This window comes from Bacteroidia bacterium (assembly GCA_033391075.1).
Classification (GTDB): Bacteria; Bacteroidota; Bacteroidia; order J057; family J057; genus JAWPMV01.
On sequence record JAWPMV010000001.1, the window covers coordinates 2,997,162 to 3,112,504 of the forward strand.

Below are 115,343 nucleotides of genomic sequence, written 5' to 3' on the forward strand. Positions count from 1 at the left end.
AATTTCCGGAACAATTATGAATTGGCAGTGGATGCTTTTGGGACGATATGGCAATCGGATAATGATGATGATGGGAATCAGGGAACCCGGATCAATTATGTGATGGAGTATGGGAATTATGGTTTCAAAAATGAAATCACAGGTGCTGCCTGGCGAGCCTTTCGGACCGGCATGAATGAAGAAATCCCCCTCAAACATTGGCACCTCAATGACCCCGGAGTAGTTCCTAATTTACTCCAAACAGGTGCAGGCTCTCCCACAGGAATAATTTTATATGAAGGCGATCTTTTGCCTGAAGCTTATCATAACAGCATGATCCATTGTGATGCGGGCCCCAATGTACTCCGGGCATATCCTACTCAAAAAAGTGGAGCTGGATACAGTGCTAAGGTCCAAAATCTCATGAAAGGAATTAGAGATCAATGGTTCAGGCCTTCGGATGTTTGTGTAGCACCAGATGGATCACTTTTTATTGCCGATTGGTATGATCCAGGCGTGGGAGGTCATCAGATGGGTGATACGGCTAAAGGTCGGATTTATCGATTAGCTCCTCGTGATCATAAGTATAAAACAAAAAAGTATGATTTCACTTCCATTGATGGAGCTATTGAGGCCTTAAAGAATCCCAATTTACATATCAGGTCCAGGGGCTGGAGAAAACTTCACAAAGAAGGAGCTGCTGCGGAAGCAAGTCTTCGAAAATTATGGACAAGTAAGGATCCGGTTTTACGAGCAAGGGCCCTATGGCTGCTTAGTAAAATCGAAGGGAAAGAAGCCGCCTATGTAGAGGAAGCCATTCAGGACCAAAATTCGGATATCCGGATAACTGGCATACGCGCAGCTCGTCAAAATGGGATCGCTCTCTTCCCTATTTTAGAAAAACTGGCCAATGATCCGAGTCCGCAGGTCAGAAGGGAAGTCCTCATAGCGATGCGTTTTATGAAAGGAAGCGCAGCAGCTGAGCTTTGGGCGGATTTGGCCTTGCAAGCAGAGTCAAATGATCGCTGGTACCTGGAAGCATTGGGAATTGGGAGTGATCTGGATGCAGAGCAAAGGTTCGCAGCCTGGCAAAGCAAAGTTGGAGATCAATGGAATCAGGGAGCTGGGAAAAATATTGTCTGGCGAACGAGAGCTCAGGCAGCTCAGCCTTTATTGGCACGCTTGATTCTCAATAGTGGTAGCTATCGGGAAGCGGAGCGATATTTTCGGGCTTTTGATTTTCATAAAGGAGAACAAAAAAATGAAGTATTGCTAAGCTTACTCAAATCCAAACATAAAGATGAGGATCAACTTGATTACCTGGCTATTTCAAGTATGGATCCCGCATTCATCAAAAGTAAAGGGAAGGCCAGAAGGAATCTCAATCGTATTCTCAAAAAAGAATACGATACAGAGAATTATCTGAATATGGTTCGCAAACTGAATTTGAAAAATGAAGGAAAGAGGGTTTACCAAATGGCGCTTACACATGTGGGTAGCGATTTGGGAAATCAAGCGACTTTCTTATTAAAGAAGTTTGAAATGTTAGGCCTATTCCAGGCAGATCTTTCGGCAAAAAAAGGAGCCGAGAAATTAGCCGTACTTAAAGCGCTGGGCCAAGCGCATGATAAACAGGCAGATGATATTCTCAAACGGGTTGCAAGCCAGAAAAATGAACATCAGCAAATTCGTATAGAAGCCTTGAATCAGCTGGGAAATAGTTGGCTAGGTCAAAAGGATCTATATGAGTTGGTCAAGGGTAGTAAGCTTCCGGAAGATCTAAGGCAAGCAGGGGCCAATAGGCTCTTGTCTGTAGGAAGAAAATCCTATCGGGACTTTGCATCCGACTTTCTCAAAATAGACGAGAAAAATGCCAATCTTTCCCCCATCGCCGAATTGGTAGAAAAAGAAGGAAATTCCTCCAATGGAAAGGAAGTTTATGCTACATATTGTGCGACTTGTCATGTTATTAATGGAGAAGGCATAGATTTTGGGCCCAATCTTTCAGAAATTGGAGATAAATTACCCAAAGGTGCTCTCTATTCCTCGATCATGAATCCGAGTGCAGGCATCAGTTTTGGATATGAAGGCTACCTGATTAGCAAAAAAGATGGCAATCAACTTTTGGGATACAAGGCAAGCGAAACAAAAAAAGAAATTATGTTACGCATGGCAGGAGGCAACAACCAATTGATTGAGAAAAAAGACATAAAAAGCATAGAATTGATGAGTGAATCTCTGATGACGCCTTTTCTTCATGTCAATATGAAAGAGGAAGAACTTGTAGACCTTATCGAATATCTTGCGTCTTTAAAGAAACAAGACATGATTACTTTGCGTTAAACAAAAGAATATAGGATATTAATTGAAAACACGTTTACATGAATAGATTTGAGTTATTGTACCAGGAGCTCAACAAGCTCCACCCGCTAAAGATTCGCTTCAAAGACGAATCTCCCTTTATGCAAGTGCTCAATCTATTCGTTATGGGCTTCTGCCCTACCTTCCTTTCTGAATATACCACCGTCATCGGAAATACCATTTATTTTCCAAATCGGCATTACATAGATGCCAAACCTGAAAGCGCTATGAGAACTCTGGCGCATGAGATGGTACATGTGATGGATATGTCGAAATGGAGTCCTTTTGTTTTCAATTTATCTTATCTCTTCCCACAAATTTTGGCCATAGGCGTTTTCAGCTTTCCCTGGTTGGGATGGTGGGCCCTTCTATTCCTATTGTTTCTGCTTCCTATCCCGGCTCCTTTCAGGGCCCATTTCGAAGCCAGAGCTTATGCAATAGACGTATTAACTTCAAATCCTGAATACACCAAGGAAACCCTATACCATAGTGCCAATCATTTCTCAAGTTGGAATTACTATAAGATGTATCCGTATCCAGAAGATGCACGAGAAAAAATCACACACTGGGTCAAAGAGGCTGAAAGCGGATCGGATGATATCTTACTCAAAATCTTATTGAATTATGAGATGATTAGTGAAGCCTGATCCTCTCTTTTCCTTTTTCTCTATCTCAATTCTTCTTATGAAAACTACTGCTTTAAGCCTTTTACTATGGGCCTTTCTTTTCCATTTGGGATGGGCACAAGATGATATTCTTATCAAAGATGTACAGATCGTTCATGCCGAAAAAGGCAAAGTAGAAGGGCCTGTTTCCATTCATATTTCCAATGGGATTATCCAGAAAATCGGCAAGGTAAATGAAAATACCCTACCGAAATCCACAGAAATTCTAGAGGCAAAAGGAAAATACCTCATGCATGGCATGATAGATGCCCATGTCCACTTTTTTCAATCTGGAGGGATTTACACTCGACCCGATGCCCTGGATCTCAGGAAACTAGTGCCTTATGAAGAGGAACAAAACTGGTTGAGAGAACATGCGGATGATCTGATGAAAAGATATACAGCAGCAGGAATTACCCATTTATGTGATGTGGGAGGCCCTATGCAAAACTACAAAACCAGGGATCAGGCCGATGCGCTGGAAAATGCCCCTAAATTATTTGTTACCGGCCCGCTGATTTCTACTTATCAACCGGATGCATTTAAGCTTGATGATCCCCCTATTGTCAAGATAAATACGCCTGAGGAAGCGCGGGCATTGGTTCAAAAACAACTTCCATTCAAACCTGATTTTATCAAGATCTGGTACATCGTTGGCAGAGGCCAAACGGCCGAATCCAATTTACCCATTATAGAAGCTACCATAGATGAGAGCCATAAAAATGGAATAAAAGTAGCCGTTCATGCCACCCAGCTTAATACCGCAAAATTAGCCGTAAAAGCAGGGGCAGATATATTGGTTCATAGTGTAGATGATAAAGAGGTCGATGAAGAATTTATCCAATTGCTGTTGGAAAACAAGGTCAGCTACATCCCTACCCTGATTGTCAGCAATAATTACAATAAGGCTTTCTCCAAATCCTATCCTTTTACTGAAGAAGATTTTCAATATGCCAACCCTCATACTATAGGAGATATACAGGATCTTCAACATATAGCCGAAGCAGATTTGCCTTCTTATATACAGCGACTCCGAAAAATGGATTATGTGCCCAGAAAAGATGAAGCATTGATGGGGAGAAATCTTAAGAAATTGTGGGACGCAGGAGTCAATGTAGTAGTAGGGACTGATGCAGGTAATATCGGCACCTTACATGCTTCCAGTTACTTTGAAGAATTGCGAGCCATGAAAAGAGCCGGCCTCAGCAATGCAGAAATCCTTCAAGCTGCAACCGTCAATGGAGGGAAGATGATGGGGGACGAAAAGCAAGGCATCATTGCAAAAGCCCATTCAGCGAATCTTGTTTTGCTTTCTGGCAATCCTTTAGAGGATTTAAGCATCTTATCATCAGCTGAAAAAGTGATAGTAAGAGGGAAAAGCTATGTTCCCAATGAACTTCTGGACAATGGCCCGGAAGCATTGGCACAGAGACAGTTAAATGCTTACAATGCAAGAGACATTGAAGCCTTTTTGGCCTGTTATCATCCGGATGTAAAAGTATATTCCTATCCGGATAAGTTGATGTATCAAGGCATAGATAAGATGCGTCCAGGCTATAGTGGGATGTTTGAGAATACTCCTGAACTCCATTGTGAACTCGTCAATAGAATCGTGATGGGTAATGTGGTAATAGATCAGGAAAATGTAACAGGTTTCCCAAATGGTCAAGTCATAAAAGCCGCTGCTATTTATACAGTGGTAGATGGCTTAATTACTGAAGTGCGCTTCGTACGCTAAGTTAGGGAATAGGTACAGCTAGCGTATCTGGACAATTTTCCAGTGCCGCTTCAATATCCTTGAAGGCGAGCTCTTCACCTTCATTTCCCCAGGCATTTTTGATGTAGTTGATGATATTTCGAATTTCAACTTCCTTGATATCTGCATGCCCATACATAGGCCTATTATAAGTTCTCCCATTTACCCTAACTTCTCCCTCCATCCCGTATCGGATCAGGCAAGCCAAATCAGCCTTATGTTCATTTACATAATCTGCTTGTGCCAAGGGAGGAATCACTCCTCTTAGGCCACTACCATCTACCATATGACAGGAGGCGCAGTGTTTTGCATACAGGGCTTTACCTGCACCATATTTTTCTCCAGAGGTATATCGGTAAATCAGCAGACCAGCCAATATGATTAGGGGCCAAATAAGCCAAAGGATCGTCTTCATATCAGGCTCCTTTTGGGGCTCCGGCTTTCAGGGATTTGATGTCTTTGATCAGCTTATCAACTTCTGCTTCATCTGTTCCTTCATAAAATCCCCGAACTCTTCTCTCCTGATCAAGTAGCACAAACTTACCACTATGAAAAATCCCTCCTATGATACTCTCATCAGGACCTGCAGCAATCATATAGCTTTTACAAACTTCAAACACATAGTCATGATCCGGGCTGCTTAGCATCTTCCATTTACTCGAGGAAACCCCCAAGCCTTCAGAAAAAGCTTTAAGGGCTTCAACTGTATCTCTTTTGGGATCAAGGGTATGGGAAAGTATCACAATCTCATTGTCCTGCTCATATTCCTCATAAACTCGGAGCATTTGTTGATTCATTTTGGGACAGATATCGGGACATGAGGTAAAAAAGAAATCAACTACATGAATCTTTCCCTCAACTAAGGATTCCGTAATTTCTGCACCTTCCTGATCCAAAAATGAAAAAGGAGGAACTACATAATGTTCTCCTTCTTCTGCCATCCCCAGAAAAGGCAATTCTCTGGGTTCTGACTCAGACTCTGAGCAGGAAAAAAGGAGCAAAAAGAAAGCACAAACAATTGAAATATTTCTCATTATTCTTTATTAGTATTTAGGAGATCTTTAGCAGCAGCAACCGCATCGGCTACTTCTTTACCCATGCTCTGCATTTTCTCCATTTCTTCTTTCAGATAAGCCATCGCTTCTTCTTCCGTTTTGTCCAAAGGCGCCTTAAAATCTGCCATCCATACATTCATAGCTTCATCCGCTGATTCTAATTGGCTGATGGTTTCCGCATATGTTTTGAGCTTTAGGCTATCTACCTCCTCCGGCATTTCAAGACGCATATTTTCCATCGAAGCCAACTCATCTTTGATGGTCTTTTTAAGTCCGTAAATTTCCCCCCATACTACCATATCCTGATGATGAATTTCCATCATCTCCTGAAAATATAGTTCAGATTCTTTGGTGGTATTACAGCTAATCAGGAGGGCTAGCAGAAAGAAAGTTGGTAAGGAAAGCTGAGCGTAAAACTTCATATTCTTTTGTTGAAATATGAGGCAAATTTACACAACTCCTCCCTGAGAAAATAATTTTGAGGGCTAAAGAAAGTTTGAATTTTCTCCTGATCCTGGACAAATCAAGCTTTTGAAATCACTCTGTTTCAGTGGTAGGTCTACTACAGTTATATAGTATTTCGCCTAATGCTTAGTAGCTCTATATCTACTAGTATCTAGGAAAATAGAAAACAATCACTACTTAATAGCAATAATACATTTGCAATAAAAGCTGTCTTTTTTATGATTTTTTAAAATAAATAAAGATTTTTTCAAGAATCTATAATGCTGAAAATTAAGCACTTGCATTCATTTGAAAAAAAATCTTCAAACCTATGCTTGGAATTCTCCGTAAATCAGCACTACCTTTGAAGCATCAATTACGGATTGTAATTGATTTATACAGAAGAGGCGAGAGAACAGGCTCGATGACCCTCTGGCAACCTTCCTTAGGAGACGGTGCCAATTCCTGCCCGAAAGGGACATATGAATTAATTATAGAAAAATGAAAAACCTATCTCCATCCGTATCCCTCTCCGAGTCTTCACGACTTCCTTATTTACCCACACATTTTGCTATTGACTTCAAGCTAAACAACTGTTGTTGTTGCTGTTGTTGCTAAACCTAATCTGCATGTATTAGGTCATCCTGTAAACAAGGGCTTTTTGTCCCTTAGGCTGATCATAACATATGCGCATTAGGTTGCTTGTGCTTTCATTGATTTTAAACATTGATACAGTCATTCTTTGCAAAAAATTTTCTCATGAATTCCACTATTATCGAACAACTCAACGCTGAAACAGAAGGTCTCTCCGCCTCGGAAAGCCTCAGATGGATTGCCCAGGTCTATGGCAATGAGGCCAGCTTCTCTCTGGGCTTTGGATTAGAAGGGATGGTGATCGCCGATCTGATCTTCAGCCAGGACCTGGATATTCGGGTGTTTACGCTGGATACGGGAAGGCTCTTTGTGGAAACTTATGAGTTGTTCAATAAAGTTTATGCGCGATATCAAAAGAAAATTGAAGTTTTCTTCCCGGAAAGGGATGATGTCGAGAAATTGGTCAGCAGTAAAGGACCCTTCAGTTTTTATGAATCGGTAGAAAATCGCAAAGAATGTTGTGGAATCAGAAAACTCAGGCCCCTGGAAAGAGCCTTGAAAGGAAGCAAAATCTGGATAACCGGACTGCGATCCAGCCAATCTGAATTCAGAAGCGGACTCTCCCGGTTCTACTGGGATGAAAAACGACAGTTGATCAAATTCAATCCTTTGTTTGAATGGAGCCGTGAAGAAGTATGGGCCTATATCCGCAAAAACAGAGTTCCCTATAATGCATTACATGATCGCGGCTACCAAAGTGTTGGCTGTGCTCCCTGTACTCGTGCCACAGAAGCAGGAGAAGATGAAAGAGCTGGAAGATGGTGGTGGGAAGACTCTCACAAAGAATGTGGACTTCATGAAATCGATGTCCCATCTCCCAAAGAAAAGCAGAAAACTCTTTGCCATAAATGTTAATCCCAATCCAAACTATACTTAAGCGAAAACATGTCTGAGCATAAATTTGAAACCAAATCCATAAGAACCCAAATCGACCGATCTTGTCATGGGGAACATTCAGCTCCCTTATACTTAACCTCCAGTTTTGTGTTCAAAGACGCAGAACAAATGCGTGCAAGATTTGCCAATGAAGAAGAAGGGAATATTTATAGTCGTTTCTCAAACCCCAATACTTCTGAGCTGATCGATAAAATTTGTACCCTGGAAGGTGCTGAAGATGGTTTTGCCACAGCTACAGGTATGTCTGCTGTTTTCACCAGTCTGGCAGGCTTGCTGGATTCTGGAGATCATATTCTTGCCAGCCGGTCCCTTTTTGGTTCGACGCATTCGGTTTTAGGAAAATTGCTGCCCAGATGGGGAATCAGCCATACCTATGCACCTGTTTTCGATACAGATTCCTGGGATGAACTGGTTCTTCCCAATACCAAAATTCTATTTGTAGAAACTCCTTCAAATCCAGCGGTTGATCTCCTTGATTTGGAATGGCTGGGGAAATTTGCTCACAGACATGGATTGATTTTGATTGTAGACAATTGTTTTGCGACCCCTTATCTCCAACAACCGCTGAAATATGGAGCTGACTTGGTGCTACATTCCGCTACCAAATACATAGATGGTCAGGGTCGGGTACTTGGTGGAATTATCGCCGGTAAAGGCGACCTACTGGAGCAGATTCGTCTTTTTGCCAGACACAGTGGACCTGCTTTGTCCCCTTTCAATGCCTGGGTACTATCCAAGAGTTTGGAAACCCTGGCTATCCGAATGGATCGTCATTGCTCCAATGCATTGAAATTGGCTACTTACCTGGAAGAACATCCGGAAATAGAATATGTAAAATATCCCTTTCTCCCTTCTCACCCGCAATATGAAATCGCACGCAAGCAAATGAAAGCAGGCGGCGGTATTGTGAGCTGTGTGGTAAAAGGGGGAGTTGAAAGAGGAAGAAAATTTCTCGACTCACTTCAGTTGGCATCTCTGACTGCAAATCTCGGGGATAGCCGAACCATTGCAACACACCCCGCTTCTACAACTCATGCGAAAGTCAGCGAAGAAGATCGCCTGGCTGTCGGTATCGTGCCCGGTTTGATACGAATATCTGTCGGATTAGAGCACATCGATGATATCACCGCAGATATCAATCAGGCCCTGGAGCGATCCAGGCTTTTACAAAGAGCTTAACATAAAATAATCAGCAAACATGCAGAGTTTCAGAACGGAAATCGAAAACCCAGTTGTAGAAAAAGACATCATTGAGCTGGAAAGAAAGATCCGCCAATTTCAGGAAGGAAAGGTAGATGAAGAAAGATTCAGAAGTCTTCGGTTGGCAAGAGGAGTTTATGGCCAGCGTCAGCCTGGCGTTCAAATGATTCGAATCAAAATACCATATGGTAGATTGACAGCTCAGAAACTTCGTAGAATCGCTGAGGTGGCAGATACTTACTCAACAGGCAAACTTCATATCACCACTCGGCAGGACATCCAGATTCACTATGTAAAACTGGAAGACAGTCCACAGCTCTGGGCAGAACTGGAAAAGGATGAGGTAACCCTGAGAGAGGCTTGTGGAAATACCGTAAGAAATGTTACTGCTTCTGAATTGGCAGGCATAGATCCTGAGGAGCCCTTTGATGTAAGTCCTCATGCAGATGCTTTCTTCAAATACTTCCTAAGAAATCCTATTTGTCAGGAAATGGGTAGAAAATTCAAAGTATCCTTTTCTTCTTCTGATCAGGATGTAGCATTTTCTTTTATGCATGATCTGGGCTTTATCCCAAAAATAAAGGATGGACAAAGAGGCTTCAAAGTGATGATCGGCGGAGGACTAGGAGCCCAACCCATACATGCAAAAGTTGCCAGTGAATTTCTCCCGGAGGATCAGATCATTCCTTTTGCGGAATCTATTCTCAGAATCTTTGATCGCTATGGAGAACGCGCGAAACGATTCAAAGCCCGTTTCAAATTTCTACTCAATAAAATAGGCTTGGAAGAACTTTTTCGCTTGGTAGAAGAAGAGAAAGCTGCGCTAGCCTACCAGCGATATCCTATAGCTGCCGAAGACTTCCCTTTGCCGGTACTTCCGGTTTACAAAAAAAGAGAAGCAGTAAACATAGAAGATAGAGAGGCTTATGAGGCCTGGTTTAAAAGCAATGTATTTGAGCAAAAGCAAGCTGGATTTTACGGAGTCAAAGTCAAAGTTCATTTGGGCGACTTTAGTACAGATACAGCCAGAGAATTAGCTCAAATCATCGAAGAGCTTGCAGGAGATGATTTCCGACTGAGTATCAATCAGGGAATTGTCCTGCGCTTTGTACGGGAAGAAGACCTTCCTCTTCTTTACAGCCGACTGGAGACATTGAATTTTGTTGAGCCAGGATATGATAGTTCTGCAGATATAACTGCCTGTCCGGGAACGGATACCTGTAATCTGGGCATTTCAAGTAGTACAGGAGTCAGTAAGGTGTTAGAGTCTTTGATCCTTGAGAAATACCATTCACTGATTTACAATACTGACCTCAAAATCAAAATCAGTGGTTGTATGAATGCTTGTGGTCAGCACAGCATTGCAGCTATAGGTTTTCATGGGAGTACCCTAAAGGTCAAAGACAAAGTTGCTCCAGCTATGCAGGTTTTATTGGGCGGAGGAATTATTGGAAATGGAGATGCTGCTTTCGCCCAAAAGGTCATCAAACTCCCTTCGAAAAGAATCCCTACAGCCCTATCCTATGTCATCGAAGACTATGAGGACCATAAAGAAGCTGATGAAAAATTTTATCAGTATTTCCAACGCCAGGGTAAGAAATATTTCTATCAATTGCTCAAACCTCTTGCACAAACACAAAGTCTGACACAGGAAGATTTTCTGGACTGGGGACATGAGGAAAGTTTTGTAGCAGAAATAGGAGTAGGAGAATGTGCAGGTGTTGTAATCGATCTTGTAGCCACTTTGTTTTTTGAAAGTGAGGAGAAACTGGATCGGGCAAAAGAAAATCTTCTGGAAGGTCAATATGCAAATGCCATTTACTATGCTTATGCAGCGGGAGTAAATGCTGCAAAAGCTACTTTGGTACAGCATGAAATCCCTACTAATACGCTGGCAAAAATCATCGATGATTTTGATGAGCAAATTCTCGCCAGTGGGAAAATCAATTTCAAACAAAGTTTCCGCAGTTTTATTTATCAGGCGAAAAAAGTGGAGCCCACTCAGGAGTTCGCCGCCAATTTTGTCCTGGAAGTACAGGATTTCCTCCACCTAGTCCAGGAATTTAGCCTAGCAAAACATGAATAAGCAAAAGATACATCCAAAAGTAAGCCTGGTTGGCGCAGGTCCCGGTGATCCAGAATTGATCAGCCTCAAAGGATTAAAAGCCATACAGCAAGCAGACGTAATACTCTATGATGCCCTGGTACATCCCGACCACTTATTAGCAGCAAAAAAAGAAGCCAAACTCATATTTGTTGGCAAAAGGGCAGGATCGCATCGCTATTCGCAAAGCGCAATAAATCAGATGCTTGTAGAATGTGCCCTGCATGAGGGTCATGTGGTCAGGCTCAAAGGAGGAGATCCCTTTGTTTTTGGCAGAGGCCATGAAGAATTGGAATATGTCAAGTCTTTTGAAATTGAAACGGAACTGATTCCTGGAATTTCATCCGTCAACTCGGTACCTGCTTTGCAGGAAATTCCTCTAACCAAAAGAGGTATAAATGAAAGTTTTTGGGTCATCACTGCTACGACTTCAAAAGGAGAAGTTTCTAAAGACCTTTATCAAGCAGTAAGAACCGATGCGACTATCGTTGTATTGATGGGCTTGAGAAAGCTTCGGGAAATTCAACAGATATTCACCTATGCAGGTAAAGGGCATCTACCTATTGCTGTCATTCAATCTGGTTCATTGCCAGAAGAAAAGATAGCGCTGGGGAGTATTGAAGATATTGATGAAGCCGTAAGAAGAGAGCAAATCTCAGGTCCTGCTATCATGGTCATAGGAGAAGTCGTGGCTTTGCATCCCAGCCTTCCTCAACAATTGGTTACTGAATATGGCAAAACCGAATGGCGAGTCTGGGCCTGATAAAAAAAATATTTGTCTTTACTAATAAAAGGTGAAAGTTTTCACGGTCCCGATCTTCCTGGAAGGTCGGGATTTTACTTTGTTTTGATTTGAGGATCATAATCCTCACCAAAATCAAATCCCGGCGAAGCAGATGCTCAGCCGGGATATACTATATATACTAAAGATGTAGTCAGATGTGATTAGCTCCTCTTTCTTCCCATCATTCCCATATTGCCCATAGCACGGGCCATTTTACCTCCACGAGACATGGCATTCATTTTCTTCATGGCTTTTTTCATTTGATCAAATTGCTTGATCAATTCATTGACCTCACGAATGGGTCTGCCACTTCCTTTAGCTATACGCTTTCTTCGCGAGCCATTCAGAACTTTAGGAACTTCTCTTTCTTCTGTTGTCATAGAATAAATGATGGCTTCAACATGTTTAAAGGCATCATCTTCTATTTCCATATTTTTGGTGAGTTTCCCCATCCCGGGAATCATTCCTACCAGATCTTTCAGATTACCCATCTTCTTGATGGTCTGAATCTGAGAGAGGAAGTCATTAAAGTCTAATTCATTGCGGCGAATTTTGCGTTGCAACCTTTCCGCCTCTTTCTGGTCAAACTGTTCCTGTGCCCTTTCTACCAAAGAGACAACGTCTCCCATACCAAGGATACGAGAAGCCATCCTGTCGGGATAGAAAAGATCCAGATCCTCCAGCTTTTCTCCCATACTGATAAACTTGATGGGCTTCTCTACTACCGAACGAATAGAAATAGCAGCACCTCCACGGGTATCACCATCTAATTTCGTCAGCACTACTCCATCAAAGTCAAGTCTATCATTGAAGGCCTTGGCTGTATTAACGGCATCCTGCCCGGTCATGGCATCTACTACGAAGAGAATTTCATGAGGATTGATTGAACTTCTGATGTTCTCAATCTCATTCATCATCTCCTCATCTACCGCCAGACGACCTGCAGTATCCACGATTACGATATCCTTTCCATTTGCTTTGGCATGCTTGATCGCATTCTCAGCAATTTTTACAGGATTCTTATTTTCTTCTTCTTTATAAACGTCAACTCCAATTCCTTCTCCCAAAACACCCAACTGATCAATGGCCGCAGGGCGATACACATCACCAGCAACCAGCAATGGATTTTTCCCTTTACCTTTTAAATGAAGGGCCAGTTTACCGGAGAAGGTAGTTTTACCAGATCCCTGCAGACCCGCAATCAAAATTACCGTGGGAGGGTTTTTGGAGATACGGATTCCTTCCTGTTCTCCACCCATCAATTTTGACAGCTCATCATTGACGATTTTAATCATCAATTGGCCGGGGGAGACATCAATCAGAATATTTTGCCCGAGGGCTTCTTCCTTTACTTTTTTGGTAAAGGTTTTTGCTACTTTATAGTTAACGTCCGCATCGATCAGTGCTCTCCTGATCTCTTTCAGCGTCTCCGCAACATTTATCTCAGTGATCTTACCCTGACCTTTCAGCTTCTTAAAGGCCTGTTCTATATTCGAGGAGAGATTTTCAAACATACTATTCGCTTCTATTCAAACTTTTGCAAAATAAACAATTTCCGCTGCCATCTACAATGAATTTATGACAGAGGTCTTTCCTTTTTTGCATGAAAAGGAATCAGTTAGGTGAATTTTGCCTAAATGGGAAAGTTTTTTGAGGGAAAATGCCCTGACTTATAACACAATCATCGGAAAACCGTGACAGTTCCCTCTCGGGCATAATCCTGTTGATTTTCTCCTTTACCGGTAATTACATACACATATACTCCCTCAGGGACAGGTTTTCCTTTATACATCCCATCCCATTCAAAATCAGGACTATCAGATTCATACACAAGGGCTCCCCAGCGACTGAATATTTTCACATTCAGACTCGCTATTCCTATATAGCCAATTTTAAAGTACCCATTCATATCATCTCCATTGGGAGAAAAGGCACTGGGTACATGAAGGGTTACGTTGTCAAAGGTGAAAGTCAGAAAAGTAGTATCTGCACATCCCTGTCGGGAATATGCAATCAGTCGGGCTGTATATTCACCTGCACTTGGGAAGGTAACAATGGGATTGGGATCTGTTGACCGACCGGCAATTCCAAAGAACCACTCATAAGCAACTGCTCCTGTCGAAGTATTGATAAAGCGCACCTGACTCGGAGCAAAGACCCCAAAACTATCCACTTCAAAAGCGGCTTCCGGAAAGTCAAAGCCGGGTTCTATGGTAACCGTATCAGGAATCCCAACACAGCCCCCTACAATGGCCGTGGCGATATAGGATGCGGGATTATTGGGATCAACAAAGATAATAGGAGTAGTTTCTCCTGTACTCCAGATATAGCTTTCTCCACCAAAGGCTGTAAGTTGAACAACCGAATCCTGACAATCATTTACGCCACTAATTTCTGTAACAGGAATAGGAACTACTTCTATAAATAGTGAATCCGAATTCACACAGCCATTGACATCAGTACCTACAACTGTGTATTGTGTATTAGCAGGAGGACTAGCCAAAGGGCTAGCACTATTGGGATCATCAAGGCTTCCGGCAGGGGTCCAGAAATAGGTCTGGGCTCCGCTCGCGGATAAAAGGAAAGCATCTCCATCGCAAATGGTCGTATCATTTCCTGCTTCTACTATTGGAAGGGGATTGACGGTAACGGAAACGGCCTCTATACTTTGACAACCGATGGTATCAGTTACTGTTAGGGTAAAGACAGCCGATCCGGTTGTGAAGCCTCTTGCATTTGGAATTGTTGGGTCAATTAGTAATTGGGCAGGGTCCCATAAGTAAGTCCCTGCACCACTGCCATTCAATTGAAGTGAATCGCCGATACAAAGTGATTGATCTGGCCCGGCATCTATAGCAGGTAAAGGAAGCAGCTCCACCAGTACATCTTTGGTACTGATACATCCATCAGCACTGGTAGCTGTAACGGTATAGGTTGTTGTGGCGAAGGGTCTGGCAGTAGGACTGGCGATAGTTGGATTATCCAGGGTTCCATTATTGGGTGCCCAGGAAAAACTTACTCCATTGCTGGATTGAAGCACGATAGAACTCCCATCACATACAAAGGTATCTTGCAAGGTAAACACCTCAAAGACTTCCATTCGTACAGTATCATTCTGCTGGCATCCCAGAGCATTGGTCGCGGTGACCACAAACATAGTGGTGGTATCCAGATTGCTTACCAAGGGATTCGCAATATTGGGATCAGATAAAATAGCATTAGGGAATGCTGCCCAGGTATAGGAAATTCCATTGCTAGATACGGCATTTAATCTTACCGAGCCTCCTCTACAAAGCAAGGAGTCCGATCGGGCAAATACCTGTAGGGAAGTATCTACATCCACCAGCACAGTATCTTCCGCCTGACAACCCCGATTATCTGTTAGGGTGAGAATAAATTCTGTAGGATCAGTAGCAACTCCATTCGGGTTTCTTAAAGTTGGAGCAGAAAGTAAAGCATTGGCCGGAGACCATTGATAAGAAGCTCCGGGAGTTACGGCATTTAAACTAAATGCATCATCCCTACAAACGATCTGATCAGGACCGGCATCTACTGAAGGTGGGGGAAATACCTCAATCAATGCAAAAGCTGTATCAGCGATATTACAACTGGAGGAGTCTGTGATGATCAGCATCACATTATACAAACCCGCACTATCATAGGTATGGACAGGTTCAAATATATTTGCAGTTGCTCCATTGTCATCAAAATCCCAGAAGTAATCGGGATTTCCACCTGTTTGCGCCCTTTGACTTTGGTTATCGAAATTCACCGTTAAAGGAGCACAGCCCTGGGTATTAATGATCACTTGTCCCAATTGATCTCGGGGCACAAAATCAGCTTCTACTCCTGCCAGGTCAAATGCAACTTTAAAAACAGCGAGATTACAATTCGGACTATTGTTATTGGTACTATGCACATTATTGGGTCGGGCCGGGAAGGCATTTGTTCCTCCACAACTGGCACAAACCGCCTGATATACCACTCCTTCTTTATCAAATCTACTTGTCCCTCCATCAACATGGTCTCCATTATTGGAGTTTCCCCCAAAATAGGTTCCAAATAATATATTTTGCACATCCCGGTCCAATACGATGGTATAAAAATCACTCCCATCCGTCCCGGCTTGAAGCGCATCTCCGGTAACACTCATATTCATGGTATTCCCACCATTTGGTGAACCCGTACTGGAATTGGTACTTCCGCCCCAGCCTGTGAGATAAATATTTTCACATCTGTCAACCAGAAAAGCCGTAGGCGAGATATTGGGAAATTGGGTATTCTGAGAACCAACTGTAGTCGCGTAAACAGTATTGGTTAAATCATTTTCAATTTTTTGAATGAACTGTTTTGAATTTGCATTCTGGAAAACGGCTCCAGCAACTGGATTTACGATCGTCCAGCTTCCCTGGGTTTGGCCGGCTACATAGACATCCCCGTCCTTATCCAAATCCATCAAATACACCTGATCATAAAAACCCGTCCCCAGATACGTACAGGCTAGTATATTTCTTCCATCAGGAGATATTTTTGTAATAAATCCATCTGTGGCTCCACTATAATTGGGTTGAATAACTCCTGTGCTTGTCGGCAAATCAGTACTACTGGTTCCCCCAGCGATAAGGACATTGCCAGCGGGATCAAATTTTATCGTATGTGCAGCATCTTCTCCACTACCTCCGAAATAAGAGGCCCAGCTAATCGTATTCAGATTAGGGGTAAGCTTGATCACCACTCCATCCTGTCCGGCTCCTTTCACCAATTGAAATCCATTTTGAACAGGGAAATTTCCGGAACTGGTTGGCGCTGTGATAAAGACATTATTCGCTGCATCGATGACTACTTCTCCCCTTGCATCATCTCCATAGTTATATTTTGTATTGGTATAGATGCCAACGAGGGTTGAACCATTTACTCCATCATCCAATGAACCTCCTAAAAAGGTAGAACCCAATAAAAAGGTCCCATCTGCGCTCATCTTGGTAACAAAAATATCGAAGCCTCCATTAAAGGTATTATCCGCTCCATTTTGCGTAGGGAAATTATTGGAATTGGTACGGCCCATGATGATGAGCTGCCCATCCAGGTCACTGATCAAACTGTGAGGTTGATCGTCATTTACCCCACCCAGAAAAGTCGAATAAATCAAGGTAGTTCCGGTAGGATTAAATTTGGCGATTGTAACATCACTCGTCCCTCCATTGAAAGTCCGGTCATATGCACCTGTAGTAGTTGGATAACCCGAGCCTACCACACTGCCAAATTGAATTCCCCCCCCATAGGCATTTCCTGCCGTATCATAGGTGGCAGTAAATCCCCAATTATCAGAAAAGGAACCAGTATAGGTTGAAAATATCAAGGTAGGATCAATCACAAGAGGATAAGCAGGATCATATCCTTGTGGCAATTCGAAACTCAGAATTTTCTTCTTTAGTTTGAATTGAACCGGAACCTCTTTTTTTCTGCCATTTATCAATTGGTAAGCGACGGGCGGCAGTTCTGTGAGTATTCGGACATCTGTTTCAAGAATCAGGGAACCTTCCTTAAGTTTAATATTATCAACTCCCTCATAATTGATTTGAATCTGCCGAGGATCTACACCTGCATCCAGGATAAGATCATACTTCAGAGCATCTCCCCATCCATATAGCCTCAGATCCACGCCAGGATACAAATCTTCATAATTCACCTGCCCATACAGCCCTACCCTTCCTCGCCATTTCGAAGGATCATTTCCGATATAATAGTTGTGATATTCAGGATATTCGAGATAACTATTGACAGTTGGAGATTGTGCAGCATTCAGGAACTTCATTTTAAAAACATGTCCCTGTTCGCGGTCCTCCTCTTCTTTTTCATCGTTTACTCCATGTTCATGAGAAGGTAAATTGTAGAGATGGTAGGCCAATTCATTTGGGCCCAGGTAAATATCTCCTCCATTAAGTTTTACTTTATACTGGATTTGAGTGTCCCACTGGCCCTCGTTTTTGATGAAGCGGATATCACTTTGGTTGAAGCCGGGCTCAGGGATAAAGGCGAGTGTTTCCTCATCGGCGCTTAACCATGAGTAGCCCCAAAATGCTCCTAGCAGTACGAGAATAGGTAAAAAGATGTAGATTTTCCTCATTATTGCTACGTCAGTGTTTGTTCAGGTTTCTGGATGTGCGTCTTCAAGCAGTACCAAGGTAGTAAATTTAAGCTGTTTATATAGTACAGAAACGTTTCCCTGAGGCGAATTGTCTCATGAGAATCTTATAAATTTATCATCCTTACACACAGCTTTTCTAATTCAGCAAATATTCCGATTTTTGTGCAATGAGACACCATACTGAAACAGAGGAAAATTACCTAAAGTGTATTTTGCGATTTACCCTGATGGGCGAGACACCGGTTTCGACCAATACCATCGCCAACTATCTGGGTATAAGTCCTGCTTCAGTAACTGATATGCTCAAAAAGCTCAGCAACAAAAAGGAACCCAGTCCCCTCGTAAATTATACACGCTATGAAGGAGTTTCCCTAACGGAAAACGGTAAGAAGATCGCCCTTAGTATTCTTCGCAAGCATAGGTTGTGGGAAGTTTTCCTGGTTAACAAGCTAAATTTCTCCTGGGACAATGTTCATGATGTGGCTGAACAGCTCGAACATATTCAGTCCCAAGAACTTATCAGCAGGCTCGATAAATTTCTGGATTACCCCAAATTTGATCCTCATGGTGATCCCATTCCTTCAGAAGATGGTACACTCATTCCTTTGGATACACCTTTGCTTTCAGATATAGCAGAAGGGGAAACAGTAGTCATAGCGAGTGTAAAAATCAGTGATCCGGATTTTCTCAGATACCTGGAAAGACAAGGCCTACTGATCAATAAAAGAATTACGGTTAAAGAACGTTTAAAATTTGATGACTCCCTCGAGATCATCGTGGATCAGAAAAACATCATGATTAGCGGAACAGTAAGCGAAAACTTACGCGTACTTAGAGAATCGGAATAAATTCATGAACTTGCTGATCTGAATAACGTAAGCAATTGTTTGAGAGATAGCGAAGAATAGGCAACATGGCAGAGAAAGGAAGAAACGAAACGGTCATTCGAAACAGAAAAGCAAAATTTGAATATCACCTGGAGGAGATATTCACAGCAGGCATGGTTTTGAAAGGGACCGAAGTAAAGTCCTTGCGAGCAGGGAAAGCCAGTTTGCAGGAAGCTTATTGTTTTATTGAGAAAGATGAGGTCTACATCAGAAAAATGACCATCAACGAATACGACAAAGGCAGCTACAATAATCACGAACCCGGCCGGGTCCGCAAATTACTCCTTCATAAAAAAGAGATCAAGAAAATACGCAAAGGCCTGGATCAAAAAGGCTTTGCCCTCGTTCCCGTTAAAGTCTATTTCAACGACCGTAATTTTGCCAAGATGGACATAGCTCTTGGGAAAGGTAAAAAGGTCGCAGATAAGCGTCAGACCATGAAGGAGCGCGATACCAAGCGGGAGATGGATCGACAGATGAAGGGGTTTTGATAAGCTCAACCTATTGCCATTCTAAAACTTTTATTATTCGACCTTTTCTCAGGTAGCTAGAATCAAGCTCATTTATTTCCACGAGTTCAGAAGTTGTATTGCCAAATTTAATGGCAATAGAAGCAAGTGTATCGTCTCCTCTTACCCTGTAAAGACGAACCACTCTACTGGCATTATATTCTTTCTCTTGGGTTCTTCTATTATATCCTCTATTCCTATCCCTACTATCAAATTCTGATCGTCTAACTTCATTATCATACGACCTCCTATAAGCATCTCTTCGATCGTAGTAAGTATCCCCCCTGCTTCTACCCCGATTGAAATTCCTTTGAACTCTTTCTCTTTTTAGCGTCTGCCTTCTCTTGTAATCTCCCAGTCTGGCATTCAATCGGAGAATTGCATCTTGTGTTTCTGGTCTCAAGCTGTAAAAAATGTCCTCCTCGGAGTAATAATCGTAATCTCTTGGGTAATAATCATCATCCCAGGAATCTTCTTCTCTTCGAGGCCGATCATCTTGAGGTCTGGACTCTCCTGTTCTAGTAGGTGCGTATTTCCCGGGGCGGGTTGAGCTATATTGGCTACTTCTTCCGTAATCTGCTTTATTCCTGTTAGCAGTTGTTTGGATTGGCCTTGATGAATCAACTCTTACTCCAGCTCGACTTTTTCTAATAATGAGAGTATCACCAGCTTGTATCTCATTTCGATTTTTGATCCCATTTAGAGTCATCAAACTTTTTTCTGTAACATTAAATTCGTAGGCTATTTTCCTAAGCCAGTCACCACGCCGAACTACATAAATTTGATCTGCAAGCGTCTCATCTTGAACTCTGTTGTCTACAGGCTTATATGTTTCCCTTTTAGGTGAAGTATTCTGGGCAAACCCTGGCTGTGAAGTAAAAACCAGCAATAGGATGGAAAAAGATATTTTAAAAAAATTATTTGAAGCGATAGTAAATAAATACTCAAGATATCCCTTCTTTCCTATTTCATAAAAAGAAAATAAATGATCTGAATAATATGAGTTACTAATATCCTTCAATGCTAAAAGCTATATTAAATTCCAATAAACTTTCTTTTTAAAATGTTTCTAATTGAACCCATATTGTTAGGTGGGTGCTCTAAATTTTTAAGTAATTCATCAGCTTTCCAAATTATTAATTCATCCCCTTTATCTTCCCGTATCCCTTTTGAAATAAAATAATCTCCCTTATAAGAAAATCTCCCTTCAAGGAGTCTATTATGTATTCTTTTTGACTCTTTAAAGGTGTATTGATCCGTATTTTTATCTTCTAGTTTCTTTTCAAATAAAATGATTTGATTATCATTAAAGGCAACCATTAAAAAATCGTCTTGGGGCGAAAGCTCCGCATAGAGTACTTTACTATGGGTCGCTAATTGTAAATCTACTGAAGGCTTAGGTGGTGAAAAGTCATAATAAAAAAGTGTCAGCGAGTCTTCAGTAATTGAGATTAATTTCTGTTCTCCTGTACCGCCTGTGAATTTGGTATTTATTAAAGTATAATTAGTGAATATATCGTCAATTTCAGGAACCAATGTTTTGTAATAGCCACTCGATAATATGAAATCCCCCTTTGGGGAATTAATAATAATTAACTCACCGTTTTCAGAGATACTTGAGTTTTCAAGTGGAGCTTTCAAAGAGGGTTTGTAATAATTTCGAAGCTCATACTCAAAATTACTATCAATGCTCCAAACTAGGGCTGTGGAATCATTGAAAGTAGAAACGACTTTAGGTTCCTTACCTGAAACAGGTATGAAGTTAACCGATGTTATCGAAGAGTTATGTTCAAATTCCTTTGTTGATTTATAATCAGTTAAACTCTGTAAGATAGCTTTTTTCCCCTTAGTAGCAATTAATAAATATTTGCCATTTTCAGAGAATTTAACTTCATGAATTTTATCATGAATATTGATAATAATTTCCTTCTGTTTTTCAAAATCATAGATCAATAAGGAATCATTCTCGTTGAATAACGCAATTTTAGAATTATCCTCAGACATTTGGGCTACCTGCGGTTTTATTGAAAGGAGAATAGAATCTTCTCTTTTTCCGTTCACACTCCACCTTAAAAATTTCCCAGTTTCATCTATAGTATAAAATGATTCTCCTGAGCGGTAAAAGCCAAAGGAGATTAAATAGCCTTCAAGCCGAATATATTTTACCAAAGGATAGGAGTAAATTTCTGACAATACCTTAGAGGCTACCTCTTTTGGCAAACCCTGGTACCCTAAGTCTAAGGAAGAATCTGCGAAAGAATATGCTTCATCCAGGCGACCTTCACTTAAAGAATTCCTTGCCTGGTAAGCTAAACTTAAAGCAAGATTATTTTTATCGCTATTCTCAGCAGCCTTCCAATTATAAATTGAAACCAGAGAAAGGACCGTAAATACTACAGTTGTGATCGCAAGGCCTATTAAAATTCTTTTTCGCTTTTTCTGACTTTTGAGGGTCTCATTGCGCACTTTTCTATCCATCTCCAGCACAAACGATCGCTCATTTTCCGAAATATCTACAATACCCAAATAAGGCAAGATAAAGTTGTTAAGTTCTTCGGCGGAAAGTGGAATAGCATTATTCTGATAATCAAGGAATCTTTGTTCAATCCGACTCTCAGCCTCCCTACGCATGCGCTGCAGAGCCGAAGAAGAATTATACACTTCTTCAGCCAGGATGTCATGTGTCAGTTCAATCTTCTTCATCTCAAGAAACTTCCTTTATGATTCTCGCTCTTTTTAACTCTTCAATGCAATATTCAATGTTCTCTTTACTCACAGCATAAGAATTCGTGATCCGGTTTATGACTACATCGGCCTCCATCCTCCTCTTGGTCTGGTCTTGCGTAATAAGTTCAAACAAAATTTCCTGTGGTACGCCTTTATCCTTTACCCCTTTCTTTTCCAGGTCTCTTTCCAAGTCTGTCAATTGCTGATTAAGGAAATCAGATAAAATCCCTCGCAAACTCCCTACGCTCGTTAATAAGTCTTCATTAATCATTCTTTCTTCTCCAAGTTTGACCGATTCTTTATACAATCTATCCAGGTATATTTGCAAATAACTAAGTTCAATGAGTCCGCTTGACTCAGAAAGGTTATCGATCATTTTTTTCAGGGTATTATCTCCGTCTTCTATTTCAATCCCATACTCCTGACAACTTTTCTCAATTACCACTTTTACCTGCTCTCGGCTCATGGCTTCAACCCGCATTCGATTTTCAAATAAAGCAGGAACCAGGTCTTCATAAGTTGAAAGCCTAGCAATGTATTCCTCCCGCATACTGATGATCATCCTCACCTGGAGGTCCGATTCAAGAATTTCTTTCAACAGCCGAAAGAATTCAAGCCTTTCTTGCTCTTTCCCCAGAATGAATAATTCTTCAAATTGATCAAATATGAGATAAACAGGTTTGAAATGATCTTTGTATAAGATTCTCAGTTTGTCAATAATCGGAAAAACTACCTCATCACCTTCCTCATTTATACTGAGGTTGGGAATTGCAGAGAGGGAGTTTTCCTGAATTTGTTCACTGATACTTTCAATTATATCATCATCTTTCCGGATAAAAAGAGGCAACCAGTCCGAGGGCTCGAATTTATTTTCCAATCCGCACCTGATCAAACTTGTTTTCCCTATTCCTGAGAATCCATATACTAAAACCAAGGGCGAGGAAAGAACTAGTTGATACAGTTGACTGATCTCCTTATCTCTGCCAAAGAATACATTTTTATCATCTTTGGTGTAGGCATCCAGGAATTTAAATGGACTTTGAATCTGATTCATCCTTAACTCAAATTAAAGTCTGCCTGAAAAGTATCTACCTGACGTTGAACCAAATGGAAGTAATCCTCATTGTCTTCCGTATCTTCCGTATTAGTATGAATTTGGTCATCTTTATCTTCAATCACTTTGAAGAAACTGCTCTTCACTCGATGAAAAATTACTTGTTCGTCCAGTTTTGAAGAGAGGAAGAAAATCTCTGAATCACTCTTTGCCGAGAAGGCATTTTTGTCGATTACAAAGGGAGAAAGACTGAGGTAATCTTCCAAATCCGTATTTCCTTTTCTCAATAAAATAACTGAATTATTGTCTGTGGGGAACGAAGAATCGAGCGGTTTATCTTTTACCGAAATGCTGTCCTTTAAGGTGAGTTTTAATAAAGCATATTTGTGCTTATACACTTCATTTTCGTAGCGAGGTTTGTGCAAAAAGACATCCCTTATACCGTAAAGGTCGTAATTCACCAAAAAGCTAACAGCACTCAAATAATCACTCAAAGCTTTCTCTGCCTTAGCACATTCTTCTTCATGGAGTTTAGTTTCTTGCAGGCGAAAGACCTGGAATTTCAAATTCTCGAGACATTGGCAAGCTTCTTTGAAGCTAGTCTTTTGAAATTCTTGCTGAAAATCCTGGTACTCATGAAGAAATACCTTTGCTCCATTATTTTTTAAATCATTATAAACCCCAATCGACTCCTCTGTATAGTTGAAACTGAGGGTATCCCTTAAAGGGCTCTTATGCCAATCGCTTATCGTAAGCTTGGAATCTATGTATTGATTGTGCTTTTCCTCCCATAATTGAGAGAGCAAGAAAAAATAAACAAGTTTTGAGCTTATATGGTAGGTACTGGATATTTGGAGAAGTCTTTTCCTGTTTAGTTTTTTAAGATCACTAGAAACCAATTTTTGAAATTGAACCGCAATGGGATAAGGAAGTTTCTCTATAATGGTATTTAAGTAATCAGTAGGATCAAGATCCTTTAAATCCGCATTGATGGAAGGATCGTATTTCTGCATGCTCTCCAGAATCCGACCAAATTGAGTATTAGGCCCTCTGGCGACTCTATTCTCTGATACGGAAATGGGTTTCGGGGCATACTGAGGCAACTTCCACCTGAGTACATCTTCGTAATCTGGATGAATATATAAGCCCCAGGGCAGGGATTCTTCTTTCTGGACTTCTTTTAATTTGCTGAGGTCTATCTTTCTATAAATCTTTGCTTCTTCCTTATATTTAGATTTTAACAAAGATTCTGCTCTCTTAAAAGATTGGGCCAAACTATTGTTTTGGGACAAAGCATAGTAAAAGGTTTTGGCAAAGCGAACGGCTTTATCATCCTGTATACTTTGCGAAGTCGCAATTACGGCCTTAACTCCGAGAGCTAAAAGTTTTTCAACTTGTCCTTTGGTTGAACAACCATTAAGAAACACCAAATTCAATTCATCTTTTCTTGAGGCAATCAAGCTTGCGATTCCCTCAGCATCAGCCTGGCCATCATCTAACACTAAATGATCATTGTCAGCATGTCCGGCATAATGAAATATATACAAAGGTTGAGTTCCCAAACTATCAATCTGATAAATCAGATCTTCGGTACTCGCATTCTCCTTAATATTAAGTTCTATAGCCTCTTTTTGGTGAAGAGGCTTTAATATTCTATCTAAACTTCTGCTTTCTTCTTTAAGAAGATTTAAAAAGGCAGATTCATCATTGGCAAATGCCAAAAATATAACAGGACGCATCAGAACAAGATTATTGATGACTTGTCTGCTTATTTTGTAGGAGTACTGTTAAGATAGTTAATTGAGATGAATATTACCAAATGAAAAAGTACAAGAATTGGCTTTTCCCAAACGAGAAAAGCCAATGAGTTTATTTTTCAGAATTTTTACTTTTCCCAGATCAACACCTTCAAAATCTTCCCTCTCCTCAAGAATCGGGAATCCAGTTCATTCAGATCGTAAAGCTCAGCGGGTGTATTGCCAAATTTACGAGCGATGGAATGGAGGGTATCTTCTCCTTTTACCCGATACCAGCGAACTACGCGCTCAGGATATGCTCTCTGCTTAAGTCTGGCATTTCGCTCTGAATCATTTCCTCCACGACTTGCGCCATCCCTATAGGCATATTCTGTCCGATTCAAACGAGCATGAAGCTGTCTTCTTGCTTTCAACTGCTGCTCTTTATATTCTCCGATTCTCATATCCAGACGAACGATGGCATTTTGTGTATCCTCATCCAGATCATAGAAGATTTCTTTTTCACTGGGAAGTTCCCTCGCTCTTGTTCTTCTGTTGTATTCACGTTCTGAATAGCGGCTTTGGCCATAAGAAGAGGAATTATTCCTAATATAGAAGGGATCATCCGAAGAAAGTTGATCATAGTCGGCTTCTTCATTTTCTGAATAGCCCGAAGCATTGCCATACTTTCGATTCATTTTGTTAATTGAACTGAATTTAAATCCCTTTCGCCCAGATTTTTTATTGCGTTTGCTCCAGTTGATATTCGCTTTTCCCTTTGGCCCGGAATTGATCCAGCTATTGGGAGAAGAAGAAGGTGAATCAAGATTGGGTACTTCAATCACATCTCCTTCATACAAACTGCGAGTGTCCATATCATTATAGTCCAGAATTTGATCTGCATAGTCGGTAACGGAAACATATCCCGCTCGCCCTTGTTCCTGCAAATATTTACGGGCTATGATGTAGATATTATCTCCTTGCTGAACTTCATAACTGAAGCTTTCTGGTATACTGGATTCTCCCATTCTGATGAGGGAACATCCTTGAAGGAAGATTCCAAATAAAATGGCAACGATAATAATGAGTTTCTGCGGGGTTTCTTTAACAAATTTAGCTTTCATACAGTATTTGGTTGGGTTGTGTACATAAAATGGGTAATGAGCTGCGCTATAACTTCTACATAGATCGAATATGAAATCGTGCTCAATCCTCTTGATACCAGAAAGGAATCAGTAGGACAAGCTATGTGTCTTAATTCTTGTAGGAAAAGCTGTTAGGATATTAGCTGAATTGAGTCTTAGGTAGGTTTCGCCTGTAGACTGTGGGAATTATCCCGCGAAACTACTCAAAAAGCTATTGCTTGAAGGTCTTGCGTTTTCATAGTGTTGGTTTGGATTTAATATGTTAAACCGAATTTTTGACAAATAGGTTACAAATTGTTTTTATTTAGATTGGGTCTAACCAGTGATTGATCAACTCACTGACCTCTTTTGCCCGTTGTTTTACCATATAGTGGTTTCCTCCCTTCACAATCCTTGGTCCTTTTATGTTTTTTATGGGAAAGACTTTATCCTTATTTCCATGAATATGAATGAAAGGCAATTTCGGTTCTTCTCCTTCCCATTCACAAATTGTCTTAATCGCCCACATCCGATAATTGTCATCAAACTGAAGAAACATATCCTTGATAAGGGCAATATCCTCTTTGTCCTCTATCCCAAATAAAGGAGCGAATTTTGCGAAGAATTCCACACGCCAATTCCCTTTACTTAAATAATAAAGAGGAATATGCCGCATTAGCTCCATTTGAAGAGGTTTTTCTTCAGAGGATTTCATGGTCGAAAGTAAAACCAGCTGTTTGACCGGTCTGATACGCGCAATTTCCTGAGCCATCACTCCCCCAAAAGATAATCCCAGTAAAATACAATCCTCTCCATGTTCAATCTTCTCAGCCAAGCGACGAGCATAGCTACTGGCGGAGTCATGAGGACGAGGCTCAATCCAATTTAAATAGACCATTTTTGCATCGAGCTCCAGATCATAAAATATTCTTTCGTCAACACCCAGGCCCGGAATTGCGTAAATAGTCTTGTTTGGCATAGATTTTTTTCTTTGCTTTTAGGTATATTGTTGATAATCAAATCAAAATGTCCCAAATCATCACCTTCATCGCTATTGCAGCCGTTATAGTCATTGGACTTACAATTGCTGCTATTTATATTCGAAAATACCATTTAAAGGAAAAAATTCATCAGATGCTTTCTGATAATTTTGGTATGCGGGGAAGTTTTATCAATGAGAAAAAGTTTCAATTAAGGGGTTGGGCGGGTGATTACAAATTGAGCATTAAAAGTATCCGGATTCCCGAAAGTGATGTCAATCAGGAAGAAGGCAATGCCATAAAGTTTGCCCTTCCTATGGTAAATCCCATGCGAAAGTGTTTACGGATTGTAAAAGAAGATGCTCAGCACCCGGAAATAGCGAATTATATCCCCGTGGATAAAATGCTGGTCGTCAAGCATGATTTGGGAGACTGGCTAAAGATAAATACCAATGATCTTGTATTCAGTAGCCTGGTTCTTTCTGAAAATGCCAGAATAAGTGTACATAATGCATTGAAAAACCTTCCACATGGAGCGATCATGTATATCCAGGATGAAGAACTGGCCTGCATCATTCCCACTCTGCTTAAAAAGGAATCACAACTTGAAGGATTTTATAAAATTGCAGATGCTTTGAAGGACATGAAAGATGAGCTGAATTAAGCCCAAATAGTCTCTTCCCTTCCTATTTCCCAGCGCAAATGTTTACCTTTGTGTAAGGATCCTTTTTCGAAAGCGACCTATCTATCCATATTGATCCAATTCAAGGTGGATATATAAAAGGTAATTGATTATTGAATGAAAAAACTGGCCCTCAAATTCGTCCTGCTTTCTTCCCTTATGATGGCGGGTTGCTCCATCGACCTGAAAACCAAAGACATCGTTAATGAAGAATTGAAAAGTCAATCGGTTACGGTGATTGACAATTATTTCAACTTCACCTATGTAGAGAATCATGCCATCGCTTTCGGCATGTTGCAGAATCTTGACAAAAGCATTCGCATGCCCCTGATATTTGCTTTGCCTATTTTAGCAACTCTTCTCTGTTTTTATTTCGTTTGGAAAATCCGGCATACGAAATTCAGCTTACTTCTGCCCTTTTTCCTCATTTTGGGAGGCGCCTATGGCAATATTCTGGATAGGGCCATGAATGGTTATGTTACCGATTTTCTTCACCTCCACTACTTCCATGACTACAATTTTTACGTTTTCAATGTAGCAGATGTATTGGTGAATGCAGGCTTCATCCTGCTTTTACTCCAGTATAAGTCATTCAACAAACTACTTGATGAGACTTTCCCCAAAAAGGAAAAGCCTCAAATTGAAACCTAAAATTATGAAAACTACACGCTACACCTTATGTTGCCTGATATTCCTTCAGGCCCTTAGCCTCTTTGCCCAACAAAATGGAGATCCTGATTTTCAGCCCAAAATTTCTCATCCCAGCTATTCCCAAAATAAAGGCCCTCAGGTCCTGATAGATGAAGGACACAATAACTTTCATACCCTGGAAGGCAGATATCAATCCTTTGCAAAGCTAGTAGCTGCTGATGGCTACCAAATGGGAGCCCTCAAGGGACAGATTAGTAAAGATAAATTAGCAGAATGCCGTATTCTCGTGATTTCAAATGCACTTCATAAAAGTGATGTAGGGAATTGGGTTATCCCAAATCCCTCTGCTTTCACAGAAGAGGAAATAGAAACCTTGAATGTATGGGTGAAGGAAGGCGGATCTCTTTTTCTCATCGCTGATCACATGCCTTTCCCGGGAGCCAGTGGTGCCTTAGCAGCATCCTTTGGTTTCAAATTTCGCAACGGCTTTGCCCTAGAAATTGAGAGAAGCGGAGGCAGCTTGTTTACGAGACAGGCAAATAAACTTTCTTCCAATCTTCTCAGCAATGGCAGAAATAAAGCCGAAACAGTAGATTCCATTTATTCCTTTACCGGACAAGGATTTAAAATTCCAGGAAGTGCACAATCAGTTCTTTCCCTAGGCGCCGACTTTCAATCTTTGGAGCCGGATACCGCCTGGAGATTTACCCAAACAACTCCGAGAATTTCAATGGAAGATCATCATCAATTAGCATATATGGAGTATGGAAAAGGCCGATTGGTGGTTTCCGGAGAAGCAGCTATGTTTTCAGCTCAGCTAGCAGGTCAGCAGAAAAGAAAAATGGGGATGAATGCCCCTTATGCAAAGGATAATTATAAATTGCTTCTCAACATCATTCGCTGGCTGGATCATCAACTCAATTAGCGATTTAGATCGAAAGCAATATGAAATACCCAACTACTAGCCTATTTATCCTCTTTCTATGTATCTCTCAGCTCCTTAGCGCTCAGACTACTACTGATTATATTCTGTTAGCGGATAGGGTTTTTGATGGAAAGGAAATGCATGAGAACTGGGGGATTTGGGTGAAAGGGAATAAGATTCATCAAATTGGTCCTCAAAAAGATCTGGCTTCCAAACAAGGAATCCGGACTATAGAACTAAGAGGGAAAACCTTATTACCGGGATTGATTGAGGGACATTCTCATTTGCTTCTCCATCCCTATGATGAAGTGAGCTGGAATGATCAGGTCCTAAAGGAAAGCCATGCAGAAAGGGCCATACGTGCAGGAGTACATGCGGAGAAAACCTTGTTAGCTGGATTTACCACAGTCAGAGACCTGGGGTCCGAAGGCGCAGGATATACAGATGTAGGGGTAAAAGAAAGCATAGAAAAAGGCATTATACCTGGTCCGCGCATGCTGGTAGCAGGGCCTGCGATTGTTGCAACAGGCAGCTATGGCCCTAAAGGTTTTGCCGATCATGTACATATTCCTTTAGGAGCTGAAGAGGCTGATGGGCACGATGATTTGATCAAGGTAGTCAGACGGCAAATTGGAGGAGGAGCCGATTTCATCAAAGTTTATGCTGATTATCGCTGGGGCCCGAATAAAGAAGCTCGGCCAACCTTCAGCATAGAAGAATTAAAACTCATTGTTGAAACGGCTGCTAGTTCGGGGAGAGTTGTTGTCGCACATGCAGCTAGCCCCGAAGCCATGAAGCGAGCAATCCTTGCCGGGGTAAAGACCATCGAACATGGAGATGGAGGGACAAAAGAAGTCTTTGATTTGATGAAAGAGAAAGGTGTGGCTTTATGTCCCACCCTTGCCGCTGGAGATGCCATCACACAGTATAAAGGCTGGAAAAAAGGAATCGATCCAGAACCAGAAAGGATTCAACAAAAAAGAAAGAGTTTCGCACTTGCTCTTCAAGCCGGCGTACTAATATCGGCTGGAGGGGATGTAGGCGTCTTTAGCCATGGAGATAATGTGAGAGAATTGGAAATGATGGTTGAATATGGAATGGAAGAAAAAGAAGTTCTCATCTCTGCAACTAGCCTCAATGCAGATCTTTTTGATTTAGGAGGTCAGTTAGGAAAACTCCAGGAAGGTTTCCTGGCAGATATCATTGCTGTCGAGGGAAATCCATTAGAAAACATCAGCCAGTTGAGAAACGTTCATTTGGTCATGAAGAATGGAGAATTGATTCTACTCAAAGAATAGCTTATTTCTTTACATAAATCCGGCTACTGACCATTCCCAGGTGGAAATTTTCTTGCTTTTTCAGTCGATAATTGGCCATTTGGAAAGCCTGATCAAAATCAGGGAGTGTATGTGCATCAATGCCACAAAGTATTCTGAAGAATCGATACATGATATAGATGAGGCCTTTTGCATACATACTTTTCAGGCCCTTTTCTTTGGGAACATAGAAATCGACAAAAAACCATGTCCCCTCTTTACTCAAAACCTGATCGATCAGAGACATACTAGCAAATAGCCTCACGGGACCAAATAGGTCCAAAAAGAAAGGGGTAAGCACCGCATCGTAGGTATCACCCTCAGGAATCATTTGTTCATTCCCATGAATGAAGTTCACCTTCAGCTTTCCACGCTTTTTTTTAGCCAGAGCAAGCATTTTTTCCGAGGCTTCCACATACACCAACTCTAGTTCTGGCCTTCTCTTTTCGATTTCTTCCAATATCCAACCCGTTCCTCCTCCTAAAATGAGCAGTTTAGCCTTTGAAGGTAATTCACCCAGAAAATGAGTTTGTGCTTTTTTCAGGCTTTTCCCAAAAACCAGTTTCACCAGAAAATCATAAATGAAAGCCAGTCTATCGAAGCGCTGATCTTTTTTACTGAGCATAAAGCAAATTAGACGGCATAAAAAAAGGAAATTCCAGGGAAAAGGAAAACAGCATCTGCCCAGGCACGATAGGCTTCCGTTTTGCCAAATCGTCTTTCATCTACAAAGACCCAAACCAGAACAAATAACATGAGCAGGAAAATGGATTCTGCCATAAGAACGAGAGGACTACTTTCTTTCGACAGGATCATAGCGCAGAAAACCAAAACCAGGATAGATAAAAAATAGAGCAAAGCTTTGGTGGTTTTCTTCCCGATGGCAAGAACAAATGAAGTATGCCCATCCAATTGGTCTGTTTCCATTTCATACATGGAGAATGTCAGCAGATTGATCAGGGCGAGCAAGAAGAATTGAAGAAAGAATAAATTTTCAGGGAGTTCCAATTCCATTCCTGCCAATACCCAGGGAGCTCCCCAGACTCCAGCAGCATATATCAAAGCGACCCCCAGTTCTTTCAAAAAAAGAGGCGAAATTCTTTCTCCCACCCATTTAACAAGCAAAAAGTGAACCCCTGTAAATGCTCCCATAAAGGCTGCGAAATAAAGCATGGAAACAGGAACGAGAAAGGGGAAAAGAAATACGCATAATGCCCCGGCAAGCAAAAAAGCAAAAGCAATAGATCGAAAATAGGTATAGTGAAATAAATGACGAGGCGTATGCGCCTGATCTTTGAGGCGATAGGCATCTAATAAATGATCAGCCGTATAAATAACCCATACACTGATAGGTAAAGCGATCCAGAATATTGTGGGTACTTTCACCTCAAGCAGCAGGACTACCATATAAGCAGAACAGAGAGCCCCAAGCACTACATCTAAACTCAACAGGCGGAAGGTATGAAAGAACTTATTCATCTTCTCCTAATAAGGTGCAGGCATCTTCTTCCGGAATTTTGGCAAGGAGCTCTTGGATAGATTGTCCGCTTTCCGCATCTATCCAATTTTCTTCCAGTTCAGCCAGAGGACTAAGTACAAATGCTCGCTGAGTATAAAAAGGATGAGGTAAAATCAGCTTTTCAGAATGATGTTTCTCATGATGAAAGCTAATGATATCGAGGTCTATCAATCGAGGTCCCCATTTGAAGAGACGTTTTCGCCCCATCTCCTTTTCTACTTCCAGACAGATCTCCAACAGCCTTTCAGCATTTTCCTCAAAGCTTACCTCAATAACCGAATTCAAAAAACTATTCTGATCTCGAATTCCCCAGGCAGCCGACTTATAGAAGGAAGATTTCCGCAGGATTTTCACCTCTTTCTCCTCCAAAAGCTCATATGCTTGCAGGATATTCTTTTTCTTATCACCCAAATTGGTTCCAACTCCCAGAAAAATCATTCGTCTTTTAATCTATCAGGCTAAATTCAACTACTACCTGAGCCTCAAAATCAGTACAATTTAGCTATATTTACAGCCTGAGTGTAATAAATTGTAAAGATTAACGACCTATAGATCGTTAAGACACACAGAATAGAATTAAACACCCTTATGAATTTTTCCAAGACTTATTTGGCCTCACTATTAGCCATCGTTACAGGAGTGGTGATTATCATTCCCGTTATGTTCATTGCGGCGATAGGATGGTTTGCTTCTCTGGCATCCTCGCAAGAGGTCGTACCTGTTAAAAACAATTCCGTGCTCAAGATTTCCTTGAGTTCTCAGATGGTAGAAAATGCCAGTCCTGATCCTATGAATTTTGATCTTGAAAAGCTTCTCCCTGTTCCCGGAGCAGGATTGGCAAGCAAGATCGGTTTGTTTCAGGTAGTTCAGAATATTGAGAAGGCGAAAGAAGATGACCGTATCAACGGTATTTATCTAACCCTCGATCCCTTCAATTCTATTGGTTGGGCAAGTCTTTCCACCATACGGGAAGCCTTAGTAGATTTCAAATCTTCCGGTAAGTTTATTTATTCTTATGCCGAGATTTATACAGAGCCTACCTATTACCTGGCCAGTGTTTCAGATGGCGTTTACATGCCCCATATCGGAGGAATGGAATTTAACGGACTCTCTGCCGTTCCGATGTTCTACAAAGGTCTTTTTGATAAGACAGGCATAAAACCAAAAATCTTTAAGGTAGGAACCTTTAAATCTGCAGTTGAGCCTTATTTTCGTAAAAGCATGAGCCCGGAGAGTAAACTTCAAACCAATGAATACCTCTCTGACTTCTGGGAAATTTTCCGCAAAGAAGTAGCAGAAGCCCGTTCACTTAGTCCTGAAAAAATTGATGAATTGGCAACCAATCTCATCATGCCTGATGGAAATAAAGCGACGGAAGCCGGTTTAATGGATGGAGCGCTGTTCGAAGATGAAGTTCTGGCTCTGCTCAAAGAGAAGAATGGCCAGTCTGAAGATGAAAAACTTTCGACTATCAGCATGAAGAAATACATGCAGGTTCCTTCCGGACAATCGCTCAAGAAAAATAAAATTGCCATTGTATTTGCAGAAGGTATAATCGTCTCTGGAAAAAGCAGCGATGGAAATGTAGGTTCAGAAACAATTGTAAAAGAACTTCGCAAGGCAAGAAATGACGAGAATGTTAAAGCTATCGTTCTTCGTGTAAATAGCCCGGGTGGAAGTGCACTCGCTTCAGAAATGATGGCCAGAGAAGTAAAGCTTTGCTCTGAGAAAAAACCAACCATCATTTCCATGGGTAATCTTGCTGCCTCAGGCGGATATTATATATCCGCTTATGGAGATAAGATTTTTGCACAGGAAAATACCATTACAGGTTCTATTGGGATCTTTGGGGTATTGTATGATGGCAATCAGGCATTGAATGAAAAACTGGGCCTTACCTTTGATGAGGTAAGCACACATGCAAATGCAAATGTGGGTGATCCAAGACTTCCCTGGACCAAGACAGGTGAAGATTTCATGCAGAGAAATATCGAAAAAGGATACGGTAACTTTATCAGTGTTGTAAAAGAGGGAAGAGGATTTGCGGATTCTTTGGCAGTAGATAAAATTGCACAAGGAAGAGTATGGTCAGGGAAAGATGCGATTGAAATCAACCTGGTTGACGAAATCGGCAATCTCTATGATGCCATTGAGTATGCTTCTGAGCAAGCAGGCGTTACGGATGAGTATAGACTCCAATTGCTTCCGGTTTCCAAAAGTCCGTTTGAAGAAATCATGGGAGAATTAGGAGCCGTACAAGCTCAGCAATTGGCCCAGGAGTTGGATGTGGATGAGGAACTGAAAATGCTGAAACAGATCAAGAAAATTATTCCGGAGAGTGGCACCTATGCCCTCATGCCGATGAGTATAGAAATTCGCTAAGAATAACATTAAAACCCTAAAGCCAGCTTCCATTTGGGAGCTGGCTTTTTTTATTGCAACATTTTTCCAGCGATTTCTTTCAACATTTTTGCTGCAAGGGCAGCAGTGATATCAGACACATCCCGAAAGGGATTATATTCCACAATATCTGCCCCAATCAAATCCAGATCCAGGTTATGAAAGGCATTGATAAATTCACGCGGACTCATTCCCCCTGCTTCCTGATGAGAAACTCCCGGCACAAAAGCAGGGTCAAATACATCCAGGTCCAGAGATAAATAAACCGGGCCCTCCAGGCGAATGTCCTGCATACGATCCAGGTCTCGCATAGTGATTATATCTACCCCGAATTTATCTGCCTGCTCCTGATGATGCTTGGAGACATTTCGAATACCCACCTGAATCAGTTTTTTTGCCAGTCCTTTTTCCATAATCCTGGCAAATGGGCAGGCATGGGAAAATCGATCTCCTTCAAAGATGTCATATAGATCGGTATGGGCATCAAAGTGGAGTATGCTAAAGGGAGCGTGAAACTCTGCCATCGCCTCTACAAGCGGAAAACTAATCGAATGATCTCCTCCTAAGAAGATGGGTTTAGCTTCGGGATCTATTTTGTTTTTAATTCTGGGAAGAAGCTCTGGATAATCTCCTACTTCAATATCGCCGGAATCCAACCAATCAGCTTTTTCTTTGAGATCAATCCCATTTTCACTGATAAAATTTGAAGACCCATCATTCAGGATTTCTCTGATTTTAGCGGGAGCCTGAGCGGGACCACGCATAAATGATGACTTGGCATCGTAAGCGATTCCCAACAATTGGATTTTGCTTTTATTCATTGTAGTAGTACGATAAGTTTTTGCAAGCCTAAACTTAGCCCATTTTTTTTGTAATATTGTTCAAAGATCTGTAAAAAATTAAGCTATGCGCTATTTGACTATTACCCTACTATTTCTCCTGCTAACTGCCTTTATTGGTATCCAACAGACAGAGCAGATTGAAGAGATTGTAAAGGAAGACTTACCCTATTTGGTAAACCTGTATAAAAAGATTCATCAGAATCCGGAGATTTCATTAAAAGAGAAAGAAACTTCCAAAGCCCTGGCAGGTGAACTTCGCCAATTGGGTTTTGAAGTGACCGAGAACTTTGGGGGCTATGGGATTGTAGCTATCCTGAAAAACGGTGAGGGCCCACAAGTTCTCTATAGAACTGACATGGATGCCCTACCTATGCCTGAGAAAACCGAACTGGGATATGCCAGCAGTAAAGTCATCCAGTACAATGGAGAACAAACCGGTACTATGCATTCCTGCGGTCATGATATGCACATGGCCACCTGGGTAGGAACGGCTAGAGCAATGGCAAAAATGAAAGATCAATGGAGCGGAACCTTGATGTTCATTGGTCAACCTGCAGAAGAAATTGGTGCAGGAGCCAAAATGATGCTCGATGAGGGACTTTATGAAAAATTTGGAGTACCTGACTATGGATTGGGTTTACATTCAAGTCCGACCATTCCTGCAGGCCAGGTAGGCATGGCAGAAGGCTTTACCATGGCAAATACAGAAAGCGTAGATATCAAGATCAAAGGAGTTGGAGCACATGGAGCTTCTCCTCATATGTCTATTGATCCGGTAGTGATAGCCAGCATGATCGTTATGGAACTCCAAACCATTGTGAGTAGAAACCTAAAACCTACAGAGTCTGCTGTAGTTACGGTGGGAGCGATCAAAGGGGGAATCAAGCACAATATCATTCCTGATGAAGTTACCCTTAAACTTACGGTAAGAACTTATACCGAAGAGGTTCGACAAATGGTTCACAAACGAATCCGGGAAATTTCTAAAGGCATTGCCATTTCTGCAGGTTTGCCCGAGGATAAAATGCCTGAAGTAGTCATACCTGAAGTATTTACTCCTGCAAATTATAACAATCCTGAATTGGTGGCTAAGGTTAAAGCTTCTGCAATTGCTCAAATTGGAGAAGAAAATGTCTTGTATGCCGAACCTCAAATGGTAGGGGAAGATTTTTCTCGCTATGGCACCACAGAACATAAAGTTCCGACGGTATTATACTGGTTGGGAACAGTACCCGATCATCGAATGGAATCTGGAGATATGCCCGGACTTCATTCTCCATACTATTATCCGGAACCTGAAAGGTCAATACAGACAGGAGTAGCGGTGAGCAGTAAAACTATGATGGATTTGCTGAAAAAATAAAGGATTTAAAATTAAAAAAGGCGAATAGAGATGATCTATTCCCCTTTTTTATGCGTGATCGCTGATAAGCAATCTGGATTTAATTTTAGACATGCAGGATCCTGACAATCCACAAGGCCATTCTTATTGTCATCAAATCCATTTTTACAATTTTCAGTTTTATCTACAGGTCTTATCGCAAAAAAAGTAGCCAATACAAAGAAAATCAGAACCGCAGAGCGACGTCTTACTCGGGCCTTGAGTTCTTCATAGTTCTTCTGGTGGATAAGTTGGGAAATCATAATAATTCCGATAATCTAATTATCCAATAAATATATGTACAAACTGATTGTAGGCCTATTGAAAAGATCTCCAATTCTTACCCAGAGTTCCTTAGTGTTTACGAGCTATACCGATACTCAAGGTATAAATTTTTAAATCCGTTTCCTGGAGTAAAAGGGCTTGCATAGCAGCTTCGAAGGTAGCTCCTGTAGTCAATACATCATCAATCAGCAGAATCGGACCGTTAAGATCCTTTCCCGCTCGAAAAGCATCCTTTACATTTTCCCATCGTCTGTTGCCTCCCATTCGTGTTTGGCTGCGGGTATACCTTACACGTTTTAGAAAGTTTTTCTCGACAGCTTTCTCCAGAATTTCCCCTAAACCGATCGCTAATTCTTCTGCCTGATTGTATCCTCTCTGTACTTTTTTACGAGGGTGTAAAGGTATCGGAACTATCGCCTTAATTTCCTCGATCCAGCTTTCCTCTTTCAACCTGTGAGCATAGTAAGCTCCCAAGAATCTACCCAGCTGAGGGGATGACTTATACTTCAAGGCTTCAATGAGTGACTGGAGTTTGCCTTTTTTGTCGAAATAAAAAAGAGCCATCGCTCCTTCTAGTTTCACCCGGCCTCCCAATCGGTAATAAAATTCGTTATCCTGTGGATGTAGGTGGAAATTTGTTTCCGGAATCTGGGAAAGACAGGAGAAACAAACATGCTTTTCTTGAGATATGAGTTCTCTTTCACAGGCATAGCATCTGTGAGAATATATCAATCGAAAAAAAGATTTCAGGATTCCAGTTTGGCTCATAACAGAGATTTTCAGATTTTTAAGGGGATTTCTATTTATTTAGACACCACCTTCTCCCAGGATATCAACAACACAACTCAATAACCTGCTAAACCATCCATGAGCAGCCTAAAAAAAGTCCTCAAATTCCTCGGGATATTCATCCTTCTTTTGGTCGTTTCGCTATTTGTAGCTCCCTTCTTTTTGAAGGATAAAATAAAGAGCTTAATCAGTGAGCAGGTAAATCAACAAATCAAGGGAGAGTTTTATTTCTCAGACATTGATCTCTCATTTTTTAGAAGCTTTCCTGATGCAAGTGTGAGCATTCAGGATTTCTATCTGAAAGGAATAGAGGTTTTTGAAACAGATACACTTGCCCAGGGAAAAGAAATAAGTCTAAGCCTGGGATTGTTTTCGGTGATTTCAGGCGAATCTATTAACATCAAAAAAGTGAGCGTAAATGAAGGGAGGGTATTCGTGCATGTACTTGAAGATGGACAAGCAAATTACGACATAGCCAAAGACTCGGAAGAAGTAGCGGAGGAGAGTTCAGCTGAAATAAAAATCAGTTTGGCGGCCTACGAACTCAATAATTCAGATATCATTTATCACGATGAAAGCCTTCCGATGAAAATGAGTATCCTGAATATGGAGCATAAAGGTAGCGGAGATTTTACCCTAAGTGAATTTGAATTGGATACGCATACAGAAGCCCCGGCTTTCAATCTTATTTATGATGGAATTTCTTATGTGAGAAAAGGAAAGATTGAAGCTGATGCGAAACTGATGATTGGAATTGAGCCTATTGTCAAAGTAGCTTTTCTGGAAAACAAGATTAACCTGAATGAACTGACCCTTGAGCTAGATGGATACCTTTCTCTTCCAAATGAAGAAGATATAGAAATGGACCTTAGCTATGCGAGCCCGAAAACAAACTTCGCTTCCCTCCTATCTTTGATCCCAGGGATTTATAAAGAAGGATTTGAAGACATACACACCGAAGGAGAATTGGCTTTTTTTGGACATGCTAAAGGGATCTATAATGAGCAGCAATTGCCAGCTTTTGGAGTCACTCTGGAGGTAGATAAAGGCTTGTTCAAATATCCAGACCTGCCTAAACCGGTTAGCGGGATCCAAATTGACATGAAGGTCGAAAACCCGGATGGAATCCTGGACAATACCCGAATAGATATCAAGGAATTTCATGCCGATCTTGGAAATAATCCTATTGATGCCAAAGGAGTGATTGAGGGAATAGAAAAAGTCAGGATGGATGCTGCAGTCAAAGCCAATTTAAATCTGGCTGAAATATCCCAGGTGTATCCAATAGAAGGAACAGAATTGGCCGGAGCTTTTTCCATAGATGCAACTGCCAAAGGAACATATGATGAAAGTCGCTCACTCTTCCCCAGAGTAGATGCTCAAATGAATTTAGAGGACGGTTATGTAAAAAACGTAGAATACAATACAGAGCTAAAAAACATGGGCTTCCACGCAAAGATGCTCGATGCGAGTGGAGATATGAAAGAAGCAAGTTTGGACGTTCCTGATTTTCATTTTGAGCTTGGTGGAGAGTCTCTGGATGGAAGTCTGCAGGTAGAAAATTTTGAATCTCCCTTATATAAGCTGACGGCAAATGGAAGCCTCGACCTGGCCAAGGTCATGGAAATTTATCCGATTGACAGTATGAGTCTTGCGGGAAGAATTTTGATCGAATCCTTTTCTACCGAAGGCAGTTATGCAGATATAGAAGCTGAAAATTATACCAATCTCCCCACAAGTGGCAAAGTTCAAATAGAAAATCTTGCCTATTCAGATCTCTATTATGTTCAGCCAGGAATTACTATTAGCAGAGGAAAGGCAAATTTCACGCCTGATAAAATTGAATTCAGTGAAGCGCAGGGAACACTCGGCAAAAGCGATTACAAAGCGAATGGATATTTCAGCAATTATCTGGCCTATGTCCTCATGGATAACGAGCCCCTCAAAGGGGAAATGAAAGTAGTATCTAATACTTTTGATACCAATGAATGGATGATGGCAGAAGAAGTGGCAAATGCTGAGGGAGAGGAAGCTCCTCTGGAAGTCGTCGCAGTGCCTCCAGAATTTGATGTTTTCTTTGAGGCAGATGTAGAAAACCTCATCTATGACGATATCAACATCAAGGATTTCTCAGGTACTGTACATGTGGCTGACCAGGCAGTTGCGATGCAGGATATCAATTTCGATATGTTGGGCGGCAGGATTAAAATGAGTGGTTTATATAATACTGCTGATATAAATCGCCCTACCTACAATTTCTACATGGACCTCAAACAGTTGAATATCCAAGAGGCTTTTCAAAAGCTGAGTATGGTTGAGGCTTTTGCTCCTGCGGCTCAATTTGTGGAAGGTCTTGCCAATATGGAAGTTGGGATTTCCGGTAGATTAAAGGAAGATATGACTCCTGTTCTGGAAAATGTGAGTGGTCTTGGTTTAATGGAAATTATTCAAGGCAGATTGACCAAGTCCAACTTGATCAATAAGGTTCAGGAAAAGACAAAGATCAATGCCTTAAATGGAGGCAAAATCGACCTCAAAAATATCATCGCCCAGTTTGAAATAAAGGATGGATTTATAGAAGTAAAGCCCTTCGATTTCAACCTCAAAGGAATTACCTTCACCCTGGGAGGGAAACAGAATATTACGGGTGCGCTGGATTATAGTCTGGACATAGATGCTCCAGCAGGGAGTCTTGGAAATGCAGCCTATTCAGCATTATCCGGCTTAACGGGAGGTTCCCTGAAAACCAGTGAAAGAGTTCAGGTTAACCTAAGCGTCGGTGGAACATTTCAAGAACCCATTGTCTCAGGAGGAAGCGGTGGTACGGTAGACCAACTCAAAGATCAGGCAGCTGATCTTGCGACCGATAAATTGAAAGATAAACTGGGAGTTGGAGAAGACACACCAGATCTTAATAAAGACAGTTTAAAGCAAGAAGCTGACAAACTCGCTGAGCAAGCTAAAGATAGCGCGAAGCAAGTAGTGGAAAATGCCAGGGAGCAAGCCAAGGATTCCTTAAGCAGTGTGATAGACAAAAGCAAAGACCAGGCCCAGCAGAAAGCGGAAGAAGAGCTTAAAAAAGCGGTAGGAGATGATGCAGCCGAGGCCCTGGAAAAATTAAAAAACAAAGTGAAGCTTCCTTTCGGTAGAAAGAAGAAAAAAGATACCGTTAAAAATGGGAATTGAGGGCTTACTTTCGAAAATCCAGGTAAGACATGGCCTGATCATATTGACGTAACCAGTCAGGATTGCCAGAGATCCGACGTCGGAAGGCCCGACTTCTATCCTTAAGCGTAGCTGTAGATTTTTCTGCCATCAAATTCATCACAAATAGCATACGATCTTCATTTTCCATATGCTTTTGCCATTTATCCAGCTCGCCGTATAGACGATCCAGGGCAGCATCATTCTCAGTTGTAAACTCTACAATATGAGCAACTGCTTCTGCATCTCCTGGTTTCGCGCTTGCTTCATCCAGTAATTTTGCCATAACACGAGAGAACTCAATATATTTCTGGGAAGGTTTTTTAAAGGGATCATCTGCCAATACATCCAATTCCGTACGGGTTTCCGGACTTAGTGCCCCACTCTTGGGATTTTTACAGGCTTGCAAAAGAAGGCCCAGCAATAAAACAGATGTCAGAATTCGAAGGTAGTGTAACATTGTTCTCTTCGCTATGATGTATTTCTGTAAGCAAGATACACAATCGCTTGCTTATATAGTCCAGTATTAGGATATTTTCGCTCTAATTAACATTTGTACATATGATAAAGAACAGCTTTATACTTCTATCCATTTTCCTGCTATTCAATTTCTCAGTTTACGGACAGAAAAAGAAAAAAGTTAAAGTTCCGAAAAAGGACTTCCTCATCACCATGACAACAAGCAAAGGGAATATTTATCTGCTTTTGTATGATGAAACCCCAAAGCACAAAGAAAATTTCTTAAAGCTGACCAATGAGGGCTTTTACAATAGCACCGCTTTTCATCGGGTCATCAAGAATTTCATGATACAGGGAGGCGATCCAAATAGTAAGGATCCTAATAAAAAGAATATGTATGGCCAGGGCGGCCCTGGATATACGGTAGATGCCGAATTTGTCGACAAATTTAAGCACAAGAAGGGAGCTCTCGCGGCTGCACGTCAGGGAGATCGTACCAATCCTACCAAAGCCTCAAGTGGTAGCCAGTTTTACATTGTGCACAATCCATCCAGGTGCAAGCACCTAAACGGAAGTTATACAGTTTATGGAGAGGTAATCAAGGGAATGGATGTGGTAGACAAGATCGCCAATGTGCCAGTGAGTCGGAGGGGAAATATCCCTGCGGATCGCATTACCATTGAAGTAACGGCCAAGGAGATGAAACGCAAAAAGATTACAAAGTTGTATGGATATAAGTATCCTAAGGTAAAATAAAGCTTAACAATTAGTCGTGTTGAGCTTTGGACCAGGCCGGGTTTGAGCGTGAGAAATCATGTATTTATTTCCTCTAAGAAAAGAATACATGCTTTCTCCGCCCGCAGTCCATCGCCAGGAAAAAGCGTTGAGATGAATATTGGGAAAAAAATATCCTAACCTGCCTGTTCCAGCAATTCGGCAGCATTTTTCAATGCGGAAGGAGTAGGTTCAGCACCACTCAGCATTTGTGCAAGTTCAATGACTCTTTCTTCATGCTGAAGTTCTTGCACATTAGAGGAAGTATTTTCTCCAATGATTTCTTTTTGAATGCGGAAATGACTTTTGCCTTTAGAAGCAATTTGAGGCAAATGGGTAATGCTGAGTATTTGAAATCGGCGGGCTAGCTTTTGCATCACATTGCCAACCTTTAAAGCAATCTCACCACTAATTCCGGCATCAATCTCATCAAAGATCAAAACCGGGAAGTCGGCCCTTTCGGCAAGGGCAGCTTTTATTGCAAGCATCACACGAGAAATCTCTCCTCCTGAAGCTATCTGAGAAAGTGCGCCTTCCGGCATACCCGGATTGGTACGGATCATGAACTGAACTTTATTAAAGCCTCTCGGCCCTGCTTTAAGTTTCTCACCCTCCAACTCTATACGGGAATTTTCACCCAAAGCTCTATCTACCTGAATACGGAAAAATGCTTGTTTAAATCCAACTTCCCCCAGCATTTGATCCACTTCCGAAGACAATTCTTTTCCAGCTTTCAGGCGTTTGGATTCCAGTTCCAGACCCAGCTTAAGGAGATTAGCTATGAGTTTTTCATAGGCCTCCTTTTTCAGTTTGATATTTTCCTCCAGAGAATCAAATTCTTCAACTTTCCCCTGTACCTCTTCATAAATCCTCATCAAATCCTCTCCGGAAACTGCATTGAATTTAAGTTTGAGGCCGTGGTAAATACCCAGTCTTTCTTCTATAAATGCCAATCTTTCCGGGTCAGAGCTAACCGTTTCCAGTATTTGGCTAAAGGAATAGGCCGCATCCTTAAGCGCTTCTCGAACAGATTCCAGACGTTCAACTTCTTCTGCCAAACTTTTATTAACTCCAGAAACCTTTTTCAAAGGTTCAAGCACTGTACTCAACTGAATATAAAGTGAATCATCCTGATTGTAGATGGACTCATTCGCTCCACTCAGCGCATCTCTGACTTCTTCAGAGTTTTGCAAGAGGTTTAATTCCTGGGTCAATCGATCCTCTTCATCCGCTTCAATATTCGCAGCAGAAAGTTCTTCTAATTGATAGGTAAAAAACTCTAGTTGTTGCTTGGCCGTCCTTTCTTTTTCTTCTAACTCTTTTATTTCTGTCAACAAAGTTTCGGATGCCCTCCATTCCTGTTCAAATTTTTGAACTAAGGTTTCACAAGCAGCAAAAGCATCCAGCAATTCCAATTGCTTATCGTGAGAAAGCAAGTGATGATTTTCGTGCTGGCTATGCATATCCAACAGGATATTACTGACCTGACGTAAAACCTGCAATGAAACCGGAGTGTCGTTGATGAAAGAACGGGACTTGCCACTTGGGTTGATTTCCCTTCGAATCAAAATTTCGGACTCATTTATATCAAGGTCCTCATGGGCCATGTCAAAATCATCATAGCCTTTGAGTTGCTCAAACATACTTTGAGGTAATTCGGCAAAGCGGGCCTCCACGATACATTTTTTCCCTGAATCAAAAACAAGGGTACTGTCTGCACGTTTTCCGGTAATAAGTCCCAATGCCCCAATTAGCATGGACTTACCGGCGCCCGTTTCTCCAGTGATCACACTTAAGCCCTGATCAAAAGCAACATTTACTTCTGAAAAGAGGGCATAATTACGGATAAATAGATGCTTGAGCATGTTGGTTGAAAGTGTCCAATAGTTGAACAAAGGTAGAAGAAAATTTCGGATTTCTACATCTTCCCAGGCGAAAATGCAAAAATTTTTAGCTTTTAACATAAAATTAGCAAAGCAATAAGAATTCTAATCCGTGATTTGCCTCTTCAACAATTTTTCTAACTTTGCGCCGAACATTTAGAATAATCATTAAACCCTCAATCTAGCATGTCAAAATCATATGACGTAATTGTTATAGGCAGTGGCCCGGGAGGCTATGTTGCTGCTATCCGTGCAGCCCAACTAGGACTGAAATCTGCGGTAGTAGAGCGTGAATCTATAGGAGGGATCTGTCTTAACTGGGGATGTATCCCGACCAAGGCTCTTTTGAAAAGTGCTGAAGTCCTGGATTACATGACTCATGCCAGTGATTACGGTCTTAAGGCCAATAATGTGGGATTTGATTTCCCAGCTGTTATTCAAAGAAGTAGAGGTACTGCTGACACAATGAGTAAGGGAGTAAACTTCCTCCTGAGAAAAAATAAGGTTGATGTCCTGATGGGGCATGGCAAAGTTAATCCTGATAGAAGCGTTTCTGTAAAAGATGCAGATGGAAAATCGGAGACTTATACTGCCAAGCATGTTATCCTTGCGACTGGAGCCAGAGCACGTAGCCTTCCCAGTATGCCTATCGATAATGAGAAGATCATCGGCTATCGCAAAGCTATGACCCTGGAAAAACTGCCTAAGAAAATGGTTGTTGCCGGATCAGGAGCTATTGGGATGGAATTTGCCTACTTCTACCATACGTTGGGCACTGAAGTAACCATCGTTGAGTATATGGACAAAATCCTGCCCAGAGAGGATGAGGATGTTTCCAAGATGATGGCCCGTATCTATAAAAAGAAGGGCATGAAAATCATGACTTCTACCGAAGTAACAGGAGTAGATACCTCAGGCAAAGGAATCAAAGCTACTATCAAAACTAAAAAAGGAGAAGAAGTCCTTGAAGCAGATGTTTTATTATCCGCTGTAGGAGTTGTGGCAAATGTAGAAGAAATTGGACTAGGTAATCTCGGAATCCAAATGGAAAGAGGCCTGGTAGTGGTAGATGAATTTTACCGCACCAATGTTGAAGGTATTTATGCGATCGGAGATATGATTCCCGGACCTGCCCTGGCGCACGTTGCTTCTCACGAAGCGCTACGTTGTGTTGAGAAAATTGCAGGCAAGGATGTAACTCCAATCGACTATGGAAATATTCCTTCTTGTACCTACTGTCAGCCAGAGGTTGCATCCGTAGGAATGACCGAAGCTCAGGCTAAAGAAGCAGGATATGAGTTAAAAGTGGGTAAATTCCCATTCTCTGCTTCGGGAAAAGCTACAGCAGCCGGCAAAAAAGATGGCTTTGTAAAAGTGATCTTTGATGCTAAATACGGTGAATTCCTGGGAGCCCATATGCTGGGAGCTGGAGTAACGGATTTGATAGCTGAAGTCGTGGTGGCGAGAGATCTTGAGACGACTGGTCATGAGATCATCACAGCTGTACATCCTCACCCAACTATGTCAGAGGCTGTAATGGAAGCAGCTGCAGCTGCCTATGGAGAAGTCGTTCATCTTTAATTGAGAAGAGTATAGAAACAAAAAATCCCGCTGAAATTCAGCGGGATTTTTTTTTGAGCGAGAGACGAGATTCGAACTCGCGACCCCGACCTTGGCAAGGTCGTGCTCTACCAACTGAGCTACTCTCGCTTAAGGGTTGACAAAAGAATGCAATTCTTCGCTTATCTCCAAGAATTTTCTCAAAAAATTTAGGCTTTTCTTATTCCTTCGAATCAAACAAGAGGCTTTTAAAATAACCTTTGTTGATTAGGTAGTTCAAAACCCAGTATCCAAAGTAGGTTACGAGGAAAAGGACTTTAAGATTCAGGATGAATGCGAGGAGAGATCCTGTAGCAGCAATGAGATAAATACCAATAAATGGATAGAGGTATTTTTGGGATTTATTGGAAAAAAGGAGACAATCTACAATTTGACCCAGGCAGTAGATACCAAAACTTGCAATAAGGATGGGCCAACTTAGGGTAATGAATGCAGTGAAGGTAGATATCGCTAGTGCAAGTGAAAGCACCAGGCTCAATCTGAACCTCTGATCCATTATTCGTGGCAACATGACGATGCTGGTAGCACCAGCATTTAAGAAAATGAGAGAAGCAAGCAAGTAAAAGGCTATAAGGGCCATCAGTTTAGCAGGTATTTGTTTTTCCCCCTCTAAATCAGGCAGCTGTAAACTACCTGACATTTCTCATTATCACCTAAAACTACCTTTATATTAGGAATTAAACATTCACAGTATTGTAGTCTTACTTACTATAACGGAGAAACTTTTGATTTAGTAGCCTTTTAACCTCATTACTATGCTGAATGTTTTAAAATTGGTGGCTTGGGGTCTGTTTCTCCCCTTGCTAATGCTCCCACACGCACTATTTAGCCAAGCCTGTTGTTCTGGAGGAGTACCCATTTCCAGTAATCTGGGATTAGGAGCTTCTACTGCCGGGACCTTTCAATTTCAGCTTACTTATGACCATAATACGCTGAAAGACCTCCTCGCATCCAGTGAACGCCTGGATGACGATAGAAGAACCCGTAATACACGTTCTCTTATTTTAGAGACAAGCTATGATATCAATCAGGCGTTTTCCGTAAGCGCCCTCTTTTCGCTTGTCCGGCAGGAGCGAATCATTCTTACTCAGGCCAATACCGAAGATATTACCATAAATAATGGCGTAGGAGATGGAATCGTTCTCTTACGCTATAATTTCTTACATGGAGAAAAGCATCCCGATATTGATTTTATGCTCGGAGCTGGACCCAAATTTCCTTTTGGGCAAGCCAATTTCACAGATGAGCGAGGAATTACCCTGCCCGCAGATCTTCAGCCCGGTACAGGTGCCTGGGATGCAATCATATGGACGAATTTTAATCGCAGAGGCTTGATGCGGGATAATCTTTCTTTTAACGTAAGTGCTACTTATCGCTTAACAGGAACTAATCCGGACTACAATGGGAGTCTCGCCTATAAGTTTGGTAATGAATTTCAAATTCAATGGGGGGTACAGGACAGGTTTCTCATCGGAAGCCTGATCATTGATCCTATTATCGCTTTTCAATATAGAACTGTAGGGGTAGATCAAATAGATGGAAACAGATTTGAAAATACAGGAGGTCACTGGCTAAACTTCAGGCCCGGCCTCAACTTCAATTTAGGACAAAATTCAGCCCTCAGACTCACGGGAGCTTTACCGATATACAGATACCTCCAGGGAACACAATTAAGCACCAGTTACCGCTTCGCTATCACCTTTTATCAAAGTTTAGGCCTGCAGAAAAAAAATGATTCCCCCTTCAAAGGCCTGGCAAAGTGAAACCTACTAACCCATAATCAATGAACATTATTAAAAACACTGGCTTTTTCTTTCTACTACTGATCCCTTTACTCTTTTCTTGCGAGGAAGGAGAATCAGAATGGTTGGTACCCAGAGATGAAGTATTTGATGGCGGACCGGGTAAAGATGGAATTCCTGCGATTGATGAACCTGCATTTCTGGATGTTTCTGATGTAAATTTCCTGGACGATACAGATTTGATAGTAGGATTTAAATCCGGAAATGAAATCAAAGGCTATCCCCATGATATCCTCGACTGGCATGAAATCGTAAATGACAAAACCAATAATATCGCCTATTCTGTTGTCTACTGTCCGCTTACCGGATCTGCTACAGGCTGGGACAGAGTTATAAATGGAAAGGAAACTACCTTCGGAGTCTCAGGCTTACTTTACAATACCAATATCATTCCCTACGACAGAGAAACAGATAGCAATTGGTCCCAAATGGAGCTCAAATGTGTAAATGGCAAACTCTCCGGAAGTGATCCGGGCAATTATTTATTGATAGAAACTAGCTGGAAAAGCTGGAAGGAACTTTTCCCGAATTCCCAGGTCCTTTCTGCCAATACCGGCTTTAACAGACGCTACGGACAATATCCTTATGGAAGCTATCGAACGGATAATGACCTCTTCTTTTTCCCCATCAGCAATCGTGATGATCGCCTTCCTGCCAAGGACCGGGTTTATGGAATCGTGGTCAATGATAAATCCAAAGCCTTCCCTTTTACAAACTTTTTCTCGGGTTTAAGTGTTGTAGAAGATGAGGTCGGGGGTCTTCCTGTAGTAGTTGTCGGAGATGCAGAGAGAAATTTTGTGGTTGGTTTTGAGAGAATGACAGCAGATGGAAGCCTCTTAAATTTCAGTGCCCTCAATGGAGAAGGGACCAATGTCATGACTGACAATGAAGGTAATACCTGGGATCTTTTTGGGTATGCGACCAGTGGTCCACGTGCAGGAGAAAGACTACCAATCGTCAGAGGCTTTATTGCCTATTGGTTTGCCTGGGGAACCTTCTTCCCCGATATCGAAATAAGAAATTAGAATGTTTACTTGAATTAAAGGCCAGTCACCCGCTAGGGGCTGGTCTTTTCTTTATGAAAGGGCTTTTAAGGCAGAGATTGCAGCTCTGGGATCATCTGCTTTGAAAACATAAGAACCAGCGACCAATACATCTGCTCCTGCCGCCAATAATGCGGGCGCTGTTTTCAGGTCAACCCCACCATCTATTTCAATGAGGGTATTCGTTCCTGCCTTTTGAATCATTGATTTCAGTTCAGCGACTTTATGAGGGATATATTTGATAAATTTTTGTCCCCCAAAACCGGGATTTACAGACATCAACAATACCAGATCTGCAAGATGAAGTACATGCTTCACCGTATCTACTGGCGTAGCAGGATTTAAGGCAACTCCACTTTTCATCCCTGCATCACGAATCGCTTGCAAAGTTCTGTCCAAATGAACTGTTGCTTCCTGATGAACGGTCAGGACAGCAGCACCAGCTTCCTGGAAAGCGTCTATATACTTTTCTGGCTCTACTATCATCAAATGAACATCCACCGGCTTATTCATATGTGCTTTTGCAGCTTTGAGAATAGGAAAGCCAAAAGAAATATTGGGAACAAATCGACCATCCATCACATCAAAGTGTAGCCAATCTGCTTCTGAATCATTTACGATATCAAAAGCATCCTTGAGATTAGAAAAATCAGCTGCAAGTAAGGAAGGTGCTATTAGTTTTTTCATTCAGTAATATTCATTGGGAATTAAAATAGGTGGGATCCCAGAACATTCGTCGAGTAGCAGGAAGCAGAAAGTATATGAGAGCCGCAAAACACAGAATGCTTAGCCCTCCATTTATAATAATCGATTCTATATAAGAAAACTGACCTTGAGGAACTGAATCCAGGGTATTGCTAACAATGCGGAAGTCCATGCGGGTTTTGAGGTAGTAAACCATGAAGCCAAAGAAACCACTTAAAAAACCCAGAAGAAGTACACAGATGCTCCAGCCAAATTTTGTAAACAATCGAGCTGAAATACCTAGAATCAACATAGCCAATGGAAGATTTATGGCGGACAAATCGGCCCGAAATTTATCTTCACCTCCAAAGAGACTTACCAATTGCACATCACAATATGCCCAATCAAAAATCTTGCAGGAAAGGCCTAGAGGAAACAGGACTATTCCAATGCCCAACAAGATTGAAGAAGCAAATTCTATGAACAACACATCTGACTTAAAAATATCCGCTTTTTGCTCTTCCATATAAGGAATCAACCGTATGGGCTGGGTTTTTCGTTCAATTTTATAGCTACTTGGCTTTGAGAGAACAAAAAAAGGAAAAATCCCCTTATCAGACAAAACAAATAATTATCCAGCTGGATTGGCATTTTCCTTGTTTTTATTTGGATTAATTCTAAACTGTACCTAACATTACATCGATTTTCGGGTTATATGAGCATGGATCCTATAAATATCTTCATAGCAGACGCAGCATTCCTTGTGAGAGAGGGTATAAAGGCGGTGATACGGGATAAAGACTATATGAAGGTAGTTGGAGAAGCCGTCCATTCCGACGAATTAAAAAAGAAGCTTAAAGAAACCGCTTCAGATCTTGTTATCATCGATTATGAAGCCTCGGATTCTTTTGATGTAGATGACATCAAACATGTCATCCACCAAAATCCAGATACCAATGTACTTGTGATCTCTACTGATTATGAAAAAGATCGGGTTCTCAAGGCAATCAATTATGGGGCGAAAGGCTTTTTGTTGAAAGAATGTGATCAAACAGAAATATTGGGGGCCATTCATGCCGTTTCCAAGAATGATAAATTTTTCTGTGGGAAAGTTCTGGATATCATTTTGGAAAGAAATACTCCCAGCTTCAGCAAAAGCATAGATGACAATTGCGACCCTACCCTACTTACGCATCGGGAAATTGAGATCGTGAAATTGATGGCAGAAGGATGTCCGGCTCAGGAAATTGCTGACAAACTTTATCTAAGCATCCATACGATCTATACCCACCGCAAAAATATCATGCGCAAATTAGGAGTAACAACTGCAGCTGAAGTCATTCTCTACGCGATCAATACTTCCCTGATCGAAGCCAATTAGGCTAACTCCCGAATTATTTTTTGAGTTTTTTCCAGGTCTTCCTCATGAAAATCGAGGTGAGTAACCATGCGTATATAACTTTTCCCAAAAGAAGAGGCCAATAAACCATTATCCTTTAGATTTGTCAGGACTTCGTTTCTTCCGTAACCTTCTTCTACCTCAAAAATGACAATATTGGTCTCAGCAGGCAAACTGGCTTTTACCCAATCCTGCTCCAATAAAGTAGTTTCTATGCTTTTGGCTCTTCGGTGATCTTCAGAGAGTCTTTCTATATGATTATCCAGGGCATACAATCCTGCAGCTGCGATATAACCCGCCTGCCGCATTCCTCCTCCCAGGCGTTTCCGCACCCGATCCGCTTGTTTGATATCTTCCTTGCTTCCCACAAGTACCGAGCCTACAGGGGCTCCCAGGCCTTTGGATAGACAAACAGAAATAGTATCAAAGTATTTTCCATAATCAGAGGCCTTATCTCCACTTGCTACAAGTGCATTAAACACGCGTGCACCATCCAGATGAAGCCGCAAAGCATATTTTTTACACACTTCAGAGATGGCCGCTATATCTTCCAACTGGTAATAGCATCCTCCTCCTTTATTACAGGTATTTTCTAGTGAAACCAGGCTGGTACGTGGATAGTGAACATTGTCTTCATTGACACTTTCTTCAACCTGTTCGGCTGTCAGGCGCATACGATCTCCCACCAAAAGTCGGGCGCTTACCATAGAAGTTGCAGCCATACCTCCCCCTTCATACAAATAGATATGAGAATGCTGATCACAAATCACCTCATCTTGTGGTTGGGTAGAAATTTTGATTGCAATTTGATTGCACATGGTACCGGAAGGACAAAATAAAGCAGCTTCTTTCCCAAAGAGTTCAGCCAATCTTTCCTGGAGCAAATTTACCGTCGGGTCTTCTCCATAAACATCATCTCCAACAGGAGCTTTTTGCATACTTTCCAACATCTGGGCCGTTGGACGCGTCACTGTATCAGAGCGTAGATCAATCATGAAAAGCAAAAATGAAAATTTCGAAAGGTGAAGGTAAGTAATAATTCATATTTGCCTAAATATCAATTATATTAATATCATGAAGGATCCATTCAAAAAGCTCGGTGATGTCGTGCAGGGGAAAAGAGAGATAATCCGGGGGAAACGCCTCACGAAAAAGAGAGGAAATTTAACCGGAGTTTGTGCGGGAATCGCTGATTATCTGGAAGTTGACCCCGTGCTGGTTCGGGTAGGCTTTATTGCTGCCTCATTCTTTTCCTTTGGAGCAAGTATTGTTGCATACCTGGGGCTTTCCGTTTTTCTCCCCAAGGATGAAGCGGAGAAGTGGGGGCCTAATCACTACACCTACGATGAGCATGAAAAATTTGTCGAGGAACAGTTCCTCGAAGAAAAACAGGTGATTAAAACTTCTGACCCTTTGGCTGGTACCGCATTGGAAGTTTGCCCAAATTGCGATACAGTTGCTAAACCAAATTCAAAATTTTGCCATAAATGCGGAACGATGCTCTAACAGAGAAAATACAGCTAAAAGGACTTTATTCTACAGAATACGAGCACCCCTTTGATCGCCAATCGCTTGACAAACTGGAAAATACCCGTGGACTGGAAATGCTCACGAACAGGGTGCTTGATTACGGTTTAGAAAAATACCTCCATATTAAACATACCGGAGATAATATCCGGGTTGAAAAGGAGACCATTCCAGAGATTTATGATATCCTCATCGAAGCCTGTCGAATTCTTGATATGAGAGATGTGCCGGAATTGTATATCAATCTGGAAGACAAAATTAAATCATTCACAAGTGGCGAAAAGCAAAGGATCATTGTCCTGAGTAGTGGAGCCATCGATCTTCTCAATTCTGAGGAGCTTCTTTTTCTTCTGGGTAGAGAATTGGGCCACATTCGAAGCAATCATGTGCTCTATCGCATGATGGCTGATTCTCTGACGATCCTTTCTCAATTGATCAGTGATGTTACCCTGGGTCTTGGAAATCTGGTTACCATGCCGCTAAAAGTGGCCCTTATGCACTGGTACCGTATGTCAGAGTTTACTGCAGACAGAGCAGGTCTTCTCTGCTGCCAGGATGTAGATGTGGCGGCACAGGCATTGATCAAAATGGCAGGACTACCCCTAAAGTATCATGGCCGGGTAAAAACGGAGCACCTTCGGAAACAGTCTCATGATTTCGACAAACTGGAAGCCGGGAATTTTGATAAACTGATCCGCTTTGTTGCCAGCTATGAGAATTCACATCCTTTCACCATTATCCGAGCCTCACAGCTTTTTACCTGGATCGAAAGTGGGTCCTATATGAATATTCTGAATGCTCATGGCCAAAAACGATTGCCAGTAGATGGTATATGCCCGAATTGTACAGCATCCTATACTACAGAGGATGCATTCTGTACCCAATGTGGACAAAAGTTAACTTCCGAGGGAACGAAAGAAAACCCGGAGAAAGTTGATCCCCTCAGCGAATAAGATACGAGGATTGACTTTACTGAAGATGATGCCCGGTCGCAAGCTTACTTCGACTGATTTCATCGTCAAATCCTTTCTACGGTCAGATAAAAAGATAAATTCTAAATCCGCGAGATAACGCTTGATGGTTGTCTGTAAAAATACGTCTCGACCTTTGGCGTTAAAGCCTTTCAATCCACATTGTGTATCAGTAATGGAAATCCGCATGAAGGTCCTTGCCAGGAATCGAAGAAATTTTGAAACCTGAATGCGAAGCCAGGGCAAATGGGAATAATAAGAGCGGTCCTTTATCCCTATGGCTATATCTGTTTCCTTCTCTTTCAGCAATTGAAATATTTTGAGGAAACTTGGGGTTCGGTAAGGAAAATCTATATCTGTAAAAATGCAAATAGCTGCCTTTGACTTTGAAACACCCGAGCGCAAGGCAGCCCCTTTCCCCTGGTTAATTTTTATATCCAGAAATTCGAAAAAGGGTATGCTATTTCGCAATTTTTCTATGTCCTCAGGCAGTAAAGCTTTTGAGGAGCCGTCATTAACCAAAATGAGGTGAATCCTCTCCTCTGGCAGTTCTTCTACAATTTCTTCATAGCCCTCAATCACACGTTCGGCCCATTCCTCAGCAGGATTGTAACAGGGGAGAACTATATCAAGACTTGCGTTCAAATTAGCAGGATTGATTGGCTAGGGTTTGGGAGGCGAAAGGTAGTAATTGTTATACATCAGTTTCGCCTCAGCATTCTCAAGGGGCAAATATACATCAATTGTTTCATCTCGTATCATGATTGAGCCTGCAATCGGAGAATTACCCTGTAAGTAAATTACCGCTTTATTGCCCGGAGATTTGAGCTTGAATCTATAATCTCGTCTTAGCCAATTTTTGTATACATTCATTTCGAAAAGCATCCCTTCATCCAGGTGAAAGATTTGCTTGTCATCTTTGTCAAATTCCTTGAAGTTAAAAGCAGGGAAACCCGCTTGCGCTTCTTCTATCTTAGCCCACACAGAGACTTCCATCCAATTAGTATCCGGGATATGATTTTCAAATAAGATCAGAGGATCTCGTTTAGGGCCGACCCGTTCATGTTTGCCCAAATCAGCGAAATCTCCTTTTCCAAAATCTTCAAAAAAGAACCAGGAACTATCGCTTAGGTAAAATTGATCCTGACGAAAGAGGCTGTCTTTTTCAGCTTCGAAACGAGAGAGAACTTCGGGTCCTTTACTAGCCAAATCCTTCAGTTCCAATTTATGTAATGAGTAATTGCCTCCATCATGAAGCAGACTTGCCTTGGCCAATAATTGTTGTTCCGGCCAACTGATAGGAACATTCTCATGTTTCAATACCAAAATGGGCCGTTGATCTGGCATATCCTTGATGATTTCCTTCTCTACGTAGTCGGAAGAAAATAGCTGGACCAGTTTAGAAGAATTGGCCATAGAGGTACGGGACATACTCCCACAAGCCATAGGCAAACCTGTATGATAAGCCAATCGATATATTTGTTCTGTAATGCCAAAGGTTGTCCATTTAGGCACAAATTTCTCCGAACCAATATTGAATACGGGAACGGGCAAAGCAGCTTGAAAGTCCTCAACCTTCATTCCTGCCTCTTCTATCCAGGCTTTATAATCCGGGGCATCGTGTATAAAAGCATTTCTACCTCTATTGCTTTTTACGATATCCGCATGAATATCCGCATGAATTCCCGCATCCCAGAGCCAGAATACCAATCCAAGAAAAAGAATCCATGCTCCTATATTGCCCAGAGACTTCATTTTAAGCCTGCGATAAATCAAATAGAGGTATACAGCCGCATACATGGTAAAAACCGTGTAAAAGGCCCAGGCAAAGCGTCCAAGGGATCGAAACTGTTTCAAAGGTGGGACCAAATCTACCCAAAATGGATGTCCCCATTTTATGGGCATGGCCATAGCAAAAATCAACAGCCATACAGAGGCCCAAAGTGCGATCCTCATTTCCCCAGGCAAAGCAAAACGGGTGATTCTCTTCCATCTTTTTCGCCAGCCATAAGCAATCATACGTGCCAGGGTAAGGAAGAAAACGGCTGTAGCTGTGAGTCCCACATATGAGAAAGCTTCCATGCTGGGATTCTTTCCGTGAAAGAAGCGATTATAGGCTTCATATAGAGGCCCTTGAACCGGCATGAATACCGTATGCCAATGCGCTTGATAGGATAAAATTCCAAATGGATTGGAAGGCCTGTCTTCTATGGGATCAGTGATCCACAAAAAGCTTTGGATAATCAGTACAGGGATCAGCAGAAAGAGAGTAGCTCGTGCAAAGCTTAGTCGCGCATCTTTTTTCTTTTGTCTCCATCTTTTTAATCCATACAGCCCCATATAAAGAAAAGAGAAAAGGGCGCCTATCAAGAGGTAATAGGCATGAACAAGGCCAGAAGCACTAAGGTAAATCAGAATCAAAGCCGTATAGAGCCATTTCCTCGAATCCTTTTGAGTCAGCTTGATGAGGAGCAACCACAAAATGGGAACGAAGCAGGTATAGGCCAATGCATAATGCCCGGCAAACCGATGGATCTGTGGACTTAGGAGAGCCAATAAGATAGATAATGGAATAGCATACACATGAGGCAACTGAAAATGCCGGGCTATCCGATGCAGGACCAACATTGAAATCAGAATGCTCAGGAAAATCATCCCATTGAGTATCCCAACGGTTTTATCTGCTATGGGAAAAATAGTATCGTCCCACCAATTGAGTATCCAGGAAATAATGGGCTGATTATCTGTAAACAACACATGCTCTCCATAGGGATAATTCATCCCGCTAAAGTGAACCCCATGATCATATTTGATAAACCAGGCAGGAGTAAAGTAATTTTTGAGGGCATCCAGGCTCCCTCCCAGAAGGAAGTTATTCGGGTTCCAAAAGGCATCAACGAAAATCCTGTCCAGGACATAAATTCCCAGTATCAGGAGGATAATCGTAGGTAAGTATTTTTTGATCCTTTCGGCCACGTTCATAAAATAAGCTCAAAGGTACATCACAGCTATTTAGGGGAAAAATTATGGATGAAAAATATGTACATTCGCAAAAAAGTAAATTTAACACACATGACTATTCACAAGTTAAACAACCAGAAAATCTCAGTATTTATCCTTGCTCTTTTTCTTTTTGCAACAAGCTGTAAAGGATCAAAAAAAGTAGCTGATGTTCCAGCAAAAGAAGAAAGCGGCATACTTCTCCAGGTAAATATGGAGAAAGGCCAGTCTTTCCGGTATAAGCAGGACATCAAACAGCAGATCAGCCAAAGTATCATGGGAATGGAAAATGAAATGTCCCAGAACATTGGTTTTGGTTTTGAAATGAGCGTGGTAGACGTAATAGATGGAAGACCCAAAGTAAAGGTAAGCTATCTTTCAGCTTCTTATATGATGGACAATCCCATGATGCAGGTAGATTTTGATTCAGAAAAAAGCATGGAAAATGTTCCGGATGCAGCTTTGGGTGCCGCAGCCCTGATAGGATTAAATTTCTATGGCTATGTAAATAAAGAAGGTAATTTGGAAAATATGGAGGGCCTGGAAGCATTTCAGGAAGGTCTGATTGAAAACATGCGTAAGCTAAATCCAAATGTAAATGAAATGATGGTAGCTGCCATGAAGGAGCAGTATTCAGCAGAGAAAATGCAAGAAAGCTTTTCAGGCCTAAGTGCATTCTATCCCAAGACCCGTGTTAATGTAGGAGATAGCTGGAACCAGAAGATGTCTATCAAGACTACCTTCGAAATGGATCTGGATACCGATTATACTTTAAATAAGGTGGAAGATGGAAAAGCCTATTTAGGAGTAAATTCTCGCCTGACAACCAATCCCGATACTCCTTTGGAAGTGCAGGGAATGCTATTGTCTTATGCAATGGAAGGCGACCAAACAGGAGAAACCATTGTTGATTTGAAAACAGGCATGGCCATCAGTTCGACCATCAATCAGGACATAAATGGAATCATGACCATGGAAGGTGGGCAAATTCCTGAACCAACTGAAGTACCTATGGGGATCAAGTCTATAACGACTATTACCTTGATTAAATAAGGGTTAAGCGAACGAGAACTCAATCAAGCTAATTGAGTTAAGAGAAGTTCAAGTGCAAGTGTCAAATTCAAGCACAGGCATTCGCCTTAATTGAATTTGTACTTGATACTTGCAATTGAACTTTATTTCAGCGCTGAGTGCTAACGGAAGAATTTCTCCACTTTATGAATGACCGTTGGCAGCGTAAATACCACTACCCTGTCTCCTGCATGTATTTGCGTATGCCCATTTGCGATAAAGCCCTGAGCATCCCGGATTACACCCGCAATAATGGCATCCTTTGGAAAATTCAAGTCCTTGACCGGATATTTGGTGATTCGGCAGCCTTCATGGACAATAAACTCCAGAATTTCCGATTCCACATGATGCAAGCTGGTTAAAGCCTCCACTTGCCCTCCCCGAACATGTCGGAAGATGTTATTAATGGTGATCATCTTCTTATTGATCAGGGTATCTATGCCTATGTTCTGGGAAAGGCTGATGTAATCAATGTTTTCCACCAAAGCTATCGTCCGTTTCACGCCATGGTTTTTAGCTACGAGGCAGGAGATGATGTTGGTCTCTGAGTTTCCGGTCAGGGCAATAAATGCATCCATTTCCCCTATTCCCTCTTCCTCCAAAAATTCCACATTGTTCCCATCTCCACAGATCACCATGGTTTCAGAAAGCTCATCTGCAAGGTCAAAGCATTTCCGCTTATCTCCATCAATGAGTTTGATCTTATATTTATTCTGGGTCCATTTAGCAAATTCTCGCCCAATAAGGCTTCCACCAAGGATCATGATGTCTTTGATCTCAAGTTTCGTCTTACCCGACAATTCTTCCAGGCGAGTGATGCAGGCGGGCGAACTGATGAAGTACACATGATCCCCTGCCTTAAATAAATTGGCTCCACGAGGGATAATGGTTTCGTTTCCTCTTTGGATAGCCACAACCGTAAACTTAAAATCCGGATATTGTTTAGCAGCTTTAATGAGATTCAATCCTACGAGAGAAGCATTTTCTTCCAGCACTACTCCAGTCAAGGCCAACTTCCCATCTCCAAATTCAAATGCGTCTGTCAAATTCGCTCTTTCGATCAGGCGCATGATCTCCTGTGCAGCCAGGTATTCGGGAAAAACCATGGAGTCGATTCCCAGGGTTCTCAAATCCAGGGCTTCTTTTTCGATTTGAAACTCAGGATTGAAAATTCGGGCGATGGTTCTTTTGGCTCCGAGATGTTTTCCAATAATTGCCGTAGTGATATTGGTTTCTTCTGAAGAAGTCGCTGCTATCAATAGATCAGCTTCTTCTATACCTGCTTCCTGAAGCAAATTGATAGAAATGGAATTTCCCTTTATAACTCCCACATCAATATGGGATTCTGCATAGGTCAATCTTTCCTCTGCTCTATCTATAAGAATGATATCGTGGTCTTCATGGGAGAGCATTTTTGCCACATGGAAACCGACTTCTCCGGCTCCGGCTATGATGATTCGCATATTATCAATAAATAAGAAGCCAAATTTAATCAATCAGGAGATATTTTTCAGCGGACTAAATTGGAAAATAAGAACCTTACATAAGTCGAAATTTTTTTATTTCCCATTCAAACCTCGCTTTTGACGGATCGCGCAAGCAATTCAGTGTTTAGTCAGCGATTCCTCCATATACCCTCCTACATCCTTACAAGGGACTTTTTTGGCAAGATTTCCTTTACGTACTTTACATTGTAACAGCGAGGAAATATAGGGTTATAAGAATGCTTATGAAAAATCAAACACCAGTTGTAGCAGGTCCTTGCAGCACAATCAGTATGCGCCAACGGAGCAAGTACCCTACAATAAAAACAATAGCTGAGCGGCCCAAAAACAAACAAACCGAGCCTGTGTTCGAAGTCATTTTTAGCCATCCCAGGAGACTATTTTTACTCCCGGCTGAAAATCAGGAATCAGGCTCATGAAATAACCAGAGATTATAAGCACTTTCTTTGAATCATGTGTTGTCAAAGTAGCACCTCGGTGCTACTTTTTTTTTAATTAATGAAGAGCATTTCTCTGTATTTAGGCAAAGGCCAGATCTTATCTCCGACTCTCCCTTCTAATTCATCCACTTTATTTCTAATCTCGTCAAAAATGGGCAAAATTTGCTCTGTATAGCCTATAGCTATTTCCTTAACATACCCCCGTCGTTCTATGCGATTTCGGGTAACTCGCAGGCTCTCCAGCGAACTAAAGAGTTCTCCAATTTTTTCCCCAATCAAAACTGACAAATCCTCCTGTACAGAAAGTGCCTTTCTACCGAGGCCACTTTCCTGTCCCATCCGCAAACTTTGCAATAAATCTTTTTGGTATTCGAGGGCAGCAGGAATGATAGATGTCTGTCCCAGTTCCTGGATAATATCCGCTTCTATCCGGATTTTATTCAAATATTCTCCCAACAATACTTCATAGCGAGCTTCAAGTTCGTCAGGAGAAAGAACTCCGGTTCTATTGAAAAGTTCCTGGGAGTTATCTTTCAGAAAGCCTTCAAGGCTATAGGGGGTCTTCCCTAATTTAACCAGGCCTCTTTTTTCCGATTCTGTAATCCAACTTAGGCTATACCCATCTCCATCAAACAATATGTGATGACAAGATTGCATGTATTCTTTAAGTATGTCCAAAATTGCCAGGTCCAGATTTCTTCCTCTCCGCAGTTTAGCGTCAACCCTTTCTTTAAATTCAATTAATTGGTCAGCAACTGCCGTATTGAGCAGGGTCATGGTCTGGCTGCAATTAGCCGAGGCTCCTACGGCCCGAAACTCAAACTTATTGCCTGTAAAGGCGAAAGGAGATGTTCGGTTGGTATCGGTATTGGCAATTAGCAATTCAGGAATTTCACTGATTCCCAGACGGAGCAACTCATTGATGGGCTCATGCTTCCGCTTTCGCGGAGGATTTTCCAAATCCGAAAGAATCTTGGCCAAACGCTTCCCGGTAAAAATGGAAAGGATAGGCGGAGGCGCTTCATGGACGCCCAGCCGTCGATCATTTCCTATGGAAACAATACTTGCTCCCAAAAGCTCTGCATGGTCGTGAAAAGCCTTGATCACGCTAACGAAAATCGCCAGAAAAAGCAGGTTTTCCTGAGGATCACTTCCCGGAGCAAGGAGATTCCTCCCTGTATTGGTTTGCAAGGACCAATTGCTGTGTTTTCCAGACCCATTTATGCCGGCAAAAGGTTTTTCATGCATGAGGGCTGCCATATTATGCTTCTTAGCGGTCCTATCTATGAGATCTGCCATCATCAATGAATGATCAATAGCGATGTTTAAATTCTCATGCCAGGGTGCACATTCAAATTGACTGGGGGCTACTTCATTATGCCGGGTCTTTAAGGGGATTCCCAAACGATGGCATTCCAGTTCCAATTCATTCATGAAGGCAAAAGCCCGTTCTGGAATGGAACCAAAATAATGATCATCTAATTGTTGGCCTCGAGCGGAAGCTGCCCCAAATACTGTTCTTCCACTCAACATCAGGTCGGGTCGCAGATGATAAAAGCTACGGTCTATCAGAAAGTACTCCTGTTCAATTCCCAGGGTAGGATAAACACGGCTAACCTCTTTATCAAAATAATTACAGACGGCTGTTGCTGCCTTATCTAATAAGGCCATGGATTTCAACAAGGGAAGTTTATAATCCAGGGCTTTACCTGTATAGGAAATGAATATGGTTGGGATACAAAGGGTTCTCCCATAGGTGGTTTCAAAAATGAAGACCGGAGAACTACAATCCCAGGCGGTATATCCTCTTGCCTCAAAGGTACTTCTGAGCCCTCCGCTTGGAAAAGAAGAAGCATCGGGGTCCTGTTGGGCCAATTCTTCACCCGAAAATTTATCTATGGGTTCTCCTTCAGTCAACTCCAAAAAAGAATCGTGTTTTTCAGCAGTTCTTCCTGTCAGGGGTTGAAACCAGTGCGTATAGTGCGTCGCTCCTTTATCCAGCGCCCAGGATTTCACCGCATTAGCAACTGAGGCTGCTATATTTCTATCCAGAAACTCTCCACTTTGCATACAAGATTGCAGCCGCACAAAGATGTCATTAGAAAGATACTCTTTCATCTTTCTTTGATTGAAGACATTCTCCGCAAAGATCTCACTGGGCCTGGGAGTAGGCACAAGTGGCTTTCTCCTTGCTCGTTGCTGGATTTGTTCTATCGCCTTAAACCTGGGATTCATAGGGCTAAAGAAATGAAAATAAAGGTAAAGATAAAAGCGTGGAAAAGGCTGGGCCTTATCCACGCTTCATTAAATCTTTTATTCTTCATCAACCCCCACTTCCGGCATCTATAACTTCCACCCATTGCCCTTTGACGCGAGCATTGATGGTTTTGTCATACATAGCCTCACAATTCGCTCCGGGAAGGTAATATTTCCCCAGATAACTGGCATTGAGATTGACTTTGAATGTCGCTGACTTATTTTTTGAAAGATCAAAGAAGGTATACACACGATCATCCCTGATGTCTACATATTCTGCTTTGGCAGCATCCTGACTTTGTGTACCATCCATTCGGCTATTGTGAATTTCCCATCCCGAAGGGAAGATTTGAGACAATGCCAATTCCTGATAGAATCTTCCACTAGGATTACTCACGCTTACTTCCGCTACAAAATCTGTCCCTTGTTCCAGGCGAGAAGGATTGATGGTTTTTCCATTCAGGTCTTTATAACTAACAGATATGTTGAGTTTGTTGCTGGCACTGGTTTCTTCTCCTATGCGCGGGATTCCATCCAGAATCAAGCGAGCGTACATAAAGGATTTCGTCTCATTTTTGAATTCGACATTACCTTTTTTGACCTCTGCCATTTCAAGCTGCCAAACAGGTGCATTATAGTCTACTTCGGTCCATGCTCCTCCATTGATCCGGTAGGAGAAATTAAGCTTGGCAGAATTATTCTTCTTGCCTATGTATTCTGTAATTCCAACTAAACTATAGGCAATCGTCTGGGTACTCATCCACCTTTCTTTATCACTCAATGCATCTGAAAGTTTCTTCAATAATGGTTTCGCATACTCCCTTTCATCCATAATGCTCAAGACTTGCAACATAATCCCATAATCCCGGGTGGCACTTCCGTAGGAGTATCCAAGTTCGCGATAGTCTGAGATATCCATAGGCAGGGACCTGACCATTTTCCGGGCGACATCCCTTTGCCCTGCCAGATAATAAGCTCCAGCCAAATGCCATTTAGACATTTCTTTGAGGTTTTTGAGCTTGCGCATACGGTTCATCGCTCCTAATTCGGGCTTACCGGCATAAGCGAGCAAGAACAAGCGATAGGATTGGTTCATTTGTTGCCATCTGCTATCGCCCTTCCATCCTTTTGCCATATCCTTCTGAAATCCAATCCAGTCTTCAATCATACCAGAGGGCAAGGTATAGCCAGCTTGTTTAGCTTCGAGCAAGAAATTCCCTGCATAATTGGTTCCCCACTGATTATAGTAATAGGAACCCGGCCAGTAAGAAAGACTACCATCGCTATTTTGGAAACGAGTCAATCGCTGGATACCTGCACGGATATTCTTATCGATTTCTTCCTTTTTCTTCTCATCCAATTTCATCAGTCGGGCCAAATGAAGCTGAGGGAAGACACTTGAAGTTGTTTGCTCTACGCATCCGTAAGGATATCGAATCAGGTATTTCAATCTTCTTCCCAAATCCAGGGGAGGAATAGAACTCACTTCCAGGTATCCATTATTGGTCCCGCGCATGCCCACCGGACTGTAATCTTGCTTCCAATTGCCTTTTGCATCCATAAACTGTGCATATACATTGGTTACGCGCTGGTTGGGATTGCGAACTTCTATATCTGTTTCATAAACAGCAATTTGAGAACCTGAACGGGCAGTGATTTTGATATGATCCATCCCTAACGATCCCAACACACCCAAATCAAAGACGGTCATTTTTTCGCCTTGCTCATTGAAGGTTAATTGTTGGGTATCTTTTCCATTTACCAAGACTCTTTTTCCGGTTTCAACTTTGATGTTTACATTTTTGATGTTGTCTTCCATCGCAAAAACCGTAACGGGTAAGGACAGGTTTTCTCCTGGTCCCAATACTCGTGGTAAAGTACCCAAAACCATAAGAGGTTTCTTGACTGGTGTAGCTTTTTCAGTTGAACCGTAAGAACCTTTATCCGGATCAGCAGCAACAACCATAGTTCTCACTGAACCAATATAATTGGGCATTTCAATGCTGTGGGTCTTAGTTTCACCGGCCTTCAATTCAAAAGGCCCGAGAAATTTGACGACCGGGCGGAAGCGATCCTGTTTCTTGGCTCCATCAACCTCTTCACCAGCACCTCCACCAATACTCAAGAGACTCTTTATGGCTCCTCCATAAGCACCCAAAACATGATCGTATACATCCCAGGTTTTCACATCCAGGGCTACTCTTTTATAGAAATTACTCCAGGGATCGGGCGTTTGGAAACGGGTAAGATCCAGAAGTCCTTCGTCTACGACAGCTACAGTATAAGTCATCGCTTGTTGACTTTTTTCACTTACGCGTACTGCAAAAGTCGAATTGGGTTCCAGGCTATTAGGCATGGAAATAACAGGCGAAAGATGCGTTGCGGGGTCCTCTACTTTGATAGGAATCACGCCATACATCCGAATTGGTAAATCATTGGCGGTTTGAGCATGAGGTTGAATCAAAGTAACATTGGCGTAGGCATTGGGAGCCATTTCAGCAGTAGTAGGGAAACTAAATTTCGTAGTCCCTTTTACCGCATCTACCCAATAAGCAGCTACCACTTTTGTCCCATTTTCTATACTCACCAGTGCACGTCCGGCTTCACCACTTGGTATACTCAAAGTTACCTCCTGCCCAACAGCATATTTTTCTTTGTCAGCAGTAAAGTTCAGCATTTGGGCTCCTCCTTCATCTCCCGGTCTTGATCTTCCTGCCCAGGACGGCCAGTCTACATAAACAATCTTTCCTGTGATATGCCCTTTCCCATCTTCAACTCGAATAAGATATCTTCCCCATTTATTTTTATCGACTTTGAAGGTCCAATTGGCTTTGCCATTTATGGTCGTAAGATTGGTTGTTTTAACCTCTTCTCCATTAACTTTCCCTCTATAGTTCAAGAGATTTTCCCGTGATCGTTCAAACCACCATCTCCAATTGAGTTTATAGATGGTCAATTTTACCGAGCTACTTACAGGTCTTCCATCGGCATCTACGGTAGCTATTTCGATATTGTGATTTTCATCTGTCACTAAAGCACCTCTCCATCCTCTTCCCGGAGGTGTTCTAAGCCCTACATACTGAGCATAAGGCGAATAGGGAACTGAAAAGCGATCTACACTAAAAGCGCCTCCTGGCTCAAAGACCTTGATTTTGAATTTTGCATTCAATTTACCCGGAGCAACCAGATTATTCTGAATCTTTATAGGCACCCTTGCTTGTCCCTGATCATTTAGCGGACCATCAAAAAGGGTTACTTCTTCAGAATTCAATTTTCTCAGAGGATCATCAAAAGTAAAATTGGGATATTTATCAAATTTTGTTGTAGCTGGGCTTAAACTTACCCGAACATCAGATTTCAGGCTTTTCGCTATGGCTCCATGCAGCCAGCGAGCACTAAGATTACCATATTGCCCCGATTTGCCTTCGAGATAAGCCTTGTCAAAATCCAGGGCGATTTTGAGTCGATTGGGCATGATGGTCTCCACTTTTACGGTCTTTTGGAAACGGGCACCTCCGACATTCACTTTGGCCAGGTAATTACCAGTAGGAGCATCAGCTGCTGTACTGGTATGGAAAGTATAAAAGCCATTAAGGCCTTGTTTCCTGCTGATCTTTTTGATCCGGGTTCCTCTGGAATCATAGAGTTCGAAGTTGACTGGATGATCATCCGGAAGGCTATTGCTTTTATCTTCTAAAATGAAATTCAGGAAAATCGGATCACCAGGTCTCCATACGCCTCTTTCCCCATAAATAAATCCTTTAACCCCTTCATAATATTTTTGCCCCTGCGTATCGAAGCGGCTCATAGAAAGAGACTGTCCATCATCCATGCGGAGATAGCCTCTTTGCTCACCTTTCTTTGCAACTAATAAATAAGGATGTTCGGAGTGCTTTACCTCTACCATTCCCTTATTATCGGTGGTAGCTGTATGGATGAGGCGCTGTTGGAAATTGTAGATTTCCAATTTCACGCCAGAAATAGGATCAGTAGTCTGGAGATCTGTAACTACATATAAAGAGCCTTCACTTCCTTTCTTGGCAATCAAACCCAGATCAGAAGCCAGTACATTCCTTTTTATGATGCGGCGATTGGTGTAAAAGGATACATTACAGGGGTTGTCTCTTTCTCCATAATCATAATAGTAATCGTAGTCATCGTAATAATAATATCCATTACTATTGCCTGTGGTCCAGGTTTTATCCAGGGCCAGCATGTTTTTCTCTGAATCTCCGTTTTCCTGTTCGCTACAAGAGTAAAAGGTATAGGATTTCCTGAATCCTAAAGCGACTTCATAGATAGCTCCCGGATCTGTATCAATCAAATCACTTAAATCCAGGGAATGGCGGTTCCAGGTATTCAGGTCCAGTTCTGCGTTTTTATCCAGACGAATGCTTTTTTCCAGAACTTTCTCTCCCACTCTCTTCAACTCCCGACTTTCATTCAGATTGCTGACCTGCAAAAACTGAGGAATATTATCCTCTTGAATTTTTATAACTCGTACATCAATTGCCTTGAGGCCTACTGCTTCAAAAATAAAAGGAAGCCGTTCAGATTTAGGCAGGATTACCCCTTTCCCAATAAGTCTCAATTCAGGTTTGGTCTCCGTGAATATGACTTTACTCTCGTATTCCTGATCCAATGCATCTCCCAGAGCATTCTTGATTCCGGGATTTATTTTGAGGTCAACAGAACCTTTTACATTGCTTTTAGGGAATACTTTAATCCGATTCTCTTCTATGCTAAAGTTTAGGTTAGTTTTCCCCATCTGAATCAGACCGGATAAATCCTGCTTAGGGGCGATATTATCGGAGAACTCCAATACGACATATTGCTCCGGCTTGACATAGCTATAGGTATGCATATGGCGAAACTTCCCGACTGCGGGAATTTCTATTTGTTTTTCGCCTTTCTTTTCAATGCCCAGTTTTTTACCACTCCAAAGTAGATTCAGAAAGTAGTTTTCTTTCTTTCTGGGAACAGAGTCGATCACAAAGCTGTGTTCATTATTATCCGCATCATGTTCCCATTTGATTTTAACTCCATTTTTCTCCTCCGTTCTTAATAGTTCTTCCACCAGGTCCGCTTCGGCGAAATCAACAGTTCTGATTACGCCACTTAATTCCTGATAAGCGGTTTTGCCGGATTTATAGCTTCGCGCACGGGTCAGTTCGAGTTCTATCCCTTGCTTCATACTTGCAAACTGAAATTCCAGTTCGGGCAAAGCTTTCTGCATATCAGCATGAATCTCATGAAGATTTACTTTGGCCATATAAAGCTGACCGGAAGGCAGTTTTTCATCGGGTTTGAATTCGAGGGTACGAGCATTTTTCCATCTATAGGTACCCTTGATCTCCGGATAAAATTCCAAGAGATCATTTTCTTGCCAAAATTCGGGATCTTCATTCTTACCAAAGTCTTTTGTGAACTGAATCTGGATATTACTGCTACGGCTGATTTCTCCGGCAGTAAACCCCTGAACATAGGTTTCCAGTTCTTCATTAAATCCATGGAATTCCGGTTGGCTGTGCTTTCCAGCGAAAATTAGTCCTGCGATCATCAAGGCCAGGGCTCCCCCGGCGATTAGATAAGTGTGAAAAGTGCGTTTCATAATACGGAGTTTAAATCATGCTGTGCATTGCTGTTTTTCAAATTAGCGATTATATATGGCAGACAAAATACCACTTGATAAATTGGCATTTTGACTGTGTGAGAATTCGCCTTGACTTGTTGAGAATTCGTAGTATTCTTTGAATATGCGTGTTGTCCTATAAAAAAGTCAATGATTTACAGCAACATTTGGGCTACCAAATAATCTGCGACCACGATGGCCAAACAACTGTAAACTACTGCTTTGGTACTAGACTTTCCTACCTCTAAAGCTCCACCCGTAGTATAAAATCCCTGATAAGCAGAAACTGAGGTAATCAGGAGTCCAAAGGTAAAGGCTTTTACATACATCACAATTACCTGATAAGGATCATAAAATTCCTGCATCCCTCTAGTAAACTCTATCTGCGTTACCGAACGGGTAATTTCTCCTGCCAGCATCCCTCCCATATGTGCTAAAAAAGCTGAAACTGTAACGAGCACTGGCAGCGCCAATAAGCCCGCGATGATTTTGGGGAGGATGAGGTATGCACTTGAATTCACCCCCATCACTTCTAAAGCATCTATTTGCTCGGTAACCCGCATTGTCCCTATTTCAGACGCAATTTTTGATCCAATTCGACCGGCCAGAATGAAACTTAGAACCGTCGGAGACAATTCCAATAAAGAAGTGGAAGATACAATGGAACCGATAATATAGGGCTGAACAAAACTCGATACCAGCTGATAGGCGATCTGGTGGGTAGATACTGCTCCAATAAAACTGGAAATAATAATCACGATAAACAAACTCCCTCCAATGAAGGTAGCCAATTCTGTGATGGTCAATTTATAATACACCTTGAATCGCTCAAGGTTATTAAACATTTTTCCCATCAAGAGGAAAAAGCGGCCGATATGATAAAAGAGATTTGTCAAGGTGTTTGGGATCGCTTTACTGAACACGAAAAAACTAAACTTTAACAAGGCTTGCAAAGTAATTTCTTTACCTTTAACCTCATGAACAGGAAAATCTTTATTTCGGGCGCCTCAAAAGGCATAGGATTAGCTATTGCCCGAAAATTTTATCAGGAAAATTTTGAAGTAATCATTTGTGCCAGGGGGAAAGAATCTCTGGAAGCTGCCAAAAGTGAGATGCCTAAGCTCCATACCTTCGTTTGCGACATGTCGGACAAAGATGCAGTCAAAGCACTAGGAAAAACCTTAAATGAGCAATTTGGCAGACTAGATATCCTGATAAACAATGCAGGTGTATTTTTACCCGGACAGATTCATTCAGAAGAAGATTCGGTATATGAAAGCATGATGCGCACCAATATCGACAGCGCTTATTTCATGACAAAGTCTTTGTTACCTGCCATGATGGAGGCAAAAAAAGGCACCATTGTTAATATGAGTAGTGTAGCCGGGATCAAACCTTATGAATATGGAGGGTCCTATGGTATCTCAAAATATGCGATGCTGGGATTCAGTAAAAATCTAAGGGAAGAGCTCAAACCCCATAACATACGCGTGATTTCTTTGATGCCTGGCGCGACCCTGACTCCCAGTTGGGATGGATTTGATGCTCCGGAAGAGCGATTTATACCTGCCGAAGATATAGCAAAGATAGTCTGGAATGCCTGCTCCCTCAGTGAAAGGACGGTAATAGAAGATATCGTTGTCAGGCCAGCTTTAGGAGATTTGTAATAAATCGAGTCGGGAATCCATCTTTTTAGTAAATTAATAAGAAAGCAATGGGTACGAGAAGTGATAGATTTAGCGGGAAACGTTTGCGTTCCGAGGTAAAAAGCTTGCTGGGAAAAGAAGCGCATATCGTTTTATGGGAAGGAAGCACCTATTTCGGAGATCTAGTTGAAGCAGCAGAAGGAAGACTGAAGTTGCGGGATAAAAATGCCCGTTGGTACAACCAAAAAGATCATACCCATGACTTTGACCTAGAAAATATAAGAGAAGTAATTATAGATAGGAATAGCACATGGTAATTACAAACTGACCAAATATGAAGCCGTCTGAACAATTGGCACAGCTAGTTTTGACTGACGTAAGAATATTTTTTAATTTGTAATAAATAAATCATGTAACAAATAGCTCTTGATCCGTTAGATATATAAGGAAACACAGGAATGTCCTTCTTATGAAACACCTTGCAAGCATAGTATTTATCTTTTCCCTCTTCTGTACCCAAACATCCTTTGCAGACGATAAGGTAGTCTATGGAGATGTTACCTTCTTGAAATATGAAATTCCCTTTTACAATTTTGCAGAATTCACACCCCAAGTCGCCTTGCGAATGGAGTATGCGAAATTTGAAGTCCTCAACAATGAAGATTGGGTCAAAAAAAGTAAGCGAAATCAGGCCTATGAAATAGACCTGGTATTTACCAAGTATCCCAAAGAAATAAGCAGGTGGAGAACCAACTACCGGCAACTCTTGCTGGATCGTTTAGAGTCTCTTTTTGCCCTGGATTCAACTTTGAGAAATCCGGACATAAAATGGAACCTTATTCTCCAAACTCAATGCGATACAGAAGATAAAGCAAAAGAATACTTCCATGGCTTTGTCATAAAATACCGTCCTCGCAGAATACCTACCATAGAAAGGGTTACCGATGCCAAGCAATTGCGGGCATTAGTATCCGGAAAAATTACCACTAAAGATTCTACCGTTTTCAAAGTAATGGATAGAAATCCACAATGGAACAATATGCTGGTAGTTATGGACTGGACGGGTAGTATGTATAAATATGGCGCCCAATTGGTCATCTGGCATAAACTCAATCAATCCGTAACGGGAGCCAGGGTCAATCATTTTGTTTTCTTCAATGATGGAAACAATAAAAAGACCTGGCAAAAGCGAATGGGCAAAACCGGAGGCGTTTACCGCTCCAAAACCAGTGATCTGGAAGAGATTGTCGAAACCATGGAATACGTCATGAAGAAAGGCAATGGGGGTGATCCGGAGGAAAATGATCTGGAAGCCATTCTGACAGGTTTGCAATATCTGGATGGATTTGATGATGTAATCCTGATCGCTGATAATAAAAGTGAGGTTCGGGATCTGGAGTTATTGACTGAAATCAATAAGCCTGTCCGGATTATCCTTTGCGATTATCGCGGAAAAATACATCCTCACTATAAAGAAATTGCGGATAAAACCGGGGGCAGTATCCATACCCTCGAAAGAGACCTTTATCGCAAAGTCCAACAATAAATTATTCAGGAAATCTGTATTCCGTTGTCTGCCTGTAAGTCATACCAGGCTTTAGACGGGTACTTGGAAAATGGGGATGATTGGGTGAATCCGGGAAATGCTGAAGCTCCAGGCAAAAGGCTTCCCGAGCATGATACACCAAATCTCCCTTTCCTTTGATTCCATTTAAATGATTGGCCGTATACAATTGTAGGCCAGGTTCGGAAGAATATACTTCCATATTTCTTCCAGTCATGGACTCTTTGACCTCAGCTACCAGACGAAACTTTCCATTGGTGCCATTTAACACAAAGTTATGGTCATAGCCGCTTCCATAATCGAGTTGCGGATGTGGAACGCCGATATGTTGAGAAATACGTTTGAATTCGCGAAAGTCAAAGGGACTGTCTGAAACCCTAAAGAATTCCCCGGTGGGAATATTGCTTTCATCTGTAGGCGTATAAGCCCCTGCATAGATCTTCAATTCATGATCCATTGCATTTCCTTCCAAGGCTAGATTGAAATAGGTATGATTGGTTAAGTTTAAGACAGTATCCTGATCCGTTTCAGCCCGGTAGTCGATCTTTAAGCCATTTCTATCCGTGAGCTGATAGGTAACCTCCACTCTGAGGTTACCGGGATATCCTTCTTCTCCATGAGGGCTATTATAAATCAGTTTTACCCCTTCTACTCCCTCGACCAATTCATATTCCCATAAAACTTTATCGAAGCCTTTGAGGCCCCCATGCAGGTGATTAGGTCCATTGTTGATCGCAAGATTGAATTCGAAGCCTTTAAGGTAAAACTTCCCTTTTGCAATTCTATTGGCAAATCGTCCATTTACGGTACCAAAACAGGGATGTGGTCCGAGATATCCTTCCAGCTCATCAAATCCCAATACCACATCTCCCAGTTTGCCATTTCTGTCTGGCGTTTTCAGAGATTTCAGGATTGCTCCATAATTGATGATCTCAGCTTCAATTTTTCCATTAGACAGGTGAAATATATGTACTTCCTCCCCGTCTTTGGTTTTCCCAAAAACAGCTTTTTTCATGTGTGTTTTTGTTTAGACCTATAAATAGATCCTTATTCTGCGCAGTTTTCTTTTAGCAATTTTTCCCCTTCATCCAATTCATCTGCTTCCAATCCTATAGCCAGACCTCTTCTTAAAACTTTGCAAGCTTCTTCCCGACTTCCTTTCTTAATCAGAATTTTGGCTTTAAACAAATAGGTTTGCCCTAACAATGAATTTAATACAAAAGATTTATCCAGTTCTGCTAGTGCATTGTCCAGCTCTCCCATATTCATATAGGCCATTGCTGCGTGATTATGAGCGGCAATTTGCATAAGTCGGGTATCGCTCTTTTCCGTTACGATAGCAAAATCGGATAATGACTCTTTGTCCATTCCATTTTTGAGCTTATAGAAGCCCCGGCTATAATTTAGCATCTCATCTCCAGGATCGCATTCCAGCAATCCATCATAAATCTCTACCAGTTCCCCATAATTTTTTTCCTCAATACCGATATCCGCAAGCAAGCGATACACTCCACATTTCGCGTCCTCATCATTGGCGATGACCCAACGATAGTCTTTTTTTGCTCCTTCATAATTCCCACTCAATCCTTTTGCATATCCTCTTTCCAGATAAAGGCTGGATAGAGTTTCCTTAACCCCTTCATCCTCAACAGCCATTTCATTGGCATAGCTCAACGCCATATCATAATCGGCGATTGCCTCCTCAAATTTTTCCATTTGAACATAAGCCGCTCCTTTGCTGTACTGAGCATAGAAGAGGTATTCATAGGTATTCTTGGCTTTCTTCTTTTTGTTTTTCCGGGGATTAAGGCGAAGGCTTTCTTCAAAGTCTACTACAGCATCTGCATAGTCTCTTACCCTGCTTCTTTGTACTCCACGTTTGTGCCAAAGCTCATAATTATCCGGAGTGACCTGGATTTCCTGGGTCAGTTCCTCGATTTGCTCTCGGATGATGTCTTCTTCATCAACCAACTTAAAGGGGAAAGGCAAGTTTACCCAATATTTTACAGCCTTACCCTCCTGCATCGCAGGTTCGAACTTCACATTGGCGATCTGGGATTCGACAGCTCCTGCCAGGGCCGGGTGGATTTCTTTGACAATTTTATGCTTTACATAATTTCCCGTTTCGTCCACCAGGACGCGAATAACAACGGTTCCCTCAGTATTATCATTAATGGCTTCCTCCGGATATCCAATTGCATTCCGGATATCGCTGATATTTGTGGGACTGGGTTCTTTATCCACAAATACGAAGTCATTGATCCCCGGTTCCTCAGCCTGAGCGAGCATCCCAAGGGGAGTAAACAGATATATACAAAGAATGATAAGGCTAGATGATAGTATTCTCTTCATTTTATCTCAAATTTCGACAAATTTAATAAAAGGGAAGAAATTGTAACTTAGCTCGACAAAAAAAGATGGCATGTTACAAAAAGACCTGAAGGTAGGCACCTTTAATCTCCTCAATCTCGTTTCTCAAGGTCTCCCCTATTATGAACGTGAAGGATACGATAAGGACACCTATGAAAAGAAAATAAATTGGATAGCGAAGCAGATCGATAAAATGGAAGTTGATATCGTCGGCTTTCAGGAAGTTTTTCATGAAGCTGCGCTTCGCGATGTGCTGAAAAAAACCGAAAAGCTAAAAGATGCACATGTTAAAGTTGCCGCAGCCAATGGCAAGTTGCCCCGAGTGGCGATCGCCAGTCGTTTTCCGATTTTGGAGTCAGAAGTATTTGAAGCTTTTCCTTCTCAGTTGGAAATGGAAGGGCAGAAAATACCTATTGATGATTTTTCCCGCCCCATTCTCAAAAGCATGCTAAAGATCAATGAGGAATTGACTTTCTGTGTATATGTAGTTCACCTCAAATCCAAGCGACCTTTGTTTGAAGGGAAGGAAAGCCGTAAGGATCCCGTCGCCCTGGCCAAGGGACAGGTAAGAGCCTTGATCAGAAGGGGAGCTGAGGCAGCGGCATTGCGTGAACTTCTCATGAAGGATCTGATGTTTCGATCTCATCCCGTCATTTTGTTGGGAGATGTAAATGATAATGGTCTATCCGTAACCTCCCGTACGATTTCAGGAGAGCCTCCCCATAAGCGATATCCCCAGGAAGTGAAAAAGAAAATCTGGGATGTACTCCTCTATCATGTGAAAGACATTCAGGCGCGCAGAAGTTATCACGATCATTATTTTACCCATATTCACAATGGTTTTCATGAAGCCCTGGATCATATCATGGTGAGTGAGGAATTGGTAAAGGAAAATCCCAAATCCATAGGGGCAGTGAACTATGTTCATATTTTCAATGACCATCTATTGGACGAAACCCTGAGCAGGGATGAACCCAATCAATGGCAGTCTGACCATGGACAGGTAGTTGCGACGCTGAATTTGAGAAGAAAGCGAGAAAAGAAGTAAGTTATTTCCAGTAGATGGCCAGTTTCCCCATGGTCTTCCTTTTTTCCAGGGCATCATGGGCCTCGGCCAATTGATCTATTTTGTACTTCCCTCCGATCGTAGGCTTAAAAACTCCTTGCTCTGCAAAGTGCACGCATTGATTCAGGACGCGCTGCAGGGTCTCAGGGCGATTATCTGCTATCCGTAGCATATTTACACCTAAAATCGATTTGCTAGGTCCTACGAGCCCTATGGGATGGTAGAAGCCAAATCCCAATCCAACAGCAATTTTCTGAAAGATATTTTTCGCAGAAGTCATAGAAGAAGCCCCAAATACAAACAGGCGTCCACCTGCTCCAAGTAGCTTCATCCCTTTTTTTACTGACTTTCCTCCTACCGGATCAAAAATCAGGTCCAATCCCGATTCTCCTCTTATCTGCTCAATCCTTTCAAAAAAATCTTCCTCGCGGTAATTGATGGGATGATGTACTCCCATATTTTTTAAATACTCAAGTTTTGCTGCTGATCCTGCGGTTCCGTAAATGATACATCCTTTATGCACGGCCCACTGAACCAATGCTGTTCCCACCCCTCCTGCAGCGGCATGGATCAGGACATGATCTCCTTCATGAGCTTTAGTAAGATCATCTATCATATAATAGGCAGTACCATATTGAGTAGCCAAAGCCGTAGCCTCAGCAGCATCCATGCTAGCAGGGATCTTTACAACTCCTGCCGCTTCGGTAGCCGTAAATTCAGCATAGCCCCCAAATCGACTCAGGGCCAATACCCGATCTCCTGTTTCCACATGATCTACATTTTTGCCTTTTTCAACTACATTTCCAACCACATCATATCCTAAAATAGCGGGCATGGGAGGAGCATCTCTATACATACCCAGTCGCGCCATCACATCGGCAAAGTTCAAGCCGAATGCTTCAACTTCAATCAGTACCTGGCTATCGGAGATCTCAGGTTTGGAAGTTTCGCGAATTTCAAATGCTCCGGCTGCGTGGCCTGTTTTTACAAGAAATGCTGCTTTCATAAGACGGTAATTTAGGGGAAATTACTTTCTTTGGGATAATTCTACTAATTCTAAGAAAACATCATGAGTAAAAGCTTTCTATATACGGTCCTCTTTTGCTGTTCATTTTCGCTGCTTCAGGCACAAATGCCTTCCGCAGAAGAGCTATTGAAAAAAACCATCGCCTTTCACGATCCGGAGAATCTTTGGTACAAATCACAAATCAATCTAAACCTCCGCGGAGAATATGCCAGTGGCTTAGTCGTCAATACGGCAGTGGAAATGTTTATGCCCTCCCATGATTATGTATCTCGTCAGGAAAGGAGTGAAAGAATGCTCCTGAGTAAAATCATCGGCGATTCCTGTTATCATGAAGTCAATGGCTCAGCCGATATCAGGCAGGAGGAGAAAATGAGGTTTAAACTGACCTGTAAAAATACCGCGCGTATGCGAAACTATAATATTTACCTCTATGGATTGCCGATGAAGTTGATGGATGAAAGTGCGATTCTAGATCCCAAAGTGGAAGAGCTGGAGTTGAAAGGGAAAAAATACTGGGTTTTGAAGGTAAGTTATAGTCCGGAAGTGGGCATAGACATTTGGAAATTTTATATCAATCCTGAAACCTACCAGATGGAAGTCTATCAATTTTACAAAAATGAAGCGGATCAAAAAGGAGAGATGATTTTCCTGAAAGGCCTGACGAAAGTGGGATCGATGAAACTCCCGAAAGAAAGGACCTGGTATGATTGGCCGGAAGAAAAACTACTGGGGACGGATATAGTAGAAAGTGGAGAAGTTATCCCCAATCCCTAGAAAATACAAAGCCGTCGCTTTATCTGCGACGGCTTGTTTCATTTACGGCCCTGAGGCTGATGTTGAAATTATTTCCCTAGCATTAAATTTCCACATCGATTACAGGGTTTCATTTACATAGTGAATATACAACGAAAAAGCCAATAGCCTAGTGTGCGATCTTCGCAAATCGTCTATTCTATGCCTTTTTTGCTGTATTCTTTTAATAATGCCGGATGAATTATCTTCGTCCAGATAGCATAACCTTTCGCGTTCATATGAAGATTGTCGCGAACGAAAATGTCATCTTTGATACTTCCGTCTTCATTTAGCATAGGACTGGCGACATCCAGAAACTCCATGTGCTCGGTTTGAGCAGCATATGCTTTCACCAATCGATTGCTTTCCTGCATAGTCTCCAATAAGTTCGCACGAGCAATGGAAGGCTTGATGGATATGAACCAGACTTTTACACCAGGAAAGTCATTTTGCACCCTGCTATAAAAGCTTTTCATATTGTTCAAAACATTCTCGGGAGTCATGCCTTCCATGAGCAAATCATTGTCTCCTTCATATACCAGAATAGCCTTTGGACTATAAGGTTTTACCAGACGATCATAATAGTAAAGGAGTTCGGGAAATGTTGAGCCTCCAAATCCCCGATTCATAACACGTAGGGGAGCCAGGTCTTTCTTCATCGTCATCCAGAAGCGAACAGATGAACTCCCGACCAACAGAATTGGGTCTTCGGGAGGAGCCGACTCTTTATCCTTTGCCTCAAATGCCTGAACTTCCTTTTCCAGTCTGGCTAGTGGATTTTCCTTCTTTTGGTTTTCCTGAGCCAGAGATAAAGTCAGGGAAAAGAGTACGAGGAGGAAAAAGGAAAGGCTTCTATAAAAAAATTGCATATGATTATCTTGTTCTGATTAATAACAGAATTTATAAAGGACAGAAATATTTACCTAAAGAGAATCGTCTAGAAACTATCAACCTCTCTATAAGCTGCAATCAACTTTTCTTCTCCTTCTTTTCCTTTGTGGAAATTTCCATGTTCCATGCCGAGAATACCAGTAAACCCTTTATCATGAATATGTTTGAAGATATTCTTGTAATTAATTTCGCCGGTAGTCGGCTCTTTACGACCGGGATTATCTCCGATCTGGAAGTAGGCGACTTCATCGTATGCCAAATCTATATTGGGAATGATATTTCCCTCATGGATTTGCTGGTGATACATATCAAAGAGGATCTTACAGCTAGGACTAGCTACTGACTGGCAAATGGTAAATGCCTGAGCGATTTTATTGAGAAAAAGTCCGGGGTGATCGCGAAAGTTGAGAGGTTCCAGGACCATGACCAAGCCATGAGGTTCTAGAATGGCACTGGCCTGTTTCAGGCTTTCAATCACATGAGCTGTTTGATATCCGATGTCCTGTCTCAGATCCACAAATCCAGGAACTACCGTCATCCATTTAGCATTCACCCTTTTTGCTACTTCCACCGAGTCTTTGATATGTCCCAAAAACTCACTGCGGGAATCTTCATCTCCTTTTGCTAAAGTTGGTTTATTCCAATAAATCTTATGTGCTACAAAAACGCCCATTTCCAATCCGCGCTTTTGCATAGTTTTGGCCATATTCTCCTGCGTCTCTATGCTGCGGTTTTTCATCCCATTATCCTCAAAAGCAGAAAAACCCATATCTGCCATAAAGTTTAGCTGATCGATGGGATCATCGCCTGCACTGTGCTTAAACATCCCCAGGTGAGGCGCGAATTTCATTTTAAAGGGCTCTGCTTTTGCTTTTGGGCTACTAGCCATAGTTTCTATCGCACTTCCCGTCATAATGCCACCTGCGGCGGCAGCTGTAAGAGAGTTTTTGATAAATTTTCTTCTTTCCATTTTGTGGTATGTAGTAGGTTAAATAGATTTTGTGTTAATAAATTTGCCAAGATGCTTTAGGCATAGAATGTCACTTGAACTTGAACTTGATACTTGCACTTGAACTTCCCTAGGGCCACTCAATCAGCCGGACCTTTAAAGACGCATCCTTATATTTCTTCCGAATCCTTTGCTCATCCTCTTTCCCTACAATACTGAAAACAGATGCTAATGCATCTGCCGTTATTCCTGTGCTAGCGATCACAGTAAGCATTCTCCTTTTACTGATTCCCAGACCAGAACGCGGATCTATGATATGGGAATACCTGACTCCCTCCAATTCTATGTAGCGATAGGTATCTCCGGATGTGGCAACACTGCAATTATTCAAGACTAGTAAATCTTTCTTTTCATCTTCAGGAAAGCTATAGGCAGGAACTTCTATGGTCCATCCTTCTTTTCCCGGAGGTGGATCCCCTAGCAACAAATCTCCCCCTCCATCTACCAATGCTATCTTGAAGCCTGCTTCCTGTAAAATTGCAAAGACTTCATCTACCGCATATCCTTTAGCTATGCCTCCCAAATCCAATTTCATCCCAGCTTTCTTCAGCTTTACACGTTGAGAAGCTTTTCTCAGTTTGATAGATTTCCAACCTAATAGGGAACGGGCTTTTTCTAATTTATCTGCTTCTGGAAAGGCAGCTTTCCTCATTGCCCTTCTCCACAACCTGCTTAAGGGGCCAATACTAACATCAAAGGCTCCTTTCGATTTTCGAGAATAGAAACGGGAGGCAAGAAGAACCGTCCAGAGTTCCTCGCTAACCGGAACAAATTCACCAGAACCCGCAGTAGCAGAAAGTCGATTCAATTCGCTATCCGGCAAATAATCACTCAATTTTTCATTGAGTTCTTCGATTCGAAAAAAAGCAGCTCGGGCTACTGTAGCAGCTTGCAGGCTATCCTCGGCATAGAGTACAATTCTAAAAGTTGTACCCATATGAGGAGAGGAGAAAGAATAGCGTCTCAGATCTTGAGCAAAAAGACCTATTCCCACAGCCAGCAAACAGCACAGAAGTCCGAGCTTCCTTATCATATATTCTCTAGAATGGCTTATGCTTTCCAGGAACAGGCACATAATAATTGCCTTTTTCATCTGGCATAACCGGAGGATCTGCTTCAAAATGGAATTTTTCAGGCATGAGATTATGATCCGAAGCGAGTGCTTCTTTCATATCTACTGCAATACCAGAGTAACTAGCCATTCTACCTAAAATAGAGGTCATGGTACTCATAGCTCCATTGTGGGCATCCGCATATTTGTATTCACCTTTTGCAATAGCAGCAAAAAGTTCATCATGCTCAACCTGATAAGGGTTGGGATCATTTTTTCCTCTATGTTCCCAGATTTTTTCTCCTGAAGCATCTTTGAGTAATCCAGGTTTAGGCGCACTTCCTTTGGTTCCCTGGAAAGATTCACTCACGCGGTTCATACAGTTTTTGATATGACGGCACTGGCTAAACATACGTGCACCATTCTCATATTCAAATTCTATAAAGTGGTGGTCAAAAATCTGGCCATGGTCAGCTCCATTTCTCACTTCACGACCTCCCATACCATGGGCACGAACCGGATAGCCATTCATGACCCAATTACCTACATCGAGGTTGTGGATATGCTGCTCGGTGATATGATCCCCACATAACCAATTGAAATAGTACCAATTTCTCATTTGGTATTCCATCTCGGTGATTTTACGGCCAGCTTTCTTTTCAAGCATAGCACGATCTCTCACCCAAACACCAGCACTGTTCCAATATACATGGGCAGTCATGATATCGCCTATGGCTCCATCATGGATTCTATTTACCCACTCTCTATATACCGTTTGGTAGTGCCTTTGCAGACCTACGACAACATTGAGTTTCTTCTTTTTGGCTTCCTCAGCAGCTGCCAGGACTTTTCTGACTCCGGTAGCATCCGTTGCCAAAGGTTTTTCCATGAAAACATGTTTGCCCGCTTTCACTGCAGCTTCAAAATGATAGGGACGGAATCCTGGAGGAGTAGCAATGACTACTACATCTACCATGTCGATCACTTTTTGATAGGCATCAAAGCCCACAAATTTAGAATCATCACTTACTTTTACTCTGTCTTTGACACTGGCAGAATTTCCGGTCCAGTCCTTAAACTCTGCCTTTGTAATATTGGCATAGCTCTTATCGACCTGGTCCTGAAAGGCATCAGCCATAGCAACCAATTGAACGTTTTGACCGGAACTCAGGGCCTGTACAATGGCTCCGGTTCCACGGCCTCCACAACCGATGAGTCCGACTTTTATAGCATCATCACCGCCGGCATACGCACCAGCACCTACGGGCATGGCCATCAAGCCGCCCATAGCTAAGGCAGAACTTTTTACAAAGTCTCTGCGGTTGAAATTTTTTGAGGTATTCTCTTTCATAGTAGTAATTTTTTGTTCGGCTTTTTCAAGATAAAAGTGCTTGGCCGTAAATCAAAGTCTTTTACCAAAAGTCATTGCTCCTCTTTGATAAATTGATAAAATACAGCTATGATTTTCATAAATCGATAAAAAGTACTAACTCCATCCTCCAAATTCTCTTTGAAGAATCGAATTGATTTACTCATAGCTGTTTGAATCCCGCCTTACATACAGTACTCGTCCTGGGAGCCTTGCAAGGGCTCTTGATTTCCTTTTTGATTCATAAGCATGCAAATAAAGGCTTTATATCCTATAGGTTTTTCGCCTTGCTCTTTTTCTCCTTTTCTCTAACGCTTTCTTTGGTTGCCCTTAAAGAAAGTAGCCTTCCTGAAATCTATCCTGTTATAAAGGTTCTTCCCTTCTACCAACTACTTATTGGCCCCTTCGCCCTTTATTATGGAATTCAATACCTCATCGATCCCAGCTATAAGTTTGGGCGATTGGAATATGCAGGCTTACTTCCTTTCGCTATAGAGCTTCTTTTTCAGTTGTGGATTTTATACCTCTACCTAACAGATTTAGTCCGATTCAAAGCCGAAAATCTATTTATCAATCAAGTCTTTGATTGGATAGAAGGTCTAAGTGTGCTGGGCTTCATCACTGTAGCCGCTGTCGGGATGTACAAATTAGGAAAACACCAGGAGCAATTGCTGAGGCGATATGCAAACCTTGAGTCTCGCAGTTTCAACTGGCTAAAAAGAATCCTCCAGTTCTTCCTGCTTATAGGATGTGCCTGGTTAGTCATCTTCCTCATTTCCCCCAATGACTTGAGCTACTACTATCCCTTATTTTTTCTAGAGACGCTATTGGTCTATTATATTGCCTATTCTCTTTTTGTAAAAAAGGATTTGCTGGAGTTGAAAGAAGAAGTGGAAAGTGAGAAAGCAGAAGCGAAAAATTCCCCTGAACTATCTAAAAATACTGAGACCTATTATCAGGAATTGGTAGAGCTGGTTGAACGTGAAAAATTATACCATGATCAGGACTTAAGCCTTGGATTGCTTGCAAGAAAAATGGGGTTGAGTTCTGGTTATCTTTCCCAAATCATCAATGAACACGCACAAAAAAACTTCTTCGATTTTATCAACGCTTTTCGGGTGGAAGAAGTAAAACGAAACCTGGACGATCCTGCTTTTGATCATTTCAGCATATTAGGCCTTGCCTACGAAGCCGGCTTCAAATCAAAATCCACTTTTAATTCGGTTTTCAAGAAAATGACCGGGCAAACCCCTTCTCAATACAAAAAGAGCCTGAAAAAGGTAGCCTGATTCCCATTTCAAGTATTTCAAAAAAGGTACGCCTGCTTTAAAATTAAAGCAGAAAGACGATTCTTGTGCTTGTTTCGCGCTTTTTGAGGCCATAATCAACAGGATTTAAAAAAAATTGAATTCCCATTGTCACTTTCGAATTCGCTTTACGCGTAAAGATCTGAACTCAATTGGGAAAATCCATTTCAACAATTAACGCGCAAGACAATGAATCTTTTCAAGAACGCCTTTTATCTATTTATCATCGCTCTATTTTCCATTGCCTGTGGGGCATGTGAAGGAGGAGAACCCGGTCCTGGTGGTCCTCAAAGTTTTGAAACCGTAGTTGCTTCGGGAGGAAACTTTGAAGCTTTTACTACTTCATCTGATAGTACCACCCTCGATTCTTCTGTGGTCATGCAGGGAAATGAAGAATGGATTTGTGTAAGCAAGGAATACGACTTCGTTCAGGCAGGAGAACAATATTTCAACTTCAATCCAAGTTCGGAGATTATATGGCCCGGGAATATACTTCAGGGAAACTCCATTACCGAAAGCAATCCCAATCCCATCGTGGTTGACAGAGGAGCGGGCTGTGTAACCATCGATCTTGTCAACGGTTCCCAAGGCACCCAACAATGCATGGACGTTGTGAGTCAGGGCAACATCATCGCGGCACTCAACAGCATCATCGATCAAAATAATGGAATCGTTCCCGCTCAGTTCACCTACACCTTCGAAGAAGTTCAATCTCAACAACAGATGGCTTTCAAAATGGGTGTTAACTATAATTCCCTTTCCACCGATGTAAAAGGGAAATTGAGCATCAGCAGCAACCAGAATATGCATAGTTACCTGGTTACCCTGACCCAGAACTTCTATACCATGATTTTTGAGAAACCTACTTCTTATGCAAAGTTTTTTGATGAGAATGTAACACCTGCTGACTTACAAGCCTATATCGGTCCTGGCAATCCTGCTACCTATATTTCATCAGTTACTTATGGAAGAAAATTCTTCCTCCTGGTAGAGTCTACTTCTTCCAGAACTGATATAAAGGCTTCGATCAGAGCAACCTATGACGCTGGGGTAAGCGGCGGGAGCCTGGATGCAGGAGCTCGCTACGTAAAAGATCTTGAAAGCAGCAACATCAAAGTATTTGCTTTAGGTGGTGATCAGGGATTGGCCTTGGCTACTTTCAATGGAGACATGCAGGCAGTAGGAGATTTCCTTACCCAGGGAGGAGATTACAGAACGGGAGTACCGCTTTCTTATGTAATAAGAAGCATGGAAACCCATCAGGACGTAGCGATCAAAGTAGCTACCAAGTATGAAACTGTTGTATGTGAACCGAAAATCTTCGATGACAACCCTCCTCCTTTTACCGCTTTCTGGGGAGACGTAATGGACTCTGTTGGAGCAGCAACAACCACCGAATGGGGAACCGTAATCCTTTTCAATAAGGCAGGTACAGAGTACTACGAAATGGACTTAACCTCTTTAACTTCTAGTGGTCCTTTTACCCTCGATGATCCCAATGCACCGCTCAAAGATCATCCTTTCGATGCAATAGGAGCAGCACAACTTCTTTCAAATGGCAGGCTATATTTCCATGATATTAACGGAATATTCTTTACCCACATAAACCCTGATCGAACCTATGGAAATACCTTTCCATTAAGCCAATGGGGAAACAATAATCATCCCTGGGATTTGCAAGGCATAGAAGCAGCCTGTGAAGATGTAGGAGATTGGAATATGCATTTCAAAAAGGATGGGACGAAATATATCTATTACCATACCCGGACAGGTGAAATTAAACCAGAACGCAACCTGAACGAATTTGGTATTGATGGTATCCCACATGATGCTGTAGGGGCCGCATTGAAACTCGAACTTGCCAACCGATACTGGATTTTCTTTGACAAAACAGGAACAGCTTACAGTATTTATAAAGGCGGTGAAGGTACCATAGGATTATATCGATTGTAAACCCTGATCATTTTATGGAATGAGGCAAAACCCGCCTCATTCCTATTTCAAAAAAAATATCAATTCGGATTGTCACTTTTCGATACGCTTTACGCGTAAAGATCTGAACTCAATTGGGAAATCCAATTTCAACAATTAACGCGCAAGACAATGACTATTTTAAAGAACGCCTTTTATCTATCTATCATAGCCCTTATAAGCATTGCTTGTGGAGCATGTGAAGGTGGCGAACCTGGACCCGGAGGTCCACAAAGTTTTGAAACTGTAGTTGCTTCTGGAGGAAGCTTTGAGCCATTCACAACCTCATCAGATAGCAGTACCCTCGACTCTTCCGTAGTCATGCAGGGAAATGAAGAGTGGATTTGCGTAACCAAAGAATATGATTTCGTACAGGCAGGAGAGCAGTACTTCAATTTCAATCCCAGTTCGGAGATCATTTGGCCCGGAAATTTACTGCAGGGAAACTCTATCACCGAGAGCAATCCAAATCCCATCGTAGTTGACAGAGGGGCAGGTTGCGTAACGATTGACCTGGTCAATGGCTCCAAAGGTACCCAGCAGTGTATGGATATCGTGAGTCAGGGAAATATCATCCAGGCACTCAATAGCATCATTGATCAGAATAATGGTATTCTACCCGCGCAGTTCACCTATACCTTTGAAGAGGTTCAGTCTCAGGAGCAGATGGCATTCAAAATGGGGGTAAACTACAATACACTTTCCACAGATGTAAAAGGAAAACTCAGCATCAGCAGCAATCAAAATATGCATAGTTACCTGGTGACGCTGACCCAGAATTTTTACACCATGATTTTTGAGAAACCTACCTCTTACTCAAAATTTTTCGGTGAGAATGTTAGTCCATCAGATCTTGCACCCTATATCGGCGAAGGTAATCCCGGCACCTATATTTCTTCTGTTACCTATGGAAGGAAGTTCTTTCTTATGGTAGAATCTACTTCTTCTCGTTTGGACATAAAAGCTTCCATCAAAGCCACCTATGATGCAGGTGTAACAGGCGGAAGTCTTTCAGCCGGAGCTAAATATGTAAAGGATTTGGAAAGTAGTAACATCAAAGTATTTGCTTTGGGTGGAGACCAGGGATTGGCTTTGGCAACCTTCAACGGAGATATGCAAGCCGTAGGTGATTTCCTTACCCAAGGAGGAGATTATAGAACCGGGGTTCCGCTTTCCTATGTTGTCAGAAGCCTGGAAACCCATCAGGATGTAGCTATAAAAGTAGCCACACAATATGAAACAGTCGTTTGTGAGCCTAAAATCTTTGATGACAATCCACCTCCTTTCACAGCATTCTGGGGAGATGCAATAGACTCTGTAGGTGCCGCCAGCATGACCAATTGGGGTACCGTAGTCCTCTTCAATATGGCAGGAACGGCATACTATGAAATGGACATTGACAATTTGAGCTATTCCGGTCCCTTTAGCATAAAAGATCCGAATGCCCCCTTGAAGGTTATCCCCATGGATGATGTTGGGGCCGCTCAATTATTCTCTAATGGAAATCTTTACTTCCATGATAAGTCCGGTGTATTTTATTCACGATTGAGAACTGATGGGACACATGGTGCCGTTACTCCTCTTAGGCTATGGGGAAGAGATGACCATCCCTGGGAATTTACCGGAGTCGGTGCTGCCTGTGAAGATGTAACGGATCGTGTCCTTCATTTTAACAAAACCGGTGATCAGTTTACTTTTTATAACTATCTCCAACCTTTTGAAAGAATCTATGGTCTATGGGAGTTTGGCATAGATAATTCCCTTCCCCTTGAGACAGTTGGAGCTGCGGTAAGACTTCAATTCTCAGACAGGTATTATATTTTATTTGACGAAACAGGTACGAACTATGCGATTTACCAAAGCGGCGGCCCCGCAGTAATTGGCTATTACCAACTCTAAAAAATTTTCCCTGAACCGTTCTTTTGGAAAAAGTTTCTGAAGGACCTCAAACTCAGGAGCTTTTGCGCGTGTCTGCTCCATGGGGGCAGGCACGCACTTTTTTTCAAATCGCATTGTCACTTTCCCCCATGCTTTACGCCTATAGGATTGAAATTTATTTAACGTGCAAAACAATGAACCTTCAAGAAAGAATTAAAATTTTAACTGTCGCTTTCCTTGTCAGTTGTCTATTTTTCTCTTGTGAGGAAAATGGCGGAGGCGGAGACACCCCCGGACCCAATACCGAAAGTATCGCCGATCTGGTAGCCAGTAGCGGCCTGCCCGGTTCTTCAAGTAATCTGGATGTATCACGTGATACCGCTAATCCCGATTTCGACATCCCTAATAATTGGGTATGTGAAACCATAGAAGTTGATGCCGTTGGAGCTGTGGGGGATTATCGTACCTACGATCCCAATTCAGATGTAGTCTGGCCCGGGAATCTTCTTCAGGGTGCTTCCCTGACCCAGGCCACCCCGGAGGTAATTGATGTAAAAAGATCGGGCGGTACTTTCACCATTAACCTGGTTAATGGAAGCAACAGTACCCAGTTTAGCGTAGATGAAGTAAATCAGGCCAATGTCATAGAGGGTATCAATGAAATCATTGCTCAGAATAATGGAGTTCTTCCTGCCAATTTCACTTATGACCAGAAAGAAGTCAGGTCAACAGAAGAACTTGCACTCGCTATGCAGGTAGACGCAGAAACACTCACCAATGACTTTAATGCAAAAATCTCAGCTGATACCCGGACGGAGTACAATAGTATTCTGGTGGATTTTGTGCAGAAATATTATACCATCATTTACATTAGTCCAAATAGCGAGGCGGAGGTTTTTGATGAATCTGTGAGTGTAGATGATCTAAATCCTTATATGGGGAATAACAATCCACCTGTTTACATCAAATCTGTTACTTACGGAAGACGCTATTATCTGATGATCACTTCCAAAGCCAGTGCAACAAAAATGAAGGCTTCGATTTCAAATTCTTACGATGCTGCCCTTGCAAATGGAAGTTTGGAAGCCGATGCAACCTACGTAGGAGACCTTGAAGAAGTAAGCATACGCGTATTCGCTATGGGAGGAGATTCTCAACAAGCAGCAGCTACCTTTAGCGGAGATTTCAATGCGGTAAAGCAATTCCTGACTGAAGGTGGCAGCATAAATACGGGCGTCCCGCTCTCCTATAAAATGGAATCATTGGCATTGCCGCATGTAGATGTAGGAATAGGAATCAATAGCAGATTCAGCGTTCCTTATTGTCAAAGCGTTTATTCGAGTGCGCCTCCGACTTATACCCATGCATGGTTCGGCATTTTCGACAATGAAGGCATAGGTTTCGCAACAGGAGTTGACCAAGACCTCAGTAATTCGATCCTCTTTAATCAATCCGGAACGCAATACGCCGAGATCAGAAATAACCAGGTTCAGGGCATCTATGACTTAGGAGCAAGTAGTGATCAGGGACCTCTTGCCGGCAGTCCATTTACTTCGGCCGGTGCTGCCCAAATCTGGCAGGATCAAATCATGCTGTTTTCTGCCGATGGGCTGCAATATGCCTTGCAGAGGGATAATGGAAGCTGGAGCAATGTGAGAAATCTCAGCATATGGGGCCCTGATGGTGAGCACCCCTTTCTTCAAGCTAATGCAGGTGGAGATGCAGGAGTAGGTGCAGCCTATTTTGCAAGCCAGGTAGCTATTACAATATTGGGCAACAGGCAGGAGACCACTGTTTGTTATCAATTCAATAAAGCAGGGAATCGTTTTGTACCCTATAGCGTAAGAGAGATAAGCGGATCAACTGTCGCTTTTTACGGGGATGTAAAAACCCTGGATGAATTAGCCGATGGAAATTTTCCTTTCCCACAAGTGGGAGCTGCATTGCGATTGAGCACCAATGATGATCCTCTTGACTTTTCGACCTTCCTGTTCAATAAAGCGGGGACTTCTTTCACCATCCTGAAAAATGGGAATTTTTCTGAGACCTATAATATTGTAACGAATTAGAAAATAATCATCAAAAAGGGGAATTGAAAAAAGGGGTGGAAGCTATCTTCTACCCCTTGCCTTTTTATCAAAACATATATCATTTTATAAGGAAAAGTTTCCTTCTGAATCTTCCATTCCAATTGGCTTCAATCACATAATATCCCGGAGAAAGTCCCGGCAAATTCAACATGTATTTGTTGTCTGTATGCAATTCTTTGTTTCTAAGCCAGAGTTGGCGGCCGGTGATATCCATCAAGCGGAGTTTTGCATCTGCTGACTCAGCAAACCAAATCATTTCCATGGCTTGCAGGCCTTCAATCATCCGTACTGCGAAAGCATTGGGAGCTCCTACTTCTACTTCGATCTGATCGCTGTAGGCAATGGTACCGTCTATGTCGTGCATGGCGAGTCGATATACATTACTGCCTGGCTCGGGGCGAGAATCCCAGCTTTGGTAGGTGTCTTTCCCTTCTGCAGAAACTACCCCCACGGTTCGAAAGCCAGTATTGTTCTCTGTTCGTCTTTCAACTTCATAATGCGAGAAATTTTCTTCCAATTCTACTTTCCATTCCAGTAAGACTGATCCATCAATAAGTTCTGCCTCAAATGCATTCAAGACTACGGGGAATACTGCATTATTAAAATTGAGTTGCATGCCTTCAATTTCGGCTTCTGCTAAAGCGGAGGTATTATGACTGGTGAAAGCAATTCCAGCATAAATGGTAGTGTTCAGTTCAACCGTTACTGGATTGTCGCTGTTGTTGAGCAAGCTCCAGTTTATCCCATCTTCTGATTCATAAGCAGTATAGACATCGCCTTGTCTGTCTAACTTTAACCAATGAGGAGGATAATACCCAATGGCAATTTCCTTATAGGTATTCTGGCCGTCGCCAGGTCGGTACTGTATAGCCAGGTGATGGTTGGGATTGATGCGTAGAAAGACATTTGCCGAACTTTCATCCAGGCTATTCCTAAACATGATCCCTATTTTAGTATCTTCATCTTGCTCAGTTGCCCAATTGACTTTAAAGATCATATCCCCATCCCCACTCACCTCTTTAGCAATAAAATGTCCCTGATCTTTGGTACTCCAAATATTGTTTCCGGCAGCTGATATTCGCCAGCTCTGATCTGTTACACATGCACTTCCTTCAATCGCAGGACTTCCCAAAGAAGTACTGACCCAATCGGAAGGAACGATACAAGTTGGTATTGCTCTACAGCCCAGGTCGATTTGGGTAAAACCCCCATTGCCATCATGATTGAGTGTGAAGCTGCTATTCAGGCTTCCATATGCACTGGGAGTAAAAGTAACATTTATAGTTTGGCTCCCTCCGGCAGGAATACTGGATGGAAGAGCTCCGCTTAAGACAAATTCGGAATTCGAGAAGGAGGCAGCATTTAAATTGATAGCATTTGCTCCGGGAGTCATAACCTCTACGGGAAAGGTATGGGAACTTCCTACTTCGACTTTATCACAAACGTTGGTTTGTTCCATTAAAACTACTCCATCCGGACTTTGGCCCACTGTCAATTTTACAACAATTGTATCTGGACTAAATGCAACACTCACAGCAGGATCAACTACATCCGGGCCATTTCCTTTCAGGATCAGCTTAGCAAAATAGCTGCCTTCTGCCAAGCCATTGCTATTCACTTCAATCGGAATTCTTCTTCCAACCAAATCCAGAGAAACTATACCTGGTTTTGTTATCCAGGAAACAGGAGTTTCAAGATCTAACTCTGCATCTAATGCTCCTGAGAGGGTCCAGGCCAATGCTTTTTGAGTAGCCGAAAGTCCCTGGTATACCCAAAAATCCAGGGTATCTTTTCCCCAACCAATTTCATAGTTGGGATTACGAGTAATTTTTGTGTATTGCGCGGTTGTTTTGGGGTCGCCTCTTGCAGGATATCCTCCATGAGTTATGATCAGACTATCTTTATAAATGCCAACAGCAGGTGCCATGATCAATTCAGGAAACTCCCAATCTGTGGCTTCGGTCCAAAGCCCGGTAGAAGGATCAAACTGCAAAGTTGTTTTTGAAATGGTTGAGTGAACTTCAGAACCGACCTGTACAACTTTCCCATCCAGGGCAAAACTCGCCAATTCCGAATGAGATCTGGCATAAGGAAGATCTGGCATAGTTGTCCAGACATCCGTTTCTACATCGTATACAAAAACATCTTTAAGATCTGTTCTACAAGGAAGGCCTCCATAACAACAATCATGATTATCCTCTCCTCCAAATGCATAAATTTTACCTCCAAGGGCCACAACACTTATATGAGCTCTTCCTACTGGAAGAGGGGCTCTATAATCTTCCCAGCTGACCGAGGAAGGATTTGCCTGCCATGCGTCGAGGTCCAAGGTATAGTGTTTTTCTGACATACCGCTACAGGCATTAAAAAAGCCTCCGATATAATGTAAAGTTCTACCGATATTTACACAATATCCATTCGCTATGGGTCTTGGGAGATCAGGACCTGCGTGCCAGACATCAGTCTTGGTATCATATATCCAAACCTCTTCAGTAACTGGGCCCGGATGGTCCCCTGTCCTGCCTCCGATTACCCATATACTGTCATTTACCAGAACATTGGCTGTATGGGTTACTCCTGCTTCATCGAGACTGGACTCATACTTAGACAAGGGCATATGTGTAAGCGTGGTCCAGCTATCTGTAGGAATATCATAAACCTCAAATGATGGAATGATTTTCTCATCAAATCCATTTTCTGAAGTGAAGCCCGATAAGACATATAGTTTATCTTCCAGTAGCAAACCCCCGGGAAGCCAACGAGCAATTGAAGCATCGCTAAGTGGCTGCCAGTTTTGACCGAATGAAACAGAAAAAAGGAAAAAGTAGAAGCAGCTTAGAAGGGAATATCGTGAAAATGCAATCATCATGAACTCGATAGAATAGCCCAGTATTTATACACGAAAATCCAAATATTTGAGGACAGTGAAAGGCCTGTTGGAACAGACGGTTCATTAAATTAACTGAATGGTCAATAAGTTGTGGTCAATGTAGCAAAACTGATTGCATAAAATCAGTAATTTCTTGAAAATCGGGAAATTACGACTTGCGAATACTACTTAATATCGGACAATAATTTCTCTATACTCTTCAAAGCATCTTCATATCTCCTAGGCCATTTTTCCATATGCAGTTGGGCATCTTTGAGGAGTTTTGTCCCTTTTGACTGCTCTCCGTTTTTTATATACCAATTTCCCATAGCCATTTCCAGCAAGCCACAACGGGGATGCTCATCCCCAAAATAATCGGTACAAATAGATAAGCCTTTATCCAGCAATCTCTTTGATTCTGGATATTTCTTTTGGTCCAAATACACTTTTCCTAAAGAATAATAGACGTAAATCAAAGTGGGGTGTCCGGCTGGTAAATTTCTTTCCAGAATAGGCCTGGCTTCCAGCAATAATTTTTCTGCCTTTTCCAACTCCCCCATATTTTCATACACATTGGCCAAACTCTGTGTAAGCTGACCATAGTAACTATCATCCCTTCCCCCATGTATCTCCACACTCAAAGTCCTCAAACTATCATAAACATAAATAGCAGAATCGAATAGATCCATACCCGTATAAACCCTGGCTACATTTACCCAGGAATCCATGCGCTGCTTATGGTTCGGGCCATAAATCTCCAGGGAATTCTGATGAGATATTTTCCCAAAACTCAAGGCTTCCGGAAAATTGCCGCGATTGTATTGAACCGAAGACATGATGGAATTGGTATAGGCAATTTCTGTATGTGGGGAAGGATAGACTTCTGAAACCATATCGACTGCAATTCTGAGTATAGAATCTGCTTCTTCCAGTTTATTGAGCACATTGTTTACTTCCCCCAATGCAGTCAAAGGGTAAACAATTTTCATTCGAGGATCTTCGAAGATTTCAGAATAGGTACTTATCAATGCCCTATATAGGCTATCTGCCTTGGAAAAATCTCCCTGGTAATAAGCATTACTGGCCATTCTCTCCAAATAGTTGGCCACCAGGGTATCATTTTCTCCATATTCCGCCATTAAAATTTTCCTCGCTTCTCCTAAGGCATGTCCTTCTTCTTCATATTTACCCATTTGAGAAAAATAATCCGCTCGAAATAGCCATGCGTCTGAATGAAGGATCAGATCTGGTTTTTCCATCCTTGATAATAATTCCAGGGCCTCATAAGTAAGGCTATCTGCCAGGGGGTATTCTCCCATTTCGATAGCGATCTGCCCCATAGCAGCAGTCATTTGGGCCATAACCTCGTCTTGCCCAGCCAACTCCTCTGGCATTCTTGTCAAGGCTTTTTTCAAGAGTTGAGTAGCCGTTACTTCTTTCCCTCTATTTTCATAGGGATTGGCTCCATCAAAAACCGAAAACATAAAAGAAGACATTTGGTTTGCCTTTTCAGCCTCCTTACGAGCCGTATTCCGCTCGCTTTCCAGTCTCTGTGTGTAGCTAAAAATTGTTCCGCTTAAGAGGAGGGCAGCTAGCCCAATTAAAATAACTGCGCTGCGATTCCTTCTCAAGTATTTGGCAAAGACATGGGCCTTTTCCTTAGCCTTTATTGAAATGGGGTAACCACTGAGGTAAGCCTTTATGTCTGCCATTAAGAGATCAACACTGCTATAGCGATCTTCTATATTCTTCTGCAGGGATTTCCAACAAATTTCCTTTAAATCAGCAGGCATAGATGGAAAGTCCTTTTTGTCCAGCTCAAAGCTCAACTTCTTCCAGGCTAAAATCCCCTGCTCTTTTGTTTGTCGAGGCAGACTTTCACTGATCAATTCGAAAAGGATGACACCCAGAGAAAAGATATCACTACTTCCTGAAGGATTCTTTCTATGTAATTGCTCGGGAGAAGCATAAGCCGGAGTAAAACGAAGATTTTGTTGCTCTTTTTTGGAGTCAGGTAAACTAGCGATACCAAAGTCCAATAACTTTACTTCTCCTTCTTTATTTACCAGGATATTGCCGGGCTTTAAATCTAAATGTGCCAGCAACTTTTGATGGGAATAGGAAACGGCACTACAGACTTGCAGAAATAATTCCAGCTTCTCGGTTACATTCAACTTATGAATTTTCGCATACTCGGTTAACGGCAAGCCCTCAACAAATTCCATGGTAAAAAAAGGAAATCCGTCTTCACTCAAGCCTCCATCATAAAGAGCAGCGATGTGTTTGTGATTCAAACCCGCCAGTATCTGCCTCTCTTCCTTGAAGTATCTATTGAGTTCCTTTTTATTCAAGGAGGAGCGCACCAATTTCAAGGCCACCTTTTGCTCAAAATCTTCTCCACTTCTTTCCGCTAAATACACCTCTCCCATGCCGCCTTTTCCTAGCAATTCCAGCAAGGTATAATTACCAATATTCTCCCCAATTCGATCTTTGTCCTCATCTAAGAGGGATCTCATATGAAAAATAGTATGAGGGGAATTATCCTCCTGTAAAAGCTCTAACAATTCATCGTAAATATCTGGTATCTCAGTCCGCAACTGATCCAGGGCATCTGTGCGGTCTTTTCCTTTCAGTTCAGAAATGCGGTCAAAGTAGGTTCCAATTTGCTCCCATTGATTAGCTGTCATATGGCAATCTCTTTTTTAATCTCTCTGCTAAGCCAGGCTCTTGCCAGCCGCCAATCCCTTCTCACAGTCGGCACAGAGACCTCCAGAATTTTGCTGATCTCTTCATGATTAAAGCCTCCGAAAAACCAGTACTCCACGACCTGAGCCTGTCTTGCATTGAGTGCGGATAGCCTATGCATGGATTCATTTATGAGTAAGAGTTCGTCGCCACTGGTTTCAAGCAACATATTGTGATCGCCATAGGTGATTTTAAATCGGGCTCCTCCTCGCTTTTCACTCTTCTTTTTTCTGGCATAATCTACCAGAATTCGCCGCATGGCCTGAGACGCCAGGGCAAAGAAATGGCTTTTATTGGCAAAATTTCCTCTATGAGACTCCATTTTTTCATAGGCCTCATGTACTAAAGCAGTTGTGTTAAAGGTGTGATCTTTTCGCTCTTTAAAAAGCTGATTGTGAGCAAGGAGTTTTAATTGATCATATACTTCTGGGAAAAGTTTACCCAAAGATAGATCTGTATCATTGTTGTTAGGGCCCATCTTCCAGGGGTTTTATCCAAAGCTATGTGAAACATCTTCACAGTATTCCAAGATAAAATAGAGAGGGCTCAATTCAAAAAATCCCCTTTAGTAAGGGGACTTTTTTACACAAAAAAAATGATTCGGTTCTTTAGTTTACTTTTTCAGTTGGTATATGGGACATACTTTTCTCCTGGAATCCCACATCTTTTTATTATTTCAGTAAAACCAACTTTCGTTGAGACCTTCCTTCCCATTTTACTTCAAGGACATAATAACCTGCTGAAAGACCGGGAAGGGGAATAATATCCCGAGCTCCCTGCCTAAAATCCCTACCTTTCTTCCAAATATGCTTTCCGGTGATATCTATTAATCCAATGCTACCGGCAATTGATGGAGCATACCACTTTAATTCCAAAGATTGTAGCTCATTGATAATGCGGGCATCAAACGCATTTGCCTGATCCAGTTCCAGCTCAATTGTACGACTATATTCGACCTGGCCATCTATATCTAACATGGCAAGGCGATAAACATTTTTTCCGATCTGAAGGTCTCTGTCCCAAAATTCGTATGTCGATTTTCCTGCTGCGTTTACGATGCCAAGAGATTGATAATCCAGATCGTAATCTGTTTTTCTCTGAACTTCATAATGCGAGAAGTTTTCTTCCAGGCTGACCTTCCAATTAAGAAGCGCTGATCTATCCATGAGTTTTCCTTCGAAAGACTCCAATACTACCGGAAAGATAGTCTGGCTGAAATTGACCGAGACAGACTCAAGTTCCGCAAAGGTTTCTACATTCTCATCATGACTGGTAAAAGCGATCCCAGCATAAAGAGTATCCTTAAGGTTAAGGTTGATAGGAATATCATTATTATTGAAAATGTTCCAGGTAATTCCGTCTTCAGATTCATAAGGGGTATAAACATTGCCTTGGCGAACGAGCTTCAACCAGTGAGGGGGATAATAGCCAATGGCAATCTCCCGATAAGATCCTTGTCCGGTTCCCGGCCTGTATTGAATCGTCAAATAGTGATTGGGGTTTATCAAAAAGAATACATTGGCAGCATCATCGTCCAGACTTTCCCGGAACATGATCCCGATTTTTGTGTCTTCATCAGCTTCAGTTGCAGAATTTACTTTGATAATCATTTCCCCATCTCCACTTACCTGAGTGGCAAAAAATCTTCCTTCATCATTTCTGCTCCAGATATTATTACCGCCAGCTGACATCCGAATTATGTTACCAGTCTGACAGGCGCTGCCGGGGATAGTTGGCGTACCCAGTGGAACATCCACCCAATTGGGAGGATCTACACAAGGCGGTATCGCTTCACAATTCAGGACGACACTGGAACTAGCACCGCTACCTGAATGATTGATATTGAAAGTTGGAGAAAAATTTCCCGTCGCTGTAGGGCTAAAGTTTATATCCACAAGCGCTTCTCCATTTGCAGGGAGCGTAGCAGGCAGGGGATTAGCCAGATTAAAACTTGCATCTGACAAAGATGAAGCAGTCAGAGAAATAGGCGTGGCACCCGGGGTAAATACCTTAACAGGTATAGTAGCTGTAGTCCCCAATTCTATTTCTTCACAGCTGCCTTCCTGCTCCATCAGAAGTACGCCATCCGGAGAAGGACCAACCGTCAACTTTACTACAATGGTATCCGGGCTGAAAGGAACACTTATGGAAGGATCTACTACATCTTCACCATTTCCACTCAGAATCAAATTGCTATAATATGTTCCTGAAGCAAGGCCTGAGCTATTCACTTCTACGGGAATCTTTGAAGCTGTTACATCCAAATTAATAGTTGCCGGAGCAGATAACCAGGAAGTAGTTGTTTCCGAATTAAGATTGGCTAAAAGTTTAGCAGAAAGTGTCCATGCCAGTACCTTTTGTTTGGCTGATAAACCCTGATAGACCCAGAAGTCCAGGGTATCTTTCCCCCAGCCCAATTCATAGACTGGTGAGCGGTTAATCTGGGTATATTGCGTAATAGTAGAGGATACACCTCGGGAAGGATTTCCTCCATGCGAAACAATCAAACTATCTTTATATACAGTAACCGCAGGCAAATGAATGGTATTGGGGAATTCCCAGCTAGCTTCCTCAGACCATGTACCTAAAGCGGGGTCATATACCAGGGTAGTTTTTGAAGTGGTTACCCCCGTTTCAGAACCCACCTGATACACTTTTCCATCCAGGGCAAAGCTGTTCAATTCCGCATGAGATCGGATGTAAGGCAAATCAGGAAGTGGAGTCCATACATCCGTTTCTAAGTCGTATACATAGCCGTCTTTTTGATCTTCCCGACAAGGAGGATAAACCGGAGAACCGGGGCAACAATCATGATTAAGTTCGCCTGCAAAAGCATAAATTTTCCCTCCCAGGGCAACTACGCTTAAATGAGCTTTGCCTTCTGGTAATGGAGCTCTATAATCCTCCCATTTAGCATTCACAGGATCAGCCAGCCAGGCATCAATATCAAAGGTGTAATGCTTATAAGACATGCCCGTACACGCATTGAAAAAGCCCCCGATATAATGTAAAGTTCTTCCAATATTCACACAATAACCATTCGCCAACGGAATCGGCAAATCAGGACCTGCACTCCAATTATCTGTTTTGATATCATATAGCCAGACCTCTTCGGTAACAGGACCCGGGTTTTTTCCGGTTCTTCCGCCCAAGACCCAAATGGTATCACTAACCAGTACATTTGTTGTATGAGTAACTCCAGCTTCTGTAGGATCGGTCTCATACTTAGAGATCGGCATGGGAGTCAGAGAAGTCCATGCATCATTGCTAATATCATAGACCTCCAGAGAATTCACAATGAACTCTTTGTTGTTGATAAGCGTGAAGCCGGAAAGGACATAAAATTTATCTTCCAATCTTAAACCACCTGCTAGCCATCTGGCATCAGATGCACTGCTTAGGCTTTGCCAATTTTGGCCCCATGAAGAAGAAGAAATGAATAGGAGAATAACTCCCAGATAGAGAATGCGTAGAGTAGACGACATAATTTAGATAAATCCCAATTATAATTCAAGAACCCATAAATTATGGGAGATAGTAATAGAAAACTTAAGTAAGCAACAAATCCTCAGAATTGAAATATTTTGATAGTTTAAACTTGTATTCAATCAAAAATAGTCATTTAATTGATCAAAAAGACCTTTCCAGGCTCGTTTCCAGAATTTACAGCTATCTTATTTTTATTTTATTGGACAGCTTTTTATGAGAAAGGTCACTCCGAATATTGCTTGACAGAAAATTTCCTATCAGACTTTAGGACAGAAAAAATGCTGTATCAACCGAATAAACAGTCTGATACAGCATTAATTATTTTTTTAATTCTCCCTCAGGAGAATCAGCTTAATTTATTCGTCCAAAGTCATCTTCCAGAATTTTTTAATTTCTTCTTCAGATGGTTGGACCGCCGGGCGAATGATACGAAATCCAATAAAAGGAGAATCCGTATTCCACCAGAAACTTTTGGGCAATTGAGGATCTCTTCTTTTCCAGTTCATGGAAGATTCCAATCTTTCGGCCGAACGTAAATATTCCGGATCATCATCATAGCTTCCTCCCTTAACTGTACGCGGATGCAATTTTGTAGGCCTGGCCCAGGGAGATTCCGTTCCTGCCTCCATATTGCTAATAAAGTCAGCCTGGTATTGATCCAGGGTCCATTCACCAACATTTCCCAACATATCATATAATCCCCAGGCATTGGGTTTCTTTTCGCCAACTTTATGATAGCTTCCATCGCTATTTTCATAATACCAGGCATAGTCTCCTATTTCTGTAGCATCATCTCCAAAAGAATAAGCAGTTGTAGTTCCGGCTCGACAGGCATATTCCCATTCGGCTTCCGTTGGAAGTCGGTAAAAAATGCCGGTTTTGTCATACAACCATTTACAATACTTCAAGGCAGCATATTGGGTCATCGAGCCTGCAGGAAATCCGTATTTCCCCATACCAAAAGTAGGATCCTCATATGGAGGACTTGGACGAGAAGCTCCATCTGCTTCATAAACTCTCCCATCAGCATGGGTGATGTCCTGATCTTTCTCACGATCTCTGAATATATCGTATTCGTCAAAGGTAACTTCATACATCCCCATCCAAAAGGCTTCCACTTTTACCTCTTTTTGAGGTCCCTCATCCGCTTCTCGCTTCACTTCACCTTCAGGACTTCCCATCATAAAACTACCCGCAGGTATATGCACCAATTTAAAGGTAACATCTGTTCCGGTTATTGTATCCTCTCTGATCTCAAGATCAGCTGATTCTTGCCCATATAGGCTCAAACACAAACTGGTCAGTACCAGTCCCAGAAAAAATACGGCTTTGCTTATCAGATTCATGTATTTACCAGTATTTTAAAAATTACAGTTACTTCTTTTTCTACTTCCAGACTTCCAAAGAAAGCCGTTGGAGGTTCCATTCCATAAGCCGTCATATCCAGCGTATGGCTCCCCCAGAACTCAAAGCCTTTTTCTGCTTTTTTACCTTCAAGCAAAAGGACAATTTCTTTACTTTGACCAGCCATTTTCAGGCTACCTGTACTGGAAAGCTTGAAGCTTCCTTCACTTGTTTGCATGCATTTGGCTGAAGCAGACTCAAAAATAATCTGTGGGAATTCTTCGGCTTTAAAAGCCTTGAAGATCTTCTCATTCATATCTGGTCCTCTTCCTTCCATACTTTTGACCTCCATTACAATGAGGATGTCTTTGACTTCCTCTCCCTCCTTACCACTAAAGCCTTCACTCAAGGCCATTTTGCCTTCCAATTGCTTTACCGGAACTGACCAGTCGCTGACCGTAGAGCTTCCGTCAACCTTGACTTCAGATCCTTCAGCAAAGGCATAGCTTCCTTGCGCATGGATGGCAGTAAGAAAAAAGAATGTAGTTAGAATACTAGCAATTAACTTTTTCACCTGTTTCTCTTGTTTATTTTGAGTTTATAATTCTCTTATCCAGATATTTCTATAGCTCACCGGATTTCCATGATCCTGCAGCATAATGGGAAGTTTGTCAGCATGCTTGGTGTATGCAGGCAAACCTTTATAAGGAGTATGGCCTCTCAATACAGAATGGTTCTGAACCAGAACTCCATTATGAAGTACCGTTACAGATGCGGGCCTGATTACGGCTCCTTTCTCATTGAAAATAGGAGCCATGAAGATAATATCATAGGTCTGCCATTCTCCCGGAGCTTTCGTGGCATTTACCAGGGGAATAAATTGTTTGTAAACACTACCAGCCTGTCCATTGGAATAGGTGCGGCTTTCATAGGAGTCCAGGACCTGTACTTCATAGGTACTCATGAGAAAAACCCCACTATTGCCTCTTCCCTGACCTTCTCCTACAATCTCAGTAGGAGACCTCCACTCGATATGCAATTGACAACTACCAAATCCCTGCTTTGTGCGAATGCTCCCAGTTCCTCTTTTCACTGTCATGGCACCATCTTCCAGGCTCCATCCGGCAGCTTTCCCATTTGTGGTTTCCCAGCCGTCCAAACTACTTCCATCAAATAATACAATTGCATCCGAAGGGGCAGCAGTGCCTTCACCGGGAGTTACTTTAGGAGGAACGGGTTCCCACAATTCTGTAGCGCGTGGATCTTGTTTGTCCCTTTTCCAATCCTGTCCATAAAGACCGGAAAAACCCAGAGAACAAATGGCGATAAGTATAAGTAGTCTCAACATCAGTTTTGGTTTATTTTATTAGGTTTAGATTATGTTTCGAATATATAGGTTTTCGAAATTTATGACAAAGAGTGCAGGACTTATCCTCCTTCTTTGCTTATATTAATTTTTTATCTACTCCCGACATATCATTTATGAGAGCCGCTCAATTAATATTTTATATTTTCCTCCTCTTCTCAATTTCCTGCAAAGAAACTGCTTCTGAGGATGAGCAATCCACAAAACAGAAAAAGGAGATAGATAGTGGAACTATAGAACATCAAGGAGCTTCTATTTATTATCGGAGTATAGGAAAAGGAGAACCCATTCTGGTGGTTCACGGCGGTCCGGGTATGGATCATTCTTATTTTCTCCCCCATATGGATGAATTGGCCGATTCCTATCGTCTCATTTATTTTGACCAAAGAGCAGCGGGTAAGTCATCTTATGATCTTGACAGCAGTCAGATGAATATGCAGCTCATGGTGGAAGATATAGAAGCCATCAGGCAACATTTTTCTTTGGAGAAAGTGAATATCCTCGCTCATTCCTGGGGAGGCTTATTAGCGATGTGGTATGCAAAAACTTATCCCGACCGCTTAAAGCGTTTGATCCTGGTAAATACAGTTGCTGCAAATAAGTCCTATGAAGCTACAGCTGCGGAGAATCTCCAAAAAAGGAGGCTCGAAGCGGATGCCTTGGCCCTGCAAGAGCTTATGCAGAGTGATGCATTTAAAAATCAGGAGGAAGAAGCCTTTTTAAAGGTTTTCAAGCTAAATTTTGCCCCCTCCTTCTTTCATCGGGAATACCTGGATAGCCTGCAATTATTTTTCCCGGAAGCTTATAGAGAAAGGCAAGGGAAACTGATGTATCTCCTCCCAGACCTACAAGCTTATGATCTATATGAAGAATTATCAAAAATTAAGGCACCTACCCTATTGCTTCATGGTGACGTAGATGCCACTCCTCTCGCTGCTATCGAAAGAATTGCAGAGCAGATTGAAGCTTCGCAGCTCAGCGTACTTTCCCAATGCGGGCATTTCCCATTCATCGAGGCAAAAGCTGCATTTAGAAACAGTATCGATGGATTTATGAAACCTTAGACTAAAGAATCTTCTCTGAACTAAATATTTCGGTATGTTTTGATTTGGAAGGAGCGTCAATTATATTGTCAAACGCTACTAACATACTACACACATGAAAATCCTATACCAGGCATCTAAATGGGCAAAAATCAATCCGATAAGCGCCCGATTACTTATAACCTTTGCGACCATCATTAGTGTAGGGATCCATTATTATGGAGGCCTTTATCTATTTGCCCATGATATCATTTTCCCATATCCTCTGGCTGTCATTTTCAGTTTAATTTCAATAAGTGGAATTCTGCTTTATCCACGTAAAAAGACTTTCAAAGCTGGATCAAGTAGAAATTTCAGAAAAAGAAAAGCCCTCGACTTTTTGATCTTCTTTTGTGGGGCTCTTATGGTCGTCTTTCTGGCCAATCGAAGAGCTGCTGAAGTCTGGACAGATCCGGAACTTTCTATAAATACCGAACAGCTAGATTCGCAGAGTGAACATTCAAGTATTCATTTTACTTCCAGCGTCCATCCAAAGAATCTGGAAGAAGCTCCCAGCTCTTTGACTCCCAAAGAGCTGAGAAAACAAATGAAGAAACAATTCAAGGAATTGAGGAAACTGATCAAAACAGAATTAAAAGACCTCAAAGCCAGAAGAAAGAAAGGAGAAACCGGTACTGGAGCAAAAGTTCTGCTGACGATATTGACCATTGCTTTGGCGATAGGCCTGGGGATGCTGGTTGTAGCTTTGGCTTGTAGTGTATCCTGTAATGGAAATGAAACCCTGGGGGCTGTCATTCTAATCATCGGTTGGGCAGGAATTCTCTTCCTGGCTTTTTACTTCATTAAGAGGATCTTCTCTTCCGATGGACCTCGACCCCGTCCACCCAAACCCGAGGATAGTTCGTATCCATATTAAATGGATAAAAGTATAAAAAGAAAAGGCCTGTTTTAGTAGCAGGCCTTTTCTTTTATCTGGAATTATGAAAACAGAAAAAGCCCGACTCAATCGTCAGGCTTTTTGTCATGGAATTTGTTCCGTTTATCTTTGTTTTCCTATTTCCTCTGATTTTGTGCTATCTGGAGCATAAAAGTAATCAAAGGTACTTTGGAATAAATCTTTTAGCATTCCGAAAGAGCTATCATCATTCTTAGCGATTTTAGCTTTTTTCTGATTTTCTTTTTCCTTCGTCTTCTTTTTGTCCTGTCTTTCGTCCTCTTCACCTTCTCCTTCCCCTCCCTGGCCTTCTCCATTATTCTTTTCAGGATCAACAGTTTTAGACTTCAAAATTTTGTTTCCTTCCTGATAATCAGCCGCTTTAATCGTATTGACTCCTAGCGGAAAAAGCAAAAAAGAAAGTAGAAACGTGTAGAGAAATAAAGATTTCATGCCGTAGTCGTGTTAGTCGTATCTCTATTGTACTCAGAAACCGACACAAAGTTTAGATTTTGGACATTTTTTTTATCCGTACATAGCATTTAGACAAATAATAAGAGGAGATTATTCCCGAATTGTCAAAATATTTTCTAGCTACTATTTTGCAAATAAGGATATTTATCTATAATTCCCTATTGATTTAACTCACTCTGTAACATGAAGCGACTACTATTCATATCCTCCCTATTCATTTTGCCTCTCCTGATTGCGATGGACTCTGAGCCAGAACGCATGGATAAACTGAAAGATTTGGTTGACAAGGAAGTTCCGGCAATTGAGAAACTCTACAAGCATCTCCATTCCCATCCCGAATTATCTTTGCACGAGCAAGAAAGTGGAAAGACATTGGCGGAGCATGTTCGCAAATTAGGCTATGAGGTTACGGAAAATGTGGGAGGCCATGGCGTAGTTGCTATGTTGAAAAATGGGGAAGGTCCTACCGTTTTGATCAGAACCGATACAGATGCCTTACCCATCAATGAACAAACTCCTATAGAATGGGCTAGTAAAGTTACAGCCAAGACTGATGACGGTTTGGAGAGTGGAGTCATGCATGCTTGCGGACATGATATGCATATGGCAGTATGGGCAGGTACGGCAAAAACCCTTATAGAAATGAAAGATTCCTGGAAGGGAACCCTGATGATGATAGCCCAACCAGCGGAAGAGATTGGTGCGGGAGCCAAAGCCATGCTGGAGGATGGTTTATATGAAAGATTTGGCGTACCGGATTACGGAATTGCCCTTCACTGCAATGCAAAAATGGAAACAGGTACTATTGGATATTGTCCCGGTTATGCGTTGGCAAGTGTAGATATGGTAAGTTTAAAGATTTTTGGAGAAGGAGGACACGGGGCTTACCCGCATACAACGGTTGATCCCGTAGTATTAGCTTCCACCATTATCATGGATTTACAGACCATCATCTCAAGAAATGTTACCCCCACGGATGCTGGCGTGGTTACAGTTGGCGCTATACATGGAGGTACACGTGGAAACATCATTCCTGATCAGGTAGAGTTACAGCTCACCCTTCGTTCTTATAAAAAGGAGGTTCGAGATCAGATGCTCAAAAGAATCAAAGAAATTTGTGATGGAAATGCCATGGCCTTTGGACTTCCACCAGAAAAATATCCCGAGATGGATTTCACCTTTAATTCTACACCTGCTACCTATAATGATCCCAGCCTGGTTGAAAAGACCTTACCTGGATTTATCGAAGCGCTAGGGAAAGATAAAGTGATCCAGACGCCCCCTGTAATGGGTGGAGAAGATTTCTCTCAATTCCACAATACAAAAGAAAAGGTTCCGACTTTTATGTTTAATCTCGGAACGGTAGAAGCTGACAGAATGAAAAAGATGGAAGAAGAAGGACATGTACCCGGTTTGCATTCTCCCTTTTACTATCCCGATCCCACAGAAAGCATCCGAACAGGCATTACGGCTATGAGTGCTGGAGTAATGGAGATTATGAAGAAATAGGACTTAAAAAGCTATAATTCCAGAAGTTTTCTTTTTATCCAGTTTCAAAAGACCGCTGGCTGCGCTTCCTTTGAGCCGAATGATATTGTTCTGGGTGGGAAAAAGATCAATAAGGATGGTATTGGAAATATCGATCACTTTAGGTCTGAAATCCATCTTGCCTCTATAAATGGAGAAAACAGCATCTCCTTCTATTTGACAAGAATGCATACGGATATCTGGAGCTTTCCCGTCCATAAGAATTTCTACTTTCTCCAGGAGGTATTGATGAACTAAAGAAGCTTCTTCCTCATTAATTCCATCCTGAAGCTTAACGATCTTTCCCAAAGTAGAACGAACAGCATCTTCCAGATCATCTGTAAAAATTTTGATCTGCACCTCAAGGTCCTGCTTATTTTCCTGATAGGAAATATCAGTTATACTGACATAAAAGGCATGTTCAGGAGATAAGAAGAGTGATAAATAGAAAAGGCCTAATATTAGCTTCATAGGATATTTGCCCAAAAGTTCAGCAATCAATTTACGCCAAAACCAAAGAATAAAGGGAAAAATAGTATATTAAATAGTCCAAAATCAGGATCTAATGAAAATTGCTACACTCAAACTCAATTTATTGGGGATACTTCTACTAGCTGGCTTTTCCTGCCAAAATGCTCCCAGAAACGCTCCTTCCTCCCATCTTAATGAAGAAGATTTAAAAGTGATTCGATCCATCTTCGATGAAGCGCTGGCGAATGGAAACGGATATGTCTGGATGGAAGAATTGTGTAAAGATATAGGTCCCAGGTTGAGTGGGTCAGAAGAAGCTGCTAATGCCGTAAGCTGGGGAAAAGCCTTGATGGAAGAATTGAAGTTTGACAAAGTTTTCCTCCAGGACGTCATGGTTCCCCATTGGGAGCGAGGCAAAAAGGAGCATGCAAGGATTGTGGGGGGAGATGAATTAGCCGTTCTGGCAATTGGAGGTTCTGTTGCAACTCCTCCGGAAGGTTTACAGTCGGAAGTAGTAGAAGTCTTTTCTTTAGATGAAGTCGATGATTTGGGAGAAAGCGGAGTAAAAGGAAAAATCGTCTTTTACAATAGAGCTTTCGATCAAAGAAATATCAATACAGGAGCCGGATATGGCGGGGTTGTAGATCAAAGATCGCAAGGGGCATCCCGAGCTGCTAAATATGGAGCAAGTGCGATTATCATGAGGTCTGCCAGCTCTGCATTTGATGATGCCCCTCATACAGGTGCTTTGCGTTATGCAGAGGATCAGGATAAGATTCCAGCTGCTGCCCTCGGTGTACAATCAGCTATAAAATTGGCCAAAGCCCTGAAAGATGATCCGGGACTCAAACTTGAACTGGCTATCCATAGTCAATGGTTTGAGGATGCGCCTTCTCATAATGTAGTCGGTGAACTCCAGGGTTCGATTTCCGACAAGATTATAACCGTAGGTGGACATCTGGATAGTTGGGATGTAGGAGAAGGTGCACACGATGATGCCGCCGGATGTATCCATTCTATAGAAGCTCTTCACATATTGAAAAAGCTCGATATCAAGCCCAAACATACAATCCGCGCTGTCTTGTTTATGAATGAGGAAAATGGTACACGCGGAGGACAAAAGTATTCGGACCTGGCTCAAGAAAATCAGGAGAAACATCTTATCGCTATTGAAAGTGATGCAGGAGGATTCAGTCCCAGAGGATTTGGCCTTTCTGGTCCGGATGATATGCTGGAGCGATTCAGATCCTGGTTGCCTTTATTCCCCCAAAATACCATCAGTTATATCAATAAAGGAGGAGGAGGAGTTGATGTGGGTCCTATCCATCGAGATATGGAGGTTCCTATGATGGGATTAAATGTAGATCCTCAAAGAACCTTCGACTATCATCATTCGGAGACGGACGTATTTGAAACCGTAAACAGACGGGAACTTCTATTGGGTTCTGCTTCCCTGGCAGCTATCATTTACCTTATAGATAAATATGAGAAGTAGGCGAATTAAGGGATCAAGAAGCTTTTTATTGCCATTTGGGTTTCTATGTCTTTTTTTCATAAGCCAATCTTTTATCCCCAGGCATGCATTTTATGTATCCATTCATGATATTCGTTTTGATAAGGACTGGGGAAAATTTGATATCAAGATCAAGGTTTTCACTAATGATCTGGAAGATGCCTTAGTGAATGCCGGTCATCCCCGATTTTTACTCGACACCCAAAAAGAAATAGAGGGAGCCGATATGGCCATTGACAGATACATTCAGGAGAAAGTCATTCTTTCAATTGCCCGGAAAGCCCTATCTCTTCAATTTATCAAAAAAGAATTTCGGGAAGACGCATGCTGGATTTATTTTCAGGCAGAAGCAGAATGTAAACCCAGAGAGCTAAACCTAAGCAGTAAGGTCTTACTGGAATTATTCGACAGCCAAACCAATATCATCCGATTGAAAGTGGGTGATCAGCGCTTCATCAGCAATCTCGACAAGCAGCTGTATCAGGAAAAATTTTCATTTAAATGAAAAGCAGGCGTAAGCTTTCCCTTTCTCTTACGACCTATCTGAAACAAGCTTTATTATATGGATCTATATAAACTCAACCGAAGAAAGAGCCTGAGACAGATAAGTTTAGGCTCTGCTGCAATACTAAGCGGTTTACCCGCTATAGCTTGCGCAAACAATGAATCCCAAAGAAAAAGCCTGGGAATAGCGCTGGTGGGATTGGGAAATTATGCTACGAACGCTCTTGCTCCTGCATTCGCCTCTACTCAAAATTGTCATCTTGCAGGCATTGTTACAGGTACTCCTGCAAAAGCTGAGAAGTGGAAAAAGGATTTCAACATTCCCCAAAAGAATATTTATAATTATGAGACCTTTGGCCAGATCGCAGATAATGAGGACATCGATATTGTATATGTAGTTCTTCCTAATGCCCTGCACGCAGAATATACCATAAAGGCTGCCGAAGCCGGCAAACATGTAATTTGTGAAAAACCCATGGCTTTGAATGCGGAGGAATGCCGGCAAATGATTGCTGCATGCAAAAAAGCAGGAGTAAAACTCTCTATTGGATATCGCCTCCATTTCGAAAAGCATCATCAGGAAGCCATGCGCCTGGGGCAAGAGGAAGTATTCGGCAAAGTTCGATTTATGGAAGGGGGATTAGGATTCAGGGTAAGAAATACCCAACTCTGGAGGTTGGATGCAAAGCTGGGAGGCGGAGGAGCAATCATGGATTTGGGGGTATACCCTTTGCAGGCTGCCAGATACATTACCGGAGAAGAACCCATTTCAGTTACGGCTCAGGGATATAATACTGCCCCCGATATCTACAAGGGTATCTATGAGTCTATCAACTTTCAATTGGAGTTTCCCAGTGGAGCCCTGGCAAATATTTCCACTAGTTATGGATATTATCTGGATCGCTTCAGAGCAGCTTCAGAAAGAGGTTGGTTTGAATTAAATCCATCATTCAATGGAACAGGCACAGACGGAATTACCAGCGAAGGCAAAATGGAATTTGAAGATGTTGTCCAACAAGCCAAACAAATGGATGATTTCTCGATTTGTGTTCAAGAGGATAAAGTATCACGGGTGAGCGGGGAAGAAGGCCTGAAAGATCTCATCATCGTCGATAAAATCAAAGAATCCATAGAAAGTGGAAGGAAAATACAGCTGATATAGCAGAAGTTTTAGGAAAGAATTCGCTATTTTAGGCTTTGTTACCTATACAAAACTTTTATCTTTGTATAAGAAATCTTACATAGAAGGCCCAGAGGTTTCGAATTTACGTATTCAGTAAAGCCGAGATATGTGAGAAAATCGTAAATTAGACATCGTTAAAACAAAAAAGATATGTCATTAGCTAGTATATTGTTGGTAGGCTTGCCCGGTGGACCCGAGATGCTTCTTATTCTGTTCGCGATCCTTCTTCTCTTTGGAGCCAAGAAGATTCCTGAACTGGCACGTGGCCTGGGTAAAGGTATCCGCGAATTCAAAGATGCTTCTAAAGAGATCAAAAGAGAGATCGATACAGAAGCCAAAAGAATTGATCCAAACCAGGAAGCATAGCATTTCTGATATTTTGGAGCATGTAAAAATTGAGTTTGCTTTCCAGCATGCTCTCTTACTCTAAAACATATAGTGAAACGATTCCATAAGCTGAGTGAGATTCAGCAGGAAATAGCTACCGGTTCTTTATCATGTAAGGAACTGGTAGATGTGTATTTAGGCCGCATCGAAAACCAAGAGTCCCTCAATATCTTTGTTGAGGTATTTGAGGAAGAAGCGCGTCAAAAGGCAGCCAAAATCGATCAGAAGATTGCCAAGGGAACTGCCGGTCGTCTGGCAGGTTTAGTATTGGGAATTAAAGATGTGCTCTGCTATAAAGGGCATACCTTAACAGCCTCTTCCCGAATTCTCGAAGGTTTTGAATCGCTCTTTACCTCCACAGCTGTACAAAAATTGTTGGATGAAGATGCCATCATCATTGGTCGCCAAAGCTGCGATGAATTTGCCATGGGTTCATCCAATGAAAATTCCTGTTATGGTCCTGTGAGAAATCCCTGGAGCCCGGATTCTGTTCCCGGTGGTTCCAGTGGTGCCTCTGCTGCTGCCGTTGCGGCTGGCTTATGCCATGCCTCCCTAGGATCAGATACAGGAGGTTCAGTCAGGCAGCCTGCCGGATTATGTGGGGTTGTCGGAGTAAAGCCCACCTACGGGAGAGTTTCTCGCTGGGGCTTGATTGCTTACGCTTCTTCTTTTGATCAAATAGGTCCAATAACAAATTCCGTTGAAGATGCTGCCCTGATTTTGGAAATCATGGCCGGCAACGACCCCCAGGATAATACCAGTAGTTCCAAAGAAGTGCCGGCCTATGCTGAAGGATGCAAGCAAACTACTGACAAGAAATATAAAATAGGCTATCTCAAAGAAGTCCTTGAAAGTGAAGGACTTGATCCGGAGATAAAAAAGAGAAAGCTTGAACTTATAGCTTCCTGGAAAGAGCAGGGACATGAATTGATTGAAATTGAATTTCCTCTGCTGGAATACCTCGTTCCCTGTTACTATATCCTCACAACCGCGGAAGCTTCTTCAAATCTGTCCAGATATGACGGAATACGGTATGGGCATAGAAGCAAGGATTCGGAAAAGCTGGAAGATCTCTACAGAAAAAGTCGAAGTGAAGGATTTGGAGAAGAAGTTCAACGCAGGATTCTCCTGGGTACTTTTGTCCTTTCTGCTGGATATTATGATGCCTATTATACACAGGCTATGAAAGTCCGGAGGTTGATCCGGGAAAAAACAGAAGAAATCTTCAAGAAATGTGATTTCCTCTTTAGCCCGACCAGTCCTAGTACTGCTTTTAAAATTGGAGAGAAAATAGATGATCCGATAGAGATGTTTCTGGCGGACATCTTTACTGTACATGCAAATTTGGCCGGTATGCCTGCCTTATCGCTCCCATTAGGTCTGCATTCCAATCAAAAACCCTTTGGCTTGCAATTAATGGCTAATAGCTTTCAGGAAGCCGAATTGCTAGCTTTTGCAAATGTATGTATGGCCCAACATGCAGCCCCCAGCCTTCAGCTGTAATTTATCCTAAATTCTTATTTAGCTTTACCCTTGACGCAAGAATATTTGTATATTGTATGCGTTCTATAAAAGGATTTCCTGAAAGGCCGGGGAAATTTCACAAGCCAAATTGCAGGCCTGCAAATCCAAACCAGAATCGGGATGAAGAGATCGATCAGCTTTCTACTGTTCCTTTGTATTACATGCTCATTTTCACTTGCTCAATCCGACCCTGAAAACAAAAAAGATAAAGAACAGAAGGATCTTCAAACTGAGACAAAAGGCTCTTCTTTCATAGATCTCGAGGAAGGGAAACCCATAGAAAATCAACTCAACCGATTTTCCCGTTCCTACCGATTTGAAGAAGCTAAAGGAGACACTTACGATACCTTATTGCAAAATGTTAAGAATTATCGTTCAGATGATGTCCCGAGATTTAGCCCTAAATATTACGAGCAAAAATTATATGACCTTCCCACGGTAATCCCAATGGATTACAATCAGTATGTTGCCAGATACATAGAAGTATATGCCGTTAAAAGAAGAGACCAGGTGGCAAGAATGATGGGATTGGGCAGGGTATATTTTCCCATTTTTGAAGAATATCTCGACAAGGAAAATATGCCGATGGAACTCAAATATCTTCCGGTTGTTGAAAGTGCGCTAAATCCTCATGCTCGCTCAAGAGTTGGCGCAACAGGCCTCTGGCAGTTTATGCTGTATACCGGCAAACAATATGGATTGAAAGTCAATTCTTTTGTGGATGAAAGGAGAGATCCTACCAAAGCTACCATAGCAGCGACTAAATACCTCAAGGATGCCTATAAAGAATTTGGGGACTGGCTTTTGGCCATTGCTTCCTACAATTGTGGAATCGGCAATGTGAGGAAAGCCATTAGAAGATCTGGAGGAAAAAGAAATTTCTGGGAGATTCGTGCATGGCTTCCCAGAGAAACTCGGGGATATGTTCCTGCTTTTATCGCAGCGACCTATGTATTTGAGCATTCTGCAGAGCATAATATCTACCCGGTTTATGTAGATTTTTCTCTCCATCAGGATACCCTTCACCTCAACAGACTTGATATTACCTTAAATGAGATCGCTACCCTAACCGGAGAAGATCTCAATACCCTGCAAATCATGAATCCTGAGCTAAAACTCGATAGGATTCCCTATACTTCTAATTCCTATATGCTCCGAGCGACTCCCAAGGTTGCCAATTATTTTGCAAGCAATGAGAGAAGCATTCGGGATAAATACGGGAAAAAGAGGGATCAATACATTCCCAAGGTAGCGAGTAAGAGTTCCTCCTCTGCGAGTAAATATGTCAATCCTCAACCTCCCAAAGGGAAAACACTCGTTTATTATACCGTTCGAACAGGAGATGTAGTAGGTTCTATTGCGGAAAAATATCATGTTTCTGCCCGGCAAATTGCCTATTGGAACAATCTCTACAGATATCGTATCAAAGTAGGACAGCGGCTGAAAATCTATTCCAGCAAAAGCGTAGCAGAGCAAGCGGGAGCCAGACCTGCGAAACGACGTACCAGTGGCGCAACAGCTTCTTATTCCAAGAATGCCAGTTACCATACAGTGAGAAGTGGAGATACGCTCTGGGGCATTTCCAATCGCTACAATGTGAGCATTGAATCACTTAAAAACCTGAATAGTGGTATCGGAAGGAATTTGAAAATTGGGCAAAAAGTCAGGATTCGCTAATTACTTCCCTCATTTCTTTCCAGCTCCAGGATTTCCTGGCCTCAATTCCTGAAAGTGCTTCTCGGTAGTAGCTAATTACCAAGGAACGAAATTCTTCAGGAGGAATGGAAGATGCATAGATCTTCCGATTGAATGGATGCGCAAATCTTTCTGCCTTTGTCAGGCCCTTTTTATTCAATCTCAGCATAGGTCCGGTATCCATGATGCTATCGAATTCCCATTCGTAGGGATTTGCTTCCAGCTTGTTTAATTTTTCAGCTAAGGGCTCAAAAGGCAGGCGGGGAAATAGATGTCTATCTGCAGTATCGACCCAGGATACATACTTATACTCAAGTTCGTATCGATTCCCTTCATAAAGACTGAGGACCATATCCATACCCGAACTATCCTGAAAAAGCACATAATAATGTATGGGTTCAGGGCAGGAGACCGTTTGGAGATGGATATCATCCAGTCTTTCGATATTCCCCTTACTTTTTAATACCTTTTGCTGTTCAAGGATCTGATGAAATTCATTTGTCCATTCATCCTTAAAGCGATCAGGATTCAATAAAAAAGCTGCTAGTCTCGGAAGGAAATAGTCATACTTAGGCACACAAGAAGTCGCCTCATCTTTTTCTCCAAAAGGTTCATAAAAGATTTCTCTCTCTACGGAATTTATCCAGCAACATAGTTTGAGGGCTTCGGTTGAAATCGAATGTTCTGTTTTCCATTCCCGAAAATCACCGATAAGGGCCGCCTCTCTTAGGAGATCTTCATATTCCAATGCCAGCTTTGGATTTTTCAGCGCCCAGATTCCCAAAAAACCATCTATATCAAAATGGTTATTGCTGACGAAAGGCAAGTGTATAGAAGCATGTCCAGCCTTAATTGCATTCAACACAATCCCTGTACTGCTATCATCGGCCAACCCATCCGGGACAGCTGCCCCTCTCCAATGAGAAAGCATAATTCTTCCTTTGAAATAGCTATCTACAATAACTACCTCTTTGTGATTTTTCACCTCATGAAAGGGGAGAAAGTCCATAGACTAGGAAGCCCATTGCATCAGGGTCGCACAAATGATGGCTCCATAAGTTCCAAGTGCATAGCCCAGTACTGCCATCAAAACTCCAACTGGTGCCAGAGCCGGACTAAAGGCTGAAGCCACAACCGGAGCGGATGCAGCACCTCCCACATTGGCCTGGCTTCCTACAGCGGTAAAGAAAAATGGCGCCTTGATCAGTTTCCCCACAAATAAGAGGAGACTCACATGAACAAGCATCCAGACCAATCCAATCGCAAAAGCATCCAGATTATTGAAAACTTCTCCGATATTCATTTTCATTCCGATAGTGGCAACCAGGATATAGATAAATACACTTCCTATTTTGGAGGCGCCTGCTCCTTCAACTTGTCGGGCACGGGTAAATGAAAGTAAAAGACCTACTGTTGTAGAAATCACGATCAACCAGAAGAAGCCTGACATAATCGAACTGATCCCCCACTCTACCAATTTACCATTGGGATATAGTAAGGCACCAGAAGCATCTGTGAGGCTTTTGCTGCTCTCATTTATATTCTGGAAAATGGGTGCGATCAAATCTGATCCCCAATGGGATAAAGCTGTCGCTCCAAAGGCAATACCAATCATTAAGAAATAATCCGTAGTGCTAGGATTTCGGGCAATGTCAGCTTGATAATCTTCTACTCTTTGTTTCAAGTCTTTGATGGCACTTGCATCAGCCTTGAACCAGGTATCGATTTTATCAGAAATATTGGCTCCATACAGAAGAAATCCCATCCAAATATTCGCCACAACTACATCAATGACGACCATAGAAGAAAAAAGCTTATCACTTACCTCAAATATTTCCTTCATGGCTGTCTGATTAGCTCCCCCTCCGATCCAACTTCCGGCAATGGTTGACAAACCTCTCCAAAGTTCTCCCGCATCACTTACCCCGACGATATCAGGAGCAATAGTACCTATCAACAATAATGCGATAGGGCCTCCTAAAATAATACCGACAGTGGCCGTAAAAAACATGATAAGTGCTTTAGGACCGAGATTAATGATCCCTTTAAAATCAATGCTTATACACAACAAAACCAGACTCGCTGGTAATAGGTAGCGAGAGGCGACCGGATTGTACAATTTTGAAGACTCGCCATCAATCAAGCCCAAAGGCCAGTTCAGGAGTGCCGGCAAAAAATAGCACAACAATAAAGCCGGTACATAGGTATAAAATTTCTTCCATCCAGGCTTCTCGCTAGAGGAAGTCACGAAGACAAAAGCGAGGCATAGCATCAGCAATCCGAAGACGATCGCATCATTTGTAAAAAAGGCAGTAGTAGGTTCCATGAATTCAGTATCTTGCGAGGCAATAAACACATTTTTATGCAAAAAATCCGATGGGGCATCCTCGGCCCCGGGAACATCGCCCGAAAATTTAGCGACGGACTACAATTACTACCCCAGGCAAAGATTCAAGCGGTAGCTTCTTCCAATCCCCAAAGAGCAGCAAGTTTCGCACAGGACTTCAAGGTTCCCAATATACATGAGAGTTATGAGTCGCTGGCAAATGATCCCGAAGTGGATATCATTTACGTAGCCACTACTCACAATTTTCATGAAGAACATGCCCTGATCTGTATCAATGCAGGCAAAAATGTCCTGGTAGAAAAACCCCTCGCGACAAATCTTATGCAAGTAGACCGGATCATGAATGCTGCCAAAGAAAAAGGCGTATTTCTGATGGAAGCGATGTGGACCAGATTTATACCAGCATGGGTAGAAATCAGAAAATGGATAGCTGATGGATTGATCGGAGAAATAAAATACCTGAGGGCAGATTTCGGTTTTTTTGGAAAATGGGATCCTCTTAATAGAAAATATAATCCTGAATTGGCTGGAGGGGCTTTGTTGGATATTGGCATCTACCCTATTGCGCTGGCTTATATGCTATTTGGTGAAGAACCCAGTCGGGTTGAAACTATGGCCAGGCTCGCAAAAACCGGTGTTGACGAACAATCTATTTATCTCTTTGAATACGAAAATGGAGCTATTGCCGAATTGAGTTCATGCTTTACTGGAGAAACCGGTAGAGAGGCTTTGATCCTTGGTACCAAAGGTCAGATCAGGGTGCCCATGTTCTGGAAAGCACAAGAGGCCTTTCTGGATATCCATGGAGGAGAAAGCAGGCATTCAAAATTTGAATTGGCAAGCTTTGGTTTACAGTATCAGGCAATCTATATCATGGAGGCCCTTTTGGCTGAAAAAAAAGAAACGGAATGGATGCCTTGGGCAGAAACTCGAAGAATCATGAAGCGCATGGACAGCCTAAGAGCAAGCTGGGGAATGAAATATCCCTGGGAAGTCTGAGAATTACAACGACATTTCGCAATAAAATTCCTAATTTGAACACCAATCATTTATGAAGAAGATATTTGTCACAGGACCAGATGGTTTGTTGGGTAGTAATCTGGTGAGATTACTGTTGGAAAGAGGCTATGAAGTCAAGGCCATGGTCCAGCCCGGAAGAGATTCGAAAACCCTGGAAGGGCTGGAAATCGAGAAGGTTGCCAGTGATCTATTGGATGCAGAGAAAGTGATGGAAGCCAGTGCAGGAGCTGATGCCATTATCCATGTGGCCGCAATAACCTCCGTTTGGCCCTCAAGGGGAGATATCTATCATAAAGTCAATGTCGAAGGCACCCGAAATGTAGCCAAAGCTGCTTTAGCCCATAAAGTAGAAAGGTTTATCTATGTAGGCAGTGCCAGTTCTTATGGATTTGGCCCCATAGATAATGCCGGAACAGAGGATAGTCCGTACCAATCCGCCAAATACGGTCTGGATTATATAGATACAAAGAGACAGGCTCAGTTGGAGGTAATGGAGATGGTTGAAAAAGAAGGCCTGCCCGGCATAGTAGTAAATCCAACCTTCATGATTGGTCCCTATGATTCCAAACCCAGTTCAGGAGCCATGATTGTTGCAGCTGCCAAAGGAAGTATCCCTTCTTATACCAGCGGAGGGAAAAACTGGGTAGCCGTAAAGGATGTAGCAACAGGTATTTGCAATGCCCTTACAATGGGGAAGATTGGAGAGGCCTATATTCTTGGAGGGGAAAACCTATCTTATAAAGATGCCCTAAGCAGAATTTGCAAAACCGTTGGGAAACCTGCACCCGGATTTCAGGCACCCAGTTTCCTGGTAAAATTTGCCGGCCGGATGGGCTCCCTCTTTGGAAGTTTGACAGGGAAAACCCCAAAACTCAGCTATCCCATGGCATGGATTGCCTGCGATGGACATTATTTTTCACCGGAAAAAGCTATAAAAGAATTAAATCTACCCCAGACTCCTCTGGAAACAGCCGTGAACGATGCATATAATTGGTTCAAAGAAAACGCTTACTTAGATTAAATGACGCTCAAAAACAAAGTAGCTATCGTAACGGGTTCCAGTATGGGAATCGGCAAAGCCATTTCCCATGCCCTGGGTGCGGCGGGATGCAAAGTGGTACTCAATGGTCGAACCACAGATCGATTACACTCTGCTGCTGCAGAAATGGAATCCAAAGGATATGAAGTATTCCCTATTGCAGCAGATGTCAGCAATTGGGAGGATTGTGAAAGACTGCTTAAAGAAACCGTAGCTCATTTTGGAAGATTGGATATCCTTATCAATAATGCGGGTGCTGCCACTCGAGGCCCGGTTGCTGATTTGACACCCGATGTATTTCAAAAGGTCACTAATATCAACCTATTAGGTTCGATTTTTCCCAGCAAAGCTGCCCTTTCAAGCTTAAAAGAAAGCAAGGGAAGTATAATCTTCATTTCAAGTATAGCATCCTTTTATGGCATTCCATATAACTCTATCTACAGTGCTACAAAAAAAGCCCTTACCGCCTTTTCTGAATCCCTGAGAATTGAGACCGAATCGGATGGCATCCACATAGGAATCGCATATGTGGGATTCACCCAAAATGATCCTAAGAAAATTATTCTTGATTCTGATGGACAAAGAATTTATCTCGAAAATAGAGAAGGAATAAAAAAGCAAAGCCCTGAACAGGTCGCTGACATTATCCTGAATATGATTCAGGCAAGAAAAAATACCTATACCCTTTCTCTTGCTGGAAAAGGTCTCAGTTTT

The 115,343-nt window shown here is 42.0% G+C and carries 92 protein-coding genes, 1 tRNA gene and 1 riboswitch (2 of these 94 cut by a window edge); of the genes, 45 read left to right on the forward strand and 48 right to left on the reverse strand.

Annotated features, from left to right (window positions below):
• The 3 genes in view from R8P61_12115 to R8P61_12125 are tightly spaced (at most 38 nt apart) and all read left to right on the forward strand, a layout consistent with a single transcriptional unit that may run on beyond the window.
• On the forward strand, positions 1-2,322 hold the 3' portion of the coding sequence (locus R8P61_12115; protein MDW3647804.1) for a c-type cytochrome. It extends 738 nt beyond the left edge of the window; 2,322 of the gene's 3,060 nt are visible here — the last part of the coding sequence; its start codon lies off the left edge, out of view; it ends in the stop codon at positions 2,320-2,322.
• Positions 2,323-2,360: 38 nt separating this feature from the next.
• Positions 2,361-2,987 carry a hypothetical protein gene (locus R8P61_12120; GenBank protein ID MDW3647805.1) on the forward strand — a complete coding sequence of 209 codons (627 nt, stop codon included), beginning with the start codon at positions 2,361-2,363 and terminating at the stop codon, positions 2,985-2,987.
• A 37-nt stretch (positions 2,988-3,024) separates the two neighbouring features.
• Positions 3,025-4,743, forward strand: a complete 1,719-nt coding sequence (locus tag R8P61_12125; protein MDW3647806.1) for an amidohydrolase family protein — start codon at positions 3,025-3,027, stop codon at positions 4,741-4,743.
• A 1-nt stretch (position 4,744) separates the two neighbouring features.
• Here the strand turns inward: R8P61_12125 and R8P61_12130 are convergent, their stop codons facing one another.
• The 3 genes from R8P61_12130 to R8P61_12140 are packed head-to-tail and all read right to left on the reverse strand — an operon-like array spanning position 4,745 to position 6,238.
• On the reverse strand, positions 4,745-5,176 hold the full coding sequence (locus R8P61_12130) for a cytochrome c (GenBank protein ID MDW3647807.1): 432 nt from the start codon (positions 5,174-5,176) through the stop codon (positions 4,745-4,747).
• 1 nt (position 5,177) lies between these two features.
• Complete coding sequence (locus R8P61_12135) at positions 5,178-5,795, reverse strand: SCO family protein (protein ID MDW3647808.1); 618 nt, start codon at positions 5,793-5,795, stop codon at positions 5,178-5,180.
• The gene (locus R8P61_12140) at positions 5,795-6,238 is read right to left on the reverse strand and encodes a hypothetical protein (GenBank protein MDW3647809.1); all 444 of its coding nucleotides are present in this window, start codon (positions 6,236-6,238) and stop codon (positions 5,795-5,797) included. The genes R8P61_12135 and R8P61_12140 overlap by 1 nt, the downstream gene beginning before the upstream one ends.
• 413 nt (positions 6,239-6,651) lie before the next feature.
• A riboswitch (SAM riboswitch) is annotated at positions 6,652-6,749 on the forward strand.
• A 270-nt stretch (positions 6,750-7,019) separates the two neighbouring features.
• Between R8P61_12140 and R8P61_12145 the strand changes: the two genes are divergently transcribed.
• From R8P61_12145 to cobA, 4 genes are read left to right on the forward strand one after another with little or no spacing between them, the layout of a single operon-like run.
• Positions 7,020-7,769, forward strand: a complete 750-nt coding sequence (locus R8P61_12145; GenBank protein MDW3647810.1) for a phosphoadenylyl-sulfate reductase — start codon at positions 7,020-7,022, stop codon at positions 7,767-7,769.
• Between the two features lie 30 nt (positions 7,770-7,799).
• Positions 7,800-8,990 (forward strand): O-succinylhomoserine sulfhydrylase, encoded by a 1,191-nt coding sequence (locus R8P61_12150; GenBank protein MDW3647811.1) that lies wholly within the window; start codon positions 7,800-7,802, stop codon positions 8,988-8,990.
• A gap of 19 nt (positions 8,991-9,009) precedes the next feature.
• Positions 9,010-11,097, forward strand: coding sequence for a nitrite/sulfite reductase (locus R8P61_12155; GenBank protein ID MDW3647812.1), 2,088 nt, complete (start codon positions 9,010-9,012; stop codon positions 11,095-11,097).
• Entirely contained in the window at positions 11,090-11,878 is a 789-nt protein-coding gene (gene cobA, locus R8P61_12160) for a uroporphyrinogen-III C-methyltransferase (GenBank protein MDW3647813.1), read from the forward strand. Before R8P61_12155 ends, cobA begins: the two co-directional genes overlap by 8 nt.
• Positions 11,879-12,060: 182 nt before the next feature.
• Here cobA and ffh read toward each other — a convergent pair whose 3' ends face one another.
• Together ffh and R8P61_12170 are read right to left on the reverse strand one after the other, a co-directional pair.
• Entirely contained in the window at positions 12,061-13,413 is a 1,353-nt protein-coding gene (gene ffh / locus R8P61_12165; protein ID MDW3647814.1) for a signal recognition particle protein, read from the reverse strand.
• 167 nt (positions 13,414-13,580) lie between these two features.
• Positions 13,581-18,026 carry a PKD domain-containing protein gene (locus tag R8P61_12170; protein MDW3647815.1) on the reverse strand — a complete coding sequence of 1,482 codons (4,446 nt, stop codon included), beginning with the start codon at positions 18,024-18,026 and terminating at the stop codon, positions 13,581-13,583.
• A gap of 188 nt (positions 18,027-18,214) precedes the next feature.
• On the opposite strand from R8P61_12170, the gene R8P61_12175 reads away from it, so the two are divergent.
• Both R8P61_12175 and smpB read left to right on the forward strand, forming a co-directional pair.
• A complete protein-coding gene (locus R8P61_12175) occupies positions 18,215-18,895 on the forward strand; it encodes a metal-dependent transcriptional regulator (GenBank protein MDW3647816.1) in 681 nt (226 codons plus the stop codon).
• Between the two features lie 65 nt (positions 18,896-18,960).
• Positions 18,961-19,425 (forward strand): SsrA-binding protein SmpB, encoded by a 465-nt coding sequence (gene smpB / locus R8P61_12180; protein ID MDW3647817.1) that lies wholly within the window; start codon positions 18,961-18,963, stop codon positions 19,423-19,425.
• A 10-nt stretch (positions 19,426-19,435) separates the two neighbouring features.
• Here the strand turns inward: smpB and R8P61_12185 are convergent, their stop codons facing one another.
• From R8P61_12185 to R8P61_12210, 6 genes are all read right to left on the reverse strand, one after another.
• A complete protein-coding gene (locus R8P61_12185) occupies positions 19,436-20,464 on the reverse strand; it encodes a LysM peptidoglycan-binding domain-containing protein (GenBank protein ID MDW3647818.1) in 1,029 nt (342 codons plus the stop codon).
• Between the two features lie 14 nt (positions 20,465-20,478).
• Positions 20,479-22,146, reverse strand: coding sequence for a WD40 repeat domain-containing protein (locus tag R8P61_12190; protein ID MDW3647819.1), 1,668 nt, complete (start codon positions 22,144-22,146; stop codon positions 20,479-20,481).
• Position 22,147: 1 nt separating this feature from the next.
• The gene (locus R8P61_12195; protein ID MDW3647820.1) at positions 22,148-23,224 is read right to left on the reverse strand and encodes an AAA family ATPase; all 1,077 of its coding nucleotides are present in this window, start codon (positions 23,222-23,224) and stop codon (positions 22,148-22,150) included.
• A gap of 2 nt (positions 23,225-23,226) precedes the next feature.
• Positions 23,227-24,963 (reverse strand): CHAT domain-containing protein, encoded by a 1,737-nt coding sequence (locus R8P61_12200; protein MDW3647821.1) that lies wholly within the window; start codon positions 24,961-24,963, stop codon positions 23,227-23,229.
• Positions 24,964-25,109: 146 nt separating this feature from the next.
• A complete protein-coding gene (locus R8P61_12205; protein MDW3647822.1) occupies positions 25,110-26,084 on the reverse strand; it encodes a LysM peptidoglycan-binding domain-containing protein in 975 nt (324 codons plus the stop codon).
• A gap of 325 nt (positions 26,085-26,409) precedes the next feature.
• Positions 26,410-27,063, reverse strand: a complete 654-nt coding sequence (locus R8P61_12210; protein ID MDW3647823.1) for an alpha/beta hydrolase — start codon at positions 27,061-27,063, stop codon at positions 26,410-26,412.
• 47 nt (positions 27,064-27,110) lie between these two features.
• Here R8P61_12210 and R8P61_12215 point away from each other — a divergent pair, with 47 nt between their 5' ends.
• The 4 genes from R8P61_12215 (at position 27,111) to R8P61_12230 (ending at position 30,620) form a co-directional block, all read left to right on the forward strand.
• Entirely contained in the window at positions 27,111-27,728 is a 618-nt protein-coding gene (locus R8P61_12215; protein MDW3647824.1) for a hypothetical protein, read from the forward strand.
• A 135-nt stretch (positions 27,729-27,863) separates the two neighbouring features.
• Positions 27,864-28,397, forward strand: coding sequence for a signal peptidase II (lspA, locus tag R8P61_12220; GenBank protein MDW3647825.1), 534 nt, complete (start codon positions 27,864-27,866; stop codon positions 28,395-28,397).
• A gap of 4 nt (positions 28,398-28,401) precedes the next feature.
• Positions 28,402-29,322, forward strand: a complete 921-nt coding sequence (locus R8P61_12225; GenBank protein ID MDW3647826.1) for a hypothetical protein — start codon at positions 28,402-28,404, stop codon at positions 29,320-29,322.
• A gap of 20 nt (positions 29,323-29,342) precedes the next feature.
• Positions 29,343-30,620 carry an amidohydrolase family protein gene (locus tag R8P61_12230; protein ID MDW3647827.1) on the forward strand — a complete coding sequence of 426 codons (1,278 nt, stop codon included), beginning with the start codon at positions 29,343-29,345 and terminating at the stop codon, positions 30,618-30,620.
• A gap of 1 nt (position 30,621) precedes the next feature.
• Here the strand turns inward: R8P61_12230 and R8P61_12235 are convergent, their stop codons facing one another.
• The 3 genes from R8P61_12235 to folK are packed head-to-tail and all read right to left on the reverse strand — an operon-like array spanning position 30,622 to position 32,595.
• Positions 30,622-31,263 carry a class I SAM-dependent methyltransferase gene (locus R8P61_12235; GenBank protein MDW3647828.1) on the reverse strand — a complete coding sequence of 214 codons (642 nt, stop codon included), beginning with the start codon at positions 31,261-31,263 and terminating at the stop codon, positions 30,622-30,624.
• Between the two features lie 8 nt (positions 31,264-31,271).
• The gene (locus R8P61_12240; protein ID MDW3647829.1) at positions 31,272-32,117 is read right to left on the reverse strand and encodes a hypothetical protein; all 846 of its coding nucleotides are present in this window, start codon (positions 32,115-32,117) and stop codon (positions 31,272-31,274) included.
• Complete coding sequence (folK, locus tag R8P61_12245; protein MDW3647830.1) at positions 32,110-32,595, reverse strand: 2-amino-4-hydroxy-6-hydroxymethyldihydropteridine diphosphokinase; 486 nt, start codon at positions 32,593-32,595, stop codon at positions 32,110-32,112. Before folK ends, R8P61_12240 begins: the two co-directional genes overlap by 8 nt.
• Before the next feature lie 150 nt (positions 32,596-32,745).
• On the opposite strand from folK, the gene sppA reads away from it, so the two are divergent.
• Positions 32,746-34,539: a signal peptide peptidase SppA gene (sppA, locus tag R8P61_12250; protein MDW3647831.1), complete on the forward strand. Its 1,794-nt coding sequence runs from the start codon at positions 32,746-32,748 to the stop codon at positions 34,537-34,539.
• Positions 34,540-34,589: 50 nt separating this feature from the next.
• Here sppA and speB read toward each other — a convergent pair whose 3' ends face one another.
• The gene (gene speB, locus R8P61_12255) at positions 34,590-35,378 is read right to left on the reverse strand and encodes an agmatinase (protein MDW3647832.1); all 789 of its coding nucleotides are present in this window, start codon (positions 35,376-35,378) and stop codon (positions 34,590-34,592) included.
• Between the two features lie 85 nt (positions 35,379-35,463).
• Between speB and R8P61_12260 the strand changes: the two genes are divergently transcribed.
• Positions 35,464-36,762, forward strand: a complete 1,299-nt coding sequence (locus R8P61_12260; protein ID MDW3647833.1) for an amidohydrolase — start codon at positions 35,464-35,466, stop codon at positions 36,760-36,762.
• A 35-nt stretch (positions 36,763-36,797) separates the two neighbouring features.
• On the opposite strand, the gene R8P61_12265 is transcribed toward R8P61_12260, so the two are convergent.
• Both R8P61_12265 and R8P61_12270 read right to left on the reverse strand, forming a co-directional pair.
• Positions 36,798-37,043, reverse strand: coding sequence for a hypothetical protein (locus R8P61_12265; protein MDW3647834.1), 246 nt, complete (start codon positions 37,041-37,043; stop codon positions 36,798-36,800).
• Between the two features lie 91 nt (positions 37,044-37,134).
• Positions 37,135-37,833 carry a ComF family protein gene (locus R8P61_12270; GenBank protein ID MDW3647835.1) on the reverse strand — a complete coding sequence of 233 codons (699 nt, stop codon included), beginning with the start codon at positions 37,831-37,833 and terminating at the stop codon, positions 37,135-37,137.
• A 99-nt stretch (positions 37,834-37,932) separates the two neighbouring features.
• On the opposite strand from R8P61_12270, the gene R8P61_12275 reads away from it, so the two are divergent.
• Complete coding sequence (locus R8P61_12275; protein ID MDW3647836.1) at positions 37,933-41,040, forward strand: AsmA-like C-terminal region-containing protein; 3,108 nt, start codon at positions 37,933-37,935, stop codon at positions 41,038-41,040.
• Between the two features lie 4 nt (positions 41,041-41,044).
• On the opposite strand, the gene R8P61_12280 is transcribed toward R8P61_12275, so the two are convergent.
• Positions 41,045-41,518 (reverse strand): hypothetical protein, encoded by a 474-nt coding sequence (locus R8P61_12280; protein ID MDW3647837.1) that lies wholly within the window; start codon positions 41,516-41,518, stop codon positions 41,045-41,047.
• 101 nt (positions 41,519-41,619) lie between these two features.
• Here R8P61_12280 and R8P61_12285 point away from each other — a divergent pair, with 101 nt between their 5' ends.
• Positions 41,620-42,273 (forward strand): peptidylprolyl isomerase, encoded by a 654-nt coding sequence (locus tag R8P61_12285; protein MDW3647838.1) that lies wholly within the window; start codon positions 41,620-41,622, stop codon positions 42,271-42,273.
• A 155-nt stretch (positions 42,274-42,428) separates the two neighbouring features.
• Here the strand turns inward: R8P61_12285 and recN are convergent, their stop codons facing one another.
• Entirely contained in the window at positions 42,429-44,156 is a 1,728-nt protein-coding gene (gene recN / locus R8P61_12290) for a DNA repair protein RecN (GenBank protein ID MDW3647839.1), read from the reverse strand.
• 204 nt (positions 44,157-44,360) lie between these two features.
• Here recN and lpdA point away from each other — a divergent pair, with 204 nt between their 5' ends.
• Positions 44,361-45,755 carry a dihydrolipoyl dehydrogenase gene (gene lpdA / locus R8P61_12295; GenBank protein MDW3647840.1) on the forward strand — a complete coding sequence of 465 codons (1,395 nt, stop codon included), beginning with the start codon at positions 44,361-44,363 and terminating at the stop codon, positions 45,753-45,755.
• A 56-nt stretch (positions 45,756-45,811) separates the two neighbouring features.
• Here lpdA and R8P61_12300 read toward each other — a convergent pair.
• Positions 45,812-45,884, reverse strand: a tRNA-Gly gene (locus R8P61_12300).
• A 70-nt stretch (positions 45,885-45,954) separates the two neighbouring features.
• Complete coding sequence (locus tag R8P61_12305; GenBank protein ID MDW3647841.1) at positions 45,955-46,434, reverse strand: hypothetical protein; 480 nt, start codon at positions 46,432-46,434, stop codon at positions 45,955-45,957.
• Positions 46,435-46,549: 115 nt separating this feature from the next.
• On the opposite strand from R8P61_12305, the gene R8P61_12310 reads away from it, so the two are divergent.
• Both R8P61_12310 and R8P61_12315 read left to right on the forward strand, forming a co-directional pair.
• Positions 46,550-47,557, forward strand: a complete 1,008-nt coding sequence (locus R8P61_12310; GenBank protein ID MDW3647842.1) for a hypothetical protein — start codon at positions 46,550-46,552, stop codon at positions 47,555-47,557.
• Positions 47,558-47,577: 20 nt separating this feature from the next.
• A complete protein-coding gene (locus tag R8P61_12315; protein MDW3647843.1) occupies positions 47,578-48,621 on the forward strand; it encodes a DUF3179 domain-containing protein in 1,044 nt (347 codons plus the stop codon).
• Between the two features lie 51 nt (positions 48,622-48,672).
• Here R8P61_12315 and rpe read toward each other — a convergent pair whose 3' ends face one another.
• Together rpe and R8P61_12325 are read right to left on the reverse strand one after the other, a co-directional pair.
• Entirely contained in the window at positions 48,673-49,326 is a 654-nt protein-coding gene (rpe, locus tag R8P61_12320) for a ribulose-phosphate 3-epimerase (GenBank protein MDW3647844.1), read from the reverse strand.
• Between the two features lie 10 nt (positions 49,327-49,336).
• Positions 49,337-49,849: a hypothetical protein gene (locus R8P61_12325; GenBank protein MDW3647845.1), complete on the reverse strand. Its 513-nt coding sequence runs from the start codon at positions 49,847-49,849 to the stop codon at positions 49,337-49,339.
• Positions 49,850-50,044: 195 nt separating this feature from the next.
• Here R8P61_12325 and R8P61_12330 point away from each other — a divergent pair, with 195 nt between their 5' ends.
• Positions 50,045-50,704: a response regulator transcription factor gene (locus tag R8P61_12330; protein MDW3647846.1), complete on the forward strand. Its 660-nt coding sequence runs from the start codon at positions 50,045-50,047 to the stop codon at positions 50,702-50,704.
• On the opposite strand, the gene R8P61_12335 is transcribed toward R8P61_12330, so the two are convergent.
• Entirely contained in the window at positions 50,701-51,717 is a 1,017-nt protein-coding gene (locus R8P61_12335) for a GntG family PLP-dependent aldolase (protein ID MDW3647847.1), read from the reverse strand. The genes R8P61_12330 and R8P61_12335 overlap by 4 nt on opposite strands.
• 79 nt (positions 51,718-51,796) lie before the next feature.
• On the opposite strand from R8P61_12335, the gene R8P61_12340 reads away from it, so the two are divergent.
• Positions 51,797-52,228 carry a PspC domain-containing protein gene (locus R8P61_12340; protein ID MDW3647848.1) on the forward strand — a complete coding sequence of 144 codons (432 nt, stop codon included), beginning with the start codon at positions 51,797-51,799 and terminating at the stop codon, positions 52,226-52,228.
• Entirely contained in the window at positions 52,210-53,202 is a 993-nt protein-coding gene (locus R8P61_12345) for a M48 family metallopeptidase (protein MDW3647849.1), read from the forward strand. Before R8P61_12340 ends, R8P61_12345 begins: the two co-directional genes overlap by 19 nt.
• On the opposite strand, the gene R8P61_12350 is transcribed toward R8P61_12345, so the two are convergent.
• Positions 53,146-53,865, reverse strand: a complete 720-nt coding sequence (locus tag R8P61_12350) for a glycosyltransferase family 2 protein (protein ID MDW3647850.1) — start codon at positions 53,863-53,865, stop codon at positions 53,146-53,148. The two genes, R8P61_12345 and R8P61_12350, sit on opposite strands and share 57 nt — an antisense overlap.
• A gap of 18 nt (positions 53,866-53,883) precedes the next feature.
• Complete coding sequence (locus R8P61_12355; protein ID MDW3647851.1) at positions 53,884-56,202, reverse strand: hypothetical protein; 2,319 nt, start codon at positions 56,200-56,202, stop codon at positions 53,884-53,886.
• Between the two features lie 90 nt (positions 56,203-56,292).
• Between R8P61_12355 and R8P61_12360 the strand changes: the two genes are divergently transcribed.
• On the forward strand, positions 56,293-57,273 hold the full coding sequence (locus tag R8P61_12360; GenBank protein ID MDW3647852.1) for a DUF6263 family protein: 981 nt from the start codon (positions 56,293-56,295) through the stop codon (positions 57,271-57,273).
• A gap of 140 nt (positions 57,274-57,413) precedes the next feature.
• On the opposite strand, the gene trkA is transcribed toward R8P61_12360, so the two are convergent.
• From trkA to R8P61_12380, 4 genes are all read right to left on the reverse strand, one after another.
• The gene (gene trkA, locus R8P61_12365; protein ID MDW3647853.1) at positions 57,414-58,754 is read right to left on the reverse strand and encodes a Trk system potassium transporter TrkA; all 1,341 of its coding nucleotides are present in this window, start codon (positions 58,752-58,754) and stop codon (positions 57,414-57,416) included.
• Positions 58,755-59,287: 533 nt separating this feature from the next.
• Positions 59,288-61,471, reverse strand: a complete 2,184-nt coding sequence (locus R8P61_12370; GenBank protein ID MDW3647854.1) for a glutamine synthetase III — start codon at positions 61,469-61,471, stop codon at positions 59,288-59,290.
• 88 nt (positions 61,472-61,559) lie between these two features.
• Positions 61,560-67,103, reverse strand: a complete 5,544-nt coding sequence (locus R8P61_12375) for an MG2 domain-containing protein (protein MDW3647855.1) — start codon at positions 67,101-67,103, stop codon at positions 61,560-61,562.
• 176 nt (positions 67,104-67,279) lie between these two features.
• Positions 67,280-68,020 (reverse strand): ABC transporter permease, encoded by a 741-nt coding sequence (locus tag R8P61_12380; GenBank protein ID MDW3647856.1) that lies wholly within the window; start codon positions 68,018-68,020, stop codon positions 67,280-67,282.
• An 81-nt stretch (positions 68,021-68,101) separates the two neighbouring features.
• Here R8P61_12380 and R8P61_12385 point away from each other — a divergent pair, with 81 nt between their 5' ends.
• The 3 genes from R8P61_12385 to R8P61_12395 all read left to right on the forward strand — a co-directional run bounded on the left by R8P61_12385 (position 68,102) and on the right by R8P61_12395 (position 70,316).
• A complete protein-coding gene (locus R8P61_12385) occupies positions 68,102-68,791 on the forward strand; it encodes an SDR family oxidoreductase (GenBank protein ID MDW3647857.1) in 690 nt (229 codons plus the stop codon).
• Between the two features lie 47 nt (positions 68,792-68,838).
• Positions 68,839-69,087 carry a hypothetical protein gene (locus R8P61_12390; GenBank protein ID MDW3647858.1) on the forward strand — a complete coding sequence of 83 codons (249 nt, stop codon included), beginning with the start codon at positions 68,839-68,841 and terminating at the stop codon, positions 69,085-69,087.
• 152 nt (positions 69,088-69,239) lie between these two features.
• A complete protein-coding gene (locus tag R8P61_12395) occupies positions 69,240-70,316 on the forward strand; it encodes a hypothetical protein (protein MDW3647859.1) in 1,077 nt (358 codons plus the stop codon).
• A 1-nt stretch (position 70,317) separates the two neighbouring features.
• Here R8P61_12395 and R8P61_12400 read toward each other — a convergent pair whose 3' ends face one another.
• The gene (locus tag R8P61_12400) at positions 70,318-71,349 is read right to left on the reverse strand and encodes an aldose epimerase family protein (protein MDW3647860.1); all 1,032 of its coding nucleotides are present in this window, start codon (positions 71,347-71,349) and stop codon (positions 70,318-70,320) included.
• Between the two features lie 32 nt (positions 71,350-71,381).
• Complete coding sequence (locus tag R8P61_12405; GenBank protein ID MDW3647861.1) at positions 71,382-72,686, reverse strand: TonB family protein; 1,305 nt, start codon at positions 72,684-72,686, stop codon at positions 71,382-71,384.
• A gap of 70 nt (positions 72,687-72,756) precedes the next feature.
• On the opposite strand from R8P61_12405, the gene R8P61_12410 reads away from it, so the two are divergent.
• Complete coding sequence (locus R8P61_12410; protein MDW3647862.1) at positions 72,757-73,752, forward strand: endonuclease/exonuclease/phosphatase family protein; 996 nt, start codon at positions 72,757-72,759, stop codon at positions 73,750-73,752.
• A gap of 1 nt (position 73,753) precedes the next feature.
• Here R8P61_12410 and R8P61_12415 read toward each other — a convergent pair whose 3' ends face one another.
• Positions 73,754-74,776, reverse strand: coding sequence for a zinc-binding dehydrogenase (locus R8P61_12415; GenBank protein MDW3647863.1), 1,023 nt, complete (start codon positions 74,774-74,776; stop codon positions 73,754-73,756).
• 63 nt (positions 74,777-74,839) lie between these two features.
• Here R8P61_12415 and R8P61_12420 point away from each other — a divergent pair, with 63 nt between their 5' ends.
• A complete protein-coding gene (locus R8P61_12420) occupies positions 74,840-75,571 on the forward strand; it encodes a DUF6503 family protein (protein MDW3647864.1) in 732 nt (243 codons plus the stop codon).
• A 173-nt stretch (positions 75,572-75,744) separates the two neighbouring features.
• Here R8P61_12420 and R8P61_12425 read toward each other — a convergent pair whose 3' ends face one another.
• The 4 genes from R8P61_12425 to R8P61_12440 all read right to left on the reverse strand — a co-directional run bounded on the left by R8P61_12425 (position 75,745) and on the right by R8P61_12440 (position 79,891).
• Positions 75,745-76,458, reverse strand: coding sequence for a GDSL-type esterase/lipase family protein (locus R8P61_12425; protein MDW3647865.1), 714 nt, complete (start codon positions 76,456-76,458; stop codon positions 75,745-75,747).
• Positions 76,459-76,526: 68 nt separating this feature from the next.
• Positions 76,527-77,450, reverse strand: a complete 924-nt coding sequence (locus R8P61_12430) for a TIM barrel protein (protein MDW3647866.1) — start codon at positions 77,448-77,450, stop codon at positions 76,527-76,529.
• 109 nt (positions 77,451-77,559) lie between these two features.
• Positions 77,560-78,522 carry an FAD:protein FMN transferase gene (locus R8P61_12435; GenBank protein ID MDW3647867.1) on the reverse strand — a complete coding sequence of 321 codons (963 nt, stop codon included), beginning with the start codon at positions 78,520-78,522 and terminating at the stop codon, positions 77,560-77,562.
• A 7-nt stretch (positions 78,523-78,529) separates the two neighbouring features.
• Positions 78,530-79,891 (reverse strand): Gfo/Idh/MocA family oxidoreductase, encoded by a 1,362-nt coding sequence (locus R8P61_12440; protein ID MDW3647868.1) that lies wholly within the window; start codon positions 79,889-79,891, stop codon positions 78,530-78,532.
• 191 nt (positions 79,892-80,082) lie between these two features.
• Between R8P61_12440 and R8P61_12445 the strand changes: the two genes are divergently transcribed.
• The 4 genes from R8P61_12445 to R8P61_12460 all read left to right on the forward strand — a co-directional run bounded on the left by R8P61_12445 (position 80,083) and on the right by R8P61_12460 (position 87,134).
• Positions 80,083-81,198, forward strand: coding sequence for an AraC family transcriptional regulator (locus tag R8P61_12445; GenBank protein MDW3647869.1), 1,116 nt, complete (start codon positions 80,083-80,085; stop codon positions 81,196-81,198).
• A 207-nt stretch (positions 81,199-81,405) separates the two neighbouring features.
• Positions 81,406-83,169 (forward strand): thiol-activated cytolysin family protein, encoded by a 1,764-nt coding sequence (locus tag R8P61_12450; GenBank protein MDW3647870.1) that lies wholly within the window; start codon positions 81,406-81,408, stop codon positions 83,167-83,169.
• Between the two features lie 150 nt (positions 83,170-83,319).
• Positions 83,320-85,086 (forward strand): thiol-activated cytolysin family protein, encoded by a 1,767-nt coding sequence (locus tag R8P61_12455; protein ID MDW3647871.1) that lies wholly within the window; start codon positions 83,320-83,322, stop codon positions 85,084-85,086.
• Between the two features lie 173 nt (positions 85,087-85,259).
• Positions 85,260-87,134, forward strand: a complete 1,875-nt coding sequence (locus R8P61_12460; protein ID MDW3647872.1) for a thiol-activated cytolysin family protein — start codon at positions 85,260-85,262, stop codon at positions 87,132-87,134.
• 79 nt (positions 87,135-87,213) lie between these two features.
• Here the strand turns inward: R8P61_12460 and R8P61_12465 are convergent, their stop codons facing one another.
• The 7 genes from R8P61_12465 to R8P61_12495 form a co-directional block, all read right to left on the reverse strand.
• Entirely contained in the window at positions 87,214-90,024 is a 2,811-nt protein-coding gene (locus tag R8P61_12465) for a kelch repeat-containing protein (protein ID MDW3647873.1), read from the reverse strand.
• A gap of 185 nt (positions 90,025-90,209) precedes the next feature.
• Complete coding sequence (locus R8P61_12470) at positions 90,210-92,711, reverse strand: serine/threonine-protein kinase (protein ID MDW3647874.1); 2,502 nt, start codon at positions 92,709-92,711, stop codon at positions 90,210-90,212.
• The gene (locus R8P61_12475) at positions 92,708-93,247 is read right to left on the reverse strand and encodes an ECF-type sigma factor (GenBank protein MDW3647875.1); all 540 of its coding nucleotides are present in this window, start codon (positions 93,245-93,247) and stop codon (positions 92,708-92,710) included. The genes R8P61_12470 and R8P61_12475 overlap by 4 nt, the downstream gene beginning before the upstream one ends.
• A gap of 193 nt (positions 93,248-93,440) precedes the next feature.
• A complete protein-coding gene (locus R8P61_12480) occupies positions 93,441-96,254 on the reverse strand; it encodes a kelch repeat-containing protein (protein MDW3647876.1) in 2,814 nt (937 codons plus the stop codon).
• A 360-nt stretch (positions 96,255-96,614) separates the two neighbouring features.
• Positions 96,615-97,604, reverse strand: a complete 990-nt coding sequence (locus tag R8P61_12485; protein ID MDW3647877.1) for a formylglycine-generating enzyme family protein — start codon at positions 97,602-97,604, stop codon at positions 96,615-96,617.
• Entirely contained in the window at positions 97,601-98,176 is a 576-nt protein-coding gene (locus R8P61_12490) for a YceI family protein (GenBank protein ID MDW3647878.1), read from the reverse strand. The genes R8P61_12485 and R8P61_12490 overlap by 4 nt, the downstream gene beginning before the upstream one ends.
• Positions 98,177-98,200: 24 nt before the next feature.
• Positions 98,201-98,950, reverse strand: a complete 750-nt coding sequence (locus tag R8P61_12495; protein MDW3647879.1) for a DUF1080 domain-containing protein — start codon at positions 98,948-98,950, stop codon at positions 98,201-98,203.
• Between the two features lie 134 nt (positions 98,951-99,084).
• On the opposite strand from R8P61_12495, the gene R8P61_12500 reads away from it, so the two are divergent.
• Positions 99,085-100,032, forward strand: coding sequence for an alpha/beta fold hydrolase (locus tag R8P61_12500; GenBank protein MDW3647880.1), 948 nt, complete (start codon positions 99,085-99,087; stop codon positions 100,030-100,032).
• A gap of 94 nt (positions 100,033-100,126) precedes the next feature.
• Positions 100,127-100,927: a phage holin family protein gene (locus R8P61_12505; protein ID MDW3647881.1), complete on the forward strand. Its 801-nt coding sequence runs from the start codon at positions 100,127-100,129 to the stop codon at positions 100,925-100,927.
• Between the two features lie 123 nt (positions 100,928-101,050).
• Here R8P61_12505 and R8P61_12510 read toward each other — a convergent pair whose 3' ends face one another.
• Complete coding sequence (locus R8P61_12510; protein ID MDW3647882.1) at positions 101,051-101,398, reverse strand: hypothetical protein; 348 nt, start codon at positions 101,396-101,398, stop codon at positions 101,051-101,053.
• Between the two features lie 204 nt (positions 101,399-101,602).
• On the opposite strand from R8P61_12510, the gene R8P61_12515 reads away from it, so the two are divergent.
• Entirely contained in the window at positions 101,603-102,928 is a 1,326-nt protein-coding gene (locus tag R8P61_12515; GenBank protein ID MDW3647883.1) for an amidohydrolase, read from the forward strand.
• 3 nt (positions 102,929-102,931) lie between these two features.
• On the opposite strand, the gene R8P61_12520 is transcribed toward R8P61_12515, so the two are convergent.
• Positions 102,932-103,417 carry a DUF6702 family protein gene (locus R8P61_12520; GenBank protein MDW3647884.1) on the reverse strand — a complete coding sequence of 162 codons (486 nt, stop codon included), beginning with the start codon at positions 103,415-103,417 and terminating at the stop codon, positions 102,932-102,934.
• A gap of 94 nt (positions 103,418-103,511) precedes the next feature.
• On the opposite strand from R8P61_12520, the gene R8P61_12525 reads away from it, so the two are divergent.
• The 6 genes from R8P61_12525 (at position 103,512) to R8P61_12550 (ending at position 110,205) form a co-directional block, all read left to right on the forward strand.
• A complete protein-coding gene (locus tag R8P61_12525) occupies positions 103,512-104,912 on the forward strand; it encodes a M20/M25/M40 family metallo-hydrolase (GenBank protein MDW3647885.1) in 1,401 nt (466 codons plus the stop codon).
• Positions 104,902-105,435, forward strand: a complete 534-nt coding sequence (locus tag R8P61_12530) for a DUF6702 family protein (protein MDW3647886.1) — start codon at positions 104,902-104,904, stop codon at positions 105,433-105,435. The genes R8P61_12525 and R8P61_12530 overlap by 11 nt, the downstream gene beginning before the upstream one ends.
• A gap of 57 nt (positions 105,436-105,492) precedes the next feature.
• Positions 105,493-106,596 (forward strand): Gfo/Idh/MocA family oxidoreductase, encoded by a 1,104-nt coding sequence (locus R8P61_12535; protein MDW3647887.1) that lies wholly within the window; start codon positions 105,493-105,495, stop codon positions 106,594-106,596.
• Between the two features lie 171 nt (positions 106,597-106,767).
• The gene (tatA, locus tag R8P61_12540) at positions 106,768-106,983 is read left to right on the forward strand and encodes a twin-arginine translocase TatA/TatE family subunit (GenBank protein ID MDW3647888.1); all 216 of its coding nucleotides are present in this window, start codon (positions 106,768-106,770) and stop codon (positions 106,981-106,983) included.
• Between the two features lie 72 nt (positions 106,984-107,055).
• Positions 107,056-108,507, forward strand: coding sequence for an Asp-tRNA(Asn)/Glu-tRNA(Gln) amidotransferase subunit GatA (gatA, locus tag R8P61_12545; GenBank protein ID MDW3647889.1), 1,452 nt, complete (start codon positions 107,056-107,058; stop codon positions 108,505-108,507).
• A 141-nt stretch (positions 108,508-108,648) separates the two neighbouring features.
• On the forward strand, positions 108,649-110,205 hold the full coding sequence (locus R8P61_12550; protein ID MDW3647890.1) for a transglycosylase SLT domain-containing protein: 1,557 nt from the start codon (positions 108,649-108,651) through the stop codon (positions 110,203-110,205).
• On the opposite strand, the gene R8P61_12555 is transcribed toward R8P61_12550, so the two are convergent.
• Positions 110,192-111,232, reverse strand: coding sequence for a DUF6687 family protein (locus R8P61_12555; protein ID MDW3647891.1), 1,041 nt, complete (start codon positions 111,230-111,232; stop codon positions 110,192-110,194). The genes R8P61_12550 and R8P61_12555 overlap by 14 nt on opposite strands.
• Before the next feature lie 3 nt (positions 111,233-111,235).
• Positions 111,236-112,549 (reverse strand): DUF819 family protein, encoded by a 1,314-nt coding sequence (locus tag R8P61_12560; GenBank protein ID MDW3647892.1) that lies wholly within the window; start codon positions 112,547-112,549, stop codon positions 111,236-111,238.
• A gap of 36 nt (positions 112,550-112,585) precedes the next feature.
• Between R8P61_12560 and R8P61_12565 the strand changes: the two genes are divergently transcribed.
• The 3 genes in view from R8P61_12565 to R8P61_12575 are tightly spaced (at most 52 nt apart) and all read left to right on the forward strand, a layout consistent with a single transcriptional unit that may run on beyond the window.
• Positions 112,586-113,569: a Gfo/Idh/MocA family oxidoreductase gene (locus R8P61_12565; GenBank protein ID MDW3647893.1), complete on the forward strand. Its 984-nt coding sequence runs from the start codon at positions 112,586-112,588 to the stop codon at positions 113,567-113,569.
• Between the two features lie 52 nt (positions 113,570-113,621).
• On the forward strand, positions 113,622-114,611 hold the full coding sequence (locus R8P61_12570) for an NAD-dependent epimerase/dehydratase family protein (protein MDW3647894.1): 990 nt from the start codon (positions 113,622-113,624) through the stop codon (positions 114,609-114,611).
• Positions 114,612-115,343 carry the 5' portion of an SDR family oxidoreductase gene (locus tag R8P61_12575; protein MDW3647895.1) on the forward strand. It continues 102 nt past the right edge of the window, so 732 of the gene's 834 nt are visible here — the first part of the coding sequence; it begins with the start codon at positions 114,612-114,614; the stop codon falls past the right edge of the window.

What these genes read in the sequence shown, in the direction of transcription:
- tatA (MDW3647888.1), top strand. Translation starts at nt 106,768, where the DNA reads ATGTCATTAGCTAGTATATTGTTGGTAGGCTTGCCCGGTGGACCCGAG.
- R8P61_12265 (MDW3647834.1), bottom strand. Translation starts at nt 37,043, where the DNA reads ATGATTTCCCAACTTATCCACCAGAAGAACTATGAAGAACTCAAGGCC.
- R8P61_12520 (MDW3647884.1), bottom strand. Translation starts at nt 103,417, where the DNA reads ATGAAGCTAATATTAGGCCTTTTCTATTTATCACTCTTCTTATCTCCT.
- R8P61_12395 (MDW3647859.1), top strand. Translation starts at nt 69,240, where the DNA reads ATGAAACACCTTGCAAGCATAGTATTTATCTTTTCCCTCTTCTGTACC.
- R8P61_12510 (MDW3647882.1), bottom strand. Translation starts at nt 101,398, where the DNA reads ATGAAATCTTTATTTCTCTACACGTTTCTACTTTCTTTTTTGCTTTTT.
- R8P61_12435 (MDW3647867.1), bottom strand. Translation starts at nt 78,522, where the DNA reads ATGATAAGGAAGCTCGGACTTCTGTGCTGTTTGCTGGCTGTGGGAATA.
- R8P61_12305 (MDW3647841.1), bottom strand. Translation starts at nt 46,434, where the DNA reads ATGTCAGGTAGTTTACAGCTGCCTGATTTAGAGGGGGAAAAACAAATA.
- R8P61_12405 (MDW3647861.1), bottom strand. Translation starts at nt 72,686, where the DNA reads ATGAAGAGAATACTATCATCTAGCCTTATCATTCTTTGTATATATCTG.
- R8P61_12125 (MDW3647806.1), top strand. Translation starts at nt 3,025, where the DNA reads ATGAAAACTACTGCTTTAAGCCTTTTACTATGGGCCTTTCTTTTCCAT.
- R8P61_12480 (MDW3647876.1), bottom strand. Translation starts at nt 96,254, where the DNA reads ATGTCGTCTACTCTACGCATTCTCTATCTGGGAGTTATTCTCCTATTC.
- R8P61_12140 (MDW3647809.1), bottom strand. Translation starts at nt 6,238, where the DNA reads ATGAAGTTTTACGCTCAGCTTTCCTTACCAACTTTCTTTCTGCTAGCC.
- R8P61_12225 (MDW3647826.1), top strand. Translation starts at nt 28,402, where the DNA reads ATGAAAACTACACGCTACACCTTATGTTGCCTGATATTCCTTCAGGCC.
- R8P61_12500 (MDW3647880.1), top strand. Translation starts at nt 99,085, where the DNA reads ATGAGAGCCGCTCAATTAATATTTTATATTTTCCTCCTCTTCTCAATT.
- folK (MDW3647830.1), bottom strand. Translation starts at nt 32,595, where the DNA reads ATGATTTTTCTGGGAGTTGGAACCAATTTGGGTGATAAGAAAAAGAAT.
- smpB (MDW3647817.1), top strand. Translation starts at nt 18,961, where the DNA reads ATGGCAGAGAAAGGAAGAAACGAAACGGTCATTCGAAACAGAAAAGCA.
- R8P61_12440 (MDW3647868.1), bottom strand. Translation starts at nt 79,891, where the DNA reads ATGAAAGAGAATACCTCAAAAAATTTCAACCGCAGAGACTTTGTAAAA.
- R8P61_12260 (MDW3647833.1), top strand. Translation starts at nt 35,464, where the DNA reads ATGCGCTATTTGACTATTACCCTACTATTTCTCCTGCTAACTGCCTTT.
- R8P61_12210 (MDW3647823.1), bottom strand. Translation starts at nt 27,063, where the DNA reads ATGCCAAACAAGACTATTTACGCAATTCCGGGCCTGGGTGTTGACGAA.
- R8P61_12345 (MDW3647849.1), top strand. Translation starts at nt 52,210, where the DNA reads ATGCGGAACGATGCTCTAACAGAGAAAATACAGCTAAAAGGACTTTAT.
- lpdA (MDW3647840.1), top strand. Translation starts at nt 44,361, where the DNA reads ATGTCAAAATCATATGACGTAATTGTTATAGGCAGTGGCCCGGGAGGC.
- R8P61_12375 (MDW3647855.1), bottom strand. Translation starts at nt 67,103, where the DNA reads ATGAAACGCACTTTTCACACTTATCTAATCGCCGGGGGAGCCCTGGCC.
- R8P61_12485 (MDW3647877.1), bottom strand. Translation starts at nt 97,604, where the DNA reads ATGAATCTGATAAGCAAAGCCGTATTTTTTCTGGGACTGGTACTGACC.
- R8P61_12355 (MDW3647851.1), bottom strand. Translation starts at nt 56,202, where the DNA reads ATGAACGTGGCCGAAAGGATCAAAAAATACTTACCTACGATTATCCTC.
- R8P61_12190 (MDW3647819.1), bottom strand. Translation starts at nt 22,146, where the DNA reads ATGAAGAAGATTGAACTGACACATGACATCCTGGCTGAAGAAGTGTAT.
- R8P61_12390 (MDW3647858.1), top strand. Translation starts at nt 68,839, where the DNA reads ATGGGTACGAGAAGTGATAGATTTAGCGGGAAACGTTTGCGTTCCGAG.
- rpe (MDW3647844.1), bottom strand. Translation starts at nt 49,326, where the DNA reads ATGAAAAAACTAATAGCACCTTCCTTACTTGCAGCTGATTTTTCTAAT.
- R8P61_12385 (MDW3647857.1), top strand. Translation starts at nt 68,102, where the DNA reads ATGAACAGGAAAATCTTTATTTCGGGCGCCTCAAAAGGCATAGGATTA.
- R8P61_12415 (MDW3647863.1), bottom strand. Translation starts at nt 74,776, where the DNA reads ATGAAAGCAGCATTTCTTGTAAAAACAGGCCACGCAGCCGGAGCATTT.
- R8P61_12335 (MDW3647847.1), bottom strand. Translation starts at nt 51,717, where the DNA reads ATGATTGATCTACGCTCTGATACAGTGACGCGTCCAACGGCCCAGATG.
- trkA (MDW3647853.1), bottom strand. Translation starts at nt 58,754, where the DNA reads ATGCGAATCATCATAGCCGGAGCCGGAGAAGTCGGTTTCCATGTGGCA.
- R8P61_12430 (MDW3647866.1), bottom strand. Translation starts at nt 77,450, where the DNA reads ATGGAAAGAAGAAAATTTATCAAAAACTCTCTTACAGCTGCCGCCGCA.
- R8P61_12530 (MDW3647886.1), top strand. Translation starts at nt 104,902, where the DNA reads ATGAGAAGTAGGCGAATTAAGGGATCAAGAAGCTTTTTATTGCCATTT.
- R8P61_12525 (MDW3647885.1), top strand. Translation starts at nt 103,512, where the DNA reads ATGAAAATTGCTACACTCAAACTCAATTTATTGGGGATACTTCTACTA.
- R8P61_12235 (MDW3647828.1), bottom strand. Translation starts at nt 31,263, where the DNA reads ATGCTCAGTAAAAAAGATCAGCGCTTCGATAGACTGGCTTTCATTTAT.
- speB (MDW3647832.1), bottom strand. Translation starts at nt 35,378, where the DNA reads ATGAATAAAAGCAAAATCCAATTGTTGGGAATCGCTTACGATGCCAAG.
- R8P61_12555 (MDW3647891.1), bottom strand. Translation starts at nt 111,232, where the DNA reads ATGGACTTTCTCCCCTTTCATGAGGTGAAAAATCACAAAGAGGTAGTT.
- R8P61_12175 (MDW3647816.1), top strand. Translation starts at nt 18,215, where the DNA reads ATGAGACACCATACTGAAACAGAGGAAAATTACCTAAAGTGTATTTTG.
- R8P61_12465 (MDW3647873.1), bottom strand. Translation starts at nt 90,024, where the DNA reads ATGATGATTGCATTTTCACGATATTCCCTTCTAAGCTGCTTCTACTTT.
- R8P61_12570 (MDW3647894.1), top strand. Translation starts at nt 113,622, where the DNA reads ATGAAGAAGATATTTGTCACAGGACCAGATGGTTTGTTGGGTAGTAAT.
- R8P61_12470 (MDW3647874.1), bottom strand. Translation starts at nt 92,711, where the DNA reads ATGACAGCTAATCAATGGGAGCAAATTGGAACCTACTTTGACCGCATT.
- R8P61_12450 (MDW3647870.1), top strand. Translation starts at nt 81,406, where the DNA reads ATGAATCTTTTCAAGAACGCCTTTTATCTATTTATCATCGCTCTATTT.
- R8P61_12130 (MDW3647807.1), bottom strand. Translation starts at nt 5,176, where the DNA reads ATGAAGACGATCCTTTGGCTTATTTGGCCCCTAATCATATTGGCTGGT.
- R8P61_12325 (MDW3647845.1), bottom strand. Translation starts at nt 49,849, where the DNA reads ATGGAAGAGCAAAAAGCGGATATTTTTAAGTCAGATGTGTTGTTCATA.
- R8P61_12170 (MDW3647815.1), bottom strand. Translation starts at nt 18,026, where the DNA reads ATGAGGAAAATCTACATCTTTTTACCTATTCTCGTACTGCTAGGAGCA.
- R8P61_12205 (MDW3647822.1), bottom strand. Translation starts at nt 26,084, where the DNA reads ATGAAAGCTAAATTTGTTAAAGAAACCCCGCAGAAACTCATTATTATC.
- R8P61_12340 (MDW3647848.1), top strand. Translation starts at nt 51,797, where the DNA reads ATGAAGGATCCATTCAAAAAGCTCGGTGATGTCGTGCAGGGGAAAAGA.
- R8P61_12360 (MDW3647852.1), top strand. Translation starts at nt 56,293, where the DNA reads ATGACTATTCACAAGTTAAACAACCAGAAAATCTCAGTATTTATCCTT.
- recN (MDW3647839.1), bottom strand. Translation starts at nt 44,156, where the DNA reads ATGCTCAAGCATCTATTTATCCGTAATTATGCCCTCTTTTCAGAAGTA.
- R8P61_12535 (MDW3647887.1), top strand. Translation starts at nt 105,493, where the DNA reads ATGGATCTATATAAACTCAACCGAAGAAAGAGCCTGAGACAGATAAGT.
- R8P61_12560 (MDW3647892.1), bottom strand. Translation starts at nt 112,549, where the DNA reads ATGGAACCTACTACTGCCTTTTTTACAAATGATGCGATCGTCTTCGGA.
- R8P61_12195 (MDW3647820.1), bottom strand. Translation starts at nt 23,224, where the DNA reads ATGAATCAGATTCAAAGTCCATTTAAATTCCTGGATGCCTACACCAAA.
- R8P61_12280 (MDW3647837.1), bottom strand. Translation starts at nt 41,518, where the DNA reads ATGTTACACTACCTTCGAATTCTGACATCTGTTTTATTGCTGGGCCTT.
- R8P61_12460 (MDW3647872.1), top strand. Translation starts at nt 85,260, where the DNA reads ATGAACCTTCAAGAAAGAATTAAAATTTTAACTGTCGCTTTCCTTGTC.
- R8P61_12410 (MDW3647862.1), top strand. Translation starts at nt 72,757, where the DNA reads ATGTTACAAAAAGACCTGAAGGTAGGCACCTTTAATCTCCTCAATCTC.
- R8P61_12310 (MDW3647842.1), top strand. Translation starts at nt 46,550, where the DNA reads ATGCTGAATGTTTTAAAATTGGTGGCTTGGGGTCTGTTTCTCCCCTTG.
- R8P61_12150 (MDW3647811.1), top strand. Translation starts at nt 7,800, where the DNA reads ATGTCTGAGCATAAATTTGAAACCAAATCCATAAGAACCCAAATCGAC.
- R8P61_12270 (MDW3647835.1), bottom strand. Translation starts at nt 37,833, where the DNA reads ATGAGCCAAACTGGAATCCTGAAATCTTTTTTTCGATTGATATATTCT.
- ffh (MDW3647814.1), bottom strand. Translation starts at nt 13,413, where the DNA reads ATGTTTGAAAATCTCTCCTCGAATATAGAACAGGCCTTTAAGAAGCTG.
- R8P61_12200 (MDW3647821.1), bottom strand. Translation starts at nt 24,963, where the DNA reads ATGCGTCCTGTTATATTTTTGGCATTTGCCAATGATGAATCTGCCTTT.
- R8P61_12145 (MDW3647810.1), top strand. Translation starts at nt 7,020, where the DNA reads ATGAATTCCACTATTATCGAACAACTCAACGCTGAAACAGAAGGTCTC.
- R8P61_12565 (MDW3647893.1), top strand. Translation starts at nt 112,586, where the DNA reads ATGCAAAAAATCCGATGGGGCATCCTCGGCCCCGGGAACATCGCCCGA.
- R8P61_12370 (MDW3647854.1), bottom strand. Translation starts at nt 61,471, where the DNA reads ATGAATCCCAGGTTTAAGGCGATAGAACAAATCCAGCAACGAGCAAGG.
- R8P61_12475 (MDW3647875.1), bottom strand. Translation starts at nt 93,247, where the DNA reads ATGGGCCCTAACAACAATGATACAGATCTATCTTTGGGTAAACTTTTC.
- R8P61_12505 (MDW3647881.1), top strand. Translation starts at nt 100,127, where the DNA reads ATGAAAATCCTATACCAGGCATCTAAATGGGCAAAAATCAATCCGATA.
- R8P61_12495 (MDW3647879.1), bottom strand. Translation starts at nt 98,950, where the DNA reads ATGTTGAGACTACTTATACTTATCGCCATTTGTTCTCTGGGTTTTTCC.
- sppA (MDW3647831.1), top strand. Translation starts at nt 32,746, where the DNA reads ATGAATTTTTCCAAGACTTATTTGGCCTCACTATTAGCCATCGTTACA.
- R8P61_12230 (MDW3647827.1), top strand. Translation starts at nt 29,343, where the DNA reads ATGAAATACCCAACTACTAGCCTATTTATCCTCTTTCTATGTATCTCT.
- lspA (MDW3647825.1), top strand. Translation starts at nt 27,864, where the DNA reads ATGAAAAAACTGGCCCTCAAATTCGTCCTGCTTTCTTCCCTTATGATG.
- cobA (MDW3647813.1), top strand. Translation starts at nt 11,090, where the DNA reads ATGAATAAGCAAAAGATACATCCAAAAGTAAGCCTGGTTGGCGCAGGT.
- R8P61_12515 (MDW3647883.1), top strand. Translation starts at nt 101,603, where the DNA reads ATGAAGCGACTACTATTCATATCCTCCCTATTCATTTTGCCTCTCCTG.
- R8P61_12120 (MDW3647805.1), top strand. Translation starts at nt 2,361, where the DNA reads ATGAATAGATTTGAGTTATTGTACCAGGAGCTCAACAAGCTCCACCCG.
- R8P61_12455 (MDW3647871.1), top strand. Translation starts at nt 83,320, where the DNA reads ATGACTATTTTAAAGAACGCCTTTTATCTATCTATCATAGCCCTTATA.
- R8P61_12135 (MDW3647808.1), bottom strand. Translation starts at nt 5,795, where the DNA reads ATGAGAAATATTTCAATTGTTTGTGCTTTCTTTTTGCTCCTTTTTTCC.
- R8P61_12425 (MDW3647865.1), bottom strand. Translation starts at nt 76,458, where the DNA reads ATGCAATTTTTTTATAGAAGCCTTTCCTTTTTCCTCCTCGTACTCTTT.
- R8P61_12275 (MDW3647836.1), top strand. Translation starts at nt 37,933, where the DNA reads ATGAGCAGCCTAAAAAAAGTCCTCAAATTCCTCGGGATATTCATCCTT.
- R8P61_12400 (MDW3647860.1), bottom strand. Translation starts at nt 71,349, where the DNA reads ATGAAAAAAGCTGTTTTTGGGAAAACCAAAGACGGGGAGGAAGTACAT.
- R8P61_12215 (MDW3647824.1), top strand. Translation starts at nt 27,111, where the DNA reads ATGTCCCAAATCATCACCTTCATCGCTATTGCAGCCGTTATAGTCATT.
- R8P61_12285 (MDW3647838.1), top strand. Translation starts at nt 41,620, where the DNA reads ATGATAAAGAACAGCTTTATACTTCTATCCATTTTCCTGCTATTCAAT.
- R8P61_12330 (MDW3647846.1), top strand. Translation starts at nt 50,045, where the DNA reads ATGGATCCTATAAATATCTTCATAGCAGACGCAGCATTCCTTGTGAGA.
- R8P61_12155 (MDW3647812.1), top strand. Translation starts at nt 9,010, where the DNA reads ATGCAGAGTTTCAGAACGGAAATCGAAAACCCAGTTGTAGAAAAAGAC.
- R8P61_12240 (MDW3647829.1), bottom strand. Translation starts at nt 32,117, where the DNA reads ATGAATAAGTTCTTTCATACCTTCCGCCTGTTGAGTTTAGATGTAGTG.
- R8P61_12420 (MDW3647864.1), top strand. Translation starts at nt 74,840, where the DNA reads ATGAGTAAAAGCTTTCTATATACGGTCCTCTTTTGCTGTTCATTTTCG.
- R8P61_12550 (MDW3647890.1), top strand. Translation starts at nt 108,649, where the DNA reads ATGAAGAGATCGATCAGCTTTCTACTGTTCCTTTGTATTACATGCTCA.
- R8P61_12315 (MDW3647843.1), top strand. Translation starts at nt 47,578, where the DNA reads ATGAACATTATTAAAAACACTGGCTTTTTCTTTCTACTACTGATCCCT.